The following is a 111,625-nucleotide window of genomic DNA, read 5'->3' on the forward strand; positions in this document are numbered from 1 at the left end:
CACGAGAATCACATAGGGTTTGTTCTGCGCCTGCACTTTCAGCGGCTGCTCGACTGGGCGCAGCAACGCGGCCAGTTCTTCCTGCAACGACTTGTACAGGGCGTCGGCATCGGCCAACTGCTTGCGCGCGACCTTCTGGGTCAAGTTCTGGACGATGGTCGAGGTGGCTTCAACACCCACGTCGGCGGTCAGCAGGCGCGTCTCGATTTCGTCGAGCAGGTCGTCGTCGATGGCCTTTTTGCCTAGGAACAGGCTGGCCATGCCCTCGCCGATGCTGGCGCTGGTCTTGGACAGGCCTTGCTTGAGGCGGGCGAAGAAGCCGGGCTTGGCTTGTTCGGTCACGGTTGCGGCGGCCACCGGGGTTGGCTCGGGCGCTGCCTGGACGGGCTCTGCCACCGGGCGCTCGGGAATCGCTGGCGGGGCTTTTGGCTCCAGGTCAGGGACGAGCGCGACGGGCTCTTCGGCAACGGGCAGGACCAGATTGCTGACAGGTGCGGCAGGCGTTACCTGCGGGGCTGCTTCGACACGGGCAACTTCAACCGGGATAGCCTGCGCAGGCGTGGAGGCAACGGGCTGCGGCGCGGTTGCCACCTGCGGCTGAGAAGCAACTGGCTCAGGGGCCTGCAGCGACACAGGTGCTGGCGCTTCGACTGCCGGGGATGGCGCTGGCTGGGCGGCCTGCTGCGGCTCGGTCTGCGGTAGCGGCGCAGGAGCCTCGACGGGCTCAGGGGCCCGTGGTGCTTCAGCAGCAGGTGCCTCGGCCGGGGTAGCTACAGGTTGCTCGACGGCGGGGGCTTCATTCGCGGGCTCGCCCGCTCCCACAGGTTGCTGCGGCTTCTTGCGAAACCAGCTGAACAGGCCTTTCTTCTCGCCAGCCTCGGCCGGCGCTTTTTTGTCGTCGTTGGAACCAAACATGGAGGACGGCTATCTCAGGGTAGCGATGAGCCAGCAATGGCGCATCGGGAATTCTCTCTACGCAGAACAGACTATCTTGAAGCCGGCTGGTTCATGCGCAACGTTTTGTCTTAGTGTCCTGTGGGCCAGAACGGCGACAGGCATGGTCGCCAGGCAACCGGATCAGTATCCTAGCACCTCCTGGCCCGCCGACGCTAAACCCAGCGGGCCGCCGAACAGGTTAAACACCTTATGAATGCTCTAGCCCGCCGCGCCGCTGGCCTGTTGCTCGGCACGCTCTGCCTGCCGCTCGCGGCCTTCGCCGCCGAAGTGCAACCCACCCACGAATTCATCCTCGACAATGGCCTGAAGGTCGTGGTGCGCGAAGACCACCGCGCCCCGGTGGTGGTCTCGCAGATCTGGTACAAGGTCGGCTCCAGCTACGAAACCCCGGGCCAGACCGGCTTGTCCCACGCGCTGGAGCACATGATGTTCAAGGGCAGCGCCAAGGTCGGCCCCGGCGAGGCCTCGCGCATTCTGCGCGACCTCGGTGCCGATGAGAATGCCTTCACCAGCGACGATTACACCGCCTATTACCAGGTGCTGGCCCGCGACCGCCTGCCCGTAGCCCTGGAGCTGGAGGCCGACCGCCTGGCCAGCCTGCGCCTGCCAGCCGACGAGTTCAGCCGCGAAATCGAGGTAATCAAGGAAGAGCGCCGCCTGCGTACCGACGACCAGCCCAATTCCAAGGCATTCGAGCTGTTCCGCGCCATGGCCTACCCGGCCAGCGGCTACCACACCCCGACCATCGGCTGGATGGCGGACCTGGAACGCATGAAGGTCGAAGAGCTGCGCCACTGGTACGAGTCCTGGTACGCGCCCAACAACGCCACCCTGGTGGTGGTTGGCGATGTCACCGCCGACGAGGTCAAGGGCCTGGCGCAGAAGTACTTCGGCGCTATCCCCAAACGCGCCGTGCCACCGGCCAAGCTGCCACTGGAGCTGGCCGAACCTGGCCAGCGCCAGCTGACCCTGCACGTACGCACCCAGCTGCCGAGCCTGATCTACGGTTTCAACGTGCCCGGCCTGCCCACCGCCAAGGACCCGCGCACCGTGCATGCCCTGCGCCTGATCTCGGCACTGCTCGACGGCGGCTACAGCGCCCGCATGCCGGCACGCCTGGAGCGTGGCCAGGAGCTGGTGGCCGGGGCCTCGTCCAGCTACAACGCCTTCACCCGCGGCGACAGCCTGTTCCTGATCTCGGCCACACCGAACGTGCAGAAGCAGAAAACCCTCGCCGACGTCGAAAAGGGGGTCTGGCAGTTGCTTGACGAGCTCAAGACCACCCCACCCAGCGCCGAAGAGCTGGAACGCGTCCGCGCCCAGGTCATCGCCGGCCTGGTCTACGACCGCGATTCCATCAGCAGCCAGGCCACCACCATCGGCCAACTGGAAACCGTCGGCCTGTCCTGGAAGCTGATCGACAGCGAGCTGGACGAGCTCAAGCGCGTCACCCCGCAGGACATCCAGAACGCCGCGCGCACCTACTTCACCCGCGAACGCCTGAGCGTTGCCCATGTACTGCCTGAGGAGTCCGCTCATGAGTGATCGCCGCGCACCACGCCCAACCCTGCTGGCCACGGGCATTCGCGCCCTGGCGCTGGCGGCAGTGCTGGCCGCCCCGGCCATGGCCGATAACGCGGCCAAGGCCGACAACATCGCCGCCCGCCCGGCCAACACCTTGCAGTCGCTGGCCGAACTGGATGGCAAGGCGCCCAGCCGACGGCAGTTGAACATCCAGCATTGGAACACCGCCGAAGGTGCCCGGGTGCTGTTCGTCGAGGCCCGCGAACTGCCCATGTTCGACCTGCGCGTCACCTTCGCTGCCGGCAGCAGCCAGGACGGCGGTACGCCTGGCGTGGCCGCCCTGACCAACGCCATGCTCAACGAGGGCGTGGCCGGCAAGGACGTGACGGCCATCGCCGAAGGCTTCGAAGGCCTCGGCGCAGACTTTGGCAACGGCTCCTACCGCGACATGGCCGTGGCCTCGCTGCGCAGCCTCAGCGCCAAGGACAAGCGCGAACCCGCCCTCAAGCTGTTTACCGAGGTAGCGGGCAAGCCAACCTTCCCTGAGGATGCTCTCAAGCGCATCAAGAACCAGATGCTCGCCGGCTTCGAGTACGAGAAGCAAAACCCCGGCAAGATCGCCGGCAAGGCCCTGTTCGGCAATCTCTATGGCGACCACCCCTACGCCCACCCAAGCGACGGCACCGCCGAAAGCATCACGGGCATCAGCCTGGCACAGCTGCGCGCGTTCCACGCCAAGGCCTATACCGGCGGCAATGCAGTGATCGCCCTGGTCGGCGACCTCAGCCGTTCCGAAGCCGAAGCCATCGCCGCCCAGGTCTCTGCCGGCCTGCCCAAAGGCCCGGCGCTGGCCGCTCCGGCCCAGCCATCCGACGCCAAGGCCGGCCTCACCCACATTGACTTCCCGTCCAAGCAGACCCACCTGATGCTGGCCGAGCTGGGTATCGACCGCCAGGACCCGGACTGGCCAGCCCTGTCACTGGGCAACCAGATACTCGGCGGCGGTGCCTTCGGTACCCGGTTGATGAGCGAGGTGCGGGAAAAGCGCGGCCTGACCTACGGCGTTTACTCGGTGTTCAGCCCGATGCAGGTACGCGGCCCATTCATGATCAACCTGCAAACCCGCGCCGAACTCAGCGAGGGCACGCTCAAGCTGGTCCAGGACATTCTTGCCGACTACCTCAAGAACGGCCCTACCCAGCAGGAGCTGGACGATGCCAAGCGCGAGCTGGCCGGCAGTTTCCCGCTGTCCAACGCCAGCAACGCCAGCATCGTCGGCCAACTGGGCGCAATCGGCTTCTACAACCTGCCGCTGACCTGGCTGGAGGACTTCATGCAGCAGTCCCAGGCCCTCACCGTCGAACAGGTCAAGGCGGCCATGAACAAACACCTGTCAGCCGATAAACTGGTGATCGTCACCGTTGGCCCGAAAGTGCCACAAAAGCCGCTGCCAGCACCTACTGACAAGCCCTCCGAGCAACCGCTCGGGGTACCGGAGCACTAATGCCAAGATCCACCCCTCCCGCCCGCCCGCAAGCGGGCCAAAGCAAGGGCCAGGGCCACCTGCGCATCATCGCCGGCGAGTGGCGCAGCCGCCGCCTGGCAGTGCCGGAAGGCGAAGGCCTGCGGCCAACGCCCGACCGCGTGCGGGAAACCGTATTCAACTGGCTGGCACCCTACATCGAAGGTGCTCGCGTACTGGACGCCTTCACCGGCAGTGGCGCCCTGGTACTCGAAGCCCTGTCCCGTGGGGCAGAGGACGCCGTGGCACTCGACAGCAACCCCGCTGCCATCGCCAACCTGAAGAACAACCTCGAGATCCTGCGCTGCCCACGTGGGCAAATTCTGCAAACCGACGCCCTGCGCTACCTGCAAGGCCCGGCCAAGCAGCAGTTCGATGTGGTGTTCCTCGACCCGCCGTTCCACCAGGACCTGCTGGCCAACACCTGCAACCTGCTGGAGCAGAACCAGTGGCTTAACGAGCAGGCATGGGTCTATACCGAAAGCGAGGCGGCACCGTCGACCTTGCAGTTGCCGGGCAACTGGCGCCTGCACCGCGAGAAGAAGACCGGCCAGGTGCACTACGCCCTATGGCAAAGGGCTACAACCGACCAATAGCGCAGGTACTGTGGCGCTGTTTCATGGCACTCTAGGCAGGCACATCACGAGCCGCCCAGCATGCCCAGCCTCAGCGCCACATTCCGTCCAGCCATCGGCCTGTCCAATCCCCACCTGCAAACCCTGTGGGGGCCACTGTGGCGCAAGCTGCCTGAGCTACAGCGCAACCGGGAGCGGCTGTGGCTGGCCGACGGTGACTTCATCGACCTGGACTGGCACGGCCCGCACCAGCCCCATGCGCCGCTGGTGCTTGTGCTGCATGGGCTGACCGGCTCGTCTCACTCGCCTTACGTGAAAGGCTTGCAGCAAGCGCTGCAAGGTCGCGGCTGGGCCAGCGTGGCGGTGAACTGGCGTGGTTGCTCAGGCGAGCCCAACCTGTTGCCGCGTAGCTACCACTCCGGCGCTAGCGAAGACCTGGCGGAAATTGTCAGCCACCTGCGCGCCCAACGCCCGTTGGCGCCACTGTATGCGGTAGGTTACTCGCTAGGCGGCAATGTGCTGTTGAAATACCTGGGCGAGAGCGGCGTCGCCAGCCAACTGGAGGCTGCGGTTGCCGTGTCGGTGCCCTTTCGCCTGGACCACTGCGCCGACCGTATCGGCCAGGGCTTCTCCAAGGTGTATCAGGCGCATTTCATGCGCGAGATGCTGGCCTATGTTCAGCTCAAACAACGGCATTTCCACGAACAGGGCCAACATGAACGGTTGGCGGCGCTGGAGCGCCTGGGCCAACTGACTCACCTGCGCACTTTCTGGGACTTCGACGGTAAAGTCACTGCACCGCTCAATGGTTTCCGCGATGCGCACGACTACTATCGCCGGTCATCGAGTCACTATTTCCTTGGCCAGAACCGCACGCCAACGCTGATCATCCACTCCAGCGATGACCCGTTCGTCTCCGACCATAGCCTGCCCACGGCGCGTGAACTGGCACCACAGACCCGCTTCGAACTGCACCGTCGCGGTGGTCATGTAGGCTTTGTCGATGGCAGCCTGCGAAACCCGGGGTACTACCTGGAGCGACGGATTCCGCAGTGGTTGGTGGATGGCCAATAAGGTGCTTAACGCTTACTCGCCAGTGGCTACTTCACGCTTCGGATCATTGATCCACTCGCTCCACGACCCGGCGTACAACTTGCCCAGCGGGAACCCTGCCAGCGCCATCGCAAACAGGTTATGGCAAGCAGTTACCCCCGACCCGCAATAAGACACCAATTGCTCCGGTGCCCGCCCGCCGAGCTTTTCGGTAAAGCGCTGTTTGAGCTGATCCGCCGTCAAAAAGCGCCCATCAGCCGCCAGGTTGTCGGTAAACGCCGCGCACTGTGCCCCGGGAATATGCCCTGCCACCGGGTCGATCGGTTCCACTTCGCCGCGAAAGCGCGGCAACGCGCGCGCATCGATCAACGTCAGGTCAGTGCTACCCAGGCGCTTACCCAGGTGCTCGGCATCGATCAGCAGCTTGGCGTCCGGCTCACCACTGAAGGTGCCCTCGCGCTTGGCCGGCGGGTCCAGGCTCAGCGGCAGATGCGCCGCATGCCACGCCTTCAGGCCGCCGTCGAGAATCGCCACGCCGCTGCGCTTGCCCAGCCACACCAGCAGCCACCAGGCCCGAGCGGCAAAGGCGCCGGGGCCGTCGTCGTACAGCACCACCTCGCTGTCGTTGTCCAGGCCCCACTCACGCAGGCGCGCGACCAGTCGCTGCGCGTCGGGCAATGGGTGGCGCCCGGTGCGCCCCTTGTTCACCGGCCCGCTGAGGTCGCGGTCCAGGTCGGCAAAATGCGCCCCGGCAATATGCCCCTGGGCATAGCTGCGTTGGCCATAGTCCACATCCTCGAGGGCGAAGCGGCAGTCGAGGATCACCAACTTGGGCGAGTCCAGACGCTCGGCCAACTGCTGCGGGGTGATCAATTGCGCAAGGGGCATGACAATCTCCTGATCGATGGCACTAAGGCCCTGGGCTAGTGCTCCAGAGCCTGGTTGAACGGTACGTGGAATTCCTGGCACAGCGCGTCCACGGCAGTACGGGCGTTGTCGGTGACAAAGCCAAGCTCCAGCACCAGCACCTGATAGACGCCGCGCTTGAAGGCTTCTTCACCCAGGTGCGCGGAATGTTCACGGGTGGTACTGAGAAAACGCACCCACGAAGTCAGCACGATCCAGGCGTTGATGGTCAGCGATTCGATCTGCGCCGGCGCCATGGCCAGGATGCCCGCCTCGACAAAACCGCGGTAGATCGCCTGGCCTTGGCGCAGGCAGCGCTCGGAAAAACGCCGATAGCGGGCGGCAAGCTCAGCGTCGCTGTCCAGCAGGTGCTCAAGGTCGCGGTGCAGAAAGCGGTAGTTCCACATCGCCGCCAGCAAGGCCTTGAGGTAGAAGCGCTTGTCTTCCACGGTTGCCGCGCGGCCTTGCGGCGGGCGCAGGAAGCTGTCCACCAGCTCTTCGTACTGGCTGAACAACAGGGCAATGATCGCCTGCTTGTTGGGGAAGTGGTAATACAGGTTGCCGGGCGAGATTTCCATGTGCGCGGCAATGTGGTTGGTACTGACGCTGCGTTCGCCCTGCTGGTTGAACAGCTCCAGGCTGTTCTGCACGATGCGCTCTCGGGTCTTCATGCGCGGGGCCATGCTCAGCTCCCAGTCTGCGGGCTTTTGATAAAGGGCCATCTTACGGCGATTCGCGCCACGGGTGCACCGTGCGCGCGGTGAAAATAGTCGCACCATGGTACCGATTAGAGTATAGGCTCTAGATACTTCAAGCCCAGCCGGGAGACCGCCGTGACCTCGCCCATTGCCTTGCCTGCCGTGCAATGCGACATCGACCTCGAAGCCACGTTCGCCGCCCAGCGCCAGGCCTTTGCCGGCAACCCCATGCCACCCGCGGCCCAGCGCCATCAATGGCTGAAAAGCTTGCGCGAGGCACTGCTGGCAGACCAGACGCAGCTGATCGAAGCGATCGATGCCGACTTCAGCGGGCGTAGCGCCGATGAGACCTTGCTGGCCGAGCTGCTGCCATCGGTGCAAGGCATTCGCCACGCCGAACGCCACCTGCGGCGCTGGATGCGCCCGAGCAGACGGGCCGTGGGCCTGGCATTCCAACCGGCCAGTGCGCGGGTGCTGTACCAGCCTTTGGGTGTGGTTGGCATCATCGTGCCGTGGAACTACCCCCTGTTCCTCGCCATCGGTCCGTTGACCTGTGCCCTTGCCGCCGGCAACCGGGTCATGCTCAAGCTCAGCGAGGCGACACCGGCCAGCGGCCTGGCCCTGAAGGCACTGCTGCAGCGGGTATTCCCCGAGGACCTGGTCAGCGTGGTCCTTGGCGAAGTCGAAGTGGGCCAGGCGTTCGCCCGCCTGCCCTTCGATCACCTGCTGTTCACCGGCGCCACCAGCATCGGCCGTCAGGTCATGCTGGCTGCCGCGCAAAACCTGACGCCGGTGACCCTGGAGCTGGGCGGCAAATCTCCGGCCATCGTTTCGGCCAGTGTGCCGCTGGATGTTGCCGCCGAACGCATTGCCTTCGGCAAGATGCTCAACGCCGGCCAGACCTGCGTCGCCCCCGACTACGTGCTGGTGCCACGCGAGCGTCTGAACGATTTCGTCGATGCCTTCCGCAATGCGGTACGGCGCATGTACCCACGCATCGCCGAAAACCCAGACTACAGCGCCATCATCAACCCACGGCAGCTCAAGCGCCTGGAGCACCTGCTGGATGATGCCCGCAGCAAGGGCGCGCAAGTGACGGACCTGTACCCCGACGAACCGCGCCAAGGCCGCCGTCTGCCGCCGCACCTGCTGACGAAGGTGAACGACAGCATGCAGGTGATGCAGGACGAAATCTTCGGCCCTCTGCTGCCGCTGGTGCCATACGACACCCTCGATGACGCGTTGGCCTACATCAACCAGCGCCCACGGCCACTGGCGCTGTACTACTTCGGCTACGGCCGCAGCGAACAGCAGCATGTCCTGCATTACAGCCATTGCGGCGGAGTTTGCCTGAACGACACCTTGTTGCACGTGGCCCAGGATGACCTGCCCTTCGGGGGTATCGGGCCCTCCGGCATGGGGCACTACCACGGCCACGAAGGCTTCCTGACCTTCAGCAAGGCCAAGGCGGTATTGGCCAAGCAACGCTTCAACGCCGCACGGCTGATCTACCCGCCTTATGGCAAAGCCTTGCAACGTCTGGTCTACAAACTATTCATCCGCTGAGGGCAGGCCTATGCACCGCCGCGACCTGCTGCGTTTCAGCCTTGGCGCCAGCGCCTTTCTGGCAAGCGTCAGCCTGGTGGGCTGCAGCGCGCAAACAGCCGCGACCGGCTATCAGGCCCTGCGCGACGATGACCTGCCGCTGCTGCGTGCGCTAATCCCGGTGGTGCTGGCCGGTACCCAGGCCACCGAGACGCTGGTGTTGCGCAGCCTCGACCACAAGCTGGCGGCGTTATCGCCGGAAATGCTCAAGCTGACCCGGCAGTTGTTCGACGTGCTCAGCCTGCCCCTGACTCGCGGCCCACTGACCGGACTCTGGGGCAGTTGGGAGCAAGCCCGCCCCACGCAGGTCACAGCCTTCCTGCAGCGTTGGCAGGACAGCTCGCTGAACCTGCTGCGCATGGGGCACGCCTCGTTGCTGCAACTGCTGCAGATGGCCTGGTATGAACGCCCCGAATCCTGGGCCGCCTGCGGTTACCCAGGCCCACCGAAAATCTGAAAACAACAAGAGCATCGCCAATGCCTGTACCCGACCCGTTTCGCCAAGGCCTCGAACGCGGCTGGATCACCCACGATGCCTCACGCCTGCAGCACGACCTGCTCCTGGAGGCAGACATTGCCGTGATCGGCAGTGGTGCCGGCGGTGCCACCAGCGCACAGATGCTCAGCGCCGCCGGTTTCAAGGTACTGCTGATCGAAGAGGGCCCGCTGAAGACCAGCAGCGATTTCCACCTGCTGGAGCATGAAGCCTATGCCAGTCTGTACCAGGAAGGCCTTGGACGCATGAGCAAGGATGGCGCCATCACCATCCTGCAGGGCCGCGCCGTGGGCGGCACCACACTGGTGAACTGGACTTCGAGCTTTCGCACCCCGCCGCAAACCCTCGCGCACTGGGCCTCGGCCCACGGCGTGAGCGGCTTAGGCGAAAATGAGCTGCGCCCCTGGTTCGAACGCATGGAGCAGGAGCTGGGCATAACACCCTGGGCCCTGCCGCCAAACCCCAACAACGACGTACTACGCCGAGGCTGCGAGCAGTTGGGCTATCGCTGGGCGGTGATCCCGCGCAATGTGCGCGGTTGCTGGAACCTAGGCTACTGCGGCATGGGTTGCCCGGTAAACGCCAAGCAATCGATGCTGGTGACCCGCATTCCCGCCACTCTCGAACAAGGCGGCGAACTGCTGTACCTGGCCCGGGCCGAGCGTTTCACACACAACGGCGAACGCATCCAGAGCCTGACTTGCCAGGCCCTGGATGCCCAAGGCATACACCCCACCGGCAGGCAGGTCAGCGTGCGGGCACGTCATTACCTGCTCGCCGGCGGTGGCATCAATAGCCCGGCCCTGCTGCTGCGCTCAGCCGCGCCCGACCCGCATGGCTGCCTGGGCAAGCGCACCTTCCTGCACCTGGTCAACTTCAGCGCGGCACGCTTCAGCGAACGTATCGAGCCTTACTACGGCGCCCCGCAATCGATCTACAGCGACCACTTCCAGTGGCAAGGCGGCGCGGACGGCCCGGTTGGCTACAAGCTGGAAGTACCGCCGCTGCACCCAGCCTTGGCCAGTACCCTGCTGGGCGGGCACGGCCACGAGAATGCCCAGCGCATGGCTGAGCTGCCGCATACCCACGTAATGCTGGCGTTGCTGCGCGACGGTTTTCACCCCGAAAGCCAGGGTGGGGCCGTGGAGCTGCGCGGCGATGGCTCGCCTGTGCTCGATTACCCGGTCACCGACTACCTGCGCGACGGCCTGCGCCGGGCCTACCGCAGCATGGCCCAGGTCCAGTTCGCCGCCGGCGCCGCCCAGGTAACTCCCGTGCACAGCGACGCCAGCGCCGCATCCAGCCTGGAACAGGCCCTGGCCATGATCGACACGCTGCGCCTGGAGCCTTTCCGTACACGCCTGGGCAGCGCCCACGTGATGGGGGGCTGTGCCCTCGGCGAAGACCCGCGTCAGGCGGTGTGCGACAGCCTGGGCCGCCATCATCAGCTGGAAAACCTGTCGATTCACGACGGCTCGCTGTTCCCCACCAGCATCGGCGCCAACCCGCAACTGTCGGTGTATGCCATCAGCGCCAAGCTCAGCGAAGCGCTGGTCGCCCGCCTGGCACACAGCGCATGACAACGAACAGGCCCCCTGTCTATAGTGCCATCAGCCGGCCGCATGACTTGGCCGGGGCGCCGTCGCTGCGCTACCATCCGACTCCCCAACGCACTCCAGCCAGGATGACGCGATGAACCGAGTGTTGTACCCGGGTACTTTCGACCCCATTACCAAAGGCCATGGCGACCTGGTCGAGCGCGCTTCGCGCCTGTTCGACCACGTGATCATCGCGGTGGCGGCCAGCCCGAAGAAAAACCCGCTGTTCCCGCTGGAACAACGGGTCGAGCTCGCCCGTGAGGTCACCAAGCACCTGCCCAATGTCGAAGTCATCGGCTTCTCTTCCCTGTTGGCGCATTTCGCCAAGGAACAGGGCGCCAACGTCTTCCTGCGCGGCCTGCGTGCGGTGTCGGACTTCGAGTACGAGTTCCAGTTGGCGAACATGAACCGGCAACTCGCCCCCGATGTGGAGAGCCTGTTCCTGACGCCATCGGAGCGTTATTCGTTTATTTCCTCGACCCTGGTCCGGGAAATTGCGGCGCTGGGCGGTGATATCACCAAGTTCGTCCACCCGGTGGTGGCCGACGCGCTGACTGAACGCTTCAAGAAGCAAGCCTGACGCCTGATTGTCGCGCCCGCGTGCACTGCGGGCGCGAATGCGGCACAATTGTGCCCATTGCGTTGAACATGCCCGGGCGATGCGCCCCGGCCGGAGTCCCCATGTCCCTGATCATCACCGACGATTGCATCAACTGCGACGTCTGCGAACCCGAGTGCCCGAACGAGGCTATCTCCCAAGGCGAAGAGATCTACGTGATCGACCCTAACCTGTGCACCCAGTGCGTGGGCCACTACGACGAGCCACAGTGCCAGCAGGTTTGCCCGGTCGACTGCATCCCGCTGGATGAAGCGCACCCGGAAACCGAAGAACAACTGATGGCCAAGTACCGCCGCATTACCGGCAAGGACTGATTTCAGGCCAGCCCTGTACCTGTAGGAGCAGCCTTGTGCTGCGAAGAGGCCAGTGCAGGCCATGCATCCCTGCTGGATGTACCGGCCCCTTCGCAGCACAAGGCTGCTCCTACAAGGGGCCTGCCCTCAGCGCTGGCAGCGCGGGCAGTACACGCTCGCCCGTTGCCCCAGCTTCACCTCGCGCAGCTCCGTGCCGCACACCTTGCACGGCTGCCCGCCCCGCCCGTAGACGAACAATTCCTGCTGGAAGTACCCCGGCTGCCCATCGCCACCGATGAAGTCGCGCAGGGTGGTGCCGCCCTGCTCGATCGCCGCCGCCAGCACCCGCTTGATCTCGATCGCCAGCTTCAAATAGCGCGCCCGGGAAATCCCGCCCGCCTCCCGGCGTGGGTCGATACCCGCGGCAAACAATGCCTCGGTGGCGTAGATGTTGCCCACCCCCACCACCACCGCGTTGTCCATGATGAACGGCTTGACCGCCATCGACCGCCCGCGCGACAGCTGGAACAGGCGCTCACCGTCGAACAGGTCGGTCAGCGGCTCGGGCCCCAGGCGCAGCAGCAGTTCGTGGTTGAGCGGGTCCAGGCTCCACAGCATGGCACCAAAGCGGCGCGGGTCGGTGTAGCGCAGCATCAGCCCCGACTCCAGTTCGATGTCGACATGCTCATGCTTGGCCGCCGGCAAGCCTAGCTCGACCAGGCGCAGGTTGCCCGACATGCCCAGGTGGCTGATCAGCGTACCGACCTCGGCATTTATCAACAGGTACTTGGCGCGTCGTTCGACGCTGACGATGCGCTGCCCCGACAGGCGCACATCGAGGTCTTCCGGAATCGGCCAGCGCAAACGCCGGTCGCGCACTACCACACGGCTGACGCGCTGGCCCTCCAGGTGTGGCGCAATACCGCGCCGGGTGGTTTCTACTTCTGGCAATTCCGGCATGTGTCAGTGTCCGCCCAGCTCGCGAATGTTCTGCTTGAGGTTCTCGAAATCGTATTCCGACAAGCCGATGTAATCGAGCACCAGTGGGCCGATCACGTTCCATTCGTGGTCCACTGCCTGGTTGCCCAGCACCCGGTAGGACGCGCAGATGTGCTCGGCCATCTTCAATACCGCCAGCAGGTTTTTCAGCTGGCTCTGGGTATTGCGCGCGGTGTCGTCGCGGAACACGGCCAAGGCATTGTGATGGTTGGCGATGGCCCCGCTGAGGTGCTCGGGCAGGCGCCAGGACTTGGCGGTGAAATAGCCGACCACCGAATGGTTGGTGTTGAACGTGCGGTTTTCGGTGTCGACCACGCGGGTTTCTTCGTCGGCCTTGGCGTAGGCCTCTTCCAGCACATCCATGTAATTGGGGAAGCGTTTGAGCATCAACGGCACGCCACAGTCATGGAACAGGCCAAGGGTGTAAGCCTCGTCCGCCGCCTGGATGCCGGTGCGCTTGGCCAGCGTCAGGCAGGTCATCGCCACATCCTGGGCGGTATCCCAGAAACGGTTGAGGGTGACGATGGTTTCGTCGCACATCTCGCCCTTGATCGACTGGGCGTTGATCAGGTTGATGATCGAACGGCTGCCCAGCAGGTTCACCGCGCGCTGGATCGAGCCGATCTTGTTGGACAGCCCGAAATGCGGGGAGTTGACCAGTTTGAGCAAGGCGCCGGAGAGGCCCGGGTCCTGGGAAATCAGCTTGGCGATGGTTTCCAGGTCCGGGTCAGGCATGTACTGCTCGAACTGCAGGTCGACCATGATCTGCGGTTGCGGCGGAATGGTGATGCCTTGCAAGGCTTGCTGGATCTGTTCGGCGCTGAGTTCTTGGGACATACGTGCACACTCGTTTAGGACGGGGGATTCTAACCCTCTATGCGCTCGCCGTGACAGGTGCAGCGCCCTGGGAGATCGAGCGCCGCCCGCGCGGCGCATCGCGAGCAAGCTCGCTCCTACATTTGTCTCGGGCCAGTTACTCCTGAAGCAGAGGCGCGCGGCCCCTTGGCGTTCACCTCGACATCCTGTCGGGCAAACAAGGCGGTCGCGCGCGTTGGTGCAGGCGTTACTCGCCCGAAACAAATGTAGGAGCGAGCTTGCTCGCGATGCGCCGCGCGGGCGGCGCTCGATCTCCCAGGCGCCACACCTCTAAAAGCGAAAGCACAGCAGACACGCTATACTCCCGCTCTTTTTTCCCGGAGCGACGTCATGTCCCTGCCCAGCCTTCGCCTCAAAGCCAATGCCGACCGCCGCCTGCGCGCCGGCCACCTGTGGGTCTACAGCAACGAAGTCGATGTCAGCTCGACCCCACTGCAAGGCTTTCAGGCCGGTCAGCAGGCCATTCTCGAGGCCGCCAACGGCAAGCCGCTGGGCATCGTCGCACTGAGCCCGAACAACCTGATCTGCGCCCGCCTGCTGTCGCGCGACATCAAGCTGCCGCTGGACAAGTCGCTGCTGGTACACCGCCTGAACGTCGCCCTGTCGCTGCGCGAGCGCCTGTTCGACCAGCCGTGCTACCGCCTGGTCTATGGCGACTCCGACCTGCTGCCAGGCCTGGTGGTCGACCGCTTCTTCGACATCCTGGTGGTGCAATTGGCCTCGGCCACCATGGAAGCGCACAAGGACGACGTGATCGCCGCCCTGGTGCAGGTGCTCAAGCCCAGCGGCATCCTGTTCAAGAATGACTCCGCCGCGCGTGACGCCGAAGGCCTGCAGCGCTATGTCGAGACCGTCTACGGCGAGGTACCGGACTGGGTGCCGCTGGAGGAGAACGGCGTCAAGTTCGAAGCCCCGGTGCGCGAAGGCCAGAAAACCGGCTGGTTCTACGACCACCGCATGAACCGTGCGCGCCTGGCCCCCTACGTGAAAGGCAAGCGTGTACTCGACCTGTTCAGCTACATCGGTGGCTGGGGCGTGCAGGCCGGTGCCTTCGGCGCCAGCGAAGTGTTCTGCGTGGATGCCTCGGGCTTTGCCCTGGATGGCGTGGAGCGTAACGCCGCACTGAACGGCATCAGCGAGAAGCTGACCTGCATCGAAGGCGACGTGTTCGAAGCCCTGCGCGAGCTCAAGGCCGCCGAAGAACGCTTCGACGTGATCATTGCCGACCCACCCGCCTTCATCAAGCGCAAGAAAGACCTGAAGAACGGCGAAGCGGCCTATCGCCGCCTGAACGAACAGGCCATGCGCATGCTGAGCAAGGACGGCATCCTGGTCAGCGCCTCGTGCTCGATGCACCTGCCCGAGGACGACCTGCACAACATCCTGCTGACCAGCGCCCGCCACCTGGACCGCAACCTGCAGCTGCTCGAACGCGGCGGCCAGGGCCCGGACCACCCGGTGCACCCGGCCATCGCTGAAACCCGCTACATCAAGAGCATCACCTGCCGCTTGCTGCCCAACAGCTGATATCTGCTAAAAAGGGCCGCCCAGCGGCCCTTTCCTGCCGCAATCCCCCCGCCAACCATCCACATCTGCATTCCCTCGCCGCGCCAGCGGTGTAGAATCGGCCTATTCATCGCCAGTCATCCCCGGCGGGTTTATGAGCTCTGGCCAAGCACGCGGCGATCCCGCGCGGTCTTCGGCCCCATCCGTGCCAGTGGCAACCGGCCTGCGGCGCAAAGGACAAGAGAAGCTCACTCCCCTATTTGTGACCTGATTAAGCCGCCAGGAGTGTTTCATGCCTGATTATCGTTCCAAGACTTCCACCCAAGGCCGCAACATGGCCGGCGCCCGCGCCCTGTGGCGCGCCACCGGGATGAAGGACGAAGACTTCAAGAAACCGATCATCGCCATCGCCAACTCGTTCACCCAGTTCGTCCCGGGCCACGTGCACCTGAAGGACCTGGGCCAGCTGGTCGCCCGCGAAATCGAACGCGCCGGTGGCGTGGCCAAGGAATTCAACACCATCGCGGTCGATGACGGCATCGCCATGGGCCACGACGGCATGCTGTACTCGCTGCCAAGCCGCGAGATCATTGCCGACGCCGTGGAATACATGGTCAACGCCCACTGCGCCGACGCCATCGTCTGTATCTCCAACTGCGACAAGATCACCCCCGGCATGCTGATGGCCGCCCTGCGCCTGAACATCCCGGTGATCTTCGTGTCCGGCGGCCCGATGGAAGCCGGCAAGACCAAGCTGGCCAGCCACGGCCTGGACCTGGTCGATGCCATGGTCATCGCAGCCGACTCCTCGGCTTCCGATGAAAAAGTCGCCGAATACGAGCGCAGCGCCTGCCCGACCTGCGGTTCGTGCTCCGGTATGTTCACCGCCAACTCGATGAACTGCCTGACCGAAGCCCTGGGCCTCGCCCTGCCGGGCAACGGCTCGACCCTGGCCACCCACGCCGACCGCGAGCAGTTGTTCCTCACCGCCGGCCGCACCATCGTCGAGCTGTGCAAGCGCTACTACGGCGAGAACGATGAGTCGGTACTGCCACGCAGCATCGCCAACTTCAAGGCGTTCGAAAACGCCATGATGCTCGACATCGCCATGGGCGGTTCGACCAACACCATCCTGCACCTGCTGGCTGCGGCCCAGGAAGGCGAAGTGGCGTTCGACCTGCGTGACATCGACCGCCTGTCGCGCAAAGTACCGCAGCTGTGCAAAGTGGCGCCGAACATCCAGAAGTACCACATGGAAGACGTGCACCGCGCCGGCGGCATCTTCAGCATCCTCGGTTCGCTGGCCCGCGGCGGCCTGCTGCACACCGACCTGCCGACCGTGCACAGCCGCAGCATGGAAGAAGCCATCGCCAAATGGGACATCACCCAGACCGATGACGAAGCCGTGCACACCTTCTTCAAGGCCGGCCCTGCCGGTATCCCGACCCAGACCGCGTTCAGCCAGTCGACCCGTTGGGAAACCCTCGACGACGACCGTGAAAACGGCTGCATCCGCAGCTTCGAGCACGCCTACTCGCAAGAGGGCGGCCTGGCCGTGCTGTACGGCAACATCGCCCTGGACGGCTGCGTGGTGAAAACTGCCGGCGTGGACGAGTCGATCCACGTGTTCGAAGGCACCGCGAAGATCTTCGAGAGCCAGGACAGCGCCGTGCGCGGCATCCTCGCCGACGAGGTGAAGGCCGGCGACATCGTGATCATCCGCTACGAAGGCCCGAAAGGCGGCCCGGGCATGCAGGAAATGCTCTACCCGACCTCGTACCTGAAGTCCAAAGGCCTGGGCAAGGCTTGCGCCCTGCTCACCGACGGTCGCTTCTCGGGCGGCACGTCGGGCCTGTCGATCGGCCACGCCTCGCCGGAAGCTGCTGCCGGCGGCGCCATCGGCCTGGTGCGCGACGGCGACAAAGTGTTGATCGACATCCCTAACCGTTCGATCAACCTGCTGGTCAGCGATGAAGAGCTGGCCGAGCGCCGCGTCGAACAGGACAAGAAGGGCTGGAAGCCAGCGGAAGTCCGCCCACGCAAGGTGACCACCGCGCTGAAGGCCTATGCCCTGCTGGCGACCAGTGCCGACAAGGGTGCTGTGCGTAACAAGGCGATGCTGGAAGGGCTGTAAGGCGCTTTTGGCGTGAATGCAGAACCGGCGCCCTGAGCGCCGGTTTTTTTATGGCCTGAACCGGCCTCTTCGCGGGCTCGCCCGCTCCCACAGGTACAGCGCAAGCCTTGAAGGCTGTGGTGCTCCTGTGGGAGCGGGCATGCCCGCGAAGAGGCCAGCGCAGGCAACAGATAACTTACTGGATCTGCTCCGGCGTCACGATCACCCAGTTCTTGTCCGCCGTCACCGGCAACCCTTCCCTGGCCTGCGCCGCCGCATGCTTGGCAATCATCCCGTTCAGCTGGTCCATGTACTTGGCCTTGCGGTTTATCCACAGGTGGATGCCACCTTTGCCCACATCCACCCCGTGGAACTGCATGTAGCCGTCGCTGGTTGGCGTGTCCCCACCCACCAGCACCGGCTTCTTCCACTCATCGATGTAGGTCAGGATGGCCGCCTGCTTGCCGGCCATCCAGGTCGCCGGAGTCCACAGATATGGGGTCAATTCCAGGCCTTCGTTGGCCTTGGCATCATAGTGCCCAGCACTGATCTGCTTACGCGCCGTGGTCAGTTGCCCATTGCTGCGGTCCTTGAGCAGCAGGCTCACGCCAATCACGTTCTGCGGCTTCACGTTGTAACCGTACTTGGGGTCCGAGGCGACCATGCGCACCAGCTCTTCGGAGGCCGCCGAAATCACATACACCTCGATACCGTTCTCCATCAGCTTGTTGTACAGCTCGGCCTGGCCCTTGAACACTTTGGGCGGCTGTACCTCGATGGCCTTGACCTGGTCGCCTTCGTAATAGGTGCTAGGGATAGGCTTGGTGGAAGCCATCAACTCATCCACCTGCACTTTCAACTCTTTGAGGGTGAAGCCGGAGAACACCTGAGCCACCCACGGGTAGCAGACCATGTCGTCGATTTCACACAACCGGTAGTAATAGCTGAACAGGCTTTCCTTGTGCTCGGCGGTATCCTTGAACGGTATCAGCTTCAACGACGGGTCGAGCTTGTCACGGCTCAGCAAACCCTTGTTTTCCATGAACGGCAGCAAGGCTTCTTCAAGGTCATAGCGGTAACTGGTGTTGTCCATGTCGAACACCGCGTAGTTACCCTTGTTGGCATTGGCAGCGATCATGCTGTCGAGCTGTTTGGCCGCATCGGCAGGCCAGTGCTTGAGCTCGGTGGCGAAGGTTTCGATACTGAACAGCAGGGACAGGCCGATGGCGGCGGCTTTCACAGCGACTTTCATGTACGAATCTCCTGAAAAGACCCCGCAACGCTAGTGCAACAATCCTCACTGCAGACCCCCGATAACGACCTCCATGCAGCTGCAAACGCCCTGTTCATTGCAATCTGCGACTCGCCGTTATTCCATAAACGACTATGTAAATTCCATTTGGGTATAAATTCGTTTGTTTTCAGGCTGTTAGCATTTCCGTTCGCAATCGCTCACAGAGGCGATGCCACTTCTGCTTTTTTCTGCTGGAGCTTCAATGAACCTGCCGCTGTCACTTAACTTGCTGGCGTTCCTGGCCCTGTTGCTGGGCCTGGCACAAACCCGCCGCACTGACTGGAGCCTGGCCAAGAAGGTACTGCTGGGCCTGGTGCTGGGCGTAGTCTTCGGCCTGGTGCTGCACACGATCTACGGCGCGGGCCACCCCGTGCTCAAGGCCACCATCGCCTGGCTCGACCTGGTCGGCAACGGCTACGTCGGCCTGTTGCAGATGATCGTCATGCCGCTGATCTTCGCCTCGATCCTCAGTGCTGTAGCGCGCCTGCACAATGCCTCCTCGCTGGGCCGCATCAGCGTGCTGAGCATCGGTACCTTGCTGCTGACCACCGCCATCGCCGCGCTGATCGGCATCGTCCTGACCAACCTGTTCGGCCTCAGCGCCGAAGGCCTGGTCGCCGGTGCCCAGGAAAGCGCGCGCATGCAGGTTATCCACAGCGACTACGCGGGCAAGGTCGCCGACCTCAACATCCCACAGTTGCTGCTGTCGTTCATCCCCAGCAATCCAGTGGGCGACCTGGCGCGGGCCAAACCCACTTCGATCATCAGCGTGGTGATCTTCGCCGTGTTCATCGGCCTGGCCGCGTTGCAACTGATCAAGGACGATGCCGAGAAAGGCGAGCGCGCGCTGTCGGCCATCGACACCCTGCAAGCCTGGGTGATGCGTTTGGTGCGGGTGGTCATGAAGCTGACCCCGTATGGCGTACTGGCGTTGATGACCAAGGTGGTGGCCAGCTCCAACATGGAGGACATCCTCAAGCTGGGCAGCTTCGTGGTGGTCTCGTACCTGGGCCTGGCGCTGATGTTCGTGGTGCACGGCATCATCCTCGCCGCCACCGGCGTGAGCCCGCTGCGCTTCTTCCGCAAGGTGTGGCCGGTGCTGACCTTCGCCTTCACCAGCCGTTCCAGCGCCGCCAGCATTCCGCTGAACATCGAAGCGCAAACCCGCCGCCTGGGTGTGCCGCAGTCGATTGCCAGCTTCAGCGCATCGTTCGGCACCACCATTGGCCAGAACGGGTGCGCCGGCCTCTACCCCGCCATGCTGGCGGTGATGGTGGCGCCGGCGGTGGGCATCGATACCTTCGACCCGCTATGGATCGCCACCCTGGTAGCCATTGTCACCTTGAGTTCGGCAGGGGTTGCCGGTGTGGGTGGCGGTGCCACCTTTGCCGCGCTGATCGTGCTGCCGGCCATGGGTTTGCCAGTGGAATTGGTGGCGTTGCTGATTTCGGTGGAGCCATTGATCGACATGGGCCGCACGGCGTTGAACGTGAATGGTTCGATGACGGCGGGCGTGGTGACCAGCCAGTTGTTGAAAGAGACTGACAAGGATGTGCTGGCGGGTGATGAGCATGCCGAATTGAGCCATTCCTGACGGATTGCCGGGGCTGCTGCGCAGCCCATCGCAGGCAAGCCAGCTCCTACAAGGACCGCATTGAACTCAAGCCATGCGCTGTCCTTGTGGGAGCTGGCTTGCCTGCGATGGGCCGCAAAGCGGCCCTAGCACTCTCGGATCAGTAACTGGCCCGCAAGCTCAGCGTCAGGTTCCGCGGCTCGCCGTAAAAGTTCGACCCCCACGCACTGTCCACCCGCTCGTAGTACTTGCGATCGAACAGGTTATTGGCCGTCAGCGTGGTCGTCAGGTGCTTGTTGAACCGATAGCCCAGCTGCGCCGTCGCCACACTGTAGCCTCCCTGCACGAAGTCCACGCCGTTGCGCATGTAATAGGTCTCGCTGACCACCCGCACCCCGCCGCCCACGCTAACCCCCTGCAACGGCCCATCGCTGAACTCATACCGGGTCCACAGGTTGAAGTTGTGCTTCGGCGTAATGCTGATGCCCTGGTAATCCTCGTCGCTCATCGACTTGAGCATGGTAAAGGCGTAACCGGTGCTGATGCTCCAGTTGTCGGTCAGGTTGCCGGAAAGCTCGGTTTCCCAACCCTGGCTGCGGATTTTCGCCTGGGCCTCGGAGTACGGCGTTCCACTTACCAATTGTGCCCGGTTCTCGTCATAAATACGGAACACCGCGACACTGCCGTTCAGGCGACCGTCGAAAAACTCACGCTTGAGCCCCAGCTCATATTGCTTGCCTTTGCGCGGGTCGATCGGCGCGCCAGCGGCATCCACTTCGGTTTGCGGCTTGAAGATACTGGTGTAGCTGGCGTAGGCCGACAGCTCCGGCGTCAGCTTGGCCACCAGCGCCGCATAGGGGATGAACTTGTGGTCGATGTTGGTATCGGTACTGTTGAACTGGTTGAAGAACGGGTTGGCGTTTCGCGCATCGCTGTCGAACCAGGTCAGGCGGCCACCCGCAATCACGTCCAGCCGGTCGGTTGCGCTGATCTTGGCCCGGGTATAGGCGCCATACTGATTGGACTTCGACCAGTTGCCATTGGGCATGTCGTAGTCTTGCTTGGGAATATCGATACTGCCTGGGTCGAACACGTTGATGGGGAAGTAATCCCCGCCACCGTAGGTAAAGGTCTTGTCCAGATGTTGGTACTCCGCCCCCACTGTAAGCTCATGGCTGCGCCCAAACGCTTCCACCGGCAGGGTGACGAAACTGTCCACGCCGACTGACTTGATATGGGTGTAGTAGGAGTAGGCAATCGCGTAGCTGTCCCCGGTCCCCTCGGTTACCGCATCATCGGTCCAGGTGAAGTTGCGCGTAGGGGTTTCGGCATCGCGGTAGGTCAGCGAGGTCTTGAACTGGCCGCCGTTGTCCAGCGTGTGGTCAACCTCGAAGAAGCTTTCCCACAGGCGCTCGTCCAGTTCGTTCCACTTCGCGTCGACAAAGGTCGAGCGGCTGACGTCGAGCAGCTTGCCACTGGCGTACGCCGGCAAACCGAATGCGGGCGTGGAATTGTTGCGCTGATAGGTCCCACCCAGCGACAGGGTGGTGGCCGGGGTAATGTCGTATTCCAGGCGGCCATACACCATTGGCCGCTCATTCTGCGCGTAATCGACGAACGACTGGTTGTTCTCGTAGGCCGTAACGAAGCGCCCGCGCAAGGTGCCCTGATCGTTCAATGGCCCAGTGATGTCGACCGTGGAGTGATAGCGGTCCCAACTGCCGGCCGACAGTTCGCCGGACAAACCGAACTGCCCCAACGCCCGCTTGCGCACCAGGTTGATGGTGCCGCCCGGCTCACCCGCGCCCTGGTACAGCCCGGATGGACCACGCAGCACCTCGACCCGGTCGAACATGGCCAGGTCGAAGCTGGTGGCCATGTCTCCCTGCCCGGTACGCTGCGAAACGCCGTCGACCTGCACCTGGTCGACCAGGAAACCGCGTATGTACACATCGTTCAGGTTAGAGCCGGCGTTGTACGACTTGATCGTTGCCCCGGTCACCTGGCGCATGGCGTCCTGCAGGCTATTCATGTTCTGGTCGTCCAGCCGTTGGCGGGTAATCACCGAGACCGACTGGGGGATGTCCTTGAGCTTCTGCTCGCCCTTGCCGATGGTCAGGGCGCCGGTGGTGTAGGACCCGCTGCCCTCGGTGGTAGCACCCAGCTGTCGGCTGTCGATCTTGATCGCGCCCAGTTGCAGTGAGCTGTCGTCGTCCTTGCCATGGCGCTGCAGGGTGACGCTGTCACCGTCGATATAGCTGGCACTGAGCCCGGTCCCCTGCAACAAGCGGCCCAACGCCTGGTCCTGTGGATAACTGCCGCTGACCCCTGCTGAACGCAGGCCCTGGGTGAACTCGCCGGGCACCAGCACCTGGATCCGCGTCACCGCACTGAACGCCGCCAGGGCCGAGTCCAGCGGCTGCGCGGGAATCTCGAAACGGTAGGCCTGGGCCTGGGTGGCGGCACTGGCGTGCATGGGCACGGCCAACGTGCCGCAGGCAAGCGCGACGGCCAGGCCGAGCGCAGTGCGCGTGGCGATGATTTTCATGTGGTGAGGCTCCCCGAATGCGTCCTGATGATCGACGGCGCAGCACTGTCTGAGAGTGCTTATTATTTGCGCCTACCCAATCAAGGACGACGGCCTGCCAGGAATCCCCGAAGTTTTTTTAAAAAACTTCGTTCAGCCCTCACGAATGATGCGCAGGTAAGGCGTGTACTGCTCGGCATGCAACCCCAGGGTATGGGTCAGTGCCTTCAGCACAGCATCGGGTTTGTCGATTTCGAACACCCCGGACACCTTTCGCTGGCGCAGGCCCTCCCCCAACAGCAGCGTCTGGCCAGGCCAGTAACGGTTCAATTCGGCGACCACCTCGGCCAAGGGTTGCTGGCTGAACACCAGTTGCCGCTGCCGCCAGGCGAAGGCGCTGGTGGGCTCGAATGGGTGCAGGGCTGCCAACGCGCCTGCCGCATACTCCACCGCCTGCCCAGGCTCCAGAAACACACCAGGGCCCTGGCCTGCGTTGACCTCGACCTTGCCCTGGGCGACTTTGACACGGGTGTGCCCAGCGTCATTGGTCACGCTGAAACGGGTACCGACGACTCGAACCCAACCGTCACCCGCTCGCACTACGAACGGCCGGGCGGGGTCGCGAGCCACCTCGAACCAGGCTTCGCCGCGCAACAACCGCACCCGCCGCTCCCCTTGTGTCAGTTGCACCTGTACCGCCGTGTCGGTGTTCAGCTGCAGTTGCGAACCATCGTCAAGCCGGATGCTGCGCGACTCGCCGGTGGCCGTGGCATAGTCGGCGCGCCAGCGGTCGATGAAGGGCGTCTGGCCAATCAGCACACCAAGCAATACGGCAGCAGCCATGCCCTGCGCAACTTTGCGCCAGGTGCGACGGCCAGGCTGGCGCCACTGCTGGCGCTGCTGCGCGCGCAGGTTTGCCGCAGGCACCTGCAATGCGCCCAGCAACAGGATCACCTCGTCCCAGGCTTGCGCCTGCGCTGCCCCCGCAGCCTTCCAGGCAGCAAATGCCGCGTGCTCCTCAGCCGTGACGTCGTCGGCATTCAGGCGGTAGTACCAGGCTGTGGCTTCGGCGAACAACTGCTCGCTGCCTTGCGTTTCACTCATCGCAATATCTGTCGTTCCAGGGTTCATGGCCGTGGCACCCTCGCCTGGCCAGCCAGTTGCCGCTTGATGAAGGCACGGCAATCGAGCAGCGCCCGCCGCAGCTGGTATTCGACGCTGCGTGGTGTGATGTGCATGCGCTCGCCGATTTCGCGGTAGCTGCAACCGTCCACATGATAAAGCAGGAAGATATGCCGGGTAGCCTCGGGCAGCGACTCGATCGCCGCCTGCATCAACGCATGCTGCTGCTGGTCAAGCAGTTGCTGTTCGACACCAGGCTCGTCGCTGGCCAGTTCTTCACTGGGCTCGCCACCGTCCAGGCGCTCGCGGCGAATCGCCTGGCGCTGGTGATCGCGTATCAGGTTGCTGGCGATGGTGAATAGAAAGGCCGGCAGGTTGTCGATCTGCTTGTCGGCAGGCAGCCGTGCCAGGCGCAGGAACGATTCCTGGGTCAGGTCGGCGGCTACCTGGGCGTTGCCGGTGCGGCGTGCGACAAACGCTTCCAGTGCTTTCTTCTGCTCGGTGAACAGCCGAGCGATCTGCTTGTTCCATGAAGACACGGCGCATCTCGGCTCAAGGTCTCAAGAGCTGCGCACGCTAGCAGAAGATGAGATGCATTCGCAATTGATGCGTATCGAAGGATTCAATATCCGGTAACGCAAAGGCACGACAACCAGGGTAAAGCTGGCACAGGGCTTCGCTATACTCCTGGCCGGTAACAGTGATGCGCCTAAGGTAAACACCATGCCCCAGTACGACATGACCCAGGCCGAAGCCGAAAAAATCCGCGTCGAGGTCGCCAAGATCCGTGTCGAAGTCGACAAATTGATGGCCGAGACACGCAAGCTGAATGCCGAAGCCGTCAAAATGACCCGGGAAACCTTCTGGTACCCGGTTGCCATCGCCGTCGGTTTCGTCACAACAGTGGCCACCGTCACCGCCTTGATCATCAAGCTGCTCACCTGAGCAAGGCAGCCCCGGCCATCTCAAGCCTTGTTCCATACCTCGAAGTGATAGGCAGGCTTACCGTCCTCAGCCTGTGCATCACTCGACACCAGCGTCCACTGCGCCTCATCGAACGCTGGGAACCAAGCATCCCCCTCCGGCGCCATTTCCACCCGTGTCAGGTACATGCGGCTGACCAGCCCCTTCTCCAGCGCCTGGCCATACAGCTGCGCCCCGCCAATCAGCATCAGCTCTTCGACGCCCTGTTCACGCGCCCACTGTTCGGCCCGCACCAGCGCTTCTTCAAGCGAGGCGAACACCTCGGCACCCGCCAGCTCAAGCCCCGGCTGGCGGCTGACGACGATGTTCAGCCGCCCAGGCAGTGGCCGCCCCAGCGAGTCCCAGGTCTTGCGCCCCATGATGATCGGCTTGCCCAGGGTGGTGGCTTTGAAGTACTTGAAGTCCCCCGGCAAATGCCAGGGCATGGAGTTGTCGATGCCGATCACGCGGTTCTCGGCGTAGGCCGCGATCAGGCTAAGGGGGAGTGATGTATTCATGCCAGCGAGGATAGCACCGGGCGTGTGGGTTATGCTTCTGCCTTGACCTGTGCAATGGAAGACCTTGTGACTGCACCCACGCCACTGGACAAGCGCTGGCTCACCGAAGCGGTACGCCTGCGCGAAGAACACGCAGGCCTGCTGGAAGACCAGGAAGCCAACCGTCATGCGCGCCAGCTTGGCGGCGACCTGGCCACACGCATCGAAAGCCGGGCGTTGTTTCTGGCCGAACGCGACGGCATCAGCACCGCGCTGCGCCACTGGAAGCAAGGCGCGCGCCTGGCGTTGCTGGCCTTGCTGCTGATGGCCGTGCTTAGCGGCGCTGGCCTGGCGCTGGCCGCCCTGGGCGATGGGCAGCGGCCGGTGAACGTGTTCTGGGCCCTGGGTAGCCTGCTGGGGCTGAACCTGTTGATGCTGCTGGGCTGGGCCATCGGTTTTGCCCTGAGTGGCGAGCATGGCGCGGGGCTGGGCCGCCTGTGGCTATGGTTGAGCGAACGCTTTGCCCGCGATGCCAAGGCCGTACACCTGGCACCTGCACTGCTGGTGCTGCTGCAACGCCAGCGTCTCAACCGCTGGCTACTCGGCCTGCTGGTGCATGGCCTGTGGCTGCTGGTGATGCTTACCGCCCTGGGCATGCTGCTGGCCTTGCTGGCTACCCGGCGCTATGGCTTTGTCTGGGAAACCACCTTGCTCGCCGCCGACCCCTTCATTCACCTGACCCAGGCGCTGGGCGCCCTGCCCTCGTTGCTGGGCTTCGCCGTGCCCGACGAGGCCATGATCCGCGCCAGCGGCGACACCTTGCCAGCCCTGGAGCTGGCCCGGCAGGCCTGGGCCAGCTGGCTGCTCGGCGTGGTGCTGGTGTACGGCCTGCTGCCGCGCCTGTTGCTGGCCGGGCTGTGCTTGTGGCGCTGGCGCCAGGGCCGCGAACGCCTGGCACTGGACCTGAGCCTGCCCGGCTACGCGCAATTGCGCGAAGCACTGATGCCGCGCAGCGAGCGCATCGGCGTGCAGGACGCAGCCCCAGAGGCTTTGCCGCAGTTTGCCGCCGGCCAACTGGAAAGCGGCAGCAGCGGTGCCTTGCTGGTCGGCCTGGAACTGGACGACCAGCGCCCCTGGCCGCCCACCCTGCCGAAAAGCGTGATCGATGCCGGCGTGCTCGACAGCCGCGAATCGCGCAACCGGCTGCTTGAACAACTCAGCCGCTTCCCGCCAGCACGCCTGGCCATCGCCTGCGACCCCCGGCGCTCGCCCGACCGCGGCAGCCTGGCGTTGCTCGCCGAGCTGGCGCGCAATGCCGGCGCAACGCGTATCTGGCTGCTCCAGGCCGCCCCCGGCCAAGCCCTGGATGCCCAGCGCCTGGGCGATTGGCACGAAGCCCTCGACCGCCTTGGCCTGGCGCACACCGACACTTCGCCCTTGACCTGGCTGGAGCATGGCCATGACTGAGCCACTGAAACTGGCCGTGGTCGGCCATACCAACGTCGGCAAGACCTCGCTATTGCGCACGCTGACCCGTGATGTCGGCTTTGGCGAAGTGTCCCACCGCCCCAGCACCACCCGCCATGTAGAAGGTGCGCGCTTGTCGGTGGACGGTGAACCCTTGCTGGAGCTGTACGACACCCCGGGCCTGGAAGATGCCATTGCCCTGCTCGACTACCTCGAACGCCTGGAGCGCCCAGGCGAGCGCCTGGACGGCCCGGCCCGCCTGGAGCGTTTTCTGCAGGGCAGCGAAGCGCGCCAACGTTTCGAGCAGGAGGCCAAGGTGCTGCGCCAGTTGCTGGCCAGTAATGCCGGCCTTTATGTGATCGACGCGCGCGAGCCAGTGCTGGCCAAATACCGCGACGAACTGGAAGTGCTGGCCAGCTGCGGCAAGCCGTTGCTGCCGGTGCTCAACTTCGTTGCCAGCCATCAGCACCGCGAGCCGCAATGGCGTGAAGCCCTTGCCCGGCTTGGCCTTCACGCGTTGGTGCGGTTCGACAGCGTGGCCCCGCCAGAGGATGGCGAGCGCCGTTTATACGAGAGCCTGGCCCTGCTGCTGGAGGAGGCCCGCCCGGCCCTGCAACGGCTGATTGACGACCAGCAGGCGCAGCGTCTGGCTCGCCAGCACAGCGGCAAGCGGCTGATTGCCGAGCTACTGCTGGACTGCGCCGCTTGCCGGCGTAGCGTCGAGGCCGAACCCGCGGCCGAAGCCAAGGCCATAGAAGCCCTGCGCCAGGACATACGCCAACGTGAGCAGCGTTGCGTCGAGGCCTTGCTCAAGCTGTATGCCTTCCGCCGTGAGGACGCCCACGCCAGCGACCTGCCGCTGCTCGATGGCCGCTGGGGCGATGACCTGTTCAACCCCGAAACCCTGAAGCTGCTGGGCGTGCGCCTGGGCAGCGGCGTGGCGGCCGGGGCGGCGGCGGGTGCCGGGGTCGATCTGCTGGTCGGCGGCCTTACCCTGGGTGCGGCGGCGTTGGCCGGGGCGATTGCCGGTGGTGCGCTACAGACGGCGCGCAACTATGGTTCGCGGCTGATGGGCAAGCTCAAGGGCAAGCGCGAGCTGACCGTGGACGACACAGTATTGCGCCTGCTGGCCTTGCGTCAGCAGCAGCTGATGGTGGCGCTGGATAACCGCGGGCATGCGGCGCAGGACAGCATCAGGCTGGGTGAACTGGATGAAAAGGCCTGGCGCGAGGGCAAGTTGCCAGAGGCACTGGTGAGGGCGCGGGCGCATCCGCAGTGGTCCACGCTCAATCCTGGGGCGAAGCTGAACCAGGCTGAACGGCAGGAGCAGTTGGAGGCGTTGGTGTCTCAGATCTGAGTGAGCAGGCCCGGCCTCTTCGCAGCACAAGGCTGCTCCTACAAGCGCACGCGATCCCTGTAGGAGCAGCCTTGCGCTGCGAAGAGGCCAGTGCAGGCACCCCGTCAAATCAAAGCCAACGCCTTTTGCTTGAGCACTCCGAGGTCGATCACCGGCACCCCGACTTCCTTGGCCATTTCATCCCATTCCCGCATCCGCAGGCTGACCTCGAACAGCGGATCCCGCTCGAACGCATCCGCCTCGGCCTCGCTCATCACGCCGCCCTGATACTCCAAAGTCCGCCGGCTCGCCTCGCTCAACCGCTGGTAATACCCCAGCTGGCGCAACGTCAGGTAGCGCTTGGCCTCCACGTGATACTGCACCAGCCGCGCCATGCGCTCGCCAAAACCACAACGGCGCAGATACTCGGCGCCGATGCGTTCATGGCTGACCACACCATAGCCGCCCATGCTGGCGTCACCGCCACACAGGTGGCCGATGTCGTGGAAGAACGCCGCCAGCACCACTTCATCGTCGAAGCCTTCGGCCATGGCCAGTTGCGCGGCTTGGGACATGTGTTCGAGCTGGGTGATGGCTTCGCCGATGTAATCGTCGCTGCCGTGGCGCGCATACAGGGCGAAGGTGCTGTCGATGATCTGGGCTGGGGTGGGCATTGATAGCTTATCCGGGCTTGATGATGAGGGGGCTTCTTCGCAGCACAAGGCTGCTCCTACAGGTACCGCGCGCCCTGTAGGAGCAGCCTTGTGCTGCGAAGAGGCCGGTATAGATTACTGCTGGGCCACCTTCTCCGACTTACCATCATAGCGCTTGCGCCATTCGGTCAGGATTTCATCACGGTTCTTCGAGGCCCAGGCAAAGTCGTTCTTGATCAGGCGCTGCTCATAGTCCGCCGGCAACTCGGTCTGCGGCTTGGCAATACCCGGCGCGGCCAGTACGGCGAAGTTTTCCTTGTACAGCTCCATGGCTGCGGGGCTTGCCGAGAAATCAGCCAGGCGCTTGGCCGCATCCGCCTTGGGCGAGCCCTTGATCACCGCAGTCGCCTCGATCTCCCAGCCCAGGCCTTCCTTCGGCAGCACGATGTCCAGCGGTGCGCCCTGGCGCTTGAGCTGCACGGCCGGGTATTCGAACGAGATACCGATCGGGAACTCACCCGCCGCCGCCAACTTGCACGGTTTTGAACCGGAATGAACGTACTGGCCGATGTTCTGGTGCAGCGCGTCCATGTAGGCCCAACCCTGCGGCTCGCCGAAGGTCTGCAGCCAGGCACTCACGTCGAGGAAACCGGTGCCGGACGAAGCCGGGTTGGGCATGACGATCTTGCCCTTGTACTCGGGCTTGGTCAGGTCCTGCCAGCTCACCGGTTTGCTCAAGCCCTGCTTTTCGGCCTCGATGGTATTGAAGCAGATAGTCGCGGCCCACACGTCCATGCCCACCCAAGCCGGTGGGTTGGCAGCGTCTCGGTAGTTGCTGGAGATCTTGCCCAGGTCCTTCGGTGCATAGGCTTCAAGCATGCCGTTCTGGTCGAGAATCGCCAGGCTGGACGCCGCCAGGCCCCATACCGCGTCGGCTTGCGGGCGGTCTTTCTCGGCCAGCAGCTTGGCGGTGATGATACCGGTGGAATCACGTACCCACTTGATCTCGATATCCGGGTTGGCCTTCTCGAAGGCCTGTTTGTAGCTCTTCAGCTGTTCGGCTTCCAGCGCGGTGTACACCGTCAGCTGGGTATCGGCGGCCGAAGCCTGCAGGCTGAACACGGCGGAAACGGCAGCGGCAAGTGCAAGGTGCTTGTACATGGGTAGGTTCCTTACAGGTCAGACGGTCGCGGCGCGCTGGCGCCAGGCTTGGGAGCGGCGCAGCAGGCCGCGTGAGGCTGCGGCCAGCAGCAGTGAAGCGCCGGCACTGGTCAGCAGAATCAGGGTGGACATGGCGGCGGCACCGCCAACGTTGCCGGCATCGTCCATGTTCAGCACGGCAACGGCCGCCAGGATGGTGTCGGGGCTGTACAGGAAGATCGCCGCCGACACAGTGGTCATCGCCGAAACGAACAGGTAGCGGATGATGTCCAGCAGCGCCGGCAGGCAGATCGGCACGGTCACCCGCAGGAAGTGCTTGTACAACGGCGCCTTCAGCGACAGCGCGGCAGCCTCGAACTCGCCGTCGAGCTGGCGCAGGGCGGTGGTGGCGGTCATCTGCGCGGTGGTCAGGTAATGGGCGATGGTGCACACCACCAGCAGCCCCATGCCGCCGTACAGCACATGCAGCGGGTTGCCGTTGAGGTTGAAGAAGAACACGTAGCCCAGGCCCAGCACCAGGCCCGGCACGGCCATGGGGATGAAGCTGAGCAGGCGCAGCGCCTGGTTGAGCAGGCGTTGGCCCTGGGTCTTCTCCATCAGGTAGGCGCCGGTGAAGATCACGATACTGCCGATCAGCGCGGTGCCGATGGCCATGGTCACGCTGTTGCGATAGGCCAGCCAGCCGCCACCTGCGGTGTCTTCGAACAGGTAGTGACGCAGCGACAACGAGAGGTTGTACGGCCAGAAGGTGACCAGCGAGGAATACACCGCCATACCGATCACCAGCAACAATGCCGCGCACACCAGCAGCACGATGGCCAGGAAGCAGGCATCGCGGCCACGCGATGGCTTGGGTTCGAACACCTGAGCACGGCCGCTCATGGCTTCGCCCTGGCGCCGACGCAGCCAGGCGTCGACGGTAAAACTGAACAGCGCCGGCAACAGCAGCACCATGCCGATCAGCGCACCACGGCCGAACTGTTGCTGGCCGACCACCGCCTTGTAGGCCTCCAGCGCCAGCACCTGATAGTCGCCACCGACCACCACCGGTACACCGAAGTCGGTGATGGTCAGGGTGAATACCAGGCACAACGCCGCGAACACCGCCTGACGCGTGGCCGGCCAGGTAATGCTGGTGAACGCCCGCCACGAGCCGGCACCCATGCTGGAAGCCGCATCGAACAGGCGAGCATCGGCCAGCGACAGCGCCGACAGCAGAATCATCAGCGCATGCGGGAAGGTGTAGATGGCCTCCCCCAGCACGATGCCCCAGAACCCGTAGATGTTGTCGCTGAGCAACCCGCGCAGCAGCCCCTGGTTGCCAAACAGGTAGACCAAGGCGATGGCCGGCAGCATCGACGGCGCCAACAGCGGCAGTAGCGAAATCCCCCGCCACAGGCCCTTGGCCGGAATCAACGTGCGTTGCAGGGCATAGGCGAACAGATAGGCCAGCGGCACCACGATGGCCGCGACGGTAAAGGCCACCGACAGGCTGTTGCCCAGCAACCAGTGGAAGTTGTCACTGGCGAACAGTTCACGGGCCGCCAGCAAACCGCCGCCCTGGCCCGCCTCACCGCTGAAGCCACGCCAGAAGATCGCCAGCAGCGGCAGCAGCACGGCCAGCACCAACAGGATCAGCAGCAGGCTCTTGCCGCCGACGACGAACAACCGGTCACCCAGGGCGACGCCAGCACTCGGCCTGGCGTTGGCCTGGCTCAGCGGCAGGGACATTGGCGCGGCCATCTCAGGCAAACACCTGCAGGCTCTGCGGCGGCAATGCCACCCAGATGTCCTGCGAACCCAGGCGCGGCATGGCTTCGGGGGCCAGTTCGGCCAGCAAGGCATGGCCTGGCAGGGCCTTGAGTTCAAAGCTCATGCGGCAGCGGTTACCGAGGAAGGTGATCTCGCGAACCATGGCTGGGAACAGGTTTTCTTCGTGCACCACCGGGTTGACGGTGATCGCCTCCGGGCGGCAGAACAACCGGCCACTGCTGGCATGGGCCGAACCCGGCGCCAGGCGCATGTTCATGGCACCGACCTGGGCATGGCTGTCGCCACTGCGCTGGAACGGCAGCCAGTTGCCTTGGCCGACGAACTCGGCGACGAACGGCGTGGCCGGCTGATCGTAGATTTCCTGAGGCGTGGCGTACTGCTCGACCTGGCCGTTGTTCATCACCGCAATGCGGTCGGCCATCAGCATCGCCTCGTCCTGGTTGTGGGTCACCATCAACGTGGTGATGCCCAGCTGGCGTTGCAGCTGGCGCAGCTCGGTGCACAGGTGCTCGCGCACCCGGGCGTCCAGCGCCGACATCGGCTCGTCGAGCAGCAACAGCGAGGGTGACGGCGCCAGTGCACGGGCCAGGGCGACACGCTGCTGCTGGCCGCCGGAGAGCTGGCCTGGGTACTTCTTCTCGCTGCCAGAAAGGCCAACCAGTTCGAGCATTTCGGCCACCCGCTGACGGGCCTGCTCGCGGCCACTGCCGGTCAGGCCGTAGGCGATGTTGGCTTCGACGGTGAGGTTGGGGAACAGCGCATAGGACTGGAACAGAATGCCGTAGTCACGGGCCTGGGGCGGCAGTTCGGAAATATCCCGCTCGCCAATGTACAGCGTGCCACGGTCCTGGCGCTCCAGGCCGGCGATGCAACGCAGCAGGGTGGTCTTGCCGCAGCCGGAGGGGCCGAGCAGGCACACCAGCTCGCCGGCGGCGATGTCCAGCGAGACATCGTTCAGCGCCGTGAAGGCACCGAAGCGCTTGTGGATGTTGCGCACTTTCATTTGTGCGCCGGAGGTGGCGTGGTTCATGGCAGGGCCTCATCGAAGAGATGGGGGCCATGCTAGGAAGGCTGTGCGAAGGTTCTGTGGCGTTTAGGCAAAAGCCGATGATAGTGGTATAGGCAGATTTTTGTAGGAGCAGCCTTGTGCTGCGAAGAGGCCGGTACTGCCCATGCACCTGCATCGCCTGTCTGGGCCCCTTCGCAGCACAAGGCTGCTCCTACAAAGACTGTGTATTCATGAGTCAGAGGTGCGAACCGGCCACTTCCTGCGCCACCCCAAGGAACGCCGCTGGCAACCTGGCCTGGCGCCGTTCTTTCAGGCAATACAGATACTCATGCATCACCGGCGCATCCTCCAGCGCCAGCACCCGCAGCTCAGGGTTATGCGGCACCTCATGCCGAGCAATCACGCTGATACCGATGTTGCGCAGCACCGCCTCGCGGATCGACTCGCGGCTGCCGATCTCCAGCAAGGCCCCGGCCTTCACCCCAGCCTCCTGCATCATCTGCTCGGTGAGCTTGCGCGTGGTCGAGCCCTTCTCGCGCATCAACAGGCAATGCCCGGCCACCACGTCGATGGACACCGCCTGGCGGTGGGCCAGCGGGTGATTGCGGTGTACCGCCACCACCAGCGGGTCGGTGCCCAGCACCCGCCGCACCAGCCGCGCGTCTTCCACCAACTGCGATGAAGCAGCAATGTCCACCCGGTAGTCTTCGAGCATTTCCAACACTTGTTGCGAGTTGCCGATCTCCACCGCCACTTCCACCTGCGGCAGGCGTTCGCGGTAGATCTTCACCAGGTCGAGGATGTAGTAAGGCGCCGTGGCGGCAATGCGCAGGCTACCCTGGGCCTGGCCGCTGTTGCGCAACTCGAACTCGATGTCGGCCTCCTGCTGCAGCAGCGCCTTGACCATCGGCAGCAGGCGCACGCCCTCTTCGCTCAGCACCAGGCGCCGCCCGCCGCGGTAGAACAGCTCGACCGCATACTGGCTTTCCAGGTTGCGGATCTGCGTGGTCACCGTGGGCTGGCTGAGCCCAAGCTTCTTCGCCGCCAGGGTGATGCTGCCCAGACGGGCCACCATGTAGAAGGCTTTCAGCTCCGAACTCAGCATGCACGTCCTCTATTTGCGCAACAGGCGCAAGCCGTTGAACACCACCAGCAAGCTCACGCCCATGTCGGCGAACACCGCCATCCACATGGTGGCCATGCCGGCAAAGGTGATCGCCAGGAATATCGCCTTGATACCCAACGCCAGAACGATGTTCTGCATGAGGATCGCCGCACTTTGGCGCGACAGCCTGACGAAGGCCGGGATTTTCCGCAAGTCGTCGTCCATCAGCGCCACATCGGCGGTCTCGATGGCGGTATCGGTGCCGGCAGCGGCCATGGCGAAACCGATTTCGGCACGGGCCAAGGCCGGGGCGTCGTTGATGCCGTCACCGACCATGCCCACCCGATGACCCTGGGCGTACAAGGCTTCGATGGTTTTCAGCTTGTCCGCCGGCAACAGGTTGCCCTCGGCGCGGTCAATACCCACCACGGTGGCGATGGCCTGGGCGGTATGCGGATTGTCACCGGTCAGCATGACAGTCTTGATGCCCAGCTCGTGCAGCTCGGCGATAGCCTGGCGGCTGCTGTCCTTGACCGTGTCGGCCACGGCGAACAGCGCCAGTGGCCCAGAGCGGTCGAGCAGCAGGACCACCGTCTTGCCCTGGCGCTCCAGCGCATCAAGTTTGGCCTCCAGCTCGGGCGAGCACAGCCCCAGCTCCTCGACCAGCCGGTGGTTGCCCAAGTGGTACACCTCACCGGCGATGGTGCCACGTACACCGCGCCCGGCCAGCGCGGCGAAGTCCTCCACGTCGCACAGGGCCAGGTTCTGCTCCTTGCCAAACAGGGCAATGGCACGGGAAACCGGGTGGTCCGAGCGTTCTCCCAGGCTCGCAGCCAGGGCTTGTGCACGGCCTTCGAACAGCGGCTGCAGCACCTCGGCGTCCGTCTGTACCGGCTTGCCGTGGGTAATGGTGCCGGTCTTGTCCAGCGCCAGGAAGTCCAGGTGGCGACCGCCCTCCAGGTACACGCCGCCCTTGATCAGGATGCCTTTGCGCGCGGCAGCCGCCAGGCCGCTGACGATGGTCACCGGGGTCGAGATCACCAATGCGCAGGGGCACGCCACCACCAGCAACACCAGGGCGCGGTAGACCCAGTCGAACCAGGCACCGGCCATGAACAACGGCGGGATTACCGCCACGCCTAGGGCAATGGCGAACACCACCGGGGTGTAGATGCGCGAGAAGCGGTCGACAAAGCGCTGCGTAGGTGCCCGCGCGCCTTGTGCTTCTTCGACGGCCTTGATGATCCGCGCCAGGGTCGATTGCCCAGCCGCGGCAGTGACGCGAAACTCCAGTGCCCCGGCCTGGTTGATGGTGCCGGCGAACAGCTTGTCACCCGCCGCCTTCTCCACCGGCAGGCTTTCGCCGGTGATCGGCGCCTGATCGACGCTGGATTGCCCGCTGGTCACTTCACCGTCCAGGCCGATGCGTTCGCCGGGGCGCACCCGCACCAAAGCGCCAATGGCCACCTCCCGCACCTCCAGCTCGCGCCACTGGCCATCGGCCTGCTGCACCGTGGCCATGTCCGGGGTCAGTTGCATCAACCCGCCGATGGCATTGCGTGCACGGTCCAGCGAGCGCGCTTCGATCAGCTCGGCGACGGTGAACAGCACCATCACCATGGCCGCTTCCGGCCACTGGCCGATCAGCACCGCACCGGTCACGGCGATACTCATCAGTGCGTTGATGTTGAGGTTGCGGTTTTTCAGGGCAATCCAGCCCTTCTTGTAGGTGCCCAGGCCGCAGCCGAGGATCGCTACCAGCGCCAGTCCTGCCACCACCCACTCCGGGGCCAGCGCAGCGAAGTGCACGATTTCGGCGGCGATCGCGGCAACACCCGACAAGGCCAGCGGCCACCAGCGGGTCTTGGCCGGTTCCGGCTTACTGGTGGTGCCATCGTCATCGGCGGCAATCGGCTCGGCCTTCATGCCCAGGCTATCGATAGCCCGCTCGATGTCAGCGGTACCGTTCAAGGTATGGCGTACGCCAAGCACGCGGTTGATCAAGTTGAATTCCAGCTGCTCGATACCGGCCAGCTTGCCCAGTTTGTCCTGGATCAGGGTCTGCTCGGTGGGGCAGTCCATGGCTTCGATGCGGAAACGGCTGAGCTGTGCCTGGGCACTGGCCGTTTCGCTCAGTTGCACCAGCGCCGGCGCGGCTTTGGAACCGCAGCAGCTGTGGCCGTGGGCGGTATGACCATGGTCGTCATCGCCATGGGCGTGATCGTGCGGATGCTTGTGTTCGTGGCTGACAGGCTGGTTCATGGGGTCATCCTTAAATTGAGCCTGTTGCCAAGTGAACACCCTGTAGCCACTATAGGGTCAAGCCACTTGCTGGAGATTTCGTGATGAAAATCGGAGAACTGGCCAAAGCCACCGACTGTGCGGTGGAAACCATCCGCTATTACGAGCGTGAAAACCTGCTGCCGGAGCCTGCTCGCAGCGACGGGAACTACCGGCTGTATACCCAGGCCCATGTGGAACGGCTGACCTTCATCCGCAACTGCCGCACCCTGGACATGACCTTGGACGAAATCCGCAGCCTGCTGCGCCTGCGCGACAGCCCGGATGACTCATGCGGCAGTGTCAATGCGCTGATCGACGAGCATATCGAGCATGTACAGGCGCGGATCGATGGCTTGGTGGCGTTGCAGGAGCAGCTGGTGGAGCTGCGGCGGCGCTGCAATGCGCAAGGGAGTGAGTGCGCGATCTTGCAGCAATTGGAGACGAATGGGGCGGTATCGGTGCCGGATACCGAGCATTCGCATGTGGGGCGAAGCCACGGGCATTGAGCCAGAAGCTTCGCGGGCACGCCCGCTCCCACCGGGACCGCACAAGGCCTGGCCTTGAGTAACACCTGTGGGAGCGGGCGTGCCCGCGAAGAGGCCAGTTCAGGCCATAGAGATCTGTCAGACCGCCATCGGCGCCGTCATGGGCGCATGGTGCTCGTACCCTTCCAGCCAGAAATCACTCGGCTCGATCTTTTCCAGCCACTCCGGCTCGTACTTGCCAGTCTCGGCAAACGCCGGCACGCGGTCGCTGATCACCAGCTTCGGCGCTTCCAGCGGCTCGCGCTTGAGCTGCTCGTTAAGCATGTCCAAGTGGTTTTCATACACATGGGCATCGCCGATGAAGTAGGTGAACCAGCGCGGGGTGTAGCCGGTCAGGCGACCGAACAATGACAGCAGCGCCGCGCCTTCGGTGAGGTTGAACGGCGTGCCCAGGCCCAGGTCATTGGAGCGAATGTACAGGGTGAGGGAAATTTCCTTGGTCTCGACATTCGGGTGGAACTGGTACAGCAGGTGGCACGGCGGCAAGGCCATTTCGTCCAGCTGCGCGCAGTTCCAGCCGTGGAACAGGATGCGGCGGCTGCCCGGGTCGTTGGCGATGGTGTCCAGGCACTGGCGCACTTGGTCGATGGCCTTGTACAGGATGACGAACGCGACGCCGTCCTCTTCGTCCTGGGCAATCCGGCGGAAGCCTGCCTGCTCGGCCATGTCGATGGCGGCCGGGTTGCTCAGCGGGATGCGCTTGTAGCCTGGCCATTGGCGCCATTGCACGCCGTAGATCTCGCCCAGGTCGTCATGGCCCTGGCGGAACGGGTTGGCCAGCCACTGGGCATTTTCGTTGGCGTTCTGGTCCCAGACCTTGCAGCCAAGCTCGCGGAATTCACCGGCGTTCTTCACGCCGCGCAGGAAACCGACCATTTCGCCAATCGCCGACTTGAACGCCAGCTTGCGCGTGGTAATGGCCGGAAAGCCCTTCTGCAGGTCGAAACGCAGCATGGCGCCCGGCAGGCTGATGGTGCGGATGCCGGTGCGGTTTTCCTGCAGCGTGCCGTTGTCGATAACGTCGCGGACCAGGTCCAGATACTGTTTCATGGCTTACCTGTAGCAAAAACGGCAGGGGGATCGCCCCTGCCGTGGGATTAGTCAGGCGGGTTTCGCCGTAGGCTTGCGATTATAAGCCCACCAGATCAGGCCAAGGCCAGCGAGGATCATTGGCACGCACAGAATCTGACCCATGGTCAGCCAGCCCCAGGCGATATAGCCAAGCTGCGCATCCGGTACCCGCACGAATTCGACAATGAAGCGGAAGATACCGTAGAACAGCGCGAACATGCCCGATACGGCCATGGTCGGCCGTGGCTTGCGCGAGAACAGCCAGAGGATGACGAACAGCGCCACGCCCTCCAGGGCGAACTGGTACAGCTGCGACGGGTGGCGCGGTAGCTGGGCCGGGTCGCTGAACGGCGGGAAGATCATCGCCCATGGCACGTCGGTGGGTTTGCCCCACAGCTCGGCGTTGATGAAGTTGCCGATACGCCCGGCACCCAGGCCGATCGGCACCAGTGGGGCGACGAAGTCCATCAGTTCGAAGAACGACTTGTTGTTGCGCTTGCCGAACCACAAAGCCGCCAGCATCACGCCAATGAAGCCACCGTGGAACGACATGCCGCCCTTCCATACCTCGAAGATCAGCGTCGGGTTGGCCAGGTAGGCGTGCAGGTCGTAGAACAGCACATAGCCCAGGCGCCCGCCGACGATCACCCCCATCGACAACCAGAACACCAGGTCCGAGAGCTTCTCGCGGCTCCAGGTGGGGTCGAAGCGGTTCAGCCGACGCGAAGCCAGCAGCCAGGCACCGCCGATGCCGATCAGGTACATCAGGCCGTACCAATGGATTTTCAGCGGCCCGATGGCCAAGGCCACGGGGTCTATCTGCGGGTAAGGCAGCATGGAACTTCCTCTCGATTCAAATCAAAAAGCTGAGCCCGACACAGAACAGCAGGGCTGCGAACAGACGCTTCAACAATCGTGGTGACAGCTTGTGTGCCAGACGCGCGCCGAAGCGGGCAAAGAACATGCTGGTCACGGCGATGCCGATCATCGCCGGCAGGTACACGTAACCCAGGCTATGGGCCGGCAGGTGCTCTTCGTGCCAACCCAGCAGCATGAAGCTCAGGGCACTGGCCACGGCAATCGGCAGGCCACATGCCGAGGACGTGGCCACCGCCTGCTGCATGGGCAGGCTGCGCCAGGTCAGAAACGGCACGGTCAGCGAACCACCGCCGATGCCGAAGATGGCCGAGGCCCAGCCGATCACGCCACCGGCGCCGATCAATGCGGGTTTGCCGGGGATGCCTCGGCTGGCTTTGGGCTTGAGGTCGAGGGCCATCTGCGCGGCGATGACCAAGGCGAATACGCCGATGATCTTTTGCAACAGCGGGCCCTGGATCAGCGAAGCGGTCTTGGCGCCGACGCCGGCCCCCAGGAGGATGCCGAGGGTCATCCAGGCGAAGATCGGCCATTGCACCGCCCCCTTGCGGTGGTGCTCGAGCACGGCGTTGATCGACGTGAACACGATGGTTGCCAGCGATGTGCCGACCGCCAGGTGGGTCAGCACCGAGGCGTCGAAGCCTTGCAAGGTGAAGCTGAACACCAGCACCGGCACGATGATGATGCCGCCACCCACGCCGAATAGCCCGGCCAGCACGCCAGCGCAGGCGCCCAACAGCAGATAGAGCACGAATTCCATTCGGCTTCCCCGAGAAATCAATCCGGCATGGTAACGGAAGCCGGGCTCGGGGCTCTAGTGAACTCTGTGTCAGGATGGATCGGCCACCGCGCTGTGGGTACAGTGGCAGAAAACACAGAGGCCCAACCGATGTGCCTGATCGTATTTGCCTGGCGGCCGGGGCACACCCTGCCGCTGATCGTCGCGGCCAACCGCGACGAATTCTATGCCCGCCCCACCCAGGCCCTGGCGGCCTGGGAGGATGCGCCTGGGGTGTATGCCGGGCGTGACCTGGAAGCCGGCGGTACTTGGCTGGGCGTGGGGCCGCAGGGGCGGTTTGCGGCGCTGACCAATATCCGCGACCCAGGTCAGGCGCTGGGGCCTCGCTCGCGGGGTGAACTGGTAGCGGCGTACCTGCAGGGTAAGTTGGGGGTGGAGGCTTATCTGGACCAGGTGGCCAGCCGCAGTGGGCAGTATTCGGGGTTCAACCTGCTGGTGGGTGATGGGCGGCAGCTGGGTTACCTGCATGCCCGGGACGCCACACCGTGCCTGTTGGAAGCCGGGGTATACGGGCTGTCCAACGCCGGGCTGGATACGCCTTGGCCCAAGCTGGTGAAGGCGCGCAGCGGGCTCGAGGGCCTGTTGGAAGCACCGGAACCGCAGCGGCTGCTGGCGTTGCTGGCGGATGACGAGCCTGCGGCAGACAATGACCTACCGGAGACAGGCGTGGGGGTGGCGACCGAGAAGTTGCTGTCGAGCGTGTTCATTGCCAGCCAGAATTATGGGACGCGGGCAAGTACCGTGTTGATTGTGGATGATCGAGGACGAAGACGGCTAGTTGAGCGCAGCTTCGGGCCATTTGGTGGGCATTTGGGAGAAGTCGAGCTGCTGGCCTGATGATTCAATGCTGCCTGTTCCGGCCTCTTCGCGGGTTTGCCCGCTCCCACAGGGAATGCACAAAGCCTGAGCCCTGTGGGGTTCCTGTGGGAGCGGGCGAGCCCGCGAAGAGGCCGGAACAGGCAACCTCACAATTAGAGGGTTTTATTGGCCCCAGGCCCGATCATCCGCGCCAAGCCGAGGTTCTTCAGGGCCAACTGCAGCGAGCTGTGGATAACCTGCGGGTTGTCATGGCTCAGGGCCTCAGCCAATAGCTCCTTGGCCTTGCCCATGTTCACCTGACGCAGCATCCACTTCACTTTCGGCAAGTTGGTGGCGTTCATCGACAAGCTGTCAAAGCCCATGGCCATCAGCAGGATCGCCGCCGCCGGGTCACCGGCCATCTCGCCGCAGATGCTCACCGGCTTGCCTTCGCCATGGGCGTCGCGCACCACCGTGTTCAACGCCTGCAACACCGCCGGGTGCAGGTAGTCGTACAGGTCGGCAACCCGCGGGTTGTTGCGGTCAACCGCCAGCAGGTACTGGGTCAGGTCGTTGGAGCCGACCGACAGGAAGTCCACCTGCCGCGCCAGCTCCTTGGTCTGGTACACCGCCGCTGGGATTTCCACCATCACCCCCACCGGCGGCATCGGCACATCGGTGCCTTCGTCACGCACTTCGCCCCAGGCGCGGTGGATAAGGTGCAGCGCCTCTTCCAGCTCGTGAATGCCGGAAATCATCGGTAGCAGGATGCGCAGGTTGTTCAGGCCCTCGCTGGCCTTGAGCATGGCGCGGGTCTGTACCAGGAAGATTTCCGGGTGGTCGAGGGTGACGCGGATGCCGCGCCAACCCAGGAACGGGTTTTCTTCTTTGATCGGGAAGTACGAAAGCGCCTTGTCGCCCCCGATGTCGAGGGTACGCATGGTCACCGGCAGCGGGTGGAAGGCCGCCAGCTGCTCACGGTAGATGGCCAGCTGCTCTTTCTCGCTGGGGAAGCGCTGGTTGATCATGAACGGCACTTCGGTGCGGTACAGGCCTACCCCTTCGGCGCCGCGCTGCTGGGCACGGGCCACGTCGGCGAGCAGGCCGGTGTTGACCCACAGCGGCATGCGGTGGCCGTCGGGGGTGACGCACGGCAGTTCACGCAGGGCATCCAGGCCCTGGGCCAGCTGGCGCTCTTCCTCCACCACATCGCTGTACTGCTTGCGCAGCACTTCGCTGGGGTTGGTGAACACCTCGCCCTTGTAGCCGTCGACGATCAGTTCGATACCGTCGACCTTGGAGTAAGGCAGGTCGACCAGGCCCATCACCGTGGGGATGCCCATGGCGCGAGCGAGGATGGCGACGTGGGAGTTGCCCGAACCCAGGACCGAAACCAGACCGACCAGCTTGCCTTCCGGCACTTCACCGAGCATGGCCGGGGTCAGTTCCTCACTGACCAGGATGGTGTTGTCGGCATAGACCAGCGACTGCGAGCGGGCTTCCTGCAAGTAGGCCAGCAGGCGCCGCCCCAGGTCCTTGACGTCGGAGGCACGCTCGCGCAGGTAGTCATCGTCCATCAACTCGAAGCGGTTGACGTGCTCGCCCACCACCTGGCGCAGCGCACCCTGGGCCCACTGGCCGGTCTTGATGACCTCGGTCACCTCACCGCCAAGGGCTGCGTCTTCAAGCATCATCAGGTACACGTCGAACAGCGCGCGCTCTTCCGGGCGCAGCTGGGTGGCGAGCTTGGCCGACAGCTTGCGCATGTCGTCGCGCACGCCTTCGAGGGCGTTCTCGAACAGTCTCAGTTCGGCGTTGATGTCATCGACAGTTTTGTCCGGTACCACTTCCAGATCGGCCGGCGGCAGCATCACCACCGCACGCCCTACGGCGGCGCCAGGCGACCCTGGCACACCGACGAAACGCGCTTCCTGAATACCCTTGCCCTGGCGCCCCAGGCCACGGATCGAGCCGGTCGCCTCGGCGTGGGCGATAACCCCGGCCAACTGGGCACTCATGGTGACCAGGAAGGCTTCCTCGCCCTCGTCGAACTGGCGACGCTCCTTTTGCTGAATGACCAGCACCCCGACCACGCGGCGGTGGTGGATGATCGGCGCACCCAGGAAGGAGGCGAATTTCTCTTCACCGGTTTCGGCAAAGTAGCGGTAACGCGGGTGGTCGGCGGCGTTTTCCAGGTTCAGCGGCTCTTCCCGGGTACCGACCAGGCCGACCAGGCCTTCGTTGGGGGCCATGCTGACCTTGCCGATGGAGCGCTTGTTCAGGCCTTCGGTAGCCATCAGCACGAAGCGGTTGGTTTCCGGGTCGAGCAGGTAGACCGAGCAGACCTGGCTGCCCATGGCTTCCTTGACGCGCAAGACAATGATCCCCAACGCCGACTTGAGATCTTTGGCGGAGTTTACTTCCTGGACGATCTTGCGCAGCGTATTGAGCATGGCTCGGGGTCGAACTCCGTCGTCAGTCGCGCGTCAGCAGACGCGGTGCTAGCTCTTTCAGGGCGCGTCGGTACACCTCGCGCTTGAATGTCACAACCTGGCCCAGCGGATACCAATAGCTCACCCAGCGCCAGCCGTCGAATTCCGGCTTGCCGGTCAGGTCCATGCGCACCCGTTGCTCATTGCTGACCAGGCGCAGCAGGAACCACTTCTGCTTCTGGCCGATGCACAGCGGCTGGCTGTGGGTACGTACCAATCGCTGCGGTAAACGATAACGCAACCAGCCACGGGTGCAGGCAAGAATTTCTACATCGTCGCGTTCAAGGCCAACTTCTTCGTTCAGCTCGCGGTACAGGGCATCTTCCGGCGTCTCGTCAGGGTTGATACCACCCTGGGGAAATTGCCAGGCATCCTGGTTGATCCGTCGAGCCCATAGCACCTGCCCGGCATCATTCGTAAGAATGATCCCGACATTGGGGCGAAAACCATCCGGGTCGATCACGGCAGCAACCTCGCAAACGCATGTCCCCGCATTGTTCCACAAAGCTTGCGAGCGCAGCAACGCGCCCGCCAAGCTTATGTGCAGCAGCGTGAAAACTCCGTATTCTGCGGGCCTACCCTGTGGCTGATGCGAGTGACCGCGATGCGCCTGGCTTTATTCGACCTGGACAATACCCTCCTCGGTGGCGACAGCGACCATGCCTGGGGTGACTACCTGTGCGAGCGCGGCATGCTCGACCCGCTCAGCTACAAGCAACGCAACGATGGCTTCTGCCAGGACTACCTCAACGGCACCCTGGACCTGCAGGCCTACCTGGCCTTTTCCATGGAAATCCTGGCGGCAACGCCTGTGGCCAAGCTCGACGAATGGCACCGCGACTTCATGCGCGACTGCATCGAGCCGATCATCCTGCCCAAGGCCCTGGCCTTGCTGCAGCAGCACCGCGAGGCGGGCGACCAATTGGTGATCATCACCGCGACCAACCGCTTCGTTACCGCACCCATTGCCCGCCGCCTGGGGGTTCGGGTACTGCTGGCAACCGAATGCGAAATGCGCGACGGCCGCTATACCGGGCGTAGTACCGATATACCGTGTTTCCGTGAAGGCAAGGTGACGCGGCTGGAGCGCTGGATGCTGGAGAACGGCTTCGATCTTGAGGACAGCTACTTCTATAGCGACTCGATGAATGACCTGCCGTTGTTGCAGCGGGTGACGCATGCGGTGGCGGTGGACCCGGACCCGAACCTGCGGGCCGAGGCCGAGAAGCGTGGCTGGCCGGTGGTTTCGCTGAGGGATTGAGGTTTTCCTGTACCGGCCTCTTCGCGGGCACGCCCGCTCCCACAGGGATCATCACAGGCCTTGAGGGCCACACTATACCTGTGGGTGCGGGCGTGCCCGCGAAGCAGCCAGCGTGCAATCAGACTGGCTTGGCGCCCATCAGCCCGGCGATGGACAGGAAGCACACCCCGCTGAACACCGCCAGCGCCAGGGTAAACCGCAGCCCCACCACCTCGGCCTTGCGCAGCCGGTTCAGCCGCACCAGCAGCCACCACACGGCAAACGCGCCAACGGTATAGATGACGCTGGACGCCAGCACCCAGGTCTGCCCCAGCGGCCAGCCCACCAGGTGCACCAGCCACCAGCCGGTGAACGGCATGCTCACCAGGCACAGGCCCATCACCAGCCAGACGAACACCAACGGCCGGCGCAGCAGCTTGGCGTAAGCCTCGGCATCGCCCTGCCGGCGGGCACGCACGGTCCAGATCGCCAGCCCCAGAGCGCCCAGAAGCAACAGTGCAGTGGCAATGATATGCAAGGTCTTGAGGGTGGTCAGGTGTTCCATGTCTTCACATCCTTGAGCGATAAGCCAAGCTTAGCCGCTCAGCCCAGGAACAGCTTGTAAGCCGGGTTTTCGGTTTCGTCCCAGTACGGGTAGCCGATCTTGGCCAGCGCCGCCGGCACCAGGTGACGCTCGTCCTCCGGCACCTGCAGGCCTGCCACCACACGCCCGTCAGCCGCGCCATGGTTGCGGTAATGGAACATCGAGATATTCCAGCGCCCGCCCAGCTTGTTGAGGAAGTTGAACAGCGCCCCTGGCCGCTCGGGGAATTCGAAGCGCAGCACCATTTCGTCACTGGCACCGGCCGAATGGCCACCGACCATATGACGGATATGCAGCTTGGCCAGTTCGTTGTCGGTCAGGTCGGTAACCGGGAAACCCTGCTCGGTCAAATGCTGAACCAGTGCTGCGCGCGGGTCGTTTTCCGGGTGGGTCTGCACCCCCACGAAGATATGCGCTTCGTCCGAGGTGTGCTTGCGGTAGTTGAACTCGGTGATCTGGCGCTTGCCGATGGCCTCGCAGAAGGCCTTGAAGCTGCCTGGGCGCTCGGGAATGGTCACAGCGATGATCGCTTCGCGCTTTTCACCCAGTTCGGCACGCTCGGCCACATGGCGCAGGCGGTCGAAGTTGACGTTGGCCCCGGAGTCGATGGCCACCAACGTCTGGCCGCTGACGCCGTACAGCTCGACGTACTTCTTGATGCCCGCCACGCCCAGGGCACCGGCAGGTTCGGTGATCGAGCGGGTATCGTCGTAGATATCCTTGATTGCCGCGCATATTTCGTCGGTGCTGACAGTGACCACTTCGTCCACATGGTGGCGGCAGATATCGAAGGTGTGCTGGCCAATCTGCGCCACCGCCACACCGTCGGCGAACAGCCCCACCTGCGGCAGCACCACGCGCTCACCGGCGGCCATGGCCGCCTGCAGGCAGTTGGAATCGTCCGGCTCGACGCCAATCACCTTGATTTCCGGGCGCAGGTACTTCACGTAGGCGGCAATGCCGGCGATCAGGCCGCCGCCGCCCACTGGCACGAAGATCGCGTCCAACTGGCCAGGGTGCTGGCGCAGGATTTCCATGGCCACGGTGCCCTGCCCGGCGATGGTGTGCGGGTCGTCGTAAGGATGAACGTAGACAAAGCCCTTTTCGTCGACCAGCTTCAGCGAGTAGGCCAGCGCCTCGGGGAACGAATCGCCGTGCAACACCACCTTGCCGCCGCGCGAGCGCACGCCTTCAACCTTGATTTCCGGGGTGGTCTTGGGCATCACGATGGTGGCCTTGATGCCCATTTCGCGTGCAGCCAGGGCCAGGCCCTGGGCGTGGTTGCCGGCCGACGCGGTGACCACGCCACGGGCCAATTCTTCCGGGCTCAGCTGGGCCAGCTTGTTGTACGCCCCGCGGATCTTGAAGGAGAACACCGGCTGCAGGTCTTCGCGCTTGAGCAGAATCTGGTTGCCCAGCCGTTTGCTCAGCTGCCCGGCGCTCTGCAACGGGGTTTCGACGGCAACGTCATAGACGCGCGAGGTGAGGATCTTCTTGACGTACTGTTCGAGCATCGGGAAAGCATCACTGGGCCGCGGGACAAGGGCTGGGAGTCTACCCCAGCGCTACGTCGGGCGACCACAGCAAAGCCGTGCGAGCCGTTATACTAGGCAACTTTGAAACCGCCCTGCCCCTTTCGGAGCCCGCATGACCCAGGACCAACTCAAACAGGCCGTCGCCCAGGCCGCTGTCGACTTCATTCTGCCCAAGCTGGATGAAAAGAGCGTTGTCGGCGTCGGCACCGGTTCGACCGCCAACTTCTTCATCGACGCCCTGGCTCAGCACAAGACCGCCTTCGACGGCGCCGTCGCCAGCTCCGAAGCCACTGCCCAGCGCCTGAAAGGCCATGGCATCCCGGTGTACGAGCTGAACAGCGTGAGCGAGCTTGAGTTCTACGTGGACGGCGCCGACGAGAGCGACGCGCACCTGAACCTGATCAAAGGCGGCGGCGCAGCCCTGACCCGCGAGAAGATCGTTGCGGCCGTGGCCAAGACCTTCATCTGCATCGCCGACGCCAGCAAGCTGGTGCCGGTACTGGGCGCCTTCCCGCTGCCGGTCGAAGTGATCCCGATGGCCCGCAGCCATGTGGCGCGCCAGTTGGTCAAGCTGGGCGGCGACCCGGTTTACCGTGAAGGCGTGGTCACCGACAACGGCAACGTGATCCTCGATGTGTACAACCTGCAGATCACCAACCCGGTGGAGCTGGAAGCGCAGATCAACGCCATCGTTGGGGTGGTCACCAACGGGCTGTTCGCGGCGCGGCCGGCGGACCTGCTGCTGCTGGGGACTGCGGAAGGGGTGAAGAGTTTGAAGGCCGAGTAAGCTTCGGCGAGGGCGCTGCCCTCGATTCGCAGCACAAGGCTGCTCCTACAGGAGACCGCAGGTGCGGCCCGTTGTAGGAGCAGCCTTGTGCTGCGAATGGGCTGCAAAGCAGCCCCACCGGCTCACTCTGCGCCCCGCTTGAACACATAGAACAAGTTCGGCTCACTGACCAGGTAAATGGTCCCCGCCTCATCCATCGCAATCCCCTCCGCCTGCGGCACCGTCGCCTGCAACCCCTGCGAGCCCTTGCGCAACGACAAGGTACTCAGCGGCCTGCCGTCCACATCCAGCTCCAGCACCAGCCGCGATTCGTCCGACAGCGCCAGCAAATGCCCACTGCGCTCATCGAACTGCAAACTTGAAAGGTCCCTGACAAATAGCCGCGAATCACGCTTGCGGTCCTGCACCACATGCACAGCGTAGGGCTTTTCCGGGTTGTCATGGGGGAAGCCATGCACCTCGTAGATCAGCATCGGGTCGCGTTCCTTGGCCACGAACAGGCGTTTACCCGCCGAATCGTAAGCCAGGCCTTCGAAACCCTTGTTGCCGTTCAGGCCAATGCCCAGGCTGAGCTGTTCGGCGTCACCGGCATCGAGGAACAGCGTGTCGTCTTCCAGCCTTACGCGAATCAACCGCTGCTGACGCTCATCGGTGATCACATAACTGTTTGGCCCAACGTACTCCACAGCCTCCGGGTCGCCAAAGCCGGTCAGCGGTATGCGGCGCAGAATGCGGCCGTCCAGCGACAGCTCGATCAACTCCGAACGGGCGTTGGTAACGGTGAACAGCGTCTTGCGGTCGGGGTCGTAGGTCAGCGCCGAGATGTCATCGTCCAGCCCTTCGACTGGCTGCGCCTCCAGCACCACCCGATAGCGGTCCAGGCCAATGCTCTGCTGTGCAGGCTGCCACCAGGTCTTCAGATTGAACCAGCCCCGCTCGAACAGGCGAAACTCCTGCCCGGCCCAGCCAAGTAGAAGAAGGCCAAGGGCAAGCAGAACAAGGAACAGGCGAACAAAACGGCGCATAAGGGCAGACTCGACACAGGGGTGGCGAATCTAAACATTAATGGCTGAAACAAAGCTTAATGCCAGCGTCAGGTAAAACTGATGATGGTGTCAGTACTTCTTGAAACGATAGAAAAGCGCCGGCTCGCTGACCATGTACAGGTTGCCCTTGTCGTCCATCGCCACCCCTTCAGCCCGCGGAACGGTGTCTTCAAGCCCGTTGAAGCCACCCAGCAGTGTCATGAAGCTGACTTGCTGGCCCTGCTCGTCCAACTCCAGCAGCATGTTGGAATCGGCCGAAAGCACCAGCAAATGGCCGGTGCGAGGGTCGACACCCAGGGCAGACAGGTTGCGCAAATCGAGCTCTTCGCTAGGCAATGGCTGCTTTTCGCCCTTGAGCGGGCTGCGGCCATCGGTGTTCCAGGTATACAGCTTGGGCGGGCGCTCCTCGCCGATGATCAGGCGCTGGCGCAGCGGGTCCCAGGCGATGGCCTCGAAACCCTTGTTGCTTTTGACCGACTGGCCCAGGTCGTGGCTCTGGAAGTCGTCGTGGTTCAGCGCCGTGGTCTGCGCATCCACCTTGACCACGGTCAGGTCGTGCAGGCGCTCGTCGGTGATGGCCAGGTTACCGTCTTCCAGTACGGCGACGCCTTCCGGGTTGTTCCAGCCGTTCAGCGGGATCTTGCGCAGTACGTCGCCTTCCAGGCTCAACTCGACCAGGATCGGGTTCTTGCCCATGACCGCGAACAAGGTACGGGTATGCGGGTTGAAGGCCAGGTCCGAGGCTTCGTCATCGTCCATGCCCGGCAGGGGCTTGGCATCGATGTCCACCTGATAATCCGGCAGCCACACGCTTTCGCTACGCTCGGCGGTGCTTTCGAAGCTTTCCTTGACCCACAGCGCGCCACGGTCATCCCAGTGCATGGCCACGGCTACGCCATAACCGATCACCGCCGCCACGGCCAGGCCGAAGGGCCAGCGCAGGTAGAAGCGACGCTTGGGGGTTGCCGGGGTGGTGGATGATGGCATGCGCGGTTCCTGAGAAATGGGCGTGGGTGCGCGCATTATCCTGATCGGGTGTGAAAAATCGGTAAACAGGACCGGCCTCTTCGCGGGCGTGCCCGCGAAGCAGGCGACGCGGTTCCTGCTCAGAGCACCCGGCTTTCGAAGCGGCTCACACCCGGCAGCTCCAGCACCAGCTCGTCACCGACATTGAACGGCCCCACGCCCGCTGGGGTACCGGTGAGGATCACATCCCCTGCCTGCAGCGAGAAATGCGCCGCCATGTACTGGATCATCGGCACGATCGGGTTCAGCATCATCGCGCTGTTGCCGTCCTGGCGCACTTCGCCGTTGACGGTCAGGCGCACCGGGATGTCCGTCACGTCCTCGAAGCTGGCAGCCGACACGAACGGCGGCAGCACGCAGGCGCCGTCGAAGCACTTGGCCAGCTCCCACGGCAGGCCCTTCTCTTTCAGCTTGGCCTGCACGTCGCGCAGGGTCAGGTCCAGTGCCGGGGCGTAGCCGGAAATGGCGTCCAGCACCTCTTCCTCGCTCGGGTGAGTCGACAGCGGCTTGCCCAGCAGCACGGCGATTTCGGCCTCGTAGTGCACCGAGCCACGCTCAGCCGGGATCTTGAAGCCGCCTTCGGCCGGCACCACGCAGCTGCCCGGTTTGATGAACAGCAATGGCTCGGTGGGGATCGGGTTGTCCAGTTCCTTGGCATGCTCGGCATAGTTACGGCCGATGCACACTACCTTGCCCAGCGGGAAGTGAATGCGCGTGCCGTCTACGTACTGGTGCTGGTAACTCATGGCCGACTCCTCTGGATACTGCTTTTTATTCAGGTGCGAAGATCTTACCCGGATTCATGATGCCGTTAGGGTCGAACACGGCCTTTATTGCCTTCATGCAGGCGATTTCTTCCGGCGAACGGCTGTAGCCCAGGTAGTCGCGCTTGGTCATGCCCACGCCATGCTCGGCGGAGATCGAGCCGTTGTAGCGTTTGACGATATCGAACACCCACTTGTTGACCTTGGTGCAGGAGGCAAAGAAGTCGTCCTTGCTCATGTGCTCGGGCTTGAGGATGTTCAGGTGCAGGTTGCCGTCGCCGATATGGCCGTACCACACCACTTCGTAATCGGGGTAATGCTCCGCGACGATGGCGTCGATATCGCGCAGAAACGCCGGCACTTTCGACACGGTGACGGAAATGTCGTTCTTGTACGGGGTCCAGTGCGAGATGGTTTCAGACAGGTACTCGCGCAGCTTCCACAGGTTTTTAAGCTGGGTATCGCTCTGGCTCATCACCCCATCGAGCACCCAACCCTGCTCGACGCAGTGCTCGAAGGTGGCCAAGGCTTCGTTAGCCACTTCCTCGGTGCTGGCCTCGAACTCCAGCAGTGCGTAGAACGGGCAATCGGTGGCGAACGGCGCCGGCACATCACCACGCGCCAGGATCTTGGCCAGGCCCTTGTCGGAGAAGAACTCGAAGGCGGTCAGGTCGAGCTTGCCCTGAAAGGCGTGCAATACCGGCATGATCGAGTCGAAGTCCGGCGTGCCCAGCACCATCGCGGTGAGGTTGCGCGGCGCCCGGTCCAGGCGCATGGTGGCCTCGACCACCAAGCCCAGCGTGCCTTCGGCGCCAATGAACAGCTGACGCAGGTCGTAGCCGGTGGCGTTCTTGATCAGGTCCTTGTTCAGCTCCAGCAGCTCGCCCTTGCCGGTGACCACTTTCAGCCCGGCCACCCAATTACGGGTCATGCCGTAGCGAATGACCTTGATCCCGCCGGCATTGGTACCGATATTGCCGCCAATCTGGCTGGAACTGCTGGAAGCGAAGTCCACCGGGTAATACAGGCCCTGCTCTTCGGCGTAGCTTTGCAGTTGCCGGGTGATCACCCCTGGCTGGCAGACCACGGTGCGGTCGAAGGCATTGAAACCAAGAATCTGGTTCATGTAGTCGAAGGAAACGACAACCTCGCCGTTGGCCGCCACCGCGCCGGCGGAAAGCCCGGTACGCCCGCCCGATGGCACCAGCGCCACCTTGTGCGCATTGGCCCAGCGCACAATGGCCTGCACCTGCTCGACTGTCTTGGGAAAGACGATGGCGCTGGGCGCCGGCGGGTAATGCTTGGTCCAGTCCTTGCCATAGGCTTCCAGGGAAGCCGCGTCGGTCAGGACCTTGCCAGGGTCGACAAGGGTCATCAGTTCTTCAATAACAGCGGGGTGGGTCATCGCTGGAACTCTCGACTTATTCATAGTCACCCTGAGTACTCTTCACCTGTCGGGATAAGCTCAGATTGTGTCGCGTATGCTAGCATAGCCCTCCCGCTGTTCATGCTAAGGCTGCCCTCGCGCCTGGCATCACCCCTCGCCATTTTTTCTCCGGGATACAGGTTTACGCAGATGAGCAAGACTTCTCTCGACAAGAGCAAGATCCGGTTCCTTCTTCTTGAAGGTGTGCACCAGAACGCGGTCGATACCCTCAAGGCCGCCGGCTACACCAACATCGAATACCTCACTGGTTCGTTGCCGGAAGCCGAGCTGAAGGAAAAGATCGCCGATGCCCACTTCATCGGCATCCGTTCGCGCACCCAGCTCACCGAAGAGATCTTCGACTGCGCCAAGAAACTGGTCGCTGTTGGCTGCTTCTGCATCGGCACCAACCAGGTTGACTTGGAAGCGGCCCGCGAGCGCGGTATCGCCGTGTTCAACGCGCCGTACTCCAACACCCGTTCGGTCGCCGAGCTGGTACTGGCCGAAGCCATCCTGCTGCTGCGCGGCATCCCTGAGAAGAACGCCTCCTGCCACCGTGGTGGCTGGATCAAGAGCGCGGCCAACTCGTTCGAAATCCGCGGCAAGAAACTGGGCATCGTCGGCTACGGCTCGATCGGTACCCAGCTGTCGGTCCTGGCCGAAAACCTCGGGATGCAGGTGTACTTCTTCGACCCGCTGACCAAGCTGCCACTGGGCAACGCCGTGCAGGTGACCAGCCTGAACGAACTGCTGGGCCTGGCCGACATCGTCTCGCTGCACGTGCCTGAGCTGCCATCCACCCAGTGGATGATCGGCGAGAAAGAAATCCGCGCGATGAAGAAGGGCGCGATCCTGATCAACGCCGCCCGTGGCACCGTGGTCGAACTGGACCACCTGGCCGCCGCCATCAAGGACAAGCACCTGATCGGCGCCGCCATCGACGTGTTCCCAATCGAGCCGCGCTCCAACGACGAAGAGTTCGAAAGCCCGCTGCGTGGCCTGGACAACGTGATCCTGACCCCGCACATCGGCGGCTCCACCGCCGAAGCCCAGGCCAACATCGGCCTGGAAGTGGCCGAGAAGCTGGTCAAGTACAGCGACAACGGTACTTCGGTGTCCTCGGTCAACTTCCCGGAAGTGGCCCTACCGGCGCACCCAGGCAAACACCGCCTGCTGCACATTCACGAAAACATTCCGGGCGTGCTCAGCGAGATCAACAAGGTCTTCGCCGAGAACGGTATCAACATCTCCGGTCAGTTCCTGCAGACCAACGAGAAAGTCGGTTACGTGGTAATCGACGTTGACGCCGAGTATTCGGACCTTGCGCAAGAGAAACTGCAACAGGTCAAGGGCACCATCCGTTCCCGCGTTCTGTTCTAAGTTTGCTTGCAGCATGAAAAAGGGAGGCCCTGGTGGCCTCCCTTTTTTTATTTCACGTCAACCGTGATCTTCTTCGATTCCACGCTCGGCTTGAACGGCACGTGATACTGGTCACCCAGGATCAGTTGCAGGGTGTGCTTGCCCGGGGTCAGGGTAATGCTGGTTTCGGTCTGCGCCTTGCCGAAGTGCAGCACCTGCGGGCCCGCAGGCAGTGCGGTACCCGCCTCTGGCATCAGGCTGGTCGGCAGCGGCATGTCTGCCACTGGCGCTTTGTCCACATCCACCAGCAGGTGATGGTGACCGGTGTGCGGGGTTTGATCACCCGCAGGCTTGAGTGCCATACCCTCGATGCCGAACTTGACGGTGAAGGTCTTGTCGACCGTAGCGCCATCGGCGGGGGAAACGATGAAGACCTTGGCATCCTTGGGCGGCTCCTGGCTCTTCAGAGCGTCCGCGGCACTGGCGAACACCGACGCGCCCATCAGCAGACCGGCAACGGCAGCACGCGAAATTAGGCTATTCATTCACTTCTCCTGTGATTCACTTATTGACCGCAGCCTGGGATCCAACGGCGGCGGTAGTTCACATTAGTTGAATTATTCGCCAAGGTGTTCACATTGTCTGACAGAAAAATTTCGTTCAGGGTTAAACAATGCCGAGGCTTCAAGGTCATAGGCTGCGCTCGATCACAGCGAGGAAGAAAGCCGTGGCGAGAGTTTTTCATCTGCTAAAAGAAAAGGGGCATACATGCGTTCGACCATAGGGGTACTGCTGGCAGTACTGATCAGTCCATTGGCCATGGCGGAGCTGATCGACGAAGTCGCCGACCGGGGTGAACTGCGCATTGCCGTACAGGCCGACAACTCGCCGTACGCGTTCAAACAAGACGACCACTTGACGGGTTTCGACATCGAATTTGGCCAGGACCTGGCCAGGGAACTGGACTTGCGCGCCGAGTTTGTCGAAGCCCCCGCAGCAGAAGTGCTGACGGGTGTAGAGAGTGGCAAGTACGACATCGCGCTCACCACGTCGAGTGAATCGCTCAAAGGCGACGGCCCACTCGATGTGAGCTTGCCGATTGGCGAGAAGAAGCTGGTGATTCCGTTCCAGAAGGACAACCCGGCGTTTGAAAGTGCTGTGAACAATGCACTGCAACGCTTGAAGGACAGTGGCCGGACTGCAGAGCTTGAGCAGAAGTGGTTCAAGGGTGTGCAGGAGACTGCGGTCGGGCAGTGAGTTTTGTATCGCATTCGCCGGCCTCTTCGCAGCGCAAGGCTGCTCCTACAAGGGTACGCGATCCCTGTAGGAGCAGCCTTGCGCTGCGAAGAGGCCGATACAAGTTACCCCAAAGCCTGCTCCGCCTGATCCAGCTCCAATTCACTGAACACCTGCACCCCCGCCCGCCGCAGCAGCGCCGTGGTCACCCCTTCCCCGGCCACCTTCACACCAGTGAACGTGCCGTCATAGGTCAACCGGTTACCGCACGAAGGGCTGCCAGACTTCAGTACCGCCACACGAATGCCATGCCGGCGCACCAAATCCAGCGCCAACTGCGCCCCGGCCAGAAACTCGGCACTGACATCGTCACCCGTCACAGTCAGCACCTGCGCGCTGCCATCGAGCACCGCGCCACCTTGCCCGCCCGGTATTTCCGCTGGCGGGCGCGGGGTCGGCAAGCCACCGGCAACCTCCGGGCACAGCGGCACCACACGCCCTTCAGCCTGCCATCGCTGCAACAAATTGGGATGGCCACTGGCCCGGCCGTCATAGCGCACCGGCTGCCCCAGCAGGCAGGCACTGACCAGCACCTTGGGCAGATCAGAACGGGTCATTGCCACGCCGCCTGAACCAGCCGGTCAACGATAGCCGCTCACGCCCGGCCGGCAGGACTTCGTGGGGCACTTCGCCCGACAGGAATACCACCAGGCAACCCGCCACTGGCTCGACGTCATGCTCGACACCCTCGGCCAGGAACATGCGCAACTGGCCACCGTCCTGCGGCTGCCAGCCCTCATTCAGGTACAGCACCGCCGAGACCATGCGCCGGTCATCGTCGCGAAAACGGTCCAGGTGCCGGCGATAGAACGCCCCCGGCGGGTACAAGGCAAAATGGCATTCGAAGTCTTCCAGGCCCAGGAACAAGCCCTTGTTGATCGCCAGGCGCAGCTGGTCCATGGCCGCCAGGTATTGGTCGCAGGCCTCGGCCTGCCCTGGGTCGATCCACTGGATCTGGTCACCGCGAATGGCTTCGCGCACCTCCTGGGTAGCACCGCGCCCAACCCCCGCGGGGTTGAGTTCGCCTTCGGCCTCACGACGCCGGCACTCGGCTGCCAGCGCGCGCACCAGCTCGGCAGGCAGAAAGAGTGCCTGCTGAGACCAGCCATGGGTGGCCAGATCGTCGACGACGGCCGCAAGCATCGGGGGTTCAGGGGATATGTGCATGGCGCGCATCATATCCATTCGCCCTGTCGCCGCACAGCGCCACTTGGCCGAGAAGCACGCGGATATCTCGACAAACCGGCGCTGGGCCAAGGACAATAGCCATCTGCCGACAGGAGTCCTGAATGCGCCGTCTGTTTTCCCTGATTCTGCTGATGATCTGCACCATGCCTGTCTGGGCAGACAACCTGGATCAACTGTACAAGGCCGCCGGCTGGCCCGACCAGCGCGCCCACTTCAACGATGCCCTGACCGCCGCCCAGGAGCGCTACCGCAACAGTTTGCCACCCGCCGTGTACCAGGCGCTGGTCAACAACAGCAACCAGCGCTTCCAGGCCCAGGCGGTGGACCGTCGCGCCCAGGCGCAGCTGCGTGCCACACTGGCCAACCCGGCGCCGGCCCTGGCGTTCTTCCAATCGCCGCTGGGGCGCAAAGTGGTGGCGGCCGAGCTCAAGGCCACCCGCAAGGACGAGTTGGCCAAGAACGCCAAGGGCCTGCCGAAGATTCAGGCCAGCGACGACCGCCTGCTGGTCATCGGCCACCTGGCCCAAGCCCTGCCGGCGCGTGAAGCCGGCGCCGAAGTCAGCCTGGCCATTGCCGGTGTGGCGGCCGACAGCCTCAGTTCGATGATCCCCGGCCTGTTCGGCGGCGGCCAGGCCCAAGGCCTGCTCGACGGCCAGCGCCAGCGGCTGATGGGGCAGATCGGCGAAGACCTCAACAACACCTTGTTGTACGTCTACCGCGACCTGTCCGACGCCGAGCTGGAAGAATTCGCCACCTTCGCCGAGTCCCCCGACGGCAAGGCCTACTACCAGGCGGCCCTGGCCGCTGTCCGCGCGGGCCTGGCAGTTGGCCAGAGCACCAACGACCTGAAGTGATCAGCCCAGGCGCTGGTCGATAAAGTCGAAGTAGCGCTGGCGAATGCCCGGCAGCTCGTTGGCCAAGTGGTGACGGGCCTCGGGCAGCATCAGAATTTGTGGCTCGGCGAACTTGGCCTTGAGCACTTCAAGGTTGTAGGGCCAGTCCACCGTGCCATCGGCCTCCCCCTGCACGATCAACGGCCGCCGTGAACTGCGCGGCGCGGCCTCGATGCGTTTGACCCAGGCGATCAGTGCGCCCACCCAGGCGGTTGGAAGGCGACGCGGTTGCAGCGGGTCGGCCTCCAGGAACGGCAGGAAGGCCGGGTCGTTGGTGTTTTCGCTGAAGCGCCGTTCGATGCCGTTGACGAAGTGCCGCAGTACCCGATAGCTGAACTTCGACCAACGCCAGGAACATGGCCGCACCAGCGGTGCCAACAGGATGACCTGGCCATCGATGGGGCTGCGTGCGCCCTGGTGCAGCAGGTGGTCCACGGCAATGGCGCCGCCGGTGCTCTGCCCGCACAAGTGCCACGGGCGCGGTAGTTGCAGCACGCGCGCTTGTTCGAACAGCGCTTCGAGCACCTGCTGATACACCGCGAAATCACTGATACTGGCCCGCTCACCGCTGGACAGGCCGTGGCCAGGCAGGTCACAGCTGATCACCGCGAAACCCTGCTGGAGTGCCCACTCGATCACATGCCGGTAGAGGCCCATGTGGTCGTAGTAGCCGTGCAACAGGAACAGCGTGGCGGTTGGGCGGTCGGGTAACCAGACCTGCCCGACCAGGTCGAACCCCGCCGCCTGGAAGCCGCCCAGCCAGCTGTGTGCCGGCAGGGTCAGGCCGTAGAAGCGCTGGTAGTCCTGCGCTTCGGCCGTTAACGGCTGGCGAGCGGTCAACGGCGCCAGGCAGGTGCGCAGGTGGTCGGGGTGAAAAGCGGCAGGCATCGGGTACATCCACATTGACGCAAGTATTGATCTGGAATCTTCAGCTCTGGCCGGCGTCGTGGCAAGCTTGCTCACCTTCGAACAACCCACACCGATCCTTTGTAGGAGCAGCCTTGCGCTGCGAAGAGGCCGGCACTGTCGCAATCAATTCATCAGCCATGCCGGCCTCTTCGCAGCACAAGGCTGCTCCTACAAGGACTGCGGACACCCCATGAAAAAGCCGATCATCAAACAGGCCCTGATGGCCTTCGCCCTCCTGGCCGGCGCTGCCCTGCTCTGGCAGGCCTACACCAGCTTCCAGGCCCGCTACCAGCGCCCGTTCGACAACCAGGCCACGCTGTTCGACGGCGGCCAGCTGCAGCTACCTGCCGAGCTGGCCGGCCCCGGCCCGATTCGTGTGGTGCATTTCTGGGACCCGGCCTGCCCCTGCAACGTCGGCAACCAGCAGCACTTGGGTGACCTGGTCAGCCAGTTCGCGAGCCACGGCGTGAGCTTCCATGTGCTGCAAAAGCCCGGCAGCCACGGCCAGCTACCCGCCAACCTCACTGCCCTCAAGCCCCTCACCAACTTGCCCGGCAGCGAGCACTTGCCCGCCTCTCCTGCCGTGGCCATCTGGGACAGGCAAGGCCGCCTGGCCTACTTCGGCCCGTACAGCGAAGGCGCGGTGTGCAACGCCAGCAACAGCTTCATCGAACCCATCCTCAAAGCACTTATCGATGGCCGAGACGTCAGCGCCTCCAATACCCTGGCGGTGGGCTGCTATTGCCCTTGGAGCATTCCCGAGAGCTGATCGGGATTTTTCAGGGTCTGTGAGATCGAGCGCCGCCCGCGCGGCGCATCGCGAGCAAGCTCGCTCCTACATTTGTTTCGGGCCAGTTATGCCTGGGGAATTTGTGCGCGAACGCTTTGGCGCATGGCGCGCTATCGCGTGGGACAAACAAGGCGGTCGCGCGCGCCTGCCACAGGCGTTACTGTCCCGAAACAAATGTAGGAGCGAGCTTGCTCGCGATGCGCCGCGCGGGCGGCGCTCGATCTCATTGACAACTCAAATCTTGCGACAAGCGATAAACAAACCCCATGAGGCTATGCTCTGTTCGCGAATCCACCGATGATCGGACCACATTTTCCGCTTGAACGCACAAGGAGCTTGCATGAAGCGCAGCCTGACCCTGTTGGCCGTGGTGGTTGCCGTGGCCGCTGGCGCTGGTTACTGGTACGTGCAGGGCAAGCTCCCGCAGCGCGAGGGCGAGGTGGCCATTGCCGGCTTGCAGGCCCCGGTCAGCGTGCGCTACGACGCCCGCGGCGTGCCGCACCTGCAGGCGCAAAGCGAGCCAGACCTGTATCGCGCCCTGGGCTATGTGCATGCCCAGGACCGGCTGTTCCAGATGGAGATCCTGCGCCGCCTGGCCCGTGGCGAACTGGCCGAGGTGCTGGGCGACAAGCTGCTGCCCACCGATACCCTGTTCCGCAGCCTGCGCATTCGCGAACAAGCGGCGCTGATGGCCGAGCGTGAGGACCGGCAATCACCTGCCTGGCAGGCCCTGCAAGCCTACCTCGACGGGGTAAACAGTTGGCAGGCGAGCCATCCCAAGCCCATGGAGTTCGACCTGCTCGGTATCACCCCACGCCCGTTCACCGCCGAAGACACCCTGAGCATTGCCGGTTACCTGGCCTACAGTTTTGCCGCTGCGTTTCGCACCGAACCTGCACTGACCTACATCCGCGACCAACTGGGCCCTGAATACCTGAAAATATTCCACCTCGGCTGGCAACCCGACGGCGCACTGGGCACGCCGCTGGCCGCCGCCGACTGGCACAGCCTCGAGGCCCTCGCCCGCCTCAGCCATGAGGCGTTGGGCGACGCCGGTATCCCGCAGTTCGAAGGCAGCAACGCCTGGGCGGTCGCGGGTAGCCGTACCCGCAGTGGCAAGCCATTGCTGGCTGGCGACCCACACATCAGCTTCGCCGTCCCTGCGGTGTGGTACGAGGCCGAACTGTCGGCGCCCGGCTTCAACCTGTATGGCTACTTCCAGGCGCTCAACCCGTTTGCCCTACTCGGCCACAACCGCGACTTCGGCTGGAGCCTGACCATGTTCCAGAACGACGATGTCGACCTGATCGCGGAAAAGACCAACCCCGCCAACGCCGATCAGGTGCTGGTCGATGGCCAGTGGCGAACCCTGGAAAAGACCGAGCAGAAAATTGCCGTGAAAGGCGAGCAGCCGGTCACCCTCAGCCTGCGCCGCTCGCCCCACGGCCCGATCGTCAACGACGTACTGGGCAGCACTGCCGGGGCTACACCCATCGCCATGTGGTGGGCGTTTCTGGAAACCGAAAACCCAATCCTCGACGGCTTCTATCAGCTCAACCGGGCCGACACCCTGGGCAAGATGCGCGAGGCCGCCGCCAAGGTCCACGCCCCCGGGCTCAACTTCGTCTGGGCCAATGCCCGTGGCGACATCGGCTGGTGGGCGGCGGCAAAGCTGCCCATCCGCCCCGAGGGCGTCGACCCGGCCTTCATCCTCGACGGTGCCAGCGCGCAGGCCGACAAGCTCGGTTTCTACCCCTTCAGCGTCAATCCGCAGCAGGAGAACCCGGCACGCGGCTATATCGTCTCGGCCAACTACCAGCCGCCGGCGGCGGTGCCGATACCGGGTTACTACAACCTGCCCGACCGTGGCCGCCAGCTCGATCGGCATCTGGCCAACCCTGAGGTGAAGTGGGACACCCAGAACAGCCAGGCGCTGCAGTTGGACACCGCCAGCGACCACGGCCCACGCACCCTTGCGCCGTTACTGGCAACCCTGCGCGCAGTGGCCGAGGGTGACGAAGAGAAAGAGCTGGTCGAGCAACTGGCAGCCTGGGCTGGCGACTACCCACTGGACTCGACCAGCGCCACGCTGTTCAACCAGTTCCTCTACGAACTTGCGTTCGCCGCGTTGCATGACGAACTGGGCGACACCTGGTTCCCGGTGCTGATCAGCACCCGCGCCATCGACGCCGCGCTGCCACGCCTGGCAGCGGATGCCGATTCGCCCTGGTGGAACACGCGCGGCGGCAACCTGCGTACCGACCGTACAGCGGTCGTGCGCACGGCTTGGCAGAACAGCTTGAAGCACCTGCGCGACACCCTGGGCAGCGACCCGGCCAGCTGGCAATGGGGCAAGGCCCATACCCTGACCCACAACCATCCGCTTGGGGTGAAAAAGCCGCTGAACCTGCTGTTCAACGTTGGGCCGTTCGCCGCACCTGGCACCCATGAAGTGCCGAACAACCTCTCGGCGAAAATCGGCCCGGCACCATGGCCGGTGACCTATGGGCCGTCGACGCGGCGCTTGATCGACTTTGCCGATGCCGGGCAGTCACTGACCAGCAACCCAGTCGGGCAGAGCGGCGTGCCGTTTGATCGGCACTTCTCGGACCAAGCCGAGGGATATGTACAAGGGCAGTACCAGCGGGCACAGATGGGGGTGATTCCGGCGCAGAGCACGCTCAGACTTGTACCTGACAGATGAACAACAAGCGCGACTGCGCAACGGGGCGCACCCCCGATACCGTGCAGTTTCATTCAGCCGAGACTTGATCCATGCAGAAGAACTTCATTGAAATCGACGGGGCCCGCATGAGCTACGTCGATCAAGGCCAGGGTTTCCCAGTCCTGCTCGGCCACAGCTACCTGTGGTCGGCCGCCATGTGGCAGCCGCAGATCGACGCACTGTCACAACACTTCCGGGTAATTGTTCCAGAACTCTGGGGCCACGGTGACTCCGACGCGCCGCCCGCCACCACCGACAACATGAGCGCCCTGGCCCGTCAGCACCTGACGCTACTGGACGCCCTGGACATTGCCAAGTGCCACCTGGTCGGCCTTTCGGTCGGCGGCATGTGGGGCGCGCAATTGGCCCTGGAGCACCCAGAGCGGGTCGACCGCCTGGTACTGATGGACACCTACCTTGGCGCCGAGCCGGAGGCGACCCGGCAGAAGTACTTCGCCCTGCTGGATGCGGCCAGCGCCGCAGGCGCCTTCAGCGATGCGTTGCTGGATATCATCGTGCCGATCTTCTTCCATGGCGAAGGGCAGACGGTGCCGGAGGTTCGCGAGCAGTTTCGTGCCGACCTCAAGGCGAGCACTGCCCAGACCATTCGGCAAAGCCTGGACCCTATGGGGCGAGTGATTTTCGGCAGGCCCGATCTGCTGCCGCAACTGCGTGGGCTGGTAGGTGGGCGCACCATTGTGATCTGTGGTGACCAGGACATTCCGCGGCCACCTGAAGAGTCGAACGAGATGGCGCGCCTGATAAACTGCCTGGCGGCACAAATCCCGTTTGCGGGGCATATCTCCAGCCTGGAGAACCCGCAGGTGGTGAATGAATGCCTGCTCAACTGGTTGCCGCGTAACCGTTGAAACTACAGGGGCCGCAGAGCGGCCCCATTTAGCCGGTCAACCCTGCCACTTGCCCCCTTCGACGATCACGCTTTCCGGCTTAGTGTCATCGCTCAGTTCCTTGCGCACATACTGGTCATACAGCTTCAGCAGGAATTTCTCTTCCCCCAGCTTGGCCAGTTCGGCATTCACCCAGTCGCGCAGCTCGATATTGCCCTTCTTCACCGCCGGGGCAATCGGCGCTTCGTCACCCAGCAGTTCCGGCAGCACGCGGTAGCCTGGGTTCTGCTTGGCCCAGCTGAACAGGATCAGGTTGTCCTGGGCATAGGCATCGCCACGGCCAGTGGCCAGGGCTTGCAGCGACTCGCTGTTTTTCTCGAACTTGAGCAGCTTCCACTCCGGGTGGTGCTTGGTCAGCCAGATGTCGGCAGTGGTGCCGGTGGTCACGATGATGGTCTTGTCGGCCAGGTCGTCGAGCTTCTGCACCGGGCTGCCATCCGCCACGATGGCCTGCACGGCAACGCGCAGGTTGGGGTTGGTGAAGTCCACCGCTTCCTTGCGTTCCGGGGTCACGGTCATGTTGGCGAGGATCAGGTCGACCTTGTCGCTCTGCAGAAATGGAATACGGCTGGCCGGCTCCACGGCAACGAACTCGACCTTGTTTTCATCGCCCAGCAGGTCCTTGGCCAGGCGCCGGCCGATGTCGGTGTCAAAGCCCACGTAGCGGCCTTTTTCATCGACGAAGCCAAAGGGTGGCTTGTCGGTGAATACGCCGACGATCAGCTTATCGCGGGCCTTGATGGTTTCCAGGTAGCTGGTAGCTGGCGATGCCGCCGCAGGCTTGGGCGGCTCTTCGGCCTTGTTGCAGCCGGCCAGCAGGGCCAGGCCGAACAGCGGCGCCAGCAATTTGGTGAGGTTGGCAGTTTTCATGACAGTTCCTTGTGCAGTGTTTTTGGCAGGCTTTCTACGAAGGAGAATTTCTCCAGGAACTGCTGCGCGCGTGCGGTCCGCGGTCGGGTGAAGAAGCTCTCGGGGTCACCCTGTTCAAGGACCCTGCCGGCCTCCATGAACACGATGCGGTCGGCCACCGCGCGAGCGAAGGCCATTTCGTGGGTAACGATGAGCAAGGTCATGCCGTCGCGGGCCAGGCCCTGGATCACCTGCAGCACCTCCTTGACCATTTCCGGGTCGAGGGCAGCGGTAACTTCGTCGAACAGCATCACTTCGGGGTTCATGCACAACGCGCGCACGATAGCGATACGCTGTTGCTGGCCCCCGGACAACTGGCGGGGGTAGGCGTCGCGCTTGTCCAGCAGGCCGACCCGCGCCAGCAGTGCCTCGGCCTGGGCCTGAGCTTCGCCCCGCTCGCGCTTTTGCACTTTGAGCGGGCCCAGCAGCAGGTTGTCGATCACGCTCATGTGGCCGAACAGGTGGTAGCTCTGGAACACCATGCCGACCCGCTGGCGGATGGCGCGCCAGTCGGTACGCGGGTCGAGCAGCTCTTGTCCGGCCAGGCGCAGGTGGCCGCTGTGGGCCTGCTCCAAGCCGTTGAGGCAGCGTAGCAGTGTGCTTTTGCCGCAGCCGCTGGGGCCGAGGATGACCACCACTTCGCCGGCCGCTACCTGCAAGTCCACATCCTTGAGCACCTGGTGCTCGCCAAAGTACTTGTTGAAACCCTGAAATTCGATCAATGCGCTCATGAGTGGGCCCAGCGGCGTTCCAGCACGCGCGACGCGGCGGACAGCGGATAACAGACAATGAAAAAGAACAGGAACAAGGCGCCGTAGATCAGCACCGATTCGTAGGTGCGCTCGATGATCTGCTGGCCGGCCTTAATCACCTCGACCACGCCGATCAGTACCGCCAGCGAGCTGGTCTTGATGATCCGCGTGTAGATGTTGATGGTTGGCGGGGTCATGCGCTTGAGCGCCTGGGGTAGCAGGACGTAGCCATACAGCTGCCAGCCCGCCAGGCCAATCGACAACCCAGCCTCGCGCTGGCCGCGCGGCAGCGATCGCAGCGCACCACGCACTACCTCGCCGACTTCGCTGGCACCCCAAAGGCCCAGCACCAGCACGGCGCACCAGAAGCTGGGAATGCTCAAGGCAAAGAAGATCGGCAGGCCGAAGAACACCAGGTACAACCAGACAAGCACCGGGATGGCGCGAAACAGCTCCAGGTACACCAGCAAGACAGCGTTCAGGGCACGGTTGCCCAGGGTTGCCAGCACGCCATACAAAACCCCACCCAGTGTCGCGAACAGGATGCCCAAGGCCGAGATGGACAAGGTTTGTGCAGCGCCCCCGGCCAGCTGCGGCAAGGCCTGCAGCAACAGTTCAAATGCCGAACTGGCCATGTTGCAGCCTCCTTTCCACATAGCGCAGCAGCAACGACAGCGGCAGGAACAGCAGCACGCAGAGCAGGGTCAGCACGGTGAGCATTTCGTAGGTCTTGTAGTACAGCGCGATGTAGTTCTTGGTGGTGTACAGAATCTCGGGCACCGCCACGGCAGACACCACGGTGGTTTCCTTGAGCAGGAAGATGAAGTTGGCGAACAGTGCCGGCAGGCTGAGGATGCCGGCCTGAGGCAGCACCACATGGCGCAGGAGCTGGCCTTCGGACAGGCCGATGGAGCGCCCGGACTCCAGCTGCGCACGCGGCACCGCCTCGACGCCGGCACGCAGCACCTCGGTGAGGTAGGCGCCGCCCATGAAGGTCATGGTGATGATGGCCGCGGCAAAGCCGGAAATCTTCAGGCCCAGGCTGGGCAAGGCGAAGTAGACGAAGAACAGCTGAATCAGCAGCGGCGTATTGCGTGCAAGCTCGACGTAGGCTTTGACCAGGCGCCACAGGTAGGGGGTGCGCAGGACCAGCAGGGTAGCGTTGACCAGGGCGACCAACAACGAAGTGGCGATGGCGATCAGGCCTACCTGCAAGGTCACGCCCACGGCCTTGAGGAAGGCAGGTAGCGTGCCGAGGATGAATGCGGTGTCGAGGGTCATGGTAGAGCAGTTCAACGGGGTGCGCGGGGGCACGATCACTAGACTCTAATGATCTAAAAACTTTTTAATAAATACCTTTATGGAATATTCATATCACCAGGAACATTGAAATGCCGGGGGCTTCCTGTAGGAGCAGCCTTGTGCTGCGAAGAGGCCGGTACTGCCTCAACGGATGTAATGGCCTTACTGGCCTCTTCGCAGCGCAAGGCTGCTCCTACAGTCAGTGCGCATGTCTGCCAGTGCAGAGGGTTCAGAAACGAAAACGCCGACACAGAGGTGTCGGCGTTGGGTCATGCCAGGTGGTGCAAGCGCATCAGAACGCCGGCAGCACGGCACCCTGGTATTTCTTGACGATGAACGCTTTGACTTCCGGGCTGGTCAGGGCCTTGGCCAGTTTCTGGATGGCTTCGCTGTCCTTGTTGTCCGGGCGGGCAACCAGGAAGTTCACGTATGGCGAGTCGGCGCCTTCGATCACCAAAGCGTCCTTGGCTGGGTTCAGGCCGGCTTCCAGGGCGTAGTTGGTGTTGATCATGTCCAGGTCGACCTGGTCCAGCACGCGCGGCAGCATGGCCGACTCAAGCTCGCGGAACTTCAGTTTCTTCGGGTTCTCGGCGATGTCCTTGGGGGTGGCCAAGGCATTCTTCGGGTCTTTCAGGGTAATCAGGCCAGCCTTCTGCAGCAGCAGCAGGGCGCGACCGCTGTTGCTGCCCTCGTTAGGGATGGCAACGGTGGCGCCTTCTTCCAGCTCGCTCAGGGCCTTGACCTTCTTCGAGTAACCACCGAAGGGCTCTACGTGCACACCCACCACGGTTTCCAGATGGGTACCCTTGCCTTCGTTGAAGTTCTGCAGGTACGGCAGGGTCTGGAAGTAGTTGGCGTCCAGACGCTTCTGGTCCACTTGCACGTTCGGCTGCACGTAATCGGTGAAGACCTTGATCTGCAGGTCCACGCCTTCTTTGGCCAGGGTTGGCTTGATCAGCTCAAGGATTTCGGCATGCGGTACCGGAGTGGCGGCAACCACCAGTTTCTCGGCGGCGGCAGCCAGGCCGGAGAACGACAGGGCAGCGGCCAGGGCAGTGGTCAGCAGGGTCTTCTTCATGGTGGTCCTTATTCTGAATCTGGGCCATCGACGATGGCGAATCGGGTGCCCAACCGGTTCACCAGTGGGCGTGAGGCGGACAATACCTAGATTTTTTATTCCGTAACAATATCTTTTATTTAGCTGCTTATTCCAAAAACAAACTGCCATCAGCCACTTTGCTTATGAGTAATGTCTAGCGCGCGGGGTTGGCCAGATCGAGGTCCTCCGGCTGGAGCTCTTCGCCGTCATTCACCAGCAAGGCAAAGTGAATGACGTTCTCCAGTTCGCGGGTGTTGCCGGGCCAGAAATGCGCCTCCAGTACCTGTTGCGCCGCCTCGCTCACCAACGGCACAGGCCGCTGCAGGCGCACGCTGTAGATGCCCACGAAGTACTCGGCCAACGGCAGGATATCGCCCGGCCGCTCGCGCAGCGGCGGCAGCTCCAGCGCGCCCTCGCGCAGGTATTGGTACAAGCGCTCGTTGAAGCGCCCCGCACGTACCACGCGCGCCAGGTCGATGCTGCTGGCGGCGACCAGGCGCACATCCACTGGTTGTGGCTGCTGCGCACCAACCCGGGTGACTTCGCGGTTTTCCAGGGCTGCCAGCAACTTGCCCTGGATGGCCAGCGGCAAGTCGGCGATTTCGTCCAGGTACAGCGTGCCGCCATTGGCCGAGCCGAACCAACCGGCGCGGCCACTGGCCGTGCCACCCTGACTGCCGGCGCTGTAGCCGAACAGTTCGGCATCGGCGTAAGTAGGGCTGATGGCTGCGCAGTTGACCGACACGAACAGCCCGCCACGGTCGCTGGCACGGTGGATCTGCCGGGCCAGCAGCTCCTTGCCGGTGCCGGTCTCGCCACGGATCAACACCGGCAAGGGCTGCGGCGCCAGGCGCTCAAGCTCTTCACGCAACTGCTGCGAGCGCGGATCGATGAACACCAAGGCCTTGGCACGGATGCTCAGCGGGCTCTTGTCCAGCTCGGGGAAGGTCAGCAGTGGCTGGCCAAACGGGTTTTGAAACGTCATGACGAACTCCCGCCCCAGGCCTGCAGTGGCCGGGCGTCAGGTAAACGGAAAACCGCAAGGGCTGTCAGGCGCGACGCAGTACGCGCTGCTCGACCCGGCTTTGCAGGCGATACAAGTAGGCGAAGCCTTGTTCCCAGCGCTCATGGCCGGACTTGACGTTGATGTGCCCCGCGTTGCTCAACAGCCCAGCCTCGGCGCCCCAGGCCTGGGCCAGGTACAGCGCCCGCGGCACGTTCACGGCCGGGTCGTTGTCCGAGCTGACAACCTGGCTGGGGAACGGCAGCGCCTCGGTCGGGATCGGCGCAAAGTTGCGCAAGGCTGGCGCGCAAGTGGGCCGCTCGACATCTGCCGGCGCCACCAGCAGCGCACCGCGCACCCGCTGCAGCAAGGCCGGGCTGGCCTGTGCGGCCCAATGGGCGACAGTGATGCAGCCAAGGCTATGGGCAATCAGAATCACTGGCGAACGCTCGGCGGCTATCGCCTGCTCCAGCGCCTGCACCCAGTCCTGGCGCTGCGGGGTGAGCCAGTCGTGCTGCTCGACCCGCGCACTGTTAGGCAGGGTGCGCTGCCAGTGACTTTGCCAATGGTTGTCTGGCGATCCTTGCCAGCCCGGCACAATCAGGTAACGAATCGACTCATTGCGCATGGGGACGCCTCCAGTAAGTTTGCGTGCTTGGAGACCAGTATAGGGAGGGAGTTATATTCGTAAAGGAATAAGAAGCTATTTATTAATAACTAAATTTACAGACTTTGTGCAAGCCCTCTCCCACAGGGAGAGTGCAAATCCTGGGCGCAAAAAAAAGGGCCAACCCCTGCCAAGAGATGTGGCCCATAAGCACTTGCCTGAAGAGGATTGCCGGGTATCAGCGCGCGGTAATCACCGCCAGCTTGCTGATCCCTGCGCGTTCGATGGCCGCCATGGCACGTGCCACCTCGCCGTAGTTCACGCCGTCATCGGCCTGCAACTGCACGCGCAGGTCGGCGTCCTTGTCCTTGGCGGCCTTGAGATTGGTTTCCAGCAGGTCGGGCTGGATCTGGTCCTTGTTGATGAACAGCTTGCCCTCGCCATCGATGCTGACCACCAGCGGGTCCTTCTGCTCCACCGGCGCCACAGCCTCGGTCTTGGGCAGGTTGATGGGGATGGCGTTGGTCAGCAGCGGCGCGGTGACGATGAACACCACCAGCAGCACCAGCATGACGTCCACCAACGGTGTGACGTTGATTTCACTGAGGACTTCGTCGCTGTCCTGGGTCGAAAAGGCCATGTCAGGACGCCTCCTTCACCGGCTGGGTGAAACCTGCCTGGGCTTTATGCACTGCAGGGTGCACCAGCACGCGGAAGGCACTCTTCTGCGCCAGGCTGTAGAAGTCGTGGGCGAAGTCATCGAGGTCGGCGGCGGTCAGCTTGAGCCGGCGCAGGAAGTAGTTGTAGACCAGCACTGCCGGCACCGCGACGGCGATACCCACACCTGTTGCCACCAGCGCCGCACCGATTGGCCCGGCCACGGTTTCCAGGCTGGCGGAACCGGCCGCACTGATGCCCTTGAGTGCCTCCATGATGCCCCACACGGTGCCGAACAGGCCGATGAAGGGCGACGTGCTGCCGATACTGGCGACCACCGCCAGGCCGGTCTCCAGCGAGCGGCGTTCACGCACGATCTGCTGGCGCAGGGCGCGTTCCAGGCGGTCCTGGTGGTTGATGGCATGGCTCAGGTCATTGGCCTGGGTATCGCCGACGGCAATCGCCGCGTAGCCAGCCTGGGCAACGCGGGCAGCCGGGCCGGGCAACTCATGGCTAAGTTCGGCGGCCGAGTCCAGGCTGGAGGCCGCCCAGAACTGCTGATGGAAGCGCTTGTCCTGGTTCTTCAGCCGCACGAACTGCGCGACCTTGACCAGGGCCAAGCCCCAGGTGACGACAGAAAAACCGACCAGCAGCCAGATGACTGCACTTTCAACGGATTCGAGGGGGGATGCCAGCAGGCTCATGAGGATGTCTTCCTGTGTTCTGCGAAAAAGTTAACGAAGCTTGAAATCGATCGGCACGCTGACCCAACCGGTCTGGGCCACATCGCCCTGCTTGGCGGGGACGAAGCTCCAGCGCTTGACCGCGGCCAGCGCAGCGGCATCGAGGGCATCGCGGCCGCTGCTCTTCTGGATCTGGATCTGCCCAGGCTTGCCGCTGGGCAGTACCTCGACGCGCAACAGCACGGTGCCCTCCCAGCCACGGCGCTGGGCCATTTGCGGGTACTCCGGCGCCGGGTTCTTCAGGTACGCGGCGTTGGCCGATGCCGGGGTTATCGGGGCTGGTGCGGGTGGTGCTGGCGCAGGTGGCGCTGGGGCGGCCACCGGCGCTGGCGGTGGCGCTTCGACCGGCTTGGGCTGTGGCTTGGGCGCTTGCTTGACCACTGGCTTGGGCACGGGCTTGGGCTTGGGTTTGGGCTTGGCGGCCAGCTCGTCGACTACCGGTGGCGGCGGTGGCGGCTCGACCACGGGTGGCGCTGGCGCTGGCGGCGGTGGCTCGACCACAGGCGGCGCGGGCGCAGCGAACTCGATGGTCATGGGCGGCACCTGGGGCGGCACTACCGGCAGTTCGGGCGTTGGTGCCTGGCTGACCCAGTACGCTGCTGCGCCATGCAGGGCCAGCACCAGTAGGCCCAACACCAGCTTGTCGCGGCGCTTGAGCCCGCTGACGGGCGTGCGTTGCAGGCGCAGTTGGCCAAGCGGGAGGCGAAGCGTGCGTCCAAGCTCGACCAGGTCGCCCGGGGCCGGGCGCCATGGCTGGTCGTAGGCTCTGACGGCCGACTGGACATTACCCATTGATCAAACTCCTGGGGTCTCGATTCAGGTGTGTGGCTGAATCATCGGGGCCAGAGGCTTATCTCTTAAAGTAATGTTTAAAATTATAGTTAGAACTTAATTGAATATTGCTTTCAGTGGGTAGCGTGAAAGCCGCGGATTACGTGGGCTGTGGCCAGCAGGCGGAAAAGCAATGCATTGGAGGCATGCAAAATATTCGTGCAAGGCATGTGATTGCCGCGAGGGCTGCGCCCTCGATTCGCAGCACAAGGCTGCTCCTGCAGGTACAGCGTAATCTTGAAACTTGCGCAGTACCTGTAGGAGCAGCCTTGTGCTGCGAAGGGCTGCAAAGCAGCCCCGGCAACCTCACAGGCAAAAAAAGCCCGGGACCAAGCCCGGGCTTTTCATCATCGAGGGCGGACTCAGATATCCGCCACCTTCTGCCAAACCTTCGGCCGGAAGAACAACGTCTCCCCCCGCGCCAACCCGGTCAGGCTGTCATGGTCCTTGACCACTTCGGCCTCGATCAGCTCGCTCTGCCCTTCCACCTTCAAAGTCACCCGCGTGGTCGCGCCCAACGGTCGAATGTCGCGCACCTCGGCCGCATGGTGCCCTTCGGTCTCATGCCGCGACAGCGACACCTCGTGCGGACGGAACAGCACGTGGTGGCCTTCGCTCAGTGCCAGGCGGTTGGAATCGCCCAGGAAGTGGTAGACGAAATCGTTGGCCGGTTGTTCGTACACCTCGCCCGGCGAGCCGATCTGCTCGATCACCCCCTTGTTCATCACCACGATGCGGTCGGCCACTTCCATGGCTTCTTCCTGGTCATGGGTAACGAACACCGAGGTCAGGTTGATATCCTCGTGCAGCCGCGCCAACCAGCGGCGCAGCTCCTTGCGCACCTTGGCATCCAGTGCACCGAACGGCTCGTCCAGCAGCAGCACCTTGGGCTCCACCGCCAGGGCGCGGGCCAGCGCGATACGCTGACGCTGGCCGCCAGACAGCTGCTCGGGGTAGCGGTCGGACAACCAGTCCAGCTGCACCATGTTCAGCAGTTCATGCACCTTCTCGGCGATCTTGCTCTCGCTCGGGCGCTCGCCCTTGGGCTTCATGCGCAGGCCGAAGGCGACGTTGTCGAACACACTCATGTGGCGGAACAGCGCATAGTGCTGGAACACGAAACCGACGTTACGGTCACGCACGTCATGGCCGGACACGTCCTCGCCATGGAACACGATGTTGCCCTGGTCCGGGGTTTCCAGGCCGGCGATGATGCGCAGCAAGGTGGTCTTGCCGCAGCCGGACGGGCCCAGCAAAGCCACCAGCTCACCGCTGTTGATGTCCAGGTTGATGTTGTCCAGGGCCTGGAAGCTGTTGAAGCGCTTGCTGACGTTACGAACTTCGATCGACATGAATCATTCCTCCGCGGCGCTGTGGCGCAGGCGGTTAATACGGTTCTCGCTCCACTGCTTGAGCAGCAGGATGAAGAGTGCCAGGATCAGCAACAGGCTGGCCACGCTGAAGGCCGCCACGTGGTTGTACTCGTTGTAGAGGATCTCCACGTGCAGCGGCAAGGTGTTGGTCACGCCGCGAATGTGGCCCGACACCACCGACACCGCGCCAAACTCACCCATGGCCCGCGCGGTACACAGGACCACGCCATAGATCAGGCCCCATTTGATGTTCGGCAGGGTCACGTGCCAGAACATCTGCCAGCCATTGGCACCGAGCAGGCGCGCGGCCTCCTCCTCTTGCGTGCCCTGCTCCTGCATCAGCGGGATCAGCTCACGGGCGACGAATGGCACGGTGACAAAAATGGTCGCCAGGACAATGCCCGGCAGGGCGAACACGATCTGTATGTCGTGGTCCTGCAGCCATGGCCCGAACAGCCCTTGCGCGCCGAACATCAGCACGTAGACCAGGCCGGCGATCACCGGCGACACCGAGAACGGCAGGTCGATCAGGGTGACCAGGATGCTCTTGCCACGGAAGGTGTACTTGCTGACGCACCACGCGGCGCTGACACCGAACACCAGGTTCAGCGGCACCGAGATGACCACCGCGAGCAGGGTCAGCTTCAATGCCGACAAGGCATCAGGCTCGAAGATCGCCTCGAAGAAGGTGCCAAAACCGTTCTTCAGCGCCTGCGAAACCACGATCACCAGCGGCAGCAGCAGGAACAGCGCGAACACCAGCCAGCCAAGGCCGATCAGGATGCGCCGCGACGTGGCGCTGCCACGGCGGGCGGCATTGGCGGCGGCGCTTGCACTCAGGGATGAACTGGACATGCCGGCCTCCTTCAAGGGGTTTCGATGCGGCGCTGCAGCAGGTTGATCAGCAGCAGCAGGATGAAGGAAACCACCAGCATCAGCACGCCGATGGCGGTCGCGCCGGTGTAGTCGTACTGGTCGAGCTTGACCATGATCAGCAGCGGCAGGATCTCGGTCTTCATCGGCATGTTGCCGGCAATGAAGATCACCGAACCATACTCGCCCACGCCACGGGCAAAGGCCAGGGCAAAGCCGGTGAGCCAGGCAGGTAGCAGGGCCGGCGCCAGAATATGGCGGAACACCTGCAGCGGCTTGGCGCCGAGGCAGGCAGCGGCCTCCTCCACTTCACGCGGGATGTCGGCCAGTACCGGCTGCACCGTGCGCACCACGAAGGGCAAGGTGACGAAGGTCAGCGCCAGGGTGATGCCCAGCGGGGTGTAGGCGATCTTGAAGCCCAGGTCGGTGGCGAACTGGCCAACCCAACCTGCGGGCGCGTACAGGGCAGTCAGGGCGATACCGGCAACGGCGGTGGGCAGGGCGAACGGCAGGTCGATCATCGCGTCGATGATCTTGCGCCCGGGGAAGGTGTAGCGCACCAGCACCCAAGCCAGCAGGGTACCGATCACACCGTTGATGATGGCGGCGAACAGGGCGGTGCCGAAACTCAATTTGAGCGCGGCGATTACCCGCGGCGCGCTGATGATGTTCCAGAACTGCTCCCAGGTCAGCTGCGAGGCATGAATGAACATGGCCGCCAGCGGTATCAGCACGATCAGGCTGAGGTACACCAAGGTGTAGCCCAGCGTCAGCCCGAAGCCGGGTATGACGGGGGAAATACGACGTGACATAAGTATCCCTGGTTGAACGCACGAAGCCCGGAATCGATCCCGGGCTGGTGCAAGCTTTTGAATCCTGGGGCTGCTTTGCCGCCCATTCGCGGCACAAGGCCGCTCCTACAGGGGATCGCGACTCCATGTAGGAGCGGCCTTGTGCCGCGAATGGGCCGCAACGCGGTCCCGCGTTTCCATGGCCCTTACTGTGCCTGATAGATCTGGTCGAACACACCGCCATCATTGAAGAATTTCGGTTGTGCAGTTTTCCAGCCACCGAAGTCCTTGTCGATGGTTACCAGGTCCAGTTTCGGGAATTGCTTGCCGAATTCGGCAGCGACTTTCTCGTCACGCGGGCGGTAGAAGTTCTCGGCGGCAATCTTCTGCCCGGCCGGGCTGTACAGGTGCTTGAGGTATTCGGTGGCAATCTCGGTATTGCCCTTTTTCTCGGCGTTCTTGTCCACCACCGCCACCGGCGGCTCGGCAAGGATCGACAGCGATGGCACGACAATGTCGAACTTGTCGGCACCACCGTCTTCCTTCAGCGCCAGGAAGGCTTCGTTTTCCCAGGCCAGCAACACGTCGCCCTGGCCGTTGTTGACGAAGGTGATGGTCGAGCCACGGGCGCCGGTATCCAGCACCGGTACGTGCTTGAACAGCTCCTGCACGTATTCCTTGGCCTTCGCTTCGCTACCGCCGGCCTTCAGGCCGTAGGCCCAGGCTGCCAGGAAGTTCCAGCGCGCACCGCCGGAAGTTTTCGGGTTGGGGGTGATGACCGAGACGTCCTTCTTGATCAGGTCGCCCCAGTCCTTGATGCCTTTCGGGTTGCCCTTGCGCACCAGGAACACGATGGTGGAGGTGTATGGCGTGCTGGCGTCCGGCAGGCGGGTCTGCCAGTTGTCCGGCAGGGTCTTGCCGAGCTTGGCCACTTCGTCGATGTCGCCGGCCAGGGCCAGGGTCACCACGTCGGCGCGCAAGCCGTCGATCACCGCACGGGCCTGCTTGCCCGAGCCACCATGGGATTGCTGGATCTTCACCTTGTCGCCCGGGTGGGCCTGCTGCCAGTGCTTGATGAACTCGGCGTTGTACTGCTGGTACAGCTCGCGGGTCGGGTCGTAGGACACGTTCAGCAGTTCGTAGTCCTTGGCGATGGCGGAACCGGCAAAAACAGCACTGGCCAGGGCGGCGAGCGCATAACGGCGGATGGACATGGTGAAGCTCCCGATTGGCATTTTTCTAGTTTTGGATGTTGTGGCGCGATCAGCTGGGCTTGTTGCCCGGCTGTTGCAGGCGGAACTTCTCCTTGCGCTCGATCTGTACGACCTGAGCGTTGTGCACAGTGATCTCCACCGCACCAAAACGCAGGTCGCGCAAGGCGCTCTGAATTTCACGCAGAATGGTGGCTTCGTCCTGACCGTCGATGCTACGCAGAGATGCACTCATGCTCGTTCTCCTTGGAGTGAGGGTGCCGGGCAGAGGTTTGAAGGGGATTTGCGCCTGGCTTGAGGGCAATAGTAGTGAGGCGGAGTTATTCTTAAAAATACTGTTTAAGAATGTTTATATAACTGTTTTTACAGGCGACACATTCCCCCTTGTAGGAGCAGCCTTGTGCTGCGAAGAGGCCAGTACCCCCATCAACATTTGATGGTTCATGCACTGGCCTCTTCGCAGCACAAGGCTGCTCCTACAACGGGATGTGTGGTCAGGAAGATTGTTTTTGTGGCTCGCGGATCTTGTACCAGGCCACATACAGCGCAGGCAGGAACAACAACGTCAGCAGGGTCGCCACGATGATCCCGCCAATCATGGCGTAGGCCATTGGCCCCCAGAACACCTCGCGGGCAATCGGGATCATGCCCAGGCTCGCCGCCGCCGCGGTCAACAGGATCGGCCGGCGCCGGTGGTTGGTGGCTTCCACCACCGCATCCCATGGCGAGTAGCCCTGGGCCTCGAACTCGTCGATCTGGGTCACCAGGATCACCGAGTTGCGGATGATGATGCCCGCCAGGGCAAGGATGCCCAGAATCGCGACAAAGCCCATGGGCGTGCCCGTGGGCACCAGCGCAATGATCACGCCAATCAGCCCCAGCGGCGCCACGCTGACCACCAGGAACAGCTTCTGCACGCTGTGCAGCTGGATCATCAGGAAGGTCGCCATCAGGAACAGCATCAGCGGGATCACCTTGCGGATCGGGCCTTGCGCCTTGGCGCTCTCCTCCACCGTACCACCGGTGGCCACTTCGAAGCCCACTGGCAGCTTGCTGGCAAACTCGTCGATCTTGGGTTTCAACTGAGCCACCAGGTCGGTGGGCTGGATGTCGCCGTTGACCGAGGCCTTGATGGTGATGGTCGGCTTGCGGTCGCGGCGCCACACCAACGGCTGCTCCAACTCGTAGCGCACGGTGGCAAATGACAGCAGCGGAATCGAGGTGCCGTTGGGGGTAAGAATCTGCAGGTTCTGCAGGGTGTCCGGCGAGCCGCGCTCACTGTCTTCGGCGCGGGCGACCACATCCACCAGGTAGATGTTGTCGTTGACCTGGGTGATCTGCACGCCACTGACGATGCTGTTCATCACGTTGGCCACGTCTTCCGACGACAGCCCCAACTGGCGCGCCTTGTCCTGGGCGATTTCCACGCGCAGCACCTTGCCCGGCTCGTTCCAGTCGTAAATCATTTCGCCGATGTGCTCGTTCTGGTCAAGCAACGTGGCCAGTTCGATGGCGTGCTGGCGCACCTGGTCGATGTTGGCACCGCTGACCCGGTACTGGATCGGCCTGCCCACCGGCGGGCCCATTTCCAGCGACTGCACGTTGGTACCGATGCCGACGAACTCTTCATGCAGGATCTTCTGCAAGCGCTCCATCATTCCCTGGCGCTCTTCGAAGCCCTTGCTGACAATCACCAGCTGGGCGTAGTACGGGTTCTGCAACTGCTGGTCGAGCGGCAGGTAGAAGCGGATTGCACCCTGGCCAATGTAGGTGCTCCAGTGCACCAGGTCCGGGTCGTCCTTGATCCGCGCCTCGAAGCGGTCGACCACCTTGCGCGTTTCCTCGATCGAGGCGTTTTGCGGCAAGTTCAAGTCGACCAGAATTTCCGGGCGGTCCGAAGAGGGGAAGAACTGGTTCTGGACAAAGCGCTCGCAGAATATGGCCAGCACGAACAACAGCACCGTGCCGATGATGGTCAACCAGCGGTTGCGCATGCACCACAGCAGGCCATGTTCGAAGGCTTTGCCCAAACGCCCCGGCTCGGCTTCATGGGGTTTGACCTTGCTGCTGAGGATGTGCACGCCCAGCACGGGCGCGAAGAACACCGCCACCACCCACGACACGATCAGCGCCACGGCAATGACGGCAAACAGGGTATAGGTGTACTCACCGGCCGAACTGGCGTTGAGGCCGATCGGCACGAAGCCGGCCACGGTCACCAGGGTACCGGTCAGCATCGGGAAGGCTGTGGAGGTGTAGGCGAACGTCGCTGCCTGCTCCTTGCTCTCGCCCATTTCCAGCCGCGTGACCATCACCTCCACGGTGATCATCGCATCGTCCACCAGCAGGCCGAGCGCAATGATCAGCGCACCCAGCGAAATCCGCTGCATGGTGATGCCGCTGTACTCCATGAACACGAACACCATGGCCAGCACCAGCGGGATCGAGCACGCCACCACCAACCCCGCGCGCACCCCAAGGCTGACGAAACTCACCGCCAGCACGATCACCACCGCCTCGAACAGCGCGCTGGTGAAGCCGCCGACCGCCTGCTTGACCACCACGGCCTGATCGGAAACGGTGTGCACCCCAACACCTACCGGCAAGTCCTCGACCACTTTGTCCATGCGCTTTTTCAGCGCGGCACCGAAAACCTGGATGTTGCCACCGGCTTTCATGCCGATGGCCAGGCCAAGGGCTGTCTGGCCGTTGTAGCGGAACATCGGTGAAGGCGGGTCGACGTAACCGCGCTCGATGTCGGCGATATCGGCCAGGCGGAAGAAGCGGTCGTTGATCTTGAGGTTGACGGTTTGCAGGTCCTTTTCCGAGGCGAACTGGCCAGAGGTGCGTACCGAAATACGCTCCGGGCCGGCCTCGATCACGCCGGCCGGGGTTACCGCGTTCTGCGCTTGCAGGGCCTGCATCACCTGGCGCTGGTCAATGCCCAGGGCCGCCAGCTTGCGGGTTGAGAAATTCAGGTACAGCACTTCGTCCTGGGTGCCGATCAGCTCGATCTTGCCGATGTTGGGCACATCGCGGACCTCGGCCCGTGCCTGCTCCACGTAGTCACGCAACTGACGCAGGGTCAGGCCGTCGGCGGTGAAGGCGTAGATCGAGCCGAACACATCACCGAATTCGTCGTTGAAGCCCGGCCCCTGGATGCCTGCCGGGAATTCACCACGGATGTCCTGGATCTTCTTGCGCACCTGGTACCAGATGTCCGGGATGTCCTTGGCCTTGGTGGTGTCGCGCAGGTACACGTAGACCGTGGATTCGCCGGGCCGGGTGTAGCTTTTGGTGTAGTCGAGCGAGTCGAGTTCCTCGAGCTTCTTCTCGATGCGGTCGGTGACCTGGTACAGGGTTTCATCCTGGGTTGCGCCGGGCCAGCGGGTCTGGATGACCATGGTCTTGATGGTGAACGACGGGTCTTCCTCACGGCCCAGGTTGAAATAGGAAAAAATCCCCATCAGCAGACCCACGAACATCAGGTACCAGACGAACGATTGATGCTTGAGTGCCCAGTCGGACAGGTTGAAGCTTCCTTTCATTGCGCATCCTCGTCGAAGGTGACCTTCTGGCCAGGCTTGAGGCTGTTCACACCTGCGGTAACCACGCGCTCACCGGGCTGCACGCCCGAGGTCAGGACGATGCTGTCGGCGGTGCGGTCGATCAACGCCACGTCACGGGTGGCAACGGTCTTCTGCTGCGTGTCGATCACCCACACCTGGGTCTTGCCGTCACGCTCCAGCAAAGCGCTCGCGGGCAGCTCGCTGCGTGGCGTCACCTCCGAGGTCAGGGTCACGCTGACGGCGGTGCCCAGGTGGAACGCCGCCGGCGTGCTGGCCAGGGTCAGGCGAGCGCGCCGGGTACGGGTGGTCGCGTCGGCCTGGGGCTCCAGCTCGCGCAGGCTGGCCGTGGTGTTGATGGTCGGGTCGAGTTGCGAGGCAACGGTAAAGGTCAGGCCCTTGTTCAACTGCTCGGCCAGGCCGATCGGCAGGTCGATTACCGCTTCCTTCACGTCCGGCCGGGCCAGGGTCACCACGGCTTGCCCAGCGGTAACGGTTTGCCCGGCTTCGGCCTGCCACGCGGTGATCACGGCGGCGTGGTCGGTGCGCAGGGTGCTGTAGTCGAGTTGATCACGGGCCTGGCTGAGCGCAGAGCGCGCCTGTTCCAACGCCGCGCTGGTGGTTTTCAGGTTGGTCTGGGCGATATCCAGCTGAGCCTGGGCGCCCACACCGCGGTCATACAGCTGTTGCTGGCGACGGGCATCGGCCTGGGCGTTGATCCACTGTGCCTGCACCTTGGCCAGGTCGCCTTCGGCGGCGCGCAGCTGGTTTTGCTGGTCGGTCGGGTCGAGCGTGGCCAGCGTATCGCCAGGTTTCACCTGGGCGCCGACGTCCAGCCAGCGCCGGGCAATGCGCCCAGAAACCCGAAAGCCCAGGGTGCTTTCGAAGCGCGCCTGGATGCTGCCGGCGAAGCGGCCCAGCTGCGATTGCACCTGGGGTTCGACCTTGACCGACAGCACCGGCCGAATCGGCTCGGGGGCCTCTTCCTCGCTACTGCAGCCCACCAGAAGCACGCCGGCCGACAGCATCAGCAACAGGCGCTTCATAACTCACCCCCTGGGGCCTTGGCATCGATCTTCTGCACCTGCATGCCGGGGTGCAGCAACTGGCCGCCATTGACCACCACGCTCTCGCCACCTTTGAGGCCGCTGGCGACCACGATCTTGCCCGTGAGGTAGCGACTGACCTCCACTTTGCGCAGTTCCACCTTGTCACCCTCGCCCACCACCCACACGGCGGGCTCATGCAGCGCCTTGGTCAGCGCCGACCATGGTAGCTCGATGCTGGGCCGGCCCTGGGCATTGGTGGTGGCGGTCACCGGTGCGCCCAGTTGCATGCCAGGCGGTACGTCTTTCAGGCCTACCTTGACCTGTACCGTGCCACTTTGCGCCGACACCGTGGGGGTTATTTCGCGCACGAAGCCATGGGCCTGGACCTTGGGGTCGTCCAGCAGGCTGACGATCACCCCGGCATCGCTGGGCGGTGCCACCAACAGCGATTCGTAGACGTTGAACACCGCATCGCGGTCGCCATCGGTGGCCAGGCTGAAGATCGGCATGGTCGCCTGCACCACCTGGCCGACTTCGGCCTGGCGTTGGGTGATTACCCCAGCGGCCTCGGAGACCAGTGCGGTATAGCTGAGTTGTTCGTTGGCGTTGGCCAGCTGTGCCTGGGCGGCCTTGAGCGCGCTCTGGTTGCTGCGCAGCGCGGCTTCGGCGGAATCGTATTCGCTCTGGCTGGTGTAGCCCTTGGGCAGCAGCTTTTGCTGGCGCACGAAGGCAGCACTGGTCTGGGTGACCCGCGCCTGCGCGGCGAACACCTCGGCCTTGGCCGAGTCGACGTTGTTCTGCAGGTCTTTCGGGTCCAGCCGCGCCAACACCTGGTTGGCCTTGACGTGGTCGCCCACATCGACGCTACGCGAAATGATCTTGCCGCCGACGCGGAACGACAGGTCGGTCTGCACCCGCGCCTGCACATCGCCGGTCAGGGTGACCCTGGCAGCGAAATCGGTGGGCTGGACCTGTTGCACGCCAACCCGAGGCAGCGTCTCGGGGACCTCTTCCTTGCTACAGCCGGTGAGCATGTACAGCAGCCCCAGGCAAACGACCGACAGCGGACGTATCAACGTCATGCAGGCTCCTTGCTTGCGCACAAATGATTCGTGGGATGCGACTGTCAGCGTAGTTCAGGGTTGGGCAAACGGCACTGGCCAGGTGCGCAAGTGGCATTGCGAGCTCTGCGACACCGTGAGGGTTCGGCACACTATTCGTTGAATACCTGGCATTTTTGCCAGTGGCGCTATGAAATTTTCAGGTGCAGGTTTAATACCTGCAACCTCGGAGGCATCCATGAACACCCTCAACAGCAAAAACGAGCAAATGTTCTATAACGGCTCGACGCTCGACACGGTAGTACACGCCAACACTAAAGCTAAAATATTTTCATGCCGCCTTGGCACACTTGCCATCCTCCAAAGTTTGGAAAGTCTATTTTTATTGGCCACAGATATTCAACATTCAACGCTGGTATTTCAAGGCCGCAGTCAAACAACTTCAGGCGCTTATACCCCCTACGGTCACTCACATTTCACTGACGGCCTGGCAGCGCTGGCAGCCTTCAATGGCGAACGCAGAGAGCGCCTGACTCACAGTTATTTCCTCGGGCAAGGCACAAGAGTTTTCAGCCCCCAAAAAGCACGCTTCCAATCCCCTGATACACTCAGCCCATTCGGTGCAGGAGGGTTTAACGCCTACGTGTACTGTTCCGGCGACCCCATCAACTTCCGTGATCCCAGTGGGCATATGATGTCTTCAAACCCCAAAGGTCAGACAAGCCGGCCTGTCCAATCCGGGGTTAAGGACATTGTTACACGGCGGAATGCTTATCAAAAAAAATTAAAGGAAGCGCCTGACGCTGAGCTAAAAAAACTCAAACCAACTACCGATCTTACTAAACATCCAGATGTCATAGCTTCGACAATTTATGAAGAAGACACCTCAAGCGAATTATATAGTGCGCTCCATAAAGAAAGTGAACGCTACATTGACTATGAGGCAGAAAAGTTAACCAGAGGTGTTGCAGGCCGAGACACACTGATTCAAGCAGAGGCTGCAAGAGATATTTTGAGCGAAATGGAACGGCGGGAGCACAACGACGCCATTAAAAATCAAAATGCCTACACAAGGAGCAGGGCTCGTCCACCAATACCCTGGCTTGAATCTTCAGAATTCCGCAGACAGTAAGCATATCGCCCCAATCTCACTGGCAGGTGGCCTCTTCGCGGGCAAGCCCGCGAAGAGGCCCAGGATCAGGCCGAAGCCGCCACCTGCGTCGGGCGCTTGACCTGCGGCTGCGAGGCGTTGGCCGCCGCACCCTCTTCGATCGCCTGCTGAATCGCCTTGCGACGACGCTCTTCGGCCTGGCGGCTGAAGTACCAGACAAAGAAGGTCACCAACGACACCGACAGCAGGATCAGGCTGGCCACGGCGTTGATCTCCGGCTTCACGCCCAGGCGCACCGCCGAGAACACTTCCATCGGCAAGGTGGTCGAGCCCGGGCCGGAGACGAAGCTGGCCAACACCAGGTCATCCAGCGACAGGGCGAACGACATCATGCCGCCCGCCGCCAGCGATGGCGCGATCATCGGGATGGTGATCAGGAAGAACACCTTCCACGGCTTGGCACCCAGGTCCATCGCCGCTTCCTCGATCGACAGGTCCAGCTCACGCAGGCGCGCCGATACGACCACCGCCACATACGCCGCACAGAACGTGGTGTGGGCGATCCAGATGGTGACGATGCCGCGCTCCTGCGGCCAGCCGATCATCTGCGCCATGGCCACGAACAGCAGCAGCAGCGACAGACCGGTGATCACCTCAGGCATTACCAGCGGCGCGGTGACCAGGCCACCGAACAGCGTGCGGCCCTTGAAGCGGGTGACCCGGGTCAGCACGAAGGCTGCCAGGGTACCCAGCGCCACTGCCGCCACCGCCGTGTAGCAGGCGATTTCCAGCGAGCGCATCACCGAACCCATCAGCTGGGTGTTGTCGAGCAGGCCGACGTACCACTTGACCGACCAGCCCCCCCACACCGTCACCAGCTTGGAGGCGTTGAACGAGTAGATCACCAGGATCAGCATCGGCAAGTAGATGAACAGCAAGCCGAGCACCAGCATCAGCTTGGAGAAACTGAAGCGTTTCATGCGCGGCCCTCCATTTCTTTGGCCTGGCTGCGGTTGAACAGCAGGATCGGCACGATCAGGATCGCCAGCATCACCACCGCCAAGGCGGACGCCACCGGCCAGTCACGGTTGTTGAAGAACTCCTGCCACAGCACTTTACCGATCATCAGGGTTTCCGGGCCGCCGAGCAGTTCAGGGATCACGAACTCGCCCACCACCGGGATGAATACCAGCATGCAGCCGGCGATGATGCCGTTCTTCGACAGCGGTACGGTGATCTTCCAGAAACTGTTGAAGGTGCTCGACCCCAGGTCCGAAGCAGCCTCCAACAACGAAGGGTCATGCTTCACCAGGTTGGCGAACAGCGGCAGGATCATGAACGGCAGGTACGAATAGACCACGCCGATGTACACCGCCAGGTTGGTATTGAGGATCTGCAGCGGCTGGTCGATCAACCCGGTCCACAGCAGGAAGCCGTTGAGCAGGCCGTTGTTGCTGAGGATGCCCATCCAGGCATAGACGCGGATCAGGATCGCGGTCCAGGTCGGCATCATGATCAGCAGCAGCAGGACCGTCTGGGTCTCCTTCTTGGCGTTGGCAATGGCGTAGGCCATCGGGAAGCCGATCAGCAGGCACAGGATGGTGCTGAAGAAGGCCATCTTCAACGAACCCAGGTAGGCCGAGATATACAGCTCATCCTCGGTCAGCAGGCCATAGTTGGCCAGGTTGAGAACCAGTTGGATCTTGTCTTCGACGTAGGTGTAGATCTCGGTGTACGGCGGGATCGCCACGTCGGCTTCGGCAAAACTGATCTTCAGGACGATGAAGAACGGCAGCATGAAGAACAGGAACAGCCAGATGAACGGCACGCCGATCACCAGGTGCCGCCCCTCCGGGACCAGGCGCTGGAAGGCTCGCTTGAGCTTGCGCAGTTTCATGACCGCAGTACCACGCCGCTGTCGTCTTCCCACCACACGTACACTTCATCGCCCCAGGTAGGACGGGTGCCCTGGCGCTCGGCGTTGGCGACGAACGACTGGACAACCTTGCCGCTCGGCAGCTCGACGTAGAACACCGAGTGGCCGCCCAGGTAGGCGATGTCGTGGACCTTGCCGCGCGACCAGTTGTGCTCGCAGGTCGGCTGTTGGGTGGTGACCAGCATCTTTTCCGGGCGCAGGGCGTAGGTGATGTGCTTGTCTTCCACCGAGGTGGTGATGCCGTGACCCACGTAGATCTTGCGCTCCAGCTCCGGGCTGGCAATGATCGCGTGGCCTTCGGCGTCGTCGACCACTTCACCTTCGAACAGGTTGACGTTACCGATGAATTCGCACACCAGGCGGCTGGTAGGCGTCTCGTAGATGTCCACCGGCGAGCCGATCTGGGCGATCCAGCCCAGGTGCATGATGGCGATGCGCTGGGCCATGGTCATGGCCTCTTCCTGGTCGTGGGTCACCATCACGCAGGTCACGCCCACGCGCTCGATGATCTCCACCAGTTCCAGCTGCATTTGCGAACGCAGTTTCTTGTCCAGCGCACCCATCGGCTCGTCGAGCAGCAGCAGCTTGGGGCGCTTGGCCAGCGAACGGGCCAATGCCACACGCTGACGCTGGCCACCCGACAATTGGTGCGGCTTGCGCTTGGCGTACTGGGTCATGTGCACCAGCTTGAGCATCTCGGCCACGCGGGCGTCGATCTCGGCCTTGGGCATCTTGTCCTGCTGCAGGCCGAAGGCGATGTTCTGCGCCACGGTCATGTGCGGGAACAGCGCGTAGGACTGGAACATCATGTTGATCGGCCGCTCGTAGGGCGGCATGTCGGTGATGTCGACGCCATCGAGGAAGATCCGCCCTTCTGTCGGGCGCTCGAAGCCGGCCAGCATGCGCAGCAAGGTGGACTTGCCGGAACCGGAGCCGCCCAGCAGGGCGAAGATCTCGCCCTTGCGGATTTCCAGGGACACATCGTCCACGGCTACCGTTTCGTCGAATTTTTTCGTGACCCGGTCGATCTTGACCAGCACCTGCTTGGGTTGCTGGCCACCCTCGAGGGCTTTTTTATAGGCACCGGAGGCAACTGCCATGAGTGAAACTCCCAACAAGATTTTTGTGCCCGCGTGGCCTGTTCTGCAGGTGCCGTCGCGGGTCTGGATTTTTACTTGCCCGACTTGACCTTGGTCCAGCTACGGGTCATCAGCCGTTGCACCTTGGGTGGCAACTCTGAATTCACGAACATCTTGTCCAGCACTTCCTGCGGTGGGTAAACCGCGGCGTCAGTCCTCACGGCCTGGTCCATCAGGTCGCCAGCCTTGGGGTTCGGGTTGGCGTAACCGACGTAATCACTGACCTGGGCGATAACCTCAGGTTTCAGCAAATAGTTGATGAAGGCGTGCGCCTCTTTGACGTTCTTGGCGTCCTTGGGGATCGCCAGCACGTCGAACCAGAGGTTGCCGCCTTCCTTGGGAATGGCGTAGGCCAGGTTCACGCCCTTCTTCGCTTCTTCAGCGCGGGCCTTGGCCTGGAACACATCACCCGAGAAACCTGCCGCGACGCAGATGTCGCCGTTGGCCAGGTCGGTGATGTACTTGGACGAATGGAAGTAGGTCACGTACGGGCGCACCGCCAGCAGCTTCTGCTCGGCCTTGGCGTAATCCTTGGGGTCGCTGCTGTTGGGGTCGAGGCCCATGTAGTTGAGCACCGCCGGGAGCATTTCGTCCGCCGAGTCGAGGAAGGCCACGCCGCACTTGGAGAGCTTCTTCATGTTCTCGGGTTCGAACAGGACGGCCCAGGAGTCGATGCTGTCCACGCCCAGCGCGGCTTTGACCTTGTCGACGTTGTAACCGATGCCGTTGGTGCCCCACAGGTAAGGCACGGCGTACTGGTTGCCCGGGTCGTTCTTTTCCAGGCGCTTCATCAACGCCGGGTCGAGGTTGGCATAATTGGGCAGCAGGCTCTTGTCGAGCTTCTGGAACGCGCCCGCCTTGATCTGCTTGCCAAGGAAATGGTTGGACGGCACTACCACGTCATAGCCGGTGTTGCCGGCCAGCAGTTTGCCTTCCAGGGTTTCGTTGGAGTCGAACACGTCCTGCACGGGCTTGATGCCCGTGGCTTTCTCGAAGTCCGCGAGTGTGGTCGGGCCGATGTAGTCGGACCAGTTATAGAAGTGCACCGTTGGCGCCGCTTGGACGCTGCATGCCAGCGTCAGGCCCGCGCCAGCCATCAAGGCCTTGCGGAGTACAGAAATAGACAAGTGGGTGGTCCTCACAATCAGTGCCTGGGTAGCGACAATGCTGCCGCACACGCAAAACCGGCGCGCAACTTACCTTCGCAGCTTCGATGCCGCAATCATCAATTGCCTTTCACAGGCTCTGGGCCGGGAAACCCCGGCCCAGAGGTGCCGCATCGGGCTTACTTGCCCGACTTGATCTTGGTCCAGCTGCGAGTGATTACACGCTGTACGGAAGCGTCAGGCGCAGCGATGGCGTACAGCTGCTTCTTCACTTCGGCAGGCGGGTAGATGCTTGGGTCACTGGTGATGTCCTTGTCCACGAACGGGGTGGCGGCAGCGTTGCCGTTCGGGAAGCGCACGGCATTGGTGATTTCAGCCATGATTTCCGGCTGCATCAGGAAGTCCATGAACTGGTAGGCGGCGTCTTTATGCTCGGCATCTTTAGGGATGGCGACCATGTCGTAGAAGGTACCGGCACCTTCTTTCGGAATGACGTAGTCCACTTTGACCTTGTCGCCAGCTTCGTGGGCGCGGGCCTTGGACTGCTCCAGGTCACCCGAGTAACCGACGGCCACGCAGATGTTGCCGTTGGCCATGTCGCCGATGTACTTGGACGAGTGGAAGTAGGTGATCGAAGGACGGATCTTGAGGAACAGGTCCTCGGCGGCCTTCAGGTCTTCTTTCTTGGTGCTGTTGCTCGGCAGGCCCAGGTAGTGCAGGGCGGCCGGCAGCATTTCGGTCGGGGCATCCAGGAAGCTCACGCCGCAGCTCTTGAGCTTGGCGATGTTCTCAGGCTTGAACACGGCATCCCACGAATCGATGTGGTCCACGCCCAGCGCGGCCTTGACCTTCTCCGGGTTGTAGCCGATGCCGATCGAGCCCCACATGTACGGGAAGGCGTGCTTGTTGTCCTTGTCGCTGGCATCGCCAACGGCCTTGAGCAGGTCTGGGTCGAGGTTTTTCCAGTTCGGCAGCTTCGAACGGTCCAGCTCCTCGTACACGCCAGCCTTGATCTGCTTGGCCAGGAAGTTGTTCGAAGGCACGACGATGTCGTAGCCCGACTTACCTGCCAGCAGCTTGGCTTCGAGGGTTTCGTTGCTGTCGAAGACGTCGTATTTGACCTTGATGCCGGTCTGCTTCTCGAACTTGGCGATGGTGTCCGGAGCGATGTAGTCCGACCAGTTGTAGACGTTCAACACTTTGTCTTCAGCCTGAACAGCGGAGGCCATGGCACCCATCAGGGCGGCGGCCAGCAACGTTTTGCCCATTTTATTCATGCGTAATGCTCCAGAATTTTTATTTAGCAACTGTCCAGCAGCCAAGACCCACGGTGCAGAGCGCGCGGCGACTGAAACAGCCGCTAGTCTGGCAAGTTACAAGGCCCTGTATCAAGGAAAGCAGGACCTTGTAACGACTTAATGTCACATCGCTAGCCTAGCAGGTGCTCAGTTGATCGCCTCAAGCGTCAGGTCCAGGCATTTGCGCGCCTTTTCCACCAGTTCGTCGATCTCTGCATGGCTGATTACCAGCGGCGGCGCGATGATCATGGTGTCGCCCACGGCACGCATGATCAGGCCGTTGTCGAAGCAGAAGGTGCGACAGATCATGCCCACGCCCTTGCCTTCGTAACGGCTGCGGGTGGCCTTGTCCTTCACCAGCTCGATCGCACCAAGCATGCCCAGGCCGCGTACTTCACCCACCAGTGGGTGGTCCTGCAATTCACGCAAACGCTTTTGCAAATACGGTGCCGCTTCCGTGCGCGCCTTCTCGACAATTTTCTCGTCACGCAAAATGCGCAGGTTTTCCAGGCCTACCGCGGCCGCCACCGGGTGACCGGAGTAGGTGAAACCGTGGTTGAAATCGCCGCCTTCGCTGATCACCTTGGCCACGGTGTCACGCACGATCACACCGCCCATGGGGATGTAACCGGAGGTCAGGCCCTTGGCGATGGTCATCAGGTCGGGCTTGAGGTCGTAGTAGTCGGAGCCGAACCACTCGCCGGTGCGGCCGAAACCGCAGATCACTTCGTCGGCGACGAACAGGATGTCGTACTTGGCGAGAATCTCCTTCACCTTCGGCCAGTAGGTTTCCGGCGGGATGATCACGCCGCCAGCCCCCTGGATCGGTTCGGCGATGAAGGCGGCGACATTGTCTTCGCCGACTTCGAGGATTTTCTTCTCCAACTGCTCGGCCGCCCACACGCCAAACGCTTCCGGGGTCATGTCGCCGCCTTCGCCGAACCAGTACGGCTGCGGGATGTGCACGATGCCCGGGATCGGCAGGCCGCCCTGCTCATGCATGCCGCTCATGCCGCCCAGGCAGGCACCGGCGAAGGTGGAGCCGTGGTAGCCGTTGATGCGGCCGATGATGGTCTGCTTGTGCGGTTTGCCCTTCAGCGCCCAGTAGTGGCGCACCATGCGCAGCACGGTGTCGTTGCCTTCGGAGCCGGAGCCGGTGAAGAACACATGGGTCATGCCCTCGGGCGCCACATCGGTGATCGCCTTGGCCAGCTCCAGCGCAGGCGGGTGAGCGGTCTGGAAGAACAGGTTGTAATACGGCAGCTCGCGCATCTGCTTTTCGGCCGCCTGCACCAGTTCTTCACGGCCATAACCGACCGCCACGCACCACAGGCCGGCCATGCCGTCGAGAATCTTGTGCCCCTCGCTGTCCCACAAATGCACACCCTGGGCCTTGGTGATGATGCGCGGCCCCTTCTCCTTCAGTTGCTTGTAGTCACTGAAAGGCGCGAGGTGATGCTCCCCGCTCAGGGTTTGCCATTCACGGGTTTGCGGGTTGTTGACGCTCATGTGCTTCTCCGTAATTCGACCGCCGCGCTCCTGCGGCACCAGGGTTGATCAGACAGCGAACAGCAGGAACTCACGCTCCCAGGAACTGATGACGCGTTTGAAGTTTTCGTGCTCGGCGCGCTTGGTGGCGACATATCCGGTAATGAATTTTTTGCCCAGGTACTGCACCAGCGCACGGCTGTTTTCCATGCGTTCCAGGGCGTCCTCGATGGTCAGTGGCAGACGCAGGTTGCGGCGTTCGTAACCACGGCCCTGCACCGGCGCGCTGGCCTCGATACCTTCGACCATGCCGATGTAGCCACACAGCAAGCTGGCGGCGATGGCCAGGTAAGGGTTGGCATCGGCGCCCGGCAGGCGGTTCTCGACCCGACGGCTTTGCGGGCCGGCATCCGGTACGCGCAGGCCGACGGTGCGGTTTTCTTCGCCCCACTCCACGTTCACCGGCGCCGAGGTGTCTGGCAGGAAGCGGCGGAACGAGTTGACGTTGGGCGCGAACAGCGGCAGCGCCTCGGGGATGAACTTCTGCAGGCCACCGATGTGGTTGAGGAACAGCGCGCTCATGCTGCCGTCTTCGTTGCTGAAGATGTTCTTGCCAGTGGCCACGTCGACCACGCTCTGGTGCAAGTGCATGGCGCTCCCCGGCTCGCCGGTCATCGGCTTGGCCATGAAGGTGGCGGCCACGTTGTGCTTGAGCGCCGCCTCGCGCATGGTGCGCTTGAACACCAGAATCTGGTCGGCCAGGTGCAGGGCGTCGCCATGACGGAAGTTGATTTCCATCTGCGCCGTGCCGTCCTCGTGGATCAGCGTGTCGAGGTCCAACTGCTGCAGTTCGCACCAGTCGTAGACGTCTTCGAACAGCGGGTCGAATTCGTTGGCGGCTTCGATCGAGAACGACTGGCGGCCGGTTTCCGGGCGGCCGGAACGGCCTACCGGTGGCTGCAGCGGGAAGTCCGGGTCTTCGCTACGCTTGGTCAGGTAGAACTCCATCTCGGGCGCGACAATGGGCTGCCAGCCCTTGTCGGCGTAGAGCTTGAGGACTTTCTTCAGCACGTTGCGCGGCGACAGTTCGACTGGGTTGCCCTTTTTGTCGTACGTGTCGTGGATGACCTGGGCAGTCGGCTCGATGGCCCATGGCACGAGGAACACAGCGTTCTCGTCGGGCCGGCAGATCATGTCGATGTCGGCCGGGTCGAGTAGTTCGTAATAGATGTCGTCGTCGACGTAGTCGCCGGTCACGGTCTGCAGCAGCACGCTTTCGGGCAGGCGCATGCCTTTTTCGGCGATGAATTTGTTGGTGGGCGAAATCTTGCCGCGCGTGATGCCGGTCAGGTCACTGATCATGCATTCGACTTCGGTGATCTTGTGCTCTTTCAACCAATCGGTGAGCTGGTCGAGGTTGTTACTCATAAATACCTCAGGAGGTAAGGTGGTCCGCGACTTGATTCTGGATGGAGTAGGTTGCTAAAGCAAAAACCCACGCGCAGAGCCACAGTGGATACACTGAAATCAGCTGTGTCCGTAATGAGTTCGAAAGGCAGGAAGACGAAACGAAGAGCGGCAAGCCGCTACGAGGGCGGGCCTGGGAGCGCCAAACGTCAATTATTGCGGCCAGGGCGACCACGCCATTGACGAAGCTTGCAAAAACGACGGAGATACCCGATGGCACTGCGCAGGCAGTGCTTTCAGGTCGCGGCAAGCGGACCATGTGACCCTCGTATTATTGTGTTCTGGGTTGAGACCGAGCTTAGCCTTGTTCATTTTTTTACACAACACCTCCGTAAAAAATAAAACACGGTGCGTCGGAGATAGCCCTTTACACGGTAAATAGCGGATAATGGCTTGCCCCGATATGCAGCAAATCTGCCGTAGATGTGCCATTTCAGGGCATCATGGGGTTGGCTTGACATCAGTATGGCTTTTCGATTGACTGGTCCTGCAAGCCCCCCTTGATTGATATTTTTAACAACAAAGGTGTTGCATCATGTCGGTACCCCCGCGTGCCGTTCAGCTTAACGAAGCGAACGCGTTCCTTAAGGAACATCCTGAGGTTCTCTACGTTGACCTTCTGATTGCAGATATGAATGGTGTGGTGCGTGGCAAGCGCATCGAGCGCACCAGCCTCCACAAGGTTTACGAGAAAGGCATCAACCTGCCGGCCTCCCTCTTCGCCCTGGACATCAACGGTTCCACCGTTGAAAGCACCGGGCTGGGTCTGGACATCGGCGATGCTGACCGCATCTGCTATCCAATCCCCGACACGCTCTGTAACGAGCCGTGGCAAAAGCGCCCTACCGCCCAGCTGCTGATGACCATGCACGAGCTGGAAGGCGAGCCGTTCTTCGCCGACCCGCGCGAAGTGCTGCGCCAGGTGGTGAGCAAGTTCACCGATATGGGCCTGACCATCTGCGCCGCATTCGAACTGGAGTTCTACCTGATCGACCAGGAGAACGTGAACGGCCGCCCGCAGCCGCCACGCTCGCCCATTTCGGGCAAGCGCCCACAGTCGACCCAGGTGTACCTGATCGACGACCTCGACGAATATGCCGACTGCCTGCAGGACATCCTCGAAGGCGCTAAAGAGCAAGGCATCCCAGCCGACGCCATCGTCAAGGAAAGCGCCCCGGCGCAGTTCGAAGTCAACCTGCACCACGTGGCCGACCCGCTGAAGGCCTGCGACTACGCGGTACTGCTCAAGCGGTTGATCAAAAACATCGCCTACGACCATGAAATGGACACAACGTTCATGGCCAAGCCCTACCCGGGCCAGGCAGGCAACGGCCTGCATGTACACATTTCCGTGCTGGACAAAGATGGCAACAACATCTTCACCAGCGAGGATCCCGAGCAGAACGCCGCGCTACGTCACGCTGTCGGCGGTGTGCTCGAGACCCTGCCCGCGTCCATGGCGTTCCTTTGCCCGAACGTCAACTCGTACCGCCGCTTTGGCGCGCAGTTCTACGTACCGAACGCGCCAAGCTGGGGCCTGGACAACCGCACCGTGGCGCTGCGCGTGCCAACCGGCTCGGCGGACGCCGTACGCATCGAGCACCGCGTGGCCGGTGCGGACGCCAACCCGTACCTGATGATGGCTGCCGTGCTGGCCGGTGTGCACCATGGCCTGACCAACAAGATCGAGCCAGGCGCGCCGATCGAAGGCAACTCGTACGAGCAGTTGGAGCAGAGCCTGCCGAACAACCTGCGCGATGCCCTGCGCGAGCTGGACGACAGCGAGATCCTGAACAAGTACATCGATCCGAAGTACATCGACATCTTTGTCGCGTGCAAAGAGAGCGAGCTGGAGGAGTTCGAGCACTCCATCTCCGACCTCGAGTACAACTGGTACCTGCATACCGTGTAAACGAAAACGCCGCCCACAAGGGCGGCGTTTTTCTTTGAGCTCGGTGTCGCCTGCTTCGCGGGCTTGCCCGCTCCCACAGAGATAGCGCCAGCCTCAGGTCCGCTGAAGATCCTGTGGGAGCGGGTTCACCCGCGAAGCGGCCGGCACGGGCTTACAGGGCCTTCTCGAAAATCTTCGAATTGCGCTGGTAGTTGTACAACGAAGCCCGCGCCGCCGGCAGCCGCTCTACCCCGCTAGGCGCAAAGCCGCGCTCGCGGAACCAGTGGGCCGTGCGCGTCGTCAGCACGAACAAGGTATTCAAGCCCATCTGCCGCGCCCGGCTCTCGATGCGCTCCAGCAGCTCGTCCCCACGCCCGCCATGGCGGTATTCCGGGTTCACCGCCAGACACGCCAGCTCCCCCGCCTCGGAATCGGCAATCGGGTACAGCGCCGCACAGGCGATGATCATGCCCTCGCGCTCGACCACGCTGAACTGCTCGATCTCCCGTTCCAGCACCTCCCGCGAACGGCGCACCAGGATGCCCTGCTCTTCCAGCGGGCTGATCAGCTCCAGCAGGCCACCCACATCCTCGATGGTCGCCTCGCGCACCACTTCGAACTGCTCCTGCGACACCAGCGTACCGCCACCGCCACGGGTGAACAGCTCGGTCAGCAGCGCACCGTCCTCGGCATAGCTGACGATATGGCTGCGCGCCACGCCGCCTTTGCAAGCCTCGGCCGCGGCATCCAGCAATTCGCCCTGGTAGTCGCTGCCCAGGCGCTGCAGATGTGGGGCCACCTGCTGCGGACGCAGTTCGCGTACCAGCTTGCCGTCGGCGTCCAGCAGGCCAGGCTCGGCGCCGAACAGCAGCAGCTTGTCGGCGCCCAGTTCGATGGCCGCGCGGGTTGCCACGTCTTCGCAGGCCAGGTTGAAGATTTCCCCGGTAGGCGAGTAGCCCAGGGGCGACAGCAGCACGATGGAGCGCTCGTCGAGCAGGCGGCTGATGCCCTTGCGGTCGACCCGACGCACTTCCCCGGTGTGGTGGTAATCCACCCCTTCAAGCACGCCGATCGGCCGCGCGGTCACCAGGTTGCCGGACGCCACGCGCAGGCGCGAGCCCTGCATGGGCGACGCGGCGATGTCCATCGACAGGCGCGCCTCGATGGCCAGGCGCAGGGCGCCGACAGCATCGATCACGCAGTCCAGGGTGGCAGCATCGGTAATGCGCATGCCGCGGTGGTAGTGCGGGGTCAGGCCGCGATCGGCCAGGCGGCTTTCGATCTGCGGGCGCGAACCATGCACCAGCACCAGCCGCACGCCCAGGCTGTGCAGCAGCACCAGGTCGTGGACGATGTTGCCGAAATTAGGGTGCTCCACCCCATCGCCAGGGAGCATGACCACGAAGGTGCAGTCGCGATGGGCATTGATGTACGGGGAGGCATGACGCAGCCAGTTGACGTAGTCGGGCATGACAGGGCCTGTGGATAAGTGGACGGAGAACGGCGATACAGGGGCGTTCGGAATCATCGTCGGAACAGGCTTGCGGTCACGCGCGGTCTCCTCTAGGCAGGAACGAATCAGTTCGATTGACGTTTAGTGCAGGCAATAGTGCCGGATCAAGTCACGCAATAGACGCACGGTAGGCTCGATTCGTGACATTTCAAGGTATTCGCCGGGCTGGTGGGCACAGGCGATGTCGCCAGGGCCCAGCACGATGGTCTGGCAGCCCAGCTGCTGAAGATAAGGCGCTTCGGTGCCGAACGCCACCGCTTCGGCGCGATGGCCGGTGAGGCGCTCCGCGACTTGCACCAGCTCGGCATCGGCGGCCTGCTCGAACGGCGGCACCTCCGGGAACAGCGGCGCGTAGTCGATGCGTACATCGTGGCGTTCGGCCACCGGCACCAGCTTTTCGCGAATGGCCGCGCGCAGTTGCTCCACATCCATGCCCGGCAGCGGCCGCAGGTCGAATTCCAGGGCACACTGGCCACAGATGCGGTTGGGGTTGTCACCGCCATGGATACAACCGAAGTTCATGGTCGGGGTCGGCACGGTGAATTGCGGGTTGCGATAGGTTTGCTGCCATTGCTGGCGCAGCCCCATCAGTTCGCCCATTACCGCGTGCATGGCTTCCATGGCACTGCGGCCCAGGCTTGGGTCCGACGAATGGCCACTGCGCCCGAGGATGTCGATGCGGTCCATGAGGATGCCTTTGTGCATGCGGATCGGCCGCAGCCCGGTAGGCTCACCGATTACTGCCGCACGGCCCAGCGGCTGGCCGGCCTCGGCCAAGGCGCGGGCGCCGGACATGGAGCTTTCTTCGTCACAGGTGGCAAGGATCAGCAGCGGCTGCTTGAAGTCGTGCTCCAGCAGAGGGATGACCGCCTCGATGACCAGGGCGAAGAAGCCTTTCATATCGCAACTGCCCAGGCCGACCCAGCGGCCATCGGTTTCGGTCAGCTTCAGCGGGTCGCTGGCCCACAGCTGTTCGTCATACGGCACGGTGTCGCTGTGCCCGGCCAGCACCAGGCCACCCGGGCCGGTGCCACGGCTGGCCAGCAGGTTGAACTTGCCAGGGCTGACCTGCTGGATGTCGCAGGTGAAACCCAGGTCGCCCAGCCAGCCGGCCAGCAGGTCGATGACCTGACGGTTGGACTGGTCCAGCGCAGGTTGGGTGCAACTGACCGAAGGCGCGGCGATCAAGGCGGCAAACTGGTCTTTCAGCGTCGGCAACGGCATGCGCGTACTCCTCGGAAGCGTTGCCCATCATAGGACTATCCGCTGTCTGGAATAAACCGTTGACGGCGGACTGCTGTAGACTCTGCGCCAACCACGCCCCCTCTTTCGAGTCTGTGATGCACAAAGAAACCGAACTGAAGCTCCGCGCCAGCCGCGAGACCCTTGCCGCCCTGCGCGAGCACCCTCTGCTGAAAAAGCGCAACAAGTCCGGCTGGCAGACCCGTGAACTGCTCAACCAGTACTTCGACACCCCTGAGCGTGAGCTGTCCGCCGCCCGTGTCGCCCTGCGCCTGCGCCGCGATGGCGACGCCGTCATCCAAACCCTCAAGTGCCGTGGCACCAGCGTGGCCGGCCTGTCCGAGCGCAACGAGTACGAATGGCACCTGGACAAGGTCAAGCTCGACCTGAAGAAGCTGGACGCCACCTGTTGGCCCGAGCAGTTGGCCAACCTGGACAAGAAAACCATCAAACCGCTGTTCACCACCGATTTCAGCCGTGAATACGCCGAAATCGCCTGGGGCCGTGGCAAGAGCAAGGTGGTGATCGAGGCCGCGTTGGACCAGGGCTTCGTAATCGCCGGCAAGCGCAAGGAAGAGATCTGCGAGCTGGAGCTGGAGCTGCGCGAAGGTGAACCGCAAGCGCTGCTGGAACTGGCCGCCGAACTGGCCGCCAGCCTGCCACTGATGCCCTGCGACATCAGCAAGGCCGAGCGCGGCTACCGCCTGCTGGAGCCGGACAGCTACGAGCTGGGCCTGCCACACACCGAGCTGGAGGCCGAAATGGCGGTGGACGACGCCTATGCCGCCCTGGCCTGGCAACTGCTGGGCAGCAGCCAGCGCCTGGCCGAGCAGTACCGCCACAATGGCCACTGGCGCCTGCTACAAGACTGGGTCGAGTGCCTGAGCGAACTGCGTGCCCTCACTGCCAGCCTGGGCCAGGCGGCACCACGCGCCACTACCCGCGACCTGCGTGCCAGCCTTGACGCCTTGCTCGAAGACTGGCGCCCGCTGGTGCAGGCCGGCAACGATGACGAAGATATTCGTCGCGCCGCACCCGAGCAGTTCGCCGAAGAGCTGGAAGACGTGCGTTGGGGCCAATTTTCGCTGGAAACCTCGCGCTGGCTGCTGGCCCGTGCGTGGACCGCAGAACGCAAAGGCCGTGGCGAACGCCAGGGCAAGGCGCAGTTGGCCAGCTGGCTGGGGCACCTGCTGGGCGAGGAAGGCCGTGCGTTGAAGCTGCCGCTTTACACCCAACGCCCGGAAGACCTGGCCGAGCAGCTGCCGCGTATCGAGCAGTTGCTGGCCTGGCTGCACCATGCCCGCCAGGTGCTGGAAGCGCCGCAGATGGACCGCCTGTATGGCGACCTGAAGAAGTTGCATGAACTGGCCGAGCAGCCGATCAGCGATGAAGTGCTGGAAGCGCGTATCGAACAGGCTCGGGCAGTGGACCAGAGCCGCGGCTGGAAGCACCTGCTCAAGGCGTGATACCGCGTCGCCTTCTTCGCGGGCTTGCCCGCTCCCACAGGAATCGCGCCAGTCTCTGGCTTACTGATAACCCTGTGGGAGCGGGCGAGCCCGCGAATGCCTCACCGTGACAGTGGCAGGCTGGTGGTGGACTTGATCTCCGACAGCGCCACAATCGAATTCACCTCTTGAATCCCCGGCACATTCGACAGTTTTTCGAAGAAGAATCGCTCATAAGCCTCGATGTCCGATGTGACTATCCGCAGCAAAAAGTCCACCGCCCCCATCAGCACATAACACTCCAACACCTCCGGGAACCCGCGAATCGCCTCGGTGAACTCGGTGAAATTGGAGCGCCCATGGGCGTTGAGTTTCACCTCGGCAAAAATCTGCGTGTTCAGGCCGACCTTCTTGCGGTCCAGCAAGGTCACCTGCCCGCGAATCACTCCCTCTTCCTTCAAGCGCTGAATGCGCCGCCAGCACGGCGATTGCGATAGCCCGACACGCTCGGCGATCTGCGCGCTGGACAGCGAAGCGTCCTCCTGCAGCAGTTCGAGAATGCGGCGGTCGTAGGCGTCCAGCTCGCTGTGCATTATTAATTCTCCAGAACAACACTTATCGAATTGATCAATTTGCAAACACAACAAAATGATCAAATCATAGCGAAAAAATACCACCCTCGACGTGCAAGAATTTCTCCCACATTTGCGGAGACCAGCATGAACGCACAGCCACGTACCGACGCCTGGGCCGCCAGTAACGCCCACAGCACCGTGCACTATCGCCTGCAGGCCGAAGCCGAGCCCGACAGCCTGTGCCGGGTGCTGAACCTGTTCGCCCTGCAGTTCCTGACCCCACACAGCGTGCAGGTCAAGCAGCACGATGATTGGCTGAACATCGAAGTCGGCATTGGCGGGTTGAGCTGGCACCGGGCAGAGGTGATTGCACAAAAGCTGCGCAACCTGGTGTGCGTAGGTGAGGTGAGCCTTACCAACCTGCAGCGGGTGGAGCTGGCGGTGGTCTGACAGCTGTGCTGTACCTGTGCCGGCCTCTTCGCGGGTAAACCCGCTCCCACAGGTAGTGCACAGGATTAAAGGTCTGTGCGATCCCTGTGGGAGCGGGTTTACCCGCGAAGAGGCCGGAACAGGTGCCCCGCAAAACCCCGAAACCTTTCACCTCCAATGCCTCTGCGCTGACCGGCTAGCCTTGGTCAGCACTCCCGCATCAGGCACGGACGCCCACCATGCATACCCCCGACAGCCCGGCACTCAATCTCGAACGCGTGCTCGAAGCGCTGCTCGCCGACCAGCACTTGCATGCCAACGACACCATGCAAGTACTCAAACACGCCGCCGCCCACCCCACCGACCACCCGCTGGAACTGATCGCCGCCTGCAGCCTGGAAAATCGCCAGCATCCCGGCCAGCCCCTGGACCTGGACCATCTCTGCCAATGGTTGGCCGACAAGGTGGGCCAGCCCTACCTGCGCATCGACCCCCTGCGACTCGACCTGCCCCAGCTCACCGGCCTGATCTCCCCGGCTTTCGCCCAACGTCATGGCATTCTCATCGTCGCCGCCGACGCGGCCAGCGTCACCGTAGCCAGTGCCCAGCCCTACGTGGATGATTGGCAGGCCGACCTGGCCCGCAGCCTTGGCCGATCGGTTCGTCGCGTGTTGGCCAACCCGCTGCAGATCCGTCAGTCAGGGCAGTCGTTTCAGCACCTGGCCCAATCGGTAAAAGGCGCGCAGTACCAACAATCGGCCAGCCTGGGCGAACTCGCGCAATTGCTGGAGCTGGGCAAGCGCCAGGCCGAAGCCAGCGCCGATGACGCCCATATCGTGCATATCGTCGACTGGCTGCTGCAGTACGCCATTGCACAGCGCGCCAGCGATATCCACCTGGAACCGCGCCGCGAGCAGGGCCAGCTGCGCTACCGCATCGACGGCCTGCTGCACACCGTCTATGCCTTCCCCAGCGGGGTCACGCTGGCGTTGGTCAGCCGCCTGAAACATCTGGGCCGCATGGACGTTGCAGAGAAACGCAGGCCGCAAGACGGCCGGCTGCAAAGCCGCCTGCCAGGTGGCGGCGAAGTGGAGCTGCGCCTATCCACCCTGCCCACCCCGTTTGGCGAGAAACTGGTGCTGCGCCTGTTCGACCCACAGCAGTTGCAAGAGGGCTTCGACCGCCTTGGCCTGCAAGGCCAGCTACTGGCTCAGTGGCAAGGCCTGCTGCGCCAGCGCCAAGGCATCATCCTGGTCACTGGCCCCACCGGCTCCGGCAAGACCAGTACGTTGTATGCCAGCCTCAAGCTACTGGCGACGCCGCAGGTCAACCTGTGCACCATCGAAGACCCGATCGAACGCCTGGTGCCAGGCTTCAACCAGTTGCAGGTGCAGCCGGCCCTGGACCTGGGCTTTGCCAACGGGGTACGGGCCATGCTGCGCCAGGACCCGGACATCATCATGATCGGCGAAATCCGCGACCGCGAAACTGCGCTGGTAGCGGTGCAGGCTGCGCTGACCGGGCACCTGGTGCTGTCGACCCTGCATACCAACGATGCCTGCGCAGCCATTACCCGCCTGCAAGAGCTGGGTGTAGCCGACTACTTGATCAAGGCCACGCTGATCGGGGTGATGGCCCAGCGCCTGGTGCGAACCGTCTGCACGGACTGCCAGGCCAGTTCTTCAGCCACCTGCCAAACCTGCCGTGGCACCGGCTTTCACGGGCGCACGGGCTTGTTCGAGTTGCTGCGGCCAAGCGAAAGCCTGCGCGCATTGATCGGTCCGCAAGCCGATCTGACCCATTTAAGGCGCCAGGCATTGGCCGACGGGCTGGTTGACCTGCGCAGCTACGGGGAGGCCAAAGTGGCTTGCGGGCAGACCCGTGCCGAGGAACTGCTGCGTGTCTGTAGCTGACGAAAAGTCCTTTGTATTCCAGGAACTTGCCGCACCTGAAAAGATCAAACCGCGCATCTTCAACCCTCACCCTTAGAGGTGTTTCAACATGCGTCTCAAAACCGCCATCGCCGCCGCTGCCTTGCTCTCGCTGCCTATCGGCTCGGCCATGGCCGATACCTTCTGGCGTAACGTGATGACTTCTGGTGCTACCACGGCATCGAGCTACCTGACCTCGCGGGACCACAAGCTGGTCGTGGCCGCGCAAGACGACGCCAGCAGCTTCGTCGCCAGCGAAGGCGCGATCCGCGGGCCGTTCCTGGAAGCGGCCATGCGCCAGGCACGGGCAGAGCACCCAGGGATGCAGGCCTCCGACATGGAGCTGGCCAATGCCATTCTGGCCAAGAATGCAGTAGCCGAGTAATCGCGTCGCCGGCTTCGCGGGCCTGCCCGCTCCCACAGGGACCCCACAAGGCTCGAAACTTGTGCAATACCTGTGGGAGCGGGCAAGACCGCGAAGAACCCAACACCGATCTCAGCGATACGCTTCCACCGGTACACAAGCACAGAACAAATTCCTGTCCCCATACACGTTGTCGACCCGGTTCACCGCCGGCCAGTACTTATGCTGGCGCGCGTGAGCACTGGGTGCCACCGCCTGCTCCAGGCTATACGGCCTGTCCCACACACCCAGTACATCCGCCAGGGTATGCGGCGCATGCTTGAGCGGGTTGTTCTCCGCCGGCCAATTGCCCTCCTGCACCTCGCCAATTTCCGCCCGAATCGCCAGCATGGCCTCGACGAACCGGTCCAGTTCGGCCTTCGATTCACTCTCGGTCGGCTCCACCATCAGCGTGCCTGGCACCGGGAACGACATGGTCGGCGCGTGGAAGCCATAGTCCATCAGGCGCTTGGCCACGTCCTCCTCGCTGATGCCTGTCAGTGCCTTCAACGGCCGCAGGTCGAGGATGCACTCATGCGCCACTCGCTGGTTGCGCCCGCGGTAGAGCACAGGGAAGGCACCGCCCAGCTGGCTGGCCAGGTAATTGGCCGAAAGGATCGCCACCTCGCTGGCGTCGGCCAACTGCGGGCCCATCATGGCGATGTACATCCAGCTGATCGGCAAGATGCTTGCGCTGCCCCAAGGCGCGGCACTAACCGCGCTGTTGTTTGGGTCCAACCCAGGCACCGGCACCACCGGGTGGCTGGCGACGAACGGCTTGAGGTGCGCGCGGATACCGATTGGCCCCATGCCCGGGCCGCCACCGCCGTGGGGGATGCAAAAGGTCTTGTGCAGGTTCATGTGCGACACATCGGCCCCGATGTCCGCCGGGCGCGCCAGGCCCACCTGGGCATTGAGGTTGGCGCCGTCCATGTACACCTGGCCGCCGTGCTGGTGCACGACCTCGCAAATTTCGCGTATGCCCTCTTCGTACACGCCGTGGGTCGAGGGGTAGGTGATCATCAGGCACGACAGACGCTCACCGGCCGCCTGGGCTTTGGCCTTGAGGTCAGCCAGGTCGACGTTGCCATCGTTGTCGCAATCGACGATCACCACCTCCATACCAGCCATCTGCGCCGACGCCGGGTTGGTGCCGTGGGCCGACGACGGGATCAGGCACAACGTGCGCTGCGGCTGATGACGGCTGCGGTGGTAACGGGTTATCGCCATCAGGCCGGCGTACTCGCCCTGGGCACCGGAGTTGGGCTGCATGCAGATGGCATCGAAGCCGGTGATCGCGCACAGCCAGCTTTCCAGCTCGTCGATCATCGCCTTGTATCCTACGGCCTGGGATACCGGGGCGAACGGGTGCAGTTGGGCGAAGCCAGGCCAGGTGATGGGGATCATCTCGCTGGTGGCGTTGAGTTTCATGGTGCAGGAGCCCAGCGGAATCATCGACTGGTTCAGCGCCAGGTCCTTGTTCTCCAGCTGCTTGAGGTAGCGCAACATCTCGGTTTCGCTGTGGTGCAGGTTGAACACCGGGTGGGCGAGCAATGGCGTGCGCCGCACCAGGCCGGCGGGGATGCCTTCAGGCAGGGCCAACTGGTCGAGGGCGGCGATGTCCAGGCCATGATCCACCCCCAGGAAAATATCGAGCAGGCGCAGCACCGTATGCTCGTTACAGGTTTCGTCCAGGCTCACGCCCAAGTGACCGCGCCCAAGAATGCGCAGGTTGATGTGCGCGGCTTCGGCGCTTTCGATGATGGCCGCCTGGGCCCCACCGACATCCAGGGTAAGGGTGTCGAAGAAGTGCTGGTTGAGGCGCTTGATGCCTTTGGCTTCAAGGCCGGCGGCCAGGATGAAGGTCAGTCGGTGCACACGCTGGGCGATGCGTTGCAGGCCTTCCGGGCCGTGGTAAACCGCGTAGAAGCCAGCAATGTTGGCCAGCAGCACCTGGGCCGTGCAGATGTTGGAGTTGGCCTTCTCGCGGCGAATATGCTGCTCGCGGGTCTGCAGGGCCATGCGCAACGCGGTGTTGCCACGGGCATCGCGCGACACCCCGATGATGCGCCCTGGCATGGCCCGTTTGTAGTCGTCGCGGCAGGCAAAATAGGCCGCGTGGGGCCCACCGTAGCCCATCGGCACACCAAAGCGCTGGGTCGAGCCCAGCACCACGTCGGCGCCCAGCTCCCCGGGTGGCGCCAGCACCACCAGGCTAAGCAGGTCGGCCGCCACGCAGGCCAAGGCTTGCTGGCCGTGCAACTGGTCGATCAGCGGGCGCAGATCGCGCACCTCGCCGTGGGTGTCGGGGTACTGCAGCAACGCGCCGAACACCGAGTGTTTGGCAAGGTTATCCACAGCGTCGACGATCAGTTCGAAGCCAAAGCCTTCGGCGCGGGTCTTGAGTACCGACAGCGTCTGCGGGTGGCAGTGCTGGTCAGCGAAGAAGGCGTTGCTCTTGTTGCGCGCCACCCGCTTGGCCAGGGCCATGGCCTCGGCGGCAGCGGTGGCTTCATCGAGCAGCGAGGCATTGGCCAGGGCCAGGCCTGTGAGGTCGATGACCATCTGCTGGAAGTTCAGCAGCGCCTCCAGCCGGCCTTGGGCAATTTCCGGTTGGTAGGGCGTGTAGGCGGTGTACCAGCCGGGGTTTTCCAGCACATTGCGCAGGATGACCGTGGGGGTGATGGTGCCGTGGTAGCCCATGCCGATGAGGCTGGTCCAGACCTGGTTCTGTTCGGCATAACCGGCGAGCTTGGCCAGGGCGGCTTGTTCGTCCAACGCCGCCGGCAGGTCGAGGGGGCGATTGAGGCGGATGTCGGGCGGAACGGTCTGCTCGATCAGCTCACTGCGGCTGGCGACGCCCAGCGCGTTGAGCATGGCCTGCTGCTCTGTGGCATCGGGGCCCAGGTGACGACGCAGGAAAGGGTTGAGCTCTTGCAGTTGATGCAGGGATGGCGACTGGGACATGACGACGCTCTCTTCCTAGACCGGGTCTCATGGAGACTTATAAGTCTAGGAAGGATTGCCGATTCTGCGGGGAATTGATGCTACCCAGCATATAGGGGGGCGCTTTGCGCCCCATTCGCGGCACAAGGCCGCTCCTACAAGGGATCGCGATCTCCTGTAGGAGCGGCCTTGTGCCGCGAATCAGGCGACGCGGTATTACTCGCCGATAGCAGCCGCGTAGCCAGCAGCATCCAGCAGCTTGTCCAGCTCGGCCGGGTTGCTTGGCTTCAGTTTGAAGATCCACGCTTCGTAAGGTTCTTCGTTGAGCAGCTCCGGGCTGTCGGCCAGTTCTTCGTTGACGGCAATGACTTCGCCACCGATCGGGGCGTAGATGTCCGAAGCGGCCTTGACCGACTCGACCACACCAGCAGCTTCGCCAGCAGCGAATACCTTGCCGACTTCGGCCAGCTCGACGAACACCACGTCACCCAGAGCTTGCTGGGCGTGGTCGCTGATACCCACGGTCACGCTGCCGTCGGCTTCCAGGCGAGCCCACTCATGGCTTTCGGCAAAACGCAGGTCGGCGGGGATAGTGCTCATGTCTTGAATTCCTCGATTGGCTCAGCGGTACGCCCGCCGGTTGATAATTGTTCAGATAAGGATCTTGCCGTGGCGCACGAAGGTCGGTTTGACCACCCGCACCGGGTACCATTTGCCGCGAATCTCCACCTCGGCCCGGTCGCCGGTCGCCATGGGTACGCGCGCCAGGGCAATGGACTTGCTCAGCGTAGGTGAGAAACTACCACTGGTGATCTCCCCTTCGCCAATCCCGGCTACACGCACCACCTGGTGGGCGCGCAGCACGCCGCGCTCTTCCAGCACCAGGCCAACCAGTTTTTCCTGCACGCCGTGCTCGATTTCCGCCAGCAGGCCGGCACGGCCGATGAAATCGCGCTCGGCCGGCTCCCAGGCAATGCTCCAGCCCAGGTTGGAGGTGAGCGGCGTGTGGTTTTCGTCGATGTCCTGGCCGTACAGGTTCATGCCGGCTTCCAGGCGCAACGTATCGCGGGCGCCGAGGCCGCTAGGCGCAATGCCGGCACCGACCAGGTCGTTGAAGAAGGCGACGGCCTGCTCGCCGGGGAAAATGATTTCCAGGCCATCTTCACCGGTGTAGCCGGTGCGGGCGATGAACCAGTCGCCTTCGGCAACGCCTTCGAACGGGCGCAGCTCGCGGATCAGGGCCGCGCGCGCGGGGCTGAGCAGGGCCGCGACCTTTTCGCGGGCATGCGGCCCCTGGATGGCGAGAATGGCCAGGTCGGGACGGGCCTGAAAGTCCACGGCAAAACCGACACGCTGCAGTTGTAGCCAGTCGAGCACCTTGGCGCGGGTGGCGGCGTTGGTGACCAGCCGATAGCCGGTTTCCGTGCGGTAGACGATCAGGTCGTCGATCACCCCGCCCTGCTCATGCAGCAGCGGGCTGTACAGCGCCTTGCCGGTGTCGTCGAGGCGGGCCACGTCGTTGGCCAGCAAGCGCTGCAGCCAAGCGGTGGCATCGGTGCCTTCGACATCGATCACGGTCATGTGGGAAACATCGAAGACGCCGCAGTCGCTGCGCACCTGGTGGTGCTCCTCGACCTGCGAGCCATAGTGCAGGGGCATGTCCCAGCCACCGAAATCGACCGTCTTGGCGCCTAGCGCCAGGTGCAGGTCATACAAAAGCGTGCGCTGTCCCATGGGTTTCTCCTTCCGGGCGTGGCGAAGCGGCGGCGGTCGATGACGTGGGTCGTCAGCTCTTGTTGTAAGGACCCGCCGCGCGAATGCCGCGCATTGTAGCTGCAAGGTCGCCAGCTGGCACCCTCAGCGACTGTGACCGGGTCGACGGGCCGAACGGCGGATCAGGCCAATGACCGGCAGCAAGCCCACCAGCACCAAGGTCAGTGCCGGCAGCGAGGCACGCGCCCACTCGCCCTCGCTGGTCATCTCGAACACCCGCACGGCGAGGGTGTCCCAGCCGAACGGTCGCATCAACAAGGTGGCCGGCATTTCCTTGAGCACGTCGACGAACACCAGCAGCGCGGCGCTAAGGGCACCGGGCACCAGCAGCGGCAGATACACCTTGAAAAACAATCTTGCGCCACCGACGCCCAGGCTGCGCGAGGCTTCGGGCAGTGATGGGCGGATGCGTTCCAGGCTGCTCTCCAGCGGCCCGTAGGCCACCGCGATGAAGCGCACCAGGTAGGCCAGCAGCAAGGCCGAGAGGCTACCTAGCAGTAACGGCTTGCCGGCCCCACCCAACCAGCTGGACAGCGGGATGACAAGGTGGTTGTCGAGGTAACTGAAGGCCAGCATGATCGATACCGCCAGCACCGAACCGGGCAAGGCATACCCCAGGTTGGCCAGGCCAACTCCGGCGCGGATACCGCCGGTCGGCGCCTGGCGCCGGGCAAAGGCCAGCAGCAGCGCCACGCATACCGTGACCAGCGCCGCCATGCCACCCAGGTACAGGGTGTGCAGCACCAAGCCGACATAGCGCTCGTCCAGGTCATACCGGCCACGTTGCCAAAACCACGCCAGCAGTTGCAGCAGCGGAATGACGAAAGCACAGGCGAACACCAGCAGGCACCAGGCACTGGCCAGCAGCGACTTGAGCCCACGCAGATGATACAGCGCCTGCGCGCGCGGCCGTTCGTTGCCACTGCGGCTGGCACCGCGGGCCCGGCGCTCGCCGTACAGCACAAGCATCACCGCCAGCAGCAGCAGGCTGGCCAGCTGGGCCGCGCTGGACAAGCTGAAAAAGCCGTACCAGGTCTTGTAGATGGCCGTGGTGAAAGTGTCGAAGTTGAACACCGCCACCGCGCCGAAGTCAGCCAGGGTTTCCATCAGCGCCAGGGCGATACCGGCACCGATCGCCGGCCGTGCCATGGGCAGGGCGACGCGCCAGAATGCCTGCAAGGGCGACAGCCCAAGCACCCGCGCCGCTTCCATCAGCCCCTTGCCCTGGGCCAGGAACGCCGTGCGTGCCAGCAGGTAGACATAGGGGTAGAACACCAGCACCAGGACGATGATTACCCCGCCGGTGGAGCGCACCCGTGGCAGGCGCATTGGCCCGAACACTTCACGCAGGGCACTTTGCACCGGGCCGGCAAAGTCCAGCAGGCCGACGAAGACGAACGCCAGCACATAGGCCGGGATGGCGAACGGCAGCATCAGCGCCCAGTCCAGCCAACGCCGACCCGGGAACTCGCACAGGCTGGTGAGCCAGGCCAGGCTGACGCCCAGTACGGTGACACCAATGCCGACACCCACCACCAGGGTCAGGGTGTTGCCGAGCAGGCGGGTCATCTGGGTGTCGAGCAGGTGCGACCAGATCTGCAGGTCGATCGATTGCCAGGACAGCAGCAGCACGCTCAGCGGCAGCAGCACCAGGGCGGCGATCAGGGAGACCGGGAGGTACCAGCGGCGTTGTGGGGTGTGGGGCAAGTTGACTGTCTCTGTGGCTGATTTGCGACCGCTGCGCGGTCGTTCGCGGGCATGCCCGCTCCCACAGGGACCGCACGATGCTTGAATCCTGTGCAGTTCCTGTGGGAGCGGGCGTGCCCGCGAAAGGGCCCTGATAGGCCCCGAAAGGATAAAGCCTGGCGCTTAGTTGTAGCCAGCCCGATCCATCAGGCGGATGGCTTCGGCCTGGCGCTTGCCGGCAATTTCCACCGGAATGGTGTCGGCCTTGAAGCTACCCCAAGCGGCCACTTCCTCCGATGGTTTCACCTTCGGGTTAGCTGGGAATTCCTGGTTGATGTCGGCGAACAGTTTCTGCGCTTCTTCACCGGTCATCCACTCAACCAGCTTTTTCGCCGCTTCCGGGTGCGGTGCATGCTTGGTCAGGCCAATGCCCGACAGGTTCACGTGCACGCCACGGTCACCCTGGTTGGGCCAGAAAATCTTAACTGGCAGGTTCGGGTTCTGCTTGTGCAGGCGGCCGTAGTAGTAGGTGTTGACCACACCCACGTCACATTGGCCGGCCTCGATGGCCTGGATCACCGCGTTGTCGTCGGAGAACACATCGGTGGACAGGTTGTTGACCCACCCTTTGACGACTTGCTCGGTCTTCGCCTCACCGTGGGTTTCGATCAGGGTGGCGGTCAGCGACTGGTTGTACACCTTCTTCGCCGTGCGCAGGCACAGACGGCCTTCCCACTGCTTGTCAGCCAGGGCTTCGTAGGTGCTCAGCTCCTCGGGCTTGACCCGCTCGGTGGAGTAGATGATGGTGCGGGCGCGCAGGCTCAGGCCGGTCCAGTCATGGGACGAAGCGCGGTACTGCGGCGGAATGTTCTGATCGATGATGTCGGACTTGATCGGCTGCAGAATGCCCATCTGCTCGGCCTGCCACAGGTTGCCGGCATCGACGGTGAGCAGCAGGTCGGCCACACCGTTGTCGCCCTCGGCCTTGATGCGCTGCATCAGCGGGGCTTCCTTGTCGGTGATGAACTTGATCTTGACCCCGGTCTTGGCGGTATACGCATCGAACACCGGCTTGATCAGCTCGTCGATGCGCGAGGAGTACACCACCACTTCGTCCGCCGCTTGGGCAGTGCCGCCGAACAGGGTCAGGGCCAGGGCGGCCAGTAGGGGCTTGCGTGGCAACATGTTAAGCACTCCTCGGATCGTTTGAGAGGTGCAAATGGTAGTGAATCCCATTTTAAGGCTCATCTACCTAGCCGTTACTGGATGTTGCAGAGCCTGCACCGCTCTTTGTAGGAGCAGCCTTGTGCTGCGAAAGGGCCAGCAGCCAATCGAGCAAAATTGGCTGGTTTCACTGGCCTCTTCGCAGCACAAGGCTGCTCCTACAAAGAATTGCGTACAGTCTTCAGGCTTTGGCCAGATCCGGCAGGTCACCACTCAAGCCAAGCGCCTGGCGCACGAACAGCGCCTTGGCTTCCGGCATCTGCTCTACCAACTTCAACCCACTGTTACGCAACCAGCGCAACGGCAGCGGATTGGCCTGGAACAACCGCTCAAAGCCTTCCATTGCCGCCATCAGCGCCAGGTTGTGCGGCATGCGCCGCCGTTCATAACGGCTCAGCACTTTCACATCCGCCAACCGCTCGCCCCGCTCGCAGGCGTTGACCAGCACCTCGGCCAGCACCGCAGCATCCAGGAAGCCCAGGTTCACGCCCTGCCCGGCCAGCGGGTGAATGGTGTGCGCCGCATCGCCGATCAAGGCCAGGCCTTCATCCACATAGCGTTTCGCGTGGCGCTGGCGCAGCGGCACACACACCCGCGGGTCGGCCTGCAGCACCTCGCCAAGGCGCCCTTCGAACGCCCGCTCCAGCGCCTTCAGGAAGGCCGCTTCATCAAGCGCCATCAACTGCTCGGCATGCTTCGGGGTAGTCGACCAGACGATCGAGCACCAGTCCTGCTGGCCGTCGCGGGTCAACGGCAGGAAAGCCAAGGGCCCTTCGTCGGTGAAACGCTGCCAGGCCGTGGCCTGGTGGCCGGCGCTGCATCGCACGCTGGTGACGATGGCATGGTGCAGATAATCCCACTCGCGGGTTTCGCAACCGGCCAGGCGCCGCACCGCCGAATTGGCACCGTCGGCGGCGATCACCAGCGGTGCACGCAGTTGCCGGCCATCAGCCAGGGTCAGCAGCCATTCATCGCCAGAGCGGCGCAGTTGCTCCAGCCGCGCATTGGCCAGCAGCCCGATGTCGCTGTCAAGCAGCCGCTCCAGCAGGCCGTCCTGCACCACCCGGTTCTCAACGATATGGCCAAGCACCTGGGCATGCACGCTGGCCGCCGAGAAGTGGATCTGACCGGTGCCACTGCCATCCCACACCTGCATGTCGGAGTATGGCGTGGCACGTCGCTGGGCAATGCCGTCCCAGGCGCCAAGGCGCTCGAGGATGCGCTGGCTGGCCGCCGACAGCGCGCTGACTCGCGGCTCGAACGGAGCCTGGGCATCGAAGGGTTTGACCGTCAGCGGGCCGCCGTCGAGCAAGAGGATTTGCAGGCCACTGTGGCGTAACGCCAGGGCCAGGGCGCTGCCGACCATACCGGCACCGACAATCAACAGATCTGCGCGCATTTCCATGCCTTACGCCAGCCTCGCTTGCGGCTTGAGCCGCACGTATAGGGTTTTATCGACCCGCGCCACCAGCTCGCCGGCACCATCGCGGATATCGACCTGCAAACGCGGCAGGCACTTCTTGCCGGTGGCGGTCTGCTGGCGGATGTCGTCCAGCAGCGCGTCATCGACGTGGAATTCGGCATACACCGGGCCTTTGCCCGGCGAGATGAAATCGATACTGGCAGCCTTGTCCCAGACGATGTAGTCGCGCCCCAGTTGCTCGATCAGCAGCAGCATGTAGAACGGGTCGACCATGGCATACAGGCTGCCACCGAACTGGGTGCCGACGTAATTGCGGTTCCAGCGCGTCAGTTTCATCGCCACCTTGACGCTGCGCAGGTCCGGGCTGATGTGCTGCACACGGATACCGGCGCCCAGGTACGGTGGGTAGAGGTTCAGCAACCAGCGCAGCATGCGTGCCCGACGCGCCAGTTTTCGTGGGTTGCTCATGCCTGGCCCCGCGCATCAGGGCGGGTGCCCAGGCCCATGGCCTGGCGGGCGAACCAGCTTTTTGCCGGTGGCAGCAGGTCGAGCCCGAGCAGACCCAGGTTGCGCCCGGCGGCCAGCAACGGCTGGTTGCTGCCGAACAGGCGGGTGACCTGGTCGGAGAAGCCGATGGTCATGGCCTGGTCCAGGCGTTGGCGCTGGTGATAAGCCTGCAGCGTGGTCAGGTCGCCAGGCTGCTGCGGGCCGGCCAGCAGCGCTTCGGCCAACGACTGTACGTCACGCAGTGACAGGTTGAAGCCCTGACCCGCGATGGGGTGCAGGCTGTGCGCCGCGTTGCCCAATACCACCAGGTGCGGTCGCACCTGCTCCTGGGCCTCGATCAAGGACAATGGGTAGAGGTGCCGTGCACCCACCTGGCGCAGCGCGCCCAGGCGATAGCCGAACACACCCTGCAGTTCGCGCAGGAAACTGCGCTCGTCGATGTCGGCCAGGCGCCGCGCATCCATGCCCTGACGGGTCCACACCAGTGCGCAGCGGTTTTCCGGCAGCGGCAACAGGGCCATGGGGCCTTCTTCGGTGAAACGCTCGAAAGCCTGGCCGCCATGGGCCTCACCCGGGGTAATGTTAGCGATCAGCGCACTCTGCTGGTAAGGCGTGTGACGCACGTGGATACCCAACTGCTCGCGCAGCCCGGAACGGCCACCGTCGGCCAGTACCGCCAGGTCGCACTCCAGTTGGGTGTCGTCGTTCAAGTGCAGGCGGTAACCGCCTTCGATGGCCTGCATCGAGGTCACTTCCGCCGGGCAGCGCCAGCTCACCACCTCGCTGTCCAGCCCTTGCCACAGGCACTGGCCGAGCCAGGCGTTTTCCACCACGTAACCCAGCGCCGGCACGCCTTCTTCCAGGGCATCCAGGCGGGTCGCGCCAAAGCGGCCACGGTCGGACACGTGAATCTGCCGGATCGGCTCGGCACGGCGGCCGATGGCCTGCCACAGGCCCAGTTGCCGATAGATCTGCTGGGTGCCGAATGACAACGCCGACGAGCGCGCATCGTAACTGGGCTGGAAGCTGTCGCCGGGGGCGAACGGCTCGATCAGCAGGATCTTCCAGCCGCGTGCCTTGGCCCCAGCCTGCAGCGCCAATGCCAGGCTTGCACCGACCAGGCCTCCGCCGATGATCGCCAGGTTTACCCGATTCATGCCGCGTCCTTGCGGGCGGCCTGCATCAGCGCCTCGATCTCGGCGACCGTGCGCGGCACGCCCGAAGTCAGGATGTCACAACCTTGCCTGGTCACCACCACGTCGTCCTCGATCCTTACCCCAATGCCGCGCCATTTCTTGGCCACGGCCTGATTGTCAGCACCAATGTAGATCCCCGGCTCCACGGTCAGCGCCATGCCGGGTTCCAGCACCCGCCACTCGCCGCCCACCTTGTAGTCACCCACGTCATGCACATCCATGCCCAGCCAGTGCCCGGCGCGGTGCATGTAGAAGGCGCGATAGGCCTCGCTGTCGATCAGCGCCTGCACATCCCCTTCGAGCAAGCCCAGCTCCACCAGGCCCGTGGTGATGACCCGCACGGTCGCCTCATGGGCGTGGTTCCAGTGCTTGCCGGGGGCGATTTCGGCAAATGCCGCCGCCTGGGCCTTGAGCACCAGTTCGTAGATGGCCTTCTGCTCGGGCGAAAAACGCCCGCTGACCGGGAAGGTACGGGTGATGTCGCTGGCGTAGCAGTCGATTTCGCAGCCAGCGTCGATCAGCACCAGGTCGCCATCCTTGAGCGGCGCGTCGTTCTGCTGGTAGTGCAGGATGCAGCCATTGCGCCCGGCCGCGACGATCGAACCGTAGGCCGGCATCTTCGCCCCACCCTTGCGGAACTCGTAGTCCAGCTCGGCTTCCAGGCTGTACTCGTGCAACCCGGCCCGGCAGGCCTGCATGGCCCGCACATGGGCGCGCGCGGAAATGTCTGCGGCAGCGCGCATCACCTTCACTTCCGCCGCCGATTTATACAGGCGCATGTCGTGCAGCAGATGATCCAGCGCAACGAACTCGTTCGGAGGCTGGGCGCCCAGGCGTGCCTTGGAGCGGATCACGTTGATCCAGTCCATCAGCCGGCGGTCGAACTCGGGGTTGCTGCCCATGGCGCTGTACACCCGCTCGCGGCCTTCGATCAGGCCCGGCAGGATCTCGTCGATGTCGGTGATGGGGAAGGCATCGTCGGCGCCGAAATCGCGCACCGCACCCTCCTGGCCGGCCCGCAGGCCGTCCCACAGCTCGCGCTCGGGGTTGCGTTCACGGCAGAACAGCACGTACTCGCCATGCTCGCGCCCCGGAATCAGCGCGATCACCGCCTCCGGCTCCGGGAAGCCGCTGAGGTACTGGAAGTCGCTGTCCTGGCGGTACACATGCTCGACGTCGCGGTTGCGGATGGCAACCGCGGCAGCGGGCAGGATGGCGATGCTGTTGGGGACCATCTGCGCCATCAGCGCCTTGCGCCGACGGGCATACTCGGCCTTGGGAATGTGGCTCATGGGCAGACTACCCCCGGTTGATCAGTGCAGCGATGGCTTGGGCGCGGGTGCGGCCGGCTTGGCCAGCTCGGAGAACAGCAGCAGGGGCGCCACGCGCAGGTATTCCATGACTTCCATGTAGTCGCTCTCGCCGTCTTCGGACTCTTCGAGCGCTTCCTGGACCTGGGAAATGGCCACCAGGTCCTGCAGCACTTCCTTGGCCTCGTCGGACAGCTCCTTGCCACCGGCGTTCAAGCCGAAACCGGTAATGAAGCCTTGGCACCACTGGCCCAGCGCGGTGGCGCGATCGCTCAGCGCGGCATCGTCGCTAGGCAGCAGCAGGACGATGGCCATGTCGTCGCTGGTCAGCTCGCCCTTGACCATTTCCTGCAGGCCGACCAGGGCGTTGCGTACGGTGTCGCCAGGTTCGGTTTCCAGCAGCTGGGCGGCATCGGCCAGCCAGCCGTCGGCATCGAAGCCGGCACCGGCGCAGCTGCGGCCGATCAGCAGGCCGTGCAGTTCGGCCGGGGTGACAGGGTGGCCATTGCTCGAGAGCAGCATGGCGAAGGCGATGTAGGGCGATTGAGTATTGGGCATGGGCAGCTAGGCGCCAGACGGCGCAATGACTAGAATGGAGACCTTGTATCCTAGCACCGGCAGGCGCGCCAAGACCATCGGCACTGGCCGTTGCCGCTCAGGGAGAGGCATCATCGCCAGGTGACTCAACGACGGAGCGAATCGAGTGCAACCCACGCAAGAGAACGACCTGCAGGCACTGATGAGCCGATTCGAGTTGCTGATCGAACGCGTCGAGCAACTAAAACGGCAAAATGCACTCCTAGTAGCTCAGGAAAAATCCTGGCGCGAAGAGCGCGCCCACCTCATCGAAAAGAACGAGATCGCCAAGCGCAAAGTCGAGTCGATGATTTTACGCCTCAAGGCTCTGGAGCAAGACTCATGAGTTCAAGCAATAGCGTCACCGTGCAGATCCTCGACAAGGAGTATTCGATCATCTGCCCGCCGGAAGAGCGCAACAACCTGGTCAGCGCCGCGCGCTACCTGGACGGCAAGATGCGCGAGATCCGCAGCAGCGGCAAGGTGATCGGTGCCGACCGCATCGCGGTCATGGCGGCGTTGAACATTACCCACGAAATGCTGCACCGCCAGGAAGACCGCAACGATGCGCCGGTCAGCGGCACCAACCGCGAACAGGTGCGCGACCTGCTGGATCGGGTAGACAAGGCTTTGTCCGATGACACGGATACCAAAATCGGTTGAGATTGGTATACTGGCGCCACTCCCTGGTGGATGCGCCAGTCGGTTATGTCCCTGAGCCGATACGCACAACCACGGGGGTTGCACGCTGGGGCCGGTGTGCATGTCCGCCCGACGGAAAGCCTTAACGCCCCCTGCAATCTCCACCTTGAACTTTCGGGTTCAAGGGCTACACCGATAGCGGTCTAACCGGGGAGCCTGAATTTTCTTGCCCGCCCTTCGGCGGGCAATTCGTTTTGGCCGACCGTGTAGAGGTTGGCCAGCACACCTGGGATCGCCCGTGCCATGACAGACACCGCGCCGCTCACCCGCCCCCAGCTCCGCCGCCTGCTTCGCAATGCCC

General features: G+C 63.2%; 103 protein-coding genes and 1 other RNA gene (2 of these 104 cut by a window edge). 35 read left to right on the plus strand and 69 right to left on the minus strand.

All coding sequences use genetic code 11. The features are described from left to right. Window positions 1-915, minus strand: the 5' portion of a protein-coding gene (gene ftsY / locus ACNFBR_RS02270) for a signal recognition particle-docking protein FtsY (protein ID WP_416733496.1). 600 nt of this gene lie to the left of the window's left edge; only the first 915 of its 1,515 coding nucleotides appear in the window; its start codon is at window positions 913-915; its stop codon lies off the left edge, out of view. A gap of 231 nt (window positions 916-1,146) precedes the next feature. Here ftsY and ACNFBR_RS02275 point away from each other — a divergent pair, with 231 nt between their 5' ends. From ACNFBR_RS02275 to ACNFBR_RS02290, 4 genes are read left to right on the plus strand one after another with little or no spacing between them, the layout of a single operon-like run. Beyond that, window positions 1,147-2,502, plus strand: a complete 1,356-nt coding sequence (locus ACNFBR_RS02275; protein ID WP_416733497.1) for a M16 family metallopeptidase — start codon at window positions 1,147-1,149, stop codon at window positions 2,500-2,502. Beyond that, window positions 2,495-3,985, plus strand: a complete 1,491-nt coding sequence (locus ACNFBR_RS02280) for a M16 family metallopeptidase (RefSeq protein ID WP_416733498.1) — start codon at window positions 2,495-2,497, stop codon at window positions 3,983-3,985. Before ACNFBR_RS02275 ends, ACNFBR_RS02280 begins: the two co-directional genes overlap by 8 nt. Further along, a complete protein-coding gene (rsmD, locus tag ACNFBR_RS02285; RefSeq protein WP_416733499.1) occupies window positions 3,985-4,599 on the plus strand; it encodes a 16S rRNA (guanine(966)-N(2))-methyltransferase RsmD in 615 nt (204 codons plus the stop codon). The genes ACNFBR_RS02280 and rsmD overlap by 1 nt, the downstream gene beginning before the upstream one ends. 60 nt (window positions 4,600-4,659) lie before the next feature. Further along, complete coding sequence (locus ACNFBR_RS02290) at window positions 4,660-5,652, plus strand: hydrolase (RefSeq protein ID WP_416733500.1); 993 nt, start codon at window positions 4,660-4,662, stop codon at window positions 5,650-5,652. Between the two features lie 12 nt (window positions 5,653-5,664). Here ACNFBR_RS02290 and ACNFBR_RS02295 read toward each other — a convergent pair whose 3' ends face one another. Both ACNFBR_RS02295 and ACNFBR_RS02300 read right to left on the minus strand, forming a co-directional pair. Continuing rightward, window positions 5,665-6,519 (minus strand): sulfurtransferase, encoded by an 855-nt coding sequence (locus tag ACNFBR_RS02295; protein WP_416733501.1) that lies wholly within the window; start codon window positions 6,517-6,519, stop codon window positions 5,665-5,667. A gap of 35 nt (window positions 6,520-6,554) precedes the next feature. After that, window positions 6,555-7,220 carry a TetR/AcrR family transcriptional regulator gene (locus ACNFBR_RS02300; RefSeq protein ID WP_416733502.1) on the minus strand — a complete coding sequence of 222 codons (666 nt, stop codon included), beginning with the start codon at window positions 7,218-7,220 and terminating at the stop codon, window positions 6,555-6,557. 150 nt (window positions 7,221-7,370) lie between these two features. Here ACNFBR_RS02300 and ACNFBR_RS02305 point away from each other — a divergent pair, with 150 nt between their 5' ends. From ACNFBR_RS02305 to ACNFBR_RS02325, 5 genes are all read left to right on the plus strand, one after another. Continuing rightward, the gene (locus tag ACNFBR_RS02305; protein WP_416733503.1) at window positions 7,371-8,801 is read left to right on the plus strand and encodes a coniferyl aldehyde dehydrogenase; all 1,431 of its coding nucleotides are present in this window, start codon (window positions 7,371-7,373) and stop codon (window positions 8,799-8,801) included. A 10-nt stretch (window positions 8,802-8,811) separates the two neighbouring features. Beyond that, window positions 8,812-9,297, plus strand: a complete 486-nt coding sequence (locus ACNFBR_RS02310; RefSeq protein ID WP_416733504.1) for a twin-arginine translocation pathway signal protein — start codon at window positions 8,812-8,814, stop codon at window positions 9,295-9,297. A 20-nt stretch (window positions 9,298-9,317) separates the two neighbouring features. Further along, window positions 9,318-10,916 (plus strand): GMC family oxidoreductase N-terminal domain-containing protein, encoded by a 1,599-nt coding sequence (locus tag ACNFBR_RS02315; protein WP_416733505.1) that lies wholly within the window; start codon window positions 9,318-9,320, stop codon window positions 10,914-10,916. A 112-nt stretch (window positions 10,917-11,028) separates the two neighbouring features. Beyond that, entirely contained in the window at window positions 11,029-11,514 is a 486-nt protein-coding gene (coaD, locus tag ACNFBR_RS02320) for a pantetheine-phosphate adenylyltransferase (protein ID WP_416733506.1), read from the plus strand. A 101-nt stretch (window positions 11,515-11,615) separates the two neighbouring features. Beyond that, a complete protein-coding gene (locus ACNFBR_RS02325) occupies window positions 11,616-11,867 on the plus strand; it encodes a YfhL family 4Fe-4S dicluster ferredoxin (RefSeq protein WP_016489663.1) in 252 nt (83 codons plus the stop codon). Between the two features lie 126 nt (window positions 11,868-11,993). Here the strand turns inward: ACNFBR_RS02325 and mutM are convergent, their stop codons facing one another. Next, window positions 11,994-12,806 (minus strand): bifunctional DNA-formamidopyrimidine glycosylase/DNA-(apurinic or apyrimidinic site) lyase, encoded by an 813-nt coding sequence (mutM, locus tag ACNFBR_RS02330; protein WP_010955661.1) that lies wholly within the window; start codon window positions 12,804-12,806, stop codon window positions 11,994-11,996. Between the two features lie 3 nt (window positions 12,807-12,809). Further along, window positions 12,810-13,628, minus strand: a complete 819-nt coding sequence (locus tag ACNFBR_RS02335) for an HDOD domain-containing protein (RefSeq protein WP_416733615.1) — start codon at window positions 13,626-13,628, stop codon at window positions 12,810-12,812. Window positions 13,629-14,051: 423 nt separating this feature from the next. On the opposite strand from ACNFBR_RS02335, the gene ACNFBR_RS02340 reads away from it, so the two are divergent. Beyond that, the gene (locus ACNFBR_RS02340) at window positions 14,052-15,248 is read left to right on the plus strand and encodes a class I SAM-dependent rRNA methyltransferase (RefSeq protein ID WP_416733507.1); all 1,197 of its coding nucleotides are present in this window, start codon (window positions 14,052-14,054) and stop codon (window positions 15,246-15,248) included. Between the two features lie 271 nt (window positions 15,249-15,519). Further along, window positions 15,520-17,361 carry a dihydroxy-acid dehydratase gene (ilvD, locus tag ACNFBR_RS02345; protein WP_416733508.1) on the plus strand — a complete coding sequence of 614 codons (1,842 nt, stop codon included), beginning with the start codon at window positions 15,520-15,522 and terminating at the stop codon, window positions 17,359-17,361. Between the two features lie 175 nt (window positions 17,362-17,536). Here the strand turns inward: ilvD and ACNFBR_RS02350 are convergent, their stop codons facing one another. Beyond that, window positions 17,537-18,592 carry a haloacid dehalogenase-like hydrolase gene (locus ACNFBR_RS02350; protein WP_416733509.1) on the minus strand — a complete coding sequence of 352 codons (1,056 nt, stop codon included), beginning with the start codon at window positions 18,590-18,592 and terminating at the stop codon, window positions 17,537-17,539. A 244-nt stretch (window positions 18,593-18,836) separates the two neighbouring features. Between ACNFBR_RS02350 and ACNFBR_RS02355 the strand changes: the two genes are divergently transcribed. Continuing rightward, window positions 18,837-20,228, plus strand: a complete 1,392-nt coding sequence (locus tag ACNFBR_RS02355) for an L-cystine transporter (RefSeq protein WP_416733510.1) — start codon at window positions 18,837-18,839, stop codon at window positions 20,226-20,228. A 139-nt stretch (window positions 20,229-20,367) separates the two neighbouring features. Here ACNFBR_RS02355 and ACNFBR_RS02360 read toward each other — a convergent pair whose 3' ends face one another. The 3 genes from ACNFBR_RS02360 to ACNFBR_RS02370 form a co-directional block, all read right to left on the minus strand. Then, window positions 20,368-22,755, minus strand: a complete 2,388-nt coding sequence (locus ACNFBR_RS02360; RefSeq protein WP_416733511.1) for a TonB-dependent siderophore receptor — start codon at window positions 22,753-22,755, stop codon at window positions 20,368-20,370. A 132-nt stretch (window positions 22,756-22,887) separates the two neighbouring features. Beyond that, entirely contained in the window at window positions 22,888-23,838 is a 951-nt protein-coding gene (locus tag ACNFBR_RS02365) for a FecR family protein (RefSeq protein WP_416733512.1), read from the minus strand. 23 nt (window positions 23,839-23,861) lie between these two features. After that, window positions 23,862-24,395 carry an RNA polymerase sigma factor gene (locus tag ACNFBR_RS02370; RefSeq protein WP_416733513.1) on the minus strand — a complete coding sequence of 178 codons (534 nt, stop codon included), beginning with the start codon at window positions 24,393-24,395 and terminating at the stop codon, window positions 23,862-23,864. A 199-nt stretch (window positions 24,396-24,594) separates the two neighbouring features. On the opposite strand from ACNFBR_RS02370, the gene ACNFBR_RS02375 reads away from it, so the two are divergent. Further along, entirely contained in the window at window positions 24,595-24,801 is a 207-nt protein-coding gene (locus ACNFBR_RS02375; protein ID WP_416733616.1) for a hypothetical protein, read from the plus strand. A 20-nt stretch (window positions 24,802-24,821) separates the two neighbouring features. Here ACNFBR_RS02375 and ACNFBR_RS02380 read toward each other — a convergent pair whose 3' ends face one another. After that, complete coding sequence (locus tag ACNFBR_RS02380) at window positions 24,822-25,337, minus strand: dihydrofolate reductase (protein ID WP_416733514.1); 516 nt, start codon at window positions 25,335-25,337, stop codon at window positions 24,822-24,824. A 54-nt stretch (window positions 25,338-25,391) separates the two neighbouring features. Here ACNFBR_RS02380 and ACNFBR_RS02385 point away from each other — a divergent pair, with 54 nt between their 5' ends. Together ACNFBR_RS02385 and ACNFBR_RS02390 are read left to right on the plus strand one after the other, a co-directional pair. Then, the gene (locus ACNFBR_RS02385) at window positions 25,392-26,783 is read left to right on the plus strand and encodes a DUF2868 domain-containing protein (protein WP_416733515.1); all 1,392 of its coding nucleotides are present in this window, start codon (window positions 25,392-25,394) and stop codon (window positions 26,781-26,783) included. Beyond that, on the plus strand, window positions 26,776-28,140 hold the full coding sequence (locus ACNFBR_RS02390; RefSeq protein WP_416733516.1) for a GTPase/DUF3482 domain-containing protein: 1,365 nt from the start codon (window positions 26,776-26,778) through the stop codon (window positions 28,138-28,140). Before ACNFBR_RS02385 ends, ACNFBR_RS02390 begins: the two co-directional genes overlap by 8 nt. Window positions 28,141-28,244: 104 nt before the next feature. On the opposite strand, the gene ACNFBR_RS02395 is transcribed toward ACNFBR_RS02390, so the two are convergent. From ACNFBR_RS02395 to ACNFBR_RS02420, 6 genes are all read right to left on the minus strand, one after another. Next, the gene (locus ACNFBR_RS02395; protein ID WP_416733517.1) at window positions 28,245-28,793 is read right to left on the minus strand and encodes a phosphonate degradation HD-domain oxygenase; all 549 of its coding nucleotides are present in this window, start codon (window positions 28,791-28,793) and stop codon (window positions 28,245-28,247) included. Window positions 28,794-28,907: 114 nt separating this feature from the next. Then, window positions 28,908-29,933 (minus strand): putative 2-aminoethylphosphonate ABC transporter substrate-binding protein, encoded by a 1,026-nt coding sequence (locus ACNFBR_RS02400; protein WP_416733518.1) that lies wholly within the window; start codon window positions 29,931-29,933, stop codon window positions 28,908-28,910. 18 nt (window positions 29,934-29,951) lie between these two features. Beyond that, window positions 29,952-31,676 carry a putative 2-aminoethylphosphonate ABC transporter permease subunit gene (locus tag ACNFBR_RS02405; RefSeq protein WP_416733519.1) on the minus strand — a complete coding sequence of 575 codons (1,725 nt, stop codon included), beginning with the start codon at window positions 31,674-31,676 and terminating at the stop codon, window positions 29,952-29,954. 1 nt (window position 31,677) lies between these two features. Next, complete coding sequence (locus tag ACNFBR_RS02410) at window positions 31,678-32,736, minus strand: putative 2-aminoethylphosphonate ABC transporter ATP-binding protein (protein WP_416733520.1); 1,059 nt, start codon at window positions 32,734-32,736, stop codon at window positions 31,678-31,680. A gap of 214 nt (window positions 32,737-32,950) precedes the next feature. Then, window positions 32,951-33,820 (minus strand): LysR family transcriptional regulator, encoded by an 870-nt coding sequence (locus tag ACNFBR_RS02415; protein WP_416733521.1) that lies wholly within the window; start codon window positions 33,818-33,820, stop codon window positions 32,951-32,953. A 9-nt stretch (window positions 33,821-33,829) separates the two neighbouring features. Next, a complete protein-coding gene (locus tag ACNFBR_RS02420) occupies window positions 33,830-36,082 on the minus strand; it encodes a heavy metal translocating P-type ATPase (RefSeq protein WP_416733522.1) in 2,253 nt (750 codons plus the stop codon). An 83-nt stretch (window positions 36,083-36,165) separates the two neighbouring features. Between ACNFBR_RS02420 and cadR the strand changes: the two genes are divergently transcribed. Next, on the plus strand, window positions 36,166-36,609 hold the full coding sequence (cadR, locus tag ACNFBR_RS02425) for a cadmium resistance transcriptional regulator CadR (protein WP_416733523.1): 444 nt from the start codon (window positions 36,166-36,168) through the stop codon (window positions 36,607-36,609). A 117-nt stretch (window positions 36,610-36,726) separates the two neighbouring features. Here cadR and ACNFBR_RS02430 read toward each other — a convergent pair whose 3' ends face one another. The 3 genes from ACNFBR_RS02430 to ACNFBR_RS02440 are packed head-to-tail and all read right to left on the minus strand — an operon-like array spanning window position 36,727 to window position 39,355. Next, window positions 36,727-37,698, minus strand: coding sequence for a thymidylate synthase (locus tag ACNFBR_RS02430; protein WP_416733524.1), 972 nt, complete (start codon window positions 37,696-37,698; stop codon window positions 36,727-36,729). A gap of 51 nt (window positions 37,699-37,749) precedes the next feature. Then, window positions 37,750-38,556: a prolipoprotein diacylglyceryl transferase gene (gene lgt / locus ACNFBR_RS02435; protein ID WP_003249027.1), complete on the minus strand. Its 807-nt coding sequence runs from the start codon at window positions 38,554-38,556 to the stop codon at window positions 37,750-37,752. Between the two features lie 16 nt (window positions 38,557-38,572). Further along, entirely contained in the window at window positions 38,573-39,355 is a 783-nt protein-coding gene (locus tag ACNFBR_RS02440; protein WP_416733525.1) for a sulfite exporter TauE/SafE family protein, read from the minus strand. A 129-nt stretch (window positions 39,356-39,484) separates the two neighbouring features. On the opposite strand from ACNFBR_RS02440, the gene ACNFBR_RS02445 reads away from it, so the two are divergent. Beyond that, window positions 39,485-40,231: an NRDE family protein gene (locus tag ACNFBR_RS02445; RefSeq protein WP_416733526.1), complete on the plus strand. Its 747-nt coding sequence runs from the start codon at window positions 39,485-39,487 to the stop codon at window positions 40,229-40,231. Between the two features lie 134 nt (window positions 40,232-40,365). On the opposite strand, the gene ptsP is transcribed toward ACNFBR_RS02445, so the two are convergent. Beyond that, window positions 40,366-42,645, minus strand: coding sequence for a phosphoenolpyruvate--protein phosphotransferase (ptsP, locus tag ACNFBR_RS02450; RefSeq protein WP_416733527.1), 2,280 nt, complete (start codon window positions 42,643-42,645; stop codon window positions 40,366-40,368). Window positions 42,646-42,667: 22 nt separating this feature from the next. Continuing rightward, on the minus strand, window positions 42,668-43,147 hold the full coding sequence (locus ACNFBR_RS02455; RefSeq protein WP_003249017.1) for an RNA pyrophosphohydrolase: 480 nt from the start codon (window positions 43,145-43,147) through the stop codon (window positions 42,668-42,670). Window positions 43,148-43,288: 141 nt separating this feature from the next. On the opposite strand from ACNFBR_RS02455, the gene ACNFBR_RS02460 reads away from it, so the two are divergent. Further along, window positions 43,289-43,945, plus strand: a complete 657-nt coding sequence (locus tag ACNFBR_RS02460) for an HAD family hydrolase (RefSeq protein ID WP_416733528.1) — start codon at window positions 43,289-43,291, stop codon at window positions 43,943-43,945. 118 nt (window positions 43,946-44,063) lie between these two features. Here the strand turns inward: ACNFBR_RS02460 and ACNFBR_RS02465 are convergent, their stop codons facing one another. Further along, window positions 44,064-44,489 carry a DUF2269 domain-containing protein gene (locus ACNFBR_RS02465; protein ID WP_416733529.1) on the minus strand — a complete coding sequence of 142 codons (426 nt, stop codon included), beginning with the start codon at window positions 44,487-44,489 and terminating at the stop codon, window positions 44,064-44,066. Window positions 44,490-44,527: 38 nt separating this feature from the next. After that, the gene (ilvA, locus tag ACNFBR_RS02470; RefSeq protein ID WP_114169020.1) at window positions 44,528-46,042 is read right to left on the minus strand and encodes a threonine ammonia-lyase, biosynthetic; all 1,515 of its coding nucleotides are present in this window, start codon (window positions 46,040-46,042) and stop codon (window positions 44,528-44,530) included. Window positions 46,043-46,175: 133 nt separating this feature from the next. Between ilvA and rpiA the strand changes: the two genes are divergently transcribed. Beyond that, window positions 46,176-46,850: a ribose-5-phosphate isomerase RpiA gene (gene rpiA, locus ACNFBR_RS02475; protein ID WP_051098204.1), complete on the plus strand. Its 675-nt coding sequence runs from the start codon at window positions 46,176-46,178 to the stop codon at window positions 46,848-46,850. 122 nt (window positions 46,851-46,972) lie between these two features. Here rpiA and ACNFBR_RS02480 read toward each other — a convergent pair whose 3' ends face one another. The 4 genes from ACNFBR_RS02480 to ACNFBR_RS02495 form a co-directional block, all read right to left on the minus strand. Continuing rightward, on the minus strand, window positions 46,973-47,875 hold the full coding sequence (locus ACNFBR_RS02480) for an SdiA-regulated domain-containing protein (RefSeq protein WP_416733530.1): 903 nt from the start codon (window positions 47,873-47,875) through the stop codon (window positions 46,973-46,975). Window positions 47,876-47,965: 90 nt separating this feature from the next. After that, window positions 47,966-48,883, minus strand: a complete 918-nt coding sequence (locus ACNFBR_RS02485; protein WP_416733531.1) for an SdiA-regulated domain-containing protein — start codon at window positions 48,881-48,883, stop codon at window positions 47,966-47,968. 119 nt (window positions 48,884-49,002) lie between these two features. Next, entirely contained in the window at window positions 49,003-49,668 is a 666-nt protein-coding gene (locus tag ACNFBR_RS02490) for a fumarylacetoacetate hydrolase family protein (protein WP_132844873.1), read from the minus strand. 25 nt (window positions 49,669-49,693) lie between these two features. Continuing rightward, the gene (locus ACNFBR_RS02495; RefSeq protein WP_416733532.1) at window positions 49,694-51,091 is read right to left on the minus strand and encodes an FAD-binding oxidoreductase; all 1,398 of its coding nucleotides are present in this window, start codon (window positions 51,089-51,091) and stop codon (window positions 49,694-49,696) included. A gap of 171 nt (window positions 51,092-51,262) precedes the next feature. On the opposite strand from ACNFBR_RS02495, the gene serA reads away from it, so the two are divergent. Continuing rightward, window positions 51,263-52,492, plus strand: coding sequence for a phosphoglycerate dehydrogenase (gene serA / locus ACNFBR_RS02500; protein ID WP_416733533.1), 1,230 nt, complete (start codon window positions 51,263-51,265; stop codon window positions 52,490-52,492). Between the two features lie 47 nt (window positions 52,493-52,539). Here the strand turns inward: serA and ACNFBR_RS02505 are convergent, their stop codons facing one another. Next, entirely contained in the window at window positions 52,540-53,016 is a 477-nt protein-coding gene (locus ACNFBR_RS02505; RefSeq protein WP_416733534.1) for a DUF4399 domain-containing protein, read from the minus strand. A 223-nt stretch (window positions 53,017-53,239) separates the two neighbouring features. Here ACNFBR_RS02505 and ACNFBR_RS02510 point away from each other — a divergent pair, with 223 nt between their 5' ends. Further along, window positions 53,240-53,728: a transporter substrate-binding domain-containing protein gene (locus ACNFBR_RS02510; RefSeq protein ID WP_416733535.1), complete on the plus strand. Its 489-nt coding sequence runs from the start codon at window positions 53,240-53,242 to the stop codon at window positions 53,726-53,728. Between the two features lie 104 nt (window positions 53,729-53,832). Here the strand turns inward: ACNFBR_RS02510 and ACNFBR_RS02515 are convergent, their stop codons facing one another. Continuing rightward, window positions 53,833-54,324, minus strand: coding sequence for a DUF523 domain-containing protein (locus tag ACNFBR_RS02515; RefSeq protein WP_416733536.1), 492 nt, complete (start codon window positions 54,322-54,324; stop codon window positions 53,833-53,835). Further along, a complete protein-coding gene (locus tag ACNFBR_RS02520) occupies window positions 54,311-54,943 on the minus strand; it encodes a 2OG-Fe(II) oxygenase (RefSeq protein WP_416733617.1) in 633 nt (210 codons plus the stop codon). The genes ACNFBR_RS02515 and ACNFBR_RS02520 overlap by 14 nt, the downstream gene beginning before the upstream one ends. A 113-nt stretch (window positions 54,944-55,056) precedes the next feature. Here ACNFBR_RS02520 and ACNFBR_RS02525 point away from each other — a divergent pair, with 113 nt between their 5' ends. Continuing rightward, window positions 55,057-55,809 carry a DUF2059 domain-containing protein gene (locus ACNFBR_RS02525; RefSeq protein WP_416733537.1) on the plus strand — a complete coding sequence of 251 codons (753 nt, stop codon included), beginning with the start codon at window positions 55,057-55,059 and terminating at the stop codon, window positions 55,807-55,809. On the opposite strand, the gene ACNFBR_RS02530 is transcribed toward ACNFBR_RS02525, so the two are convergent. Further along, entirely contained in the window at window positions 55,810-56,736 is a 927-nt protein-coding gene (locus ACNFBR_RS02530; RefSeq protein ID WP_416733538.1) for an alpha/beta hydrolase, read from the minus strand. Window positions 56,737-56,947: 211 nt separating this feature from the next. Between ACNFBR_RS02530 and ACNFBR_RS02535 the strand changes: the two genes are divergently transcribed. The 3 genes from ACNFBR_RS02535 (at window position 56,948) to ACNFBR_RS02545 (ending at window position 61,141) form a co-directional block, all read left to right on the plus strand. After that, window positions 56,948-57,526, plus strand: a complete 579-nt coding sequence (locus ACNFBR_RS02535) for a DUF6436 domain-containing protein (RefSeq protein WP_416733539.1) — start codon at window positions 56,948-56,950, stop codon at window positions 57,524-57,526. Between the two features lie 361 nt (window positions 57,527-57,887). Further along, window positions 57,888-60,251: a penicillin acylase family protein gene (locus ACNFBR_RS02540; protein ID WP_416733540.1), complete on the plus strand. Its 2,364-nt coding sequence runs from the start codon at window positions 57,888-57,890 to the stop codon at window positions 60,249-60,251. Window positions 60,252-60,322: 71 nt separating this feature from the next. Further along, window positions 60,323-61,141, plus strand: coding sequence for an alpha/beta fold hydrolase (locus ACNFBR_RS02545; protein WP_416733541.1), 819 nt, complete (start codon window positions 60,323-60,325; stop codon window positions 61,139-61,141). A gap of 36 nt (window positions 61,142-61,177) precedes the next feature. Here the strand turns inward: ACNFBR_RS02545 and ACNFBR_RS02550 are convergent, their stop codons facing one another. The 18 genes from ACNFBR_RS02550 to ACNFBR_RS02635 form a co-directional block, all read right to left on the minus strand. After that, on the minus strand, window positions 61,178-62,050 hold the full coding sequence (locus ACNFBR_RS02550; protein ID WP_416733542.1) for a transporter substrate-binding domain-containing protein: 873 nt from the start codon (window positions 62,048-62,050) through the stop codon (window positions 61,178-61,180). Then, window positions 62,047-62,820 carry an amino acid ABC transporter ATP-binding protein gene (locus ACNFBR_RS02555; protein ID WP_416733543.1) on the minus strand — a complete coding sequence of 258 codons (774 nt, stop codon included), beginning with the start codon at window positions 62,818-62,820 and terminating at the stop codon, window positions 62,047-62,049. The genes ACNFBR_RS02550 and ACNFBR_RS02555 overlap by 4 nt, the downstream gene beginning before the upstream one ends. Then, a complete protein-coding gene (locus tag ACNFBR_RS02560) occupies window positions 62,817-63,476 on the minus strand; it encodes an amino acid ABC transporter permease (RefSeq protein WP_416733544.1) in 660 nt (219 codons plus the stop codon). Before ACNFBR_RS02560 ends, ACNFBR_RS02555 begins: the two co-directional genes overlap by 4 nt. Next, window positions 63,457-64,122, minus strand: coding sequence for an amino acid ABC transporter permease (locus tag ACNFBR_RS02565; protein ID WP_416733545.1), 666 nt, complete (start codon window positions 64,120-64,122; stop codon window positions 63,457-63,459). Before ACNFBR_RS02565 ends, ACNFBR_RS02560 begins: the two co-directional genes overlap by 20 nt. 313 nt (window positions 64,123-64,435) lie before the next feature. Next, window positions 64,436-65,221, minus strand: a complete 786-nt coding sequence (locus ACNFBR_RS02570) for a MetQ/NlpA family ABC transporter substrate-binding protein (RefSeq protein WP_416733546.1) — start codon at window positions 65,219-65,221, stop codon at window positions 64,436-64,438. 175 nt (window positions 65,222-65,396) lie between these two features. Next, window positions 65,397-66,227: a sigma 54-interacting transcriptional regulator gene (locus ACNFBR_RS02575; RefSeq protein ID WP_416733547.1), complete on the minus strand. Its 831-nt coding sequence runs from the start codon at window positions 66,225-66,227 to the stop codon at window positions 65,397-65,399. Window positions 66,228-66,291: 64 nt separating this feature from the next. Beyond that, window positions 66,292-66,873: an alpha/beta hydrolase gene (locus tag ACNFBR_RS02580; protein WP_416733548.1), complete on the minus strand. Its 582-nt coding sequence runs from the start codon at window positions 66,871-66,873 to the stop codon at window positions 66,292-66,294. A gap of 217 nt (window positions 66,874-67,090) precedes the next feature. Next, window positions 67,091-67,492, minus strand: coding sequence for an ExbD/TolR family protein (locus ACNFBR_RS02585; RefSeq protein WP_196177577.1), 402 nt, complete (start codon window positions 67,490-67,492; stop codon window positions 67,091-67,093). Window position 67,493: 1 nt separating this feature from the next. Beyond that, window positions 67,494-68,213 carry a MotA/TolQ/ExbB proton channel family protein gene (locus ACNFBR_RS02590; protein WP_201201220.1) on the minus strand — a complete coding sequence of 240 codons (720 nt, stop codon included), beginning with the start codon at window positions 68,211-68,213 and terminating at the stop codon, window positions 67,494-67,496. Between the two features lie 30 nt (window positions 68,214-68,243). Further along, window positions 68,244-69,044, minus strand: coding sequence for an energy transducer TonB (locus tag ACNFBR_RS02595; RefSeq protein ID WP_416733549.1), 801 nt, complete (start codon window positions 69,042-69,044; stop codon window positions 68,244-68,246). A gap of 401 nt (window positions 69,045-69,445) precedes the next feature. After that, window positions 69,446-70,435, minus strand: a complete 990-nt coding sequence (locus ACNFBR_RS02600) for a sulfate/molybdate ABC transporter ATP-binding protein (protein ID WP_019098644.1) — start codon at window positions 70,433-70,435, stop codon at window positions 69,446-69,448. Between the two features lie 3 nt (window positions 70,436-70,438). Then, on the minus strand, window positions 70,439-71,311 hold the full coding sequence (gene cysW, locus ACNFBR_RS02605) for a sulfate ABC transporter permease subunit CysW (RefSeq protein WP_004575843.1): 873 nt from the start codon (window positions 71,309-71,311) through the stop codon (window positions 70,439-70,441). A gap of 11 nt (window positions 71,312-71,322) precedes the next feature. Next, window positions 71,323-72,141: a sulfate ABC transporter permease subunit CysT gene (gene cysT / locus ACNFBR_RS02610; RefSeq protein ID WP_012274724.1), complete on the minus strand. Its 819-nt coding sequence runs from the start codon at window positions 72,139-72,141 to the stop codon at window positions 71,323-71,325. A gap of 185 nt (window positions 72,142-72,326) precedes the next feature. Then, entirely contained in the window at window positions 72,327-73,334 is a 1,008-nt protein-coding gene (locus ACNFBR_RS02615; RefSeq protein WP_416733550.1) for a sulfate ABC transporter substrate-binding protein, read from the minus strand. A gap of 49 nt (window positions 73,335-73,383) precedes the next feature. Continuing rightward, window positions 73,384-73,566, minus strand: coding sequence for a sulfur starvation response protein OscA (oscA, locus tag ACNFBR_RS02620; RefSeq protein ID WP_012274726.1), 183 nt, complete (start codon window positions 73,564-73,566; stop codon window positions 73,384-73,386). A 259-nt stretch (window positions 73,567-73,825) separates the two neighbouring features. After that, a complete protein-coding gene (locus tag ACNFBR_RS02625) occupies window positions 73,826-76,879 on the minus strand; it encodes an efflux RND transporter permease subunit (protein WP_416733551.1) in 3,054 nt (1,017 codons plus the stop codon). Beyond that, window positions 76,876-77,943: an efflux RND transporter periplasmic adaptor subunit gene (locus ACNFBR_RS02630; RefSeq protein WP_416733552.1), complete on the minus strand. Its 1,068-nt coding sequence runs from the start codon at window positions 77,941-77,943 to the stop codon at window positions 76,876-76,878. Before ACNFBR_RS02630 ends, ACNFBR_RS02625 begins: the two co-directional genes overlap by 4 nt. Next, complete coding sequence (locus ACNFBR_RS02635; RefSeq protein ID WP_416733553.1) at window positions 77,940-79,028, minus strand: efflux RND transporter periplasmic adaptor subunit; 1,089 nt, start codon at window positions 79,026-79,028, stop codon at window positions 77,940-77,942. The genes ACNFBR_RS02630 and ACNFBR_RS02635 overlap by 4 nt, the downstream gene beginning before the upstream one ends. A gap of 217 nt (window positions 79,029-79,245) precedes the next feature. Between ACNFBR_RS02635 and ACNFBR_RS02640 the strand changes: the two genes are divergently transcribed. Continuing rightward, window positions 79,246-80,139, plus strand: coding sequence for an RHS repeat-associated core domain-containing protein (locus tag ACNFBR_RS02640; RefSeq protein ID WP_416733554.1), 894 nt, complete (start codon window positions 79,246-79,248; stop codon window positions 80,137-80,139). A 65-nt stretch (window positions 80,140-80,204) separates the two neighbouring features. Here the strand turns inward: ACNFBR_RS02640 and ACNFBR_RS02645 are convergent, their stop codons facing one another. The 7 genes from ACNFBR_RS02645 to ACNFBR_RS02675 all read right to left on the minus strand — a co-directional run bounded on the left by ACNFBR_RS02645 (window position 80,205) and on the right by ACNFBR_RS02675 (window position 88,513). Further along, window positions 80,205-81,098 (minus strand): ABC transporter permease subunit, encoded by an 894-nt coding sequence (locus tag ACNFBR_RS02645; RefSeq protein ID WP_313202467.1) that lies wholly within the window; start codon window positions 81,096-81,098, stop codon window positions 80,205-80,207. Continuing rightward, window positions 81,095-82,015, minus strand: coding sequence for an ABC transporter permease subunit (locus tag ACNFBR_RS02650; protein ID WP_416733555.1), 921 nt, complete (start codon window positions 82,013-82,015; stop codon window positions 81,095-81,097). Before ACNFBR_RS02650 ends, ACNFBR_RS02645 begins: the two co-directional genes overlap by 4 nt. Next, a complete protein-coding gene (gene potA, locus ACNFBR_RS02655) occupies window positions 82,012-83,154 on the minus strand; it encodes a polyamine ABC transporter ATP-binding protein (RefSeq protein ID WP_013974704.1) in 1,143 nt (380 codons plus the stop codon). Before potA ends, ACNFBR_RS02650 begins: the two co-directional genes overlap by 4 nt. A gap of 71 nt (window positions 83,155-83,225) precedes the next feature. After that, entirely contained in the window at window positions 83,226-84,320 is a 1,095-nt protein-coding gene (locus ACNFBR_RS02660) for a polyamine ABC transporter substrate-binding protein (protein WP_416733556.1), read from the minus strand. A gap of 158 nt (window positions 84,321-84,478) precedes the next feature. Next, window positions 84,479-85,576 (minus strand): polyamine ABC transporter substrate-binding protein, encoded by a 1,098-nt coding sequence (locus ACNFBR_RS02665; protein WP_416733557.1) that lies wholly within the window; start codon window positions 85,574-85,576, stop codon window positions 84,479-84,481. Window positions 85,577-85,744: 168 nt separating this feature from the next. Next, window positions 85,745-87,106 carry an aspartate aminotransferase family protein gene (locus ACNFBR_RS02670; protein ID WP_416733558.1) on the minus strand — a complete coding sequence of 454 codons (1,362 nt, stop codon included), beginning with the start codon at window positions 87,104-87,106 and terminating at the stop codon, window positions 85,745-85,747. 48 nt (window positions 87,107-87,154) lie between these two features. Next, complete coding sequence (locus ACNFBR_RS02675; RefSeq protein ID WP_010955710.1) at window positions 87,155-88,513, minus strand: glutamine synthetase family protein; 1,359 nt, start codon at window positions 88,511-88,513, stop codon at window positions 87,155-87,157. Window positions 88,514-89,087: 574 nt separating this feature from the next. On the opposite strand from ACNFBR_RS02675, the gene ACNFBR_RS02680 reads away from it, so the two are divergent. Then, window positions 89,088-90,464: a glutamine synthetase family protein gene (locus ACNFBR_RS02680; protein WP_014592784.1), complete on the plus strand. Its 1,377-nt coding sequence runs from the start codon at window positions 89,088-89,090 to the stop codon at window positions 90,462-90,464. A 151-nt stretch (window positions 90,465-90,615) separates the two neighbouring features. On the opposite strand, the gene argA is transcribed toward ACNFBR_RS02680, so the two are convergent. Beyond that, window positions 90,616-91,914 (minus strand): amino-acid N-acetyltransferase, encoded by a 1,299-nt coding sequence (gene argA, locus ACNFBR_RS02685; RefSeq protein ID WP_416733559.1) that lies wholly within the window; start codon window positions 91,912-91,914, stop codon window positions 90,616-90,618. A 123-nt stretch (window positions 91,915-92,037) separates the two neighbouring features. Then, window positions 92,038-93,180 (minus strand): acetylornithine deacetylase, encoded by a 1,143-nt coding sequence (argE, locus tag ACNFBR_RS02690; protein ID WP_416733560.1) that lies wholly within the window; start codon window positions 93,178-93,180, stop codon window positions 92,038-92,040. 116 nt (window positions 93,181-93,296) lie between these two features. Here argE and ACNFBR_RS02695 point away from each other — a divergent pair, with 116 nt between their 5' ends. Further along, on the plus strand, window positions 93,297-94,664 hold the full coding sequence (locus ACNFBR_RS02695; RefSeq protein ID WP_416733561.1) for a CYTH domain-containing protein: 1,368 nt from the start codon (window positions 93,297-93,299) through the stop codon (window positions 94,662-94,664). A gap of 101 nt (window positions 94,665-94,765) precedes the next feature. Here the strand turns inward: ACNFBR_RS02695 and ACNFBR_RS02700 are convergent, their stop codons facing one another. Further along, window positions 94,766-95,236 (minus strand): Lrp/AsnC family transcriptional regulator, encoded by a 471-nt coding sequence (locus ACNFBR_RS02700; RefSeq protein WP_003253717.1) that lies wholly within the window; start codon window positions 95,234-95,236, stop codon window positions 94,766-94,768. A gap of 126 nt (window positions 95,237-95,362) precedes the next feature. Here ACNFBR_RS02700 and ACNFBR_RS02705 point away from each other — a divergent pair, with 126 nt between their 5' ends. The 3 genes from ACNFBR_RS02705 (at window position 95,363) to ACNFBR_RS02715 (ending at window position 97,963) form a co-directional block, all read left to right on the plus strand. Further along, on the plus strand, window positions 95,363-95,668 hold the full coding sequence (locus ACNFBR_RS02705) for a hypothetical protein (protein WP_416733562.1): 306 nt from the start codon (window positions 95,363-95,365) through the stop codon (window positions 95,666-95,668). A 218-nt stretch (window positions 95,669-95,886) separates the two neighbouring features. Further along, the gene (locus tag ACNFBR_RS02710) at window positions 95,887-97,560 is read left to right on the plus strand and encodes a GspE/PulE family protein (RefSeq protein WP_416733563.1); all 1,674 of its coding nucleotides are present in this window, start codon (window positions 95,887-95,889) and stop codon (window positions 97,558-97,560) included. Between the two features lie 88 nt (window positions 97,561-97,648). Beyond that, the gene (locus tag ACNFBR_RS02715) at window positions 97,649-97,963 is read left to right on the plus strand and encodes a DUF2388 domain-containing protein (protein ID WP_016502153.1); all 315 of its coding nucleotides are present in this window, start codon (window positions 97,649-97,651) and stop codon (window positions 97,961-97,963) included. A 111-nt stretch (window positions 97,964-98,074) separates the two neighbouring features. Here ACNFBR_RS02715 and gcvP read toward each other — a convergent pair whose 3' ends face one another. The 10 genes from gcvP to ACNFBR_RS02765 form a co-directional block, all read right to left on the minus strand. Further along, entirely contained in the window at window positions 98,075-100,948 is a 2,874-nt protein-coding gene (gene gcvP, locus ACNFBR_RS02720; protein ID WP_416733564.1) for an aminomethyl-transferring glycine dehydrogenase, read from the minus strand. Between the two features lie 195 nt (window positions 100,949-101,143). Next, window positions 101,144-101,527 carry a glycine cleavage system protein GcvH gene (gcvH, locus tag ACNFBR_RS02725; RefSeq protein WP_416733565.1) on the minus strand — a complete coding sequence of 128 codons (384 nt, stop codon included), beginning with the start codon at window positions 101,525-101,527 and terminating at the stop codon, window positions 101,144-101,146. A 51-nt stretch (window positions 101,528-101,578) separates the two neighbouring features. Continuing rightward, a complete protein-coding gene (gcvT, locus tag ACNFBR_RS02730) occupies window positions 101,579-102,661 on the minus strand; it encodes a glycine cleavage system aminomethyltransferase GcvT (RefSeq protein WP_416733566.1) in 1,083 nt (360 codons plus the stop codon). A gap of 123 nt (window positions 102,662-102,784) precedes the next feature. Then, complete coding sequence (locus ACNFBR_RS02735) at window positions 102,785-104,407, minus strand: ABC transporter permease (protein WP_416733567.1); 1,623 nt, start codon at window positions 104,405-104,407, stop codon at window positions 102,785-102,787. A 162-nt stretch (window positions 104,408-104,569) separates the two neighbouring features. Then, window positions 104,570-105,571 (minus strand): extracellular solute-binding protein, encoded by a 1,002-nt coding sequence (locus ACNFBR_RS02740; RefSeq protein WP_416733568.1) that lies wholly within the window; start codon window positions 105,569-105,571, stop codon window positions 104,570-104,572. A 220-nt stretch (window positions 105,572-105,791) separates the two neighbouring features. Further along, the gene (locus tag ACNFBR_RS02745; protein WP_416733618.1) at window positions 105,792-107,009 is read right to left on the minus strand and encodes a 2-octaprenyl-3-methyl-6-methoxy-1,4-benzoquinol hydroxylase; all 1,218 of its coding nucleotides are present in this window, start codon (window positions 107,007-107,009) and stop codon (window positions 105,792-105,794) included. 9 nt (window positions 107,010-107,018) lie between these two features. Beyond that, entirely contained in the window at window positions 107,019-107,501 is a 483-nt protein-coding gene (locus ACNFBR_RS02750; protein WP_416733569.1) for a DUF4442 domain-containing protein, read from the minus strand. Beyond that, window positions 107,498-108,697 carry a 2-octaprenyl-6-methoxyphenyl hydroxylase gene (ubiH, locus tag ACNFBR_RS02755; protein ID WP_416733570.1) on the minus strand — a complete coding sequence of 400 codons (1,200 nt, stop codon included), beginning with the start codon at window positions 108,695-108,697 and terminating at the stop codon, window positions 107,498-107,500. Before ubiH ends, ACNFBR_RS02750 begins: the two co-directional genes overlap by 4 nt. Continuing rightward, the gene (gene pepP, locus ACNFBR_RS02760; protein ID WP_416733571.1) at window positions 108,694-110,028 is read right to left on the minus strand and encodes a Xaa-Pro aminopeptidase; all 1,335 of its coding nucleotides are present in this window, start codon (window positions 110,026-110,028) and stop codon (window positions 108,694-108,696) included. The genes ubiH and pepP overlap by 4 nt, the downstream gene beginning before the upstream one ends. A gap of 21 nt (window positions 110,029-110,049) precedes the next feature. Continuing rightward, window positions 110,050-110,604 carry a YecA family protein gene (locus ACNFBR_RS02765; protein ID WP_416733572.1) on the minus strand — a complete coding sequence of 185 codons (555 nt, stop codon included), beginning with the start codon at window positions 110,602-110,604 and terminating at the stop codon, window positions 110,050-110,052. A gap of 181 nt (window positions 110,605-110,785) precedes the next feature. Here ACNFBR_RS02765 and ACNFBR_RS02770 point away from each other — a divergent pair, with 181 nt between their 5' ends. The 4 genes from ACNFBR_RS02770 to ACNFBR_RS02785 all read left to right on the plus strand — a co-directional run. Then, complete coding sequence (locus tag ACNFBR_RS02770) at window positions 110,786-110,968, plus strand: TIGR02449 family protein (RefSeq protein ID WP_029886233.1); 183 nt, start codon at window positions 110,786-110,788, stop codon at window positions 110,966-110,968. After that, the gene (locus ACNFBR_RS02775; RefSeq protein ID WP_003253687.1) at window positions 110,965-111,285 is read left to right on the plus strand and encodes a cell division protein ZapA; all 321 of its coding nucleotides are present in this window, start codon (window positions 110,965-110,967) and stop codon (window positions 111,283-111,285) included. The genes ACNFBR_RS02770 and ACNFBR_RS02775 overlap by 4 nt, the downstream gene beginning before the upstream one ends. Window positions 111,286-111,302: 17 nt before the next feature. After that, a non-coding RNA gene (gene ssrS / locus ACNFBR_RS02780) (6S RNA) lies at window positions 111,303-111,482 on the plus strand. 85 nt (window positions 111,483-111,567) lie between these two features. Further along, window positions 111,568-111,625: the 5' portion of a 5-formyltetrahydrofolate cyclo-ligase gene (locus ACNFBR_RS02785; RefSeq protein WP_416733573.1), read on the plus strand. It continues 551 nt past the right edge of the window; 58 of the gene's 609 nt are visible here — the first part of the coding sequence; the start codon lies at window positions 111,568-111,570; the stop codon falls past the right edge of the window.

It is taken from the genome of Pseudomonas sp. NY11955 (assembly GCF_048068035.1).
Lineage (GTDB): Bacteria > Pseudomonadota > Gammaproteobacteria > Pseudomonadales > Pseudomonadaceae > Aquipseudomonas.

What these genes read in the sequence shown, in the direction of transcription:
- ACNFBR_RS02310 (WP_416733504.1), top strand. Translation starts at nt 8,812, where the DNA reads ATGCACCGCCGCGACCTGCTGCGTTTCAGCCTTGGCGCCAGCGCCTTT.
- ACNFBR_RS02695 (WP_416733561.1), top strand. Translation starts at nt 93,297, where the DNA reads ATGCACAAAGAAACCGAACTGAAGCTCCGCGCCAGCCGCGAGACCCTT.
- ACNFBR_RS02560 (WP_416733544.1), bottom strand. Translation starts at nt 63,476, where the DNA reads ATGGCCAGTTCGGCATTTGAACTGTTGCTGCAGGCCTTGCCGCAGCTG.
- ACNFBR_RS02555 (WP_416733543.1), bottom strand. Translation starts at nt 62,820, where the DNA reads ATGAGCGCATTGATCGAATTTCAGGGTTTCAACAAGTACTTTGGCGAG.
- coaD (WP_416733506.1), top strand. Translation starts at nt 11,029, where the DNA reads ATGAACCGAGTGTTGTACCCGGGTACTTTCGACCCCATTACCAAAGGC.
- ACNFBR_RS02380 (WP_416733514.1), bottom strand. Translation starts at nt 25,337, where the DNA reads ATGAATACATCACTCCCCCTTAGCCTGATCGCGGCCTACGCCGAGAAC.
- potA (WP_013974704.1), bottom strand. Translation starts at nt 83,154, where the DNA reads ATGGCAGTTGCCTCCGGTGCCTATAAAAAAGCCCTCGAGGGTGGCCAG.
- ACNFBR_RS02525 (WP_416733537.1), top strand. Translation starts at nt 55,057, where the DNA reads ATGCGCCGTCTGTTTTCCCTGATTCTGCTGATGATCTGCACCATGCCT.
- argA (WP_416733559.1), bottom strand. Translation starts at nt 91,914, where the DNA reads ATGCCCGACTACGTCAACTGGCTGCGTCATGCCTCCCCGTACATCAAT.
- ACNFBR_RS02595 (WP_416733549.1), bottom strand. Translation starts at nt 69,044, where the DNA reads ATGGGTAATGTCCAGTCGGCCGTCAGAGCCTACGACCAGCCATGGCGC.
- ACNFBR_RS02395 (WP_416733517.1), bottom strand. Translation starts at nt 28,793, where the DNA reads ATGCCCACCCCAGCCCAGATCATCGACAGCACCTTCGCCCTGTATGCG.
- ACNFBR_RS02570 (WP_416733546.1), bottom strand. Translation starts at nt 65,221, where the DNA reads ATGAAGAAGACCCTGCTGACCACTGCCCTGGCCGCTGCCCTGTCGTTC.
- gcvH (WP_416733565.1), bottom strand. Translation starts at nt 101,527, where the DNA reads ATGAGCACTATCCCCGCCGACCTGCGTTTTGCCGAAAGCCATGAGTGG.
- ACNFBR_RS02700 (WP_003253717.1), bottom strand. Translation starts at nt 95,236, where the DNA reads ATGCACAGCGAGCTGGACGCCTACGACCGCCGCATTCTCGAACTGCTG.
- ACNFBR_RS02540 (WP_416733540.1), top strand. Translation starts at nt 57,888, where the DNA reads ATGAAGCGCAGCCTGACCCTGTTGGCCGTGGTGGTTGCCGTGGCCGCT.
- cysT (WP_012274724.1), bottom strand. Translation starts at nt 72,141, where the DNA reads ATGTCACGTCGTATTTCCCCCGTCATACCCGGCTTCGGGCTGACGCTG.
- ACNFBR_RS02325 (WP_016489663.1), top strand. Translation starts at nt 11,616, where the DNA reads ATGTCCCTGATCATCACCGACGATTGCATCAACTGCGACGTCTGCGAA.
- serA (WP_416733533.1), top strand. Translation starts at nt 51,263, where the DNA reads ATGAGCAAGACTTCTCTCGACAAGAGCAAGATCCGGTTCCTTCTTCTT.
- ACNFBR_RS02480 (WP_416733530.1), bottom strand. Translation starts at nt 47,875, where the DNA reads ATGCGCCGTTTTGTTCGCCTGTTCCTTGTTCTGCTTGCCCTTGGCCTT.
- ACNFBR_RS02565 (WP_416733545.1), bottom strand. Translation starts at nt 64,122, where the DNA reads ATGACCCTCGACACCGCATTCATCCTCGGCACGCTACCTGCCTTCCTC.
- cadR (WP_416733523.1), top strand. Translation starts at nt 36,166, where the DNA reads ATGAAAATCGGAGAACTGGCCAAAGCCACCGACTGTGCGGTGGAAACC.
- ACNFBR_RS02740 (WP_416733568.1), bottom strand. Translation starts at nt 105,571, where the DNA reads ATGTTGCCACGCAAGCCCCTACTGGCCGCCCTGGCCCTGACCCTGTTC.
- ACNFBR_RS02670 (WP_416733558.1), bottom strand. Translation starts at nt 87,106, where the DNA reads ATGAGCGTCAACAACCCGCAAACCCGTGAATGGCAAACCCTGAGCGGG.
- rpiA (WP_051098204.1), top strand. Translation starts at nt 46,176, where the DNA reads ATGACCCAGGACCAACTCAAACAGGCCGTCGCCCAGGCCGCTGTCGAC.
- ACNFBR_RS02445 (WP_416733526.1), top strand. Translation starts at nt 39,485, where the DNA reads ATGTGCCTGATCGTATTTGCCTGGCGGCCGGGGCACACCCTGCCGCTG.
- ptsP (WP_416733527.1), bottom strand. Translation starts at nt 42,645, where the DNA reads ATGCTCAATACGCTGCGCAAGATCGTCCAGGAAGTAAACTCCGCCAAA.
- ilvA (WP_114169020.1), bottom strand. Translation starts at nt 46,042, where the DNA reads ATGCTCGAACAGTACGTCAAGAAGATCCTCACCTCGCGCGTCTATGAC.
- pepP (WP_416733571.1), bottom strand. Translation starts at nt 110,028, where the DNA reads ATGAGCCACATTCCCAAGGCCGAGTATGCCCGTCGGCGCAAGGCGCTG.
- ACNFBR_RS02295 (WP_416733501.1), bottom strand. Translation starts at nt 6,519, where the DNA reads ATGCCCCTTGCGCAATTGATCACCCCGCAGCAGTTGGCCGAGCGTCTG.
- ACNFBR_RS02460 (WP_416733528.1), top strand. Translation starts at nt 43,289, where the DNA reads ATGCGCCTGGCTTTATTCGACCTGGACAATACCCTCCTCGGTGGCGAC.
- ACNFBR_RS02405 (WP_416733519.1), bottom strand. Translation starts at nt 31,676, where the DNA reads ATGGCCGCGCCAATGTCCCTGCCGCTGAGCCAGGCCAACGCCAGGCCG.
- ACNFBR_RS02635 (WP_416733553.1), bottom strand. Translation starts at nt 79,028, where the DNA reads ATGACGTTGATACGTCCGCTGTCGGTCGTTTGCCTGGGGCTGCTGTAC.
- ACNFBR_RS02750 (WP_416733569.1), bottom strand. Translation starts at nt 107,501, where the DNA reads ATGAGCAACCCACGAAAACTGGCGCGTCGGGCACGCATGCTGCGCTGG.
- ACNFBR_RS02375 (WP_416733616.1), top strand. Translation starts at nt 24,595, where the DNA reads ATGACCCAGGCCGAAGCCGAAAAAATCCGCGTCGAGGTCGCCAAGATC.
- ACNFBR_RS02355 (WP_416733510.1), top strand. Translation starts at nt 18,837, where the DNA reads ATGAACCTGCCGCTGTCACTTAACTTGCTGGCGTTCCTGGCCCTGTTG.
- oscA (WP_012274726.1), bottom strand. Translation starts at nt 73,566, where the DNA reads ATGAGTGCATCTCTGCGTAGCATCGACGGTCAGGACGAAGCCACCATT.
- mutM (WP_010955661.1), bottom strand. Translation starts at nt 12,806, where the DNA reads ATGCCGGAATTGCCAGAAGTAGAAACCACCCGGCGCGGTATTGCGCCA.
- lgt (WP_003249027.1), bottom strand. Translation starts at nt 38,556, where the DNA reads ATGCTGCCTTACCCGCAGATAGACCCCGTGGCCTTGGCCATCGGGCCG.
- ACNFBR_RS02600 (WP_019098644.1), bottom strand. Translation starts at nt 70,435, where the DNA reads ATGTCGATCGAAGTTCGTAACGTCAGCAAGCGCTTCAACAGCTTCCAG.
- ACNFBR_RS02680 (WP_014592784.1), top strand. Translation starts at nt 89,088, where the DNA reads ATGTCGGTACCCCCGCGTGCCGTTCAGCTTAACGAAGCGAACGCGTTC.
- ACNFBR_RS02280 (WP_416733498.1), top strand. Translation starts at nt 2,495, where the DNA reads ATGAGTGATCGCCGCGCACCACGCCCAACCCTGCTGGCCACGGGCATT.
- ACNFBR_RS02275 (WP_416733497.1), top strand. Translation starts at nt 1,147, where the DNA reads ATGAATGCTCTAGCCCGCCGCGCCGCTGGCCTGTTGCTCGGCACGCTC.
- ACNFBR_RS02715 (WP_016502153.1), top strand. Translation starts at nt 97,649, where the DNA reads ATGCGTCTCAAAACCGCCATCGCCGCCGCTGCCTTGCTCTCGCTGCCT.
- ACNFBR_RS02650 (WP_416733555.1), bottom strand. Translation starts at nt 82,015, where the DNA reads ATGAAACTGCGCAAGCTCAAGCGAGCCTTCCAGCGCCTGGTCCCGGAG.
- ACNFBR_RS02590 (WP_201201220.1), bottom strand. Translation starts at nt 68,213, where the DNA reads ATGAGCCTGCTGGCATCCCCCCTCGAATCCGTTGAAAGTGCAGTCATC.
- ACNFBR_RS02315 (WP_416733505.1), top strand. Translation starts at nt 9,318, where the DNA reads ATGCCTGTACCCGACCCGTTTCGCCAAGGCCTCGAACGCGGCTGGATC.
- ACNFBR_RS02350 (WP_416733509.1), bottom strand. Translation starts at nt 18,592, where the DNA reads ATGAAAGTCGCTGTGAAAGCCGCCGCCATCGGCCTGTCCCTGCTGTTC.
- gcvP (WP_416733564.1), bottom strand. Translation starts at nt 100,948, where the DNA reads ATGTCCCAGTCGCCATCCCTGCATCAACTGCAAGAGCTCAACCCTTTC.
- ubiH (WP_416733570.1), bottom strand. Translation starts at nt 108,697, where the DNA reads ATGAATCGGGTAAACCTGGCGATCATCGGCGGAGGCCTGGTCGGTGCA.
- ACNFBR_RS02360 (WP_416733511.1), bottom strand. Translation starts at nt 22,755, where the DNA reads ATGAAAATCATCGCCACGCGCACTGCGCTCGGCCTGGCCGTCGCGCTT.
- ACNFBR_RS02510 (WP_416733535.1), top strand. Translation starts at nt 53,240, where the DNA reads ATGCGTTCGACCATAGGGGTACTGCTGGCAGTACTGATCAGTCCATTG.
- ilvD (WP_416733508.1), top strand. Translation starts at nt 15,520, where the DNA reads ATGCCTGATTATCGTTCCAAGACTTCCACCCAAGGCCGCAACATGGCC.
- ACNFBR_RS02625 (WP_416733551.1), bottom strand. Translation starts at nt 76,879, where the DNA reads ATGAAAGGAAGCTTCAACCTGTCCGACTGGGCACTCAAGCATCAATCG.
- ACNFBR_RS02440 (WP_416733525.1), bottom strand. Translation starts at nt 39,355, where the DNA reads ATGGAATTCGTGCTCTATCTGCTGTTGGGCGCCTGCGCTGGCGTGCTG.
- ACNFBR_RS02645 (WP_313202467.1), bottom strand. Translation starts at nt 81,098, where the DNA reads ATGAAACGCTTCAGTTTCTCCAAGCTGATGCTGGTGCTCGGCTTGCTG.
- ACNFBR_RS02630 (WP_416733552.1), bottom strand. Translation starts at nt 77,943, where the DNA reads ATGAAGCGCCTGTTGCTGATGCTGTCGGCCGGCGTGCTTCTGGTGGGC.
- ACNFBR_RS02705 (WP_416733562.1), top strand. Translation starts at nt 95,363, where the DNA reads ATGAACGCACAGCCACGTACCGACGCCTGGGCCGCCAGTAACGCCCAC.
- ACNFBR_RS02615 (WP_416733550.1), bottom strand. Translation starts at nt 73,334, where the DNA reads ATGTCCATCCGCCGTTATGCGCTCGCCGCCCTGGCCAGTGCTGTTTTT.
- ACNFBR_RS02580 (WP_416733548.1), bottom strand. Translation starts at nt 66,873, where the DNA reads ATGCGCAATGAGTCGATTCGTTACCTGATTGTGCCGGGCTGGCAAGGA.
- ACNFBR_RS02420 (WP_416733522.1), bottom strand. Translation starts at nt 36,082, where the DNA reads ATGAACCAGCCTGTCAGCCACGAACACAAGCATCCGCACGATCACGCC.
- ACNFBR_RS02385 (WP_416733515.1), top strand. Translation starts at nt 25,392, where the DNA reads ATGGAAGACCTTGTGACTGCACCCACGCCACTGGACAAGCGCTGGCTC.
- ACNFBR_RS02520 (WP_416733617.1), bottom strand. Translation starts at nt 54,943, where the DNA reads ATGCGCGCCATGCACATATCCCCTGAACCCCCGATGCTTGCGGCCGTC.
- ACNFBR_RS02585 (WP_196177577.1), bottom strand. Translation starts at nt 67,492, where the DNA reads ATGGCCTTTTCGACCCAGGACAGCGACGAAGTCCTCAGTGAAATCAAC.
- rsmD (WP_416733499.1), top strand. Translation starts at nt 3,985, where the DNA reads ATGCCAAGATCCACCCCTCCCGCCCGCCCGCAAGCGGGCCAAAGCAAG.
- ACNFBR_RS02495 (WP_416733532.1), bottom strand. Translation starts at nt 51,091, where the DNA reads ATGACCCACCCCGCTGTTATTGAAGAACTGATGACCCTTGTCGACCCT.
- ACNFBR_RS02430 (WP_416733524.1), bottom strand. Translation starts at nt 37,698, where the DNA reads ATGAAACAGTATCTGGACCTGGTCCGCGACGTTATCGACAACGGCACG.
- ACNFBR_RS02765 (WP_416733572.1), bottom strand. Translation starts at nt 110,604, where the DNA reads ATGCCCAATACTCAATCGCCCTACATCGCCTTCGCCATGCTGCTCTCG.
- ACNFBR_RS02365 (WP_416733512.1), bottom strand. Translation starts at nt 23,838, where the DNA reads ATGAGTGAAACGCAAGGCAGCGAGCAGTTGTTCGCCGAAGCCACAGCC.
- ACNFBR_RS02530 (WP_416733538.1), bottom strand. Translation starts at nt 56,736, where the DNA reads ATGCCTGCCGCTTTTCACCCCGACCACCTGCGCACCTGCCTGGCGCCG.
- ACNFBR_RS02665 (WP_416733557.1), bottom strand. Translation starts at nt 85,576, where the DNA reads ATGAATAAAATGGGCAAAACGTTGCTGGCCGCCGCCCTGATGGGTGCC.
- ACNFBR_RS02400 (WP_416733518.1), bottom strand. Translation starts at nt 29,933, where the DNA reads ATGTACAAGCACCTTGCACTTGCCGCTGCCGTTTCCGCCGTGTTCAGC.
- ACNFBR_RS02515 (WP_416733536.1), bottom strand. Translation starts at nt 54,324, where the DNA reads ATGACCCGTTCTGATCTGCCCAAGGTGCTGGTCAGTGCCTGCCTGCTG.
- ACNFBR_RS02675 (WP_010955710.1), bottom strand. Translation starts at nt 88,513, where the DNA reads ATGAGTAACAACCTCGACCAGCTCACCGATTGGTTGAAAGAGCACAAG.
- ACNFBR_RS02745 (WP_416733618.1), bottom strand. Translation starts at nt 107,009, where the DNA reads ATGCGCGCAGATCTGTTGATTGTCGGTGCCGGTATGGTCGGCAGCGCC.
- ACNFBR_RS02710 (WP_416733563.1), top strand. Translation starts at nt 95,887, where the DNA reads ATGCATACCCCCGACAGCCCGGCACTCAATCTCGAACGCGTGCTCGAA.
- ACNFBR_RS02545 (WP_416733541.1), top strand. Translation starts at nt 60,323, where the DNA reads ATGCAGAAGAACTTCATTGAAATCGACGGGGCCCGCATGAGCTACGTC.
- ACNFBR_RS02340 (WP_416733507.1), top strand. Translation starts at nt 14,052, where the DNA reads ATGTCCCTGCCCAGCCTTCGCCTCAAAGCCAATGCCGACCGCCGCCTG.
- argE (WP_416733560.1), bottom strand. Translation starts at nt 93,180, where the DNA reads ATGCCGTTGCCGACGCTGAAAGACCAGTTTGCCGCCTTGATCGCCGCG.
- ACNFBR_RS02300 (WP_416733502.1), bottom strand. Translation starts at nt 7,220, where the DNA reads ATGGCCCCGCGCATGAAGACCCGAGAGCGCATCGTGCAGAACAGCCTG.
- ACNFBR_RS02485 (WP_416733531.1), bottom strand. Translation starts at nt 48,883, where the DNA reads ATGCCATCATCCACCACCCCGGCAACCCCCAAGCGTCGCTTCTACCTG.
- ACNFBR_RS02775 (WP_003253687.1), top strand. Translation starts at nt 110,965, where the DNA reads ATGAGTTCAAGCAATAGCGTCACCGTGCAGATCCTCGACAAGGAGTAT.
- ACNFBR_RS02505 (WP_416733534.1), bottom strand. Translation starts at nt 53,016, where the DNA reads ATGAATAGCCTAATTTCGCGTGCTGCCGTTGCCGGTCTGCTGATGGGC.
- ACNFBR_RS02415 (WP_416733521.1), bottom strand. Translation starts at nt 33,820, where the DNA reads ATGCTGAGTTCGGAGCTGAAAGCCTTCTACATGGTGGCCCGTCTGGGC.
- ACNFBR_RS02410 (WP_416733520.1), bottom strand. Translation starts at nt 32,736, where the DNA reads ATGAACCACGCCACCTCCGGCGCACAAATGAAAGTGCGCAACATCCAC.
- cysW (WP_004575843.1), bottom strand. Translation starts at nt 71,311, where the DNA reads ATGTCCAGTTCATCCCTGAGTGCAAGCGCCGCCGCCAATGCCGCCCGC.
- ACNFBR_RS02575 (WP_416733547.1), bottom strand. Translation starts at nt 66,227, where the DNA reads ATGACGTTTCAAAACCCGTTTGGCCAGCCACTGCTGACCTTCCCCGAG.
- ACNFBR_RS02640 (WP_416733554.1), top strand. Translation starts at nt 79,246, where the DNA reads ATGAACACCCTCAACAGCAAAAACGAGCAAATGTTCTATAACGGCTCG.
- ACNFBR_RS02390 (WP_416733516.1), top strand. Translation starts at nt 26,776, where the DNA reads ATGACTGAGCCACTGAAACTGGCCGTGGTCGGCCATACCAACGTCGGC.
- ACNFBR_RS02770 (WP_029886233.1), top strand. Translation starts at nt 110,786, where the DNA reads ATGAGCCGATTCGAGTTGCTGATCGAACGCGTCGAGCAACTAAAACGG.
- ACNFBR_RS02490 (WP_132844873.1), bottom strand. Translation starts at nt 49,668, where the DNA reads ATGAGTTACCAGCACCAGTACGTAGACGGCACGCGCATTCACTTCCCG.
- gcvT (WP_416733566.1), bottom strand. Translation starts at nt 102,661, where the DNA reads ATGGGACAGCGCACGCTTTTGTATGACCTGCACCTGGCGCTAGGCGCC.
- ACNFBR_RS02535 (WP_416733539.1), top strand. Translation starts at nt 56,948, where the DNA reads ATGAAAAAGCCGATCATCAAACAGGCCCTGATGGCCTTCGCCCTCCTG.
- ACNFBR_RS02465 (WP_416733529.1), bottom strand. Translation starts at nt 44,489, where the DNA reads ATGGAACACCTGACCACCCTCAAGACCTTGCATATCATTGCCACTGCA.
- ACNFBR_RS02550 (WP_416733542.1), bottom strand. Translation starts at nt 62,050, where the DNA reads ATGAAAACTGCCAACCTCACCAAATTGCTGGCGCCGCTGTTCGGCCTG.
- ACNFBR_RS02290 (WP_416733500.1), top strand. Translation starts at nt 4,660, where the DNA reads ATGCCCAGCCTCAGCGCCACATTCCGTCCAGCCATCGGCCTGTCCAAT.